This window comes from Candidatus Pseudomonas adelgestsugas (assembly GCF_004124255.1).
GTDB lineage: Bacteria > Pseudomonadota > Gammaproteobacteria > Pseudomonadales > Pseudomonadaceae > Aquipseudomonas > Aquipseudomonas adelgestsugas.
Genome location: NZ_CP026512.1, coordinates 634,388 through 749,730, shown reverse-complemented (window position 1 = coordinate 749,730; position 115,343 = coordinate 634,388). Strand labels below are relative to the sequence as shown.

Below are 115,343 nucleotides of genomic sequence, written 5' to 3'. Positions count from 1 at the left end.
CTATCAATCATACCGCTACTCAATGATGGTAGAGTATTCGAAACTGGCGCTGGTGGTTCAGCACCAAAACACATGCAACAACTAATAGAAGAGAACTTCTTACGCTGGGATTCCTTGGGCGAGTTCATGGCTCTAGCCGCTTCCCTAGAGCATTTTAGTATTTATAATCATAATCCAGAAGCCCTGGTCTTGTCTAAAACCCTAGATCAAGCTAACAGTCAGTTACTCGATAACAACAAATCGCCGGCGCGCAAGGTCGGCAATATAGATAACCGTGGTAGCCACTTTTATCTAGCGCTTTACTGGGCTCAAGCCTTAGCCACCCAGACTGAAGACATTTCACTGCAAGCACAGTTCGCTAGGCTAGCTAAAACCCTGAGCGACAACGAAGTGACTATTGTTGCAGAGCTGAACGCTGTGCATGGCAAACCATTGAATCTCGGTGGTTACTATGCGCCTAACCCAGAGCTAACCAGCAAAGCCATGCGCCCAAGTAATACCCTCAATACAGCAATTGCCAAGTTAAAGTAAAGCTCTAGATGGCTAGAAACCAGATTCCGGTCTAGCTTTCTTCAATCACCGACAAATTTGAAGCAGTTTATAACTTGACAACCAAGCACATTGCTTAAGCCGCTATTGTTGAATAGTAACTGCCACTTTCTGATGTGTTACATAGCAGAAAGGCAGTTGCGCCTTATGCAATCAGTCATGAACTACCTGTCACTAGCTTTAACTCCTAACTTGAAGCTGCCACGCACGAAAACCTTACAAACTAGCGCTAACGTAGAAGCTGCTGGCGTTATCGATATCCATTTATATAAACTACTACCCAGCAATGGCGTACTCTGTAAACATGTGCGTTTTACCACCAAAACCTTATACACTATCATGAATGATAGTGTGCAGATTCAGACAGTTAAAGATACCTACTAGCCAGTATTGTGACTAGCTGATGGCTGCTATGCAAAAATTACGAAGTGAAATTAATGATCTATGATATCAGTGATTGTTTAAATAATTAAGTACTACAGCCTCAAAACTTCATTTTTGTCTTTTTGTTTTGCTAACGCCAATCTGCTAAAATTGTATTTTGTTCAAAACAAAAGTTGAAACCATATGCCTGATCCAGCCTTTTCTGACGTAAACAAAAAGCGTGTCATTGTCGCTATGTCTGGCGGCGTAGATTCTTCCGTTGCTGCCGTTCTTCTTGTAGAACAAGGTTATAAAGTAGAAGGCCTGTTCATGAAAAACTGGGAAGAAGATGATGGAACAAAATATTGCACCACCATGAATGACCTGGCGGACGCCCAAGCTGTATGTGACAAAATCGGCATAAAACTGCACACAGCTAACTTTGCTGCAGAGTACTGGGATAACGTATTTGAGCATTTCCTGACTGAATATCAGGCTGGCCGTACACCAAACCCAGATATTTGGTGTAACCGCGAGATCAAGTTTAAGGTGTTCCTTAAGTACACAATGATGCTAGGCACCGATTTGATCGCTACTGGCCACTATGTACGACGTCGCGAAGTAGATGGCCGCACCGAATTGCTGAAAGGCCTAGATCCGAATAAAGACCAGAGCTACTTTCTGCACGCTGTTGGCGTAGAACAGATCGCTAAAACACTGTTTCCAGTGGGTAAACTCAATAAATCCACAGTGCGTAAAATCGCAGAGAAGCACGGTCTAGTTACAGCTAAGAAAAAGAATTCCACCGGGATCTGTTTTATTGGTAAACGTCGATTCAGCGACTTTCTCAAGCAATACCTACCAGCCCAGCCTGGTAAAATCAAAACTATCGACGGTAAAATAATTGGCCGCCACCATGGCTTGATGTACCATACTATTGGCCAGCGCCATGGCCTAGGTATTGGTGGTTTAAATGACGCCGGTAAAGAACCGTGGTACGTAATATCTAAAGAACTGCAACACAATACGCTAATCGTGGGTCAAGGCAATCAACACTCACTGTTATTCTCCAGCACCTTGCTTGCCTCAGAAATATATTGGATCAACCCAATGGACCTGAAAACACCACGTCGACTGACCGCTACAGTACGTTATCGACAGAGCCAACAGCCATGCACCATAAGTAAAATTGCGAGCGGCTATCGTACCACATTCGATAATCCACAGCGTGCAGTAGCACCTGGCCAATCTGTAGTATTTTATGATGGTGAAATATGTTTGGGTGGTGGTGTAATTGAAGTGGCTGAACCATGGAGTAACGCAACATAAGCTACACTTAATAGTAATGAACTGGCATTCCGGTAGTTCCTGGTAGCTGTATTAGTAAGTAGGTTTGTTAGAACTTAACCAAGTTACTGGAGCTGACTATTACTTGTATAATAGACAGCCTATTAATCTGCAATTCCAATGATTACCTAGAAGTATATAAATAGTGGTGATGACTTGATGCTGCAGAATGTTATCACACCCTAATGTACCGTCTTAGAACGCAAACCAGGGCCATTTGCAACGCGTGCAACTGTATGATGTGCCATGCTAATTGCTTAACCAAGTGGTCTTGTTCACTGGTTAAGCAATTAGCATGGCATAACCAAAGCTACTAGTAAGCGACTGTCGTCGATTAAATCTTAAATCGAATGCTTCAGCCTGACTCACGACAACGTAATTGTTGCCCATAGTGCGCTGCATCAAAATACCTTAAACACTTTATATCCGCGCATTCATGTGTACAACGATATGCGTAACTTGCAGAATTTTAACAGCGTATTAAAATACGCGTCATGCTCATAGGCTAGTATTCGGCCTATACTCTTGTAGCGGCAGTTAGGGTAGATATTGTTGGCAGTTAGTAATTAGCCAGTGCACACTACTTGAAAGAAGTTTACCAATATATATTGCAGCTAATCAGTTGCAGTATCTAGCTTTTATCGTCCTACGCGTAATTATATCGTTTAGTTATCAACTGACCGTAAGATTTTTCATTTATAATGCATGCCATGTTTCGTTACTAGACTGTTTGAGAATTACCCTATGCAAATCTCTTCACTCACTGCAATTTCCCCTATTGACGGTCGCTATGCTAATAAAACTCAGGCTTTACGCTATATATTCAGCGAATACGGCTTGATTCGTGCTCGTATTCTAGTTGAAGTACGCTGGCTTCAACGCCTAGCTGCTCACCCGGCAATAAGTGAAGTGCTAGTATTTTCAGACAAAGCTAATGCTATCTTGAGCGCCCTTACGGAAAACTTTTCTCTTAAATATGCCGAACGCGTGAAAGAGATCGAGTGTAGCACCAATCATGATGTCAAGGCAGTCGAATACTTGCTCAAAGAGCAAGCAGCCACAGTGCCAGAATTAGCCAAAGTCAGCGAATTTATCCACTTTGCCTGTACTAGCGAGGACATCAATAACCTTGCCTACGCTATGATGCTAAAAGAAGGACGTCATGACATAATACTGCCATTAATGCGTCAGACCGCCGAAGCCATTCGCGAACTAGCAATAAACTTCGCTACAGTGTCAATGCTATCGCGTACCCATGGTCAGCCAGCATCGCCGACTACTTTGGGTAAAGAACTAGCCAACGTGGTGTACCGCCTAGAGCGCCAAATCGCTCAAACTGCTGCCGTGCCGCTTATGGGCAAGATCAACGGCGCAGTTGGCAACTACAACGCCCACTTATCTGCCTATCCGGATATTGATTGGGAAGCTAACTCTCGTATTTTTATTGAAGATGAGCTAGGTCTATGTTTTAACCCATATACTACGCAGATCGAACCGCACGACTACATTGCCGAGCTTTGTAACGCCATTGCACGCTTCAACATTATCCTGATTGACTTCAATCGCGATATCTGGGGCTATATATCCTTAGGCTATTTTAAACTACACATCATTACTAGTGAAAGTGGTTCGTCGACCATGCCACACAAGATCAACCCGATCAACTTTGAAAACTCCGAAGGCAATCTAGGCATGGCTAATGCTGTACTCCACCACCTTGCTAGCAATTTACCTATTTCTCGATGGCAGCGCGACCTGACTGGCTCAACTGTACTACGAAATTTAGGTGTAGGCTTAGCCTATTGTGTGATCGCGTACAAAGCGAGTTTAAAAGGCATCAGCCAACTTGAACTAAACGAGCAGAAGATTGCTGCCGATCTAAATTCCTTTTGGGAAGTCTTAGCTGAGCCGATTCAAACTGTAATGCGCCGCTACAACATTGAAAACCCATACGAAAAGCTGAAAGAATTAACGCGTGGTAAGGTTATTAGCCCTGACGCCTTACAAACTTTTATCGATAATTTAGACATACCAGTCTCAGCTAAGATTAAACTCAAACTCCTTACCCCAGCCAATTACATTGGTAATGCGGTGACTCAAGCTAAGCGTATTTAATATTTAATTAGCATCACCTAACGACACGAGAGTCTTTATACGACTATTGGCAAACGAAACATTGCCATTATGGCAGACTATTTATAATGTCCAAAAACTGATTGATGTTGATAGACTGCGCGTCTTGAACTCCAGGAGAAAAGATTATACTGTAACCGATGGTTAAGCGCAACTAATGATAATTGGAACTGCACGACATTTAGTTAGTTCACTAAACATATCTACGGCTCTACGTCAAATGGTAAGTGTATATTTTTTAACAAAACGGACAGCCAGTTTTATGCTATAAATTGTCGCATTGTAGTAGTACTTTATGTCTTATCAAAAGAGTACACCTGATGTTAGCGAAAGCTGGCTAACATGTCTATAATTAAAACGTGCTCCTGCTTGTATGCTTAAAATGAGCGCAATTAGCAAGCAGGCTAATATATGCACTTTCTAAAACCAGCTGCTACAACATACCAAACATACACATCCTGGCTGAACTTTAAAGAGAGCTCTAAGTGAATCTTAGAGTTAAATAGACATGCTTTAATTACTAGCGCTGCTACTCATGCTTGAGCATGACTCAGTATAATTACATGACAATATTTAATCTGTTTCTGTACACCGAGCATAGCTGATATCATCTGTTAGACAGCTACGCGAACCAAGGAAAACAGTGTACCCGGCTGAGGCACCGGATGTATAGAGAAATCGGTCGTATCTTAGAACTCAAGAACTAGCGTAGACTATAGGTCAGCGATAAATTGATCTAAATTGTTTTAGCTTGATCGAACAAAAAAATAGCTAGACTAAACAGATACTAAAGTTTACCAGTTTACGTCTGCAACGAGTATGATCACCTACGTGATGCTATAACATTAGTGGCTTGCTAACGCCACCACGTAAGTTCAACATTCGTAGCGCATTATGTGCCTTGCGAAAGATCTGCTAGCAATTTAGAGAATATTGTTGACTACAATAATACTGATATATAAATACCATTAATTCAAATATGGTAGGTTTCTAACCTACGTTTAGTAGCTAGTGGTAAGTTATATGAATCAAATAGGTTAAAAGACTTATCTAAATCACTAACAGAGCTCTAGCAAGCAACGATAATCTTCTCCGTAACACGAGAAATCTTTGCTTAAATTTCAAGTGAACAATATTCGTAACCATGTAAAGTACGGAAATTTCCGTGACAGTTAAAATCAAACTAAATTAGTTAAACGTCTGCACTATTAAAAACTACAGTTATACAAACGTATACTCTTCTTATTTATTTAAATAATTTCGATATGGTAATTTTACTTTGCATATATTTAGCTGATAAAATATATAATATCATATAGCAATGCTATTTTGCTAAGGGTTGACAGCATGAACGAAGCGACAGAGCTCATAGCCCATGACTGGGGCTTTGCAATTTTTATCCTCAGTGCCATTAGTTTTTGTATCTTAATCATTAGTATATCCAGTCTCCTCGGGTCAAAAGCCTTTGGTCGCAGCAAAAATGAACCGTTCGAGTCTGGCATGCTACCTACAGGTAGTGCCCGCTTAAGGCTTTCAGCAAAATTTTATCTAGTCGCAATGCTGTTTGTAATCTTTGATATCGAAACCATATTTTTACTTATCTGGTCTGTATCGGTCCGTGAAAGTGGTTGGACAGGCTTCGTTGAAGCTCTTGTTTTTATAGCAATTCTGTTAGCAGGCCTTATCTACCTAATTCGAGTTGGCGCCCTTGACTGGACTACAAAGGTGCGCCGCTAGCGGCAAGCAAAGCCGAAACAATGAGACTTTAGCAATGCAATACAATCTTACTAAAATCGACTCGAATGCTCTTAACAATAAGCATCCAATTGACAAAAATGAGACTATTTCCGATCCACTAAAAGATCAAATCTATAAAAATATTTATATGGGCAAGCTGAAAGATGCGCTGAGTAACGCAGTTAACTGGGGGCGTAAAAACTCCATATGGCCATACAACTTTGGGCTTTCATGCTGCTATGTAGAAATGACCACCGCCTTCACAGCGCCTCACGACATAGCACGATTTGGTGCAGAGGTTATACGGGCATCACCGCGTCAGGCGGATCTCATGGTGATAGCTGGAACTTGCTTTATCAAGATGGCCCCGATCATTCAGCGTCTCTATGAGCAAATGCTCGAACCAAAGTGGGTGATATCTATGGGTTCGTGCGCTAATTCCGGTGGTATGTACGATATTTACTCCGTAGTTCAAGGGGTAGATAAATTTCTGCCCGTAGACGTATACGTACCTGGCTGTCCACCACGACCTGAAGCTTTTTTGCAAGGCTTAATACTATTGCAGGAATCGATTAGCAAGGAATGCCGTCAACTTTCCTGGATTGTTGGAGATCAAGGTGTTTATCGTGCCAAGATGCCGTCACAAAAAGAACAGTACCGTGAACAACGCATTCAGGTTACAAACCTGCGCAATCCAGACGAAGTCTGATCCAGCACTGCTTCTATAATACAGAACAAAACACTGGCTTCATTCTTTGTGTTGACTAACAGCGATAAAAAACTATGACCACTATAGGCAGTGCTCTGTACATTCCACCTTACAAGATCGACGACCAGGATGTAGTCGTCGAACTTAACGACTATTTTAGCCCTGACACCTTCACAGTCCAAACCACACGCACTGGTATGCCAGTCCTATGGGTAGCGCGGACTAAACTTATCGAAGTCCTGACTTTCCTGCGCAATTTACCTAAGCCATACATTATGCTATATGATTTACATGGAGTTGACGAGCGTCTACGTACTAAGCGTCAGGCGTTGCCGAGCAACGCTGATTTTACTGTATTTTATCACCTGATGTCACTAGAACGTAATAGTGATGTGATGATCAAAGTTGCATTATTAGAAAGCGAACTGAGCATTCCGACCGTCACCGGTATCTGGCCTAACGCTAACTGGTACGAACGTGAAGTTTGGGACATGTTTGGTATCGATGTGCATGGACACCCACACCTCACGCGCATCATAATGCCGCCGACCTGGGATGGTCACCCGCTACGCAAGGACTTCCCTGCGCGCGCAACAGAATTTGACCCATTCAGTTTTAACCTTGCGAAGCAACAGGCTGAAGAAGAAGCTGCACGCTTCTGTCCGGAAGACTGGGGCATGAAACGTTCCAGCGCTAACGAAGACTACATGTTTCTGAATTTAGGTCCTAACCACCCTTCAGCTCACGGCGCCTTCCGTATTGTCCTACAATTAGACGGTGAAGAAATTATCGATTGCGTGCCAGACATAGGCTACCACCACCGTGGTGCCGAGAAGATGGCCGAGCGTCAGTCGTGGCATAGCTTCATTCCATATACTGACCGCATCGACTACCTTGGCGGCGTGATGAACAACTTGCCATACGTGCTCTCAGTAGAGAAGCTAGCCGGCATTATAGTACCAGATCGCGTTAATACCATCCGCATTATGATGGCTGAATTCTTTAGGATCACGAGCCACCTACTATTTTTAGGTACCTATATCCAGGACGTTGGTGCCATGACAACGGTATTCTTCACCTTTACCGATCGTCAACGTGCCTACAAAGTAATCGAAGCTATCACCGGTTTCCGGTTACATCCTTCCTGGTACCGCATTGGTGGCGTAGCACACGACCTGCCAAATGGCTGGAATTGCCTGGTTAAAGAGTTTATCGACTGGATGCCTAAGCGTCTGGATGAATACCAAAAAGCTGCGCTAGGTAACAGCATTCTTAAGGGCCGCACCATTGGGGTTGCTAAAAACAACACCAAAGAGGCTTTAGCATGGGGCGTAACTGGTGCTGGCCTACGTTCTACTGGTTGCAACTTTGACCTGCGTAAAGCGCGCCCGTACTCTGGATACGAGAACTTCGAATTTGAAGTCCCACTGACAGCTAACGGTGATTCTTACGATCGCTGTATTGTTCATATAGAAGAAATGCGCCAAAGTCTAAAGATTATTGAACAGTGCATGCGTAACATGCCAGCTGGTCAATACAAAGCGGACCACCCATTAACCACACCACCGCTTAAAGAAAGAACGCTGCAGCATATTGAAACACTAATCACGCACTTCCTACAAGTTTCGTGGGGACCAGTGATGCCGGCCAATGAATCTTTCCAGATGATCGAAGCAACAAAAGGTATTAACAGTTATTACCTAATAAGTGATGGCGGCACTATGAGTTATCGTACACGGATTCGCACACCAAGCTTTGCCCACTTACAACAAATCCCCTCGGTGATCAAAGGTGGGATGATCGCAGACTTGATTGTATATCTTGGTAGTATCAATTTCGTTATGGCCGATGTGGACCGTTAAGCATGAATAGCACGCTTTTTCAAACAAATAATTTTATTTTAAGAAAAACTGAGCGCTCAGCTATTGAGCATATACTCAATCACTATGATGATTATCGCGCAGCGTCAATCGAAGCCTTAAAGATTATCCAAAAAGAACGTGGTTGGGTGCCAGACGGTGCGCTTTATGCCATCTCTAAGATCCTCAGCATCACGACCAGCGACGTTGAAGGTGTGGCTACATTCTACAGTCAGATCTTTCGACAGCCTGTCGGTCGCCACATTATTCGCGTGTGCGACAGCATAACATGCTACATCGGAGGTTACGAATCAGTGATTAGCGAGATAAAGAACAAGCACGATATAGACCTCGGACAAACCACCCAGGATAACCGCTTTACACTACTGCCTGTGTGTTGCCTTGGCAACTGCGACAAGGCGCCAGCGTTAATGATTGACGATGATACGTTCGGTGATATGCGGCCGGCTGGGGTAATCCAATTGCTTGAGAGCTACCTATGACCATGACGTCTTTCGGTCCAGCCAACCTGCTAAAGCGTTCGCCTGAGACCCATCCGCTGACCTGGCGCTTGCGTTATGATGCTGAGCCAGTATGGCTAGATGAGTACCAGGCAAAGAACGGTTATTCAGCTGCGCGCAAAGCCTTAGCCGATATGAGCCCAGATGATATCGTCAAGACTGTGCAAAACGCAGGCCTGAAGGGCCGTGGCGGTGCAGGTTTTCCTACTGGGGTAAAGTGGAGCCTAATGCCTAAGGATACATTTATTAATATCAGCTACCTACTGTGTAACGCGGATGAAATGGAGCCGAATACATGGAAAGATCGTATGTTAATGGAACAACTGCCACACCTTCTAATAGAAGGCATGCTGATCAGTGCGCGCGCAATAAACACCTGCCGTGGCTACATCTTCTTGCGTGGTGAATACATAACCGCCGCTAAACACATTAATCGCGCCCTAGAAGAAGCAAAGACAGCAAGTCTACTGGGTCAAAACATTCTTGGCTCTGGTTTTGATTTTGAACTATTTGTACATACCGGCGCAGGGCGTTATATCTGTGGCGAAGAAACCGCACTAATTAATTGCCTCGAAGGACAACGTGCCAACCCGCGCTCTAAACCGCCATTCCCTGCTGCCGTAGGTCTATGGGGTAAACCAACGTGCGTGAACAATGTCGAAACACTATGCAACGTGCCGTCGATCATTGCTAACGGTGTAAACTGGTACAAATCGTTAGCTCGCAAAGATAGTGAAGACATGGGCACTAAACTCATGGGTTTTTCTGGTAAGGTCAAGAACCCGGGTCTATGGGAAATGCCATTTGGCGTAACCGCACGAGAACTGTTCGAGGATTACGCCGGCGGTATGCGCGATGGCTACACTTTGAAAACCTGGCAGCCAGGCGGTGCTGGTACCGGTTTTCTAATGCCCAAACACCTCGATGCACAAATGTATACTGGCGGTATTGCTAAGGTTGGTACACGTATGGGTACCGGTCTAGCATTGGCGGTAGACAACACCGTCAACATGGTGTCATTGCTGCGCAACATAGAACAATTCTTTGCCCGTGAATCGTGTGGCTTTTGCACGCCGTGTCGTGATGGTTTGCCATGGAGCGTACAGCTCTTGATGGCGATTGAAAAAGGTGAAGGCCAACCTGGCGATATCGAGATCCTGCTTGATCTAGTCGGTCTCCTTGGCCAAGGCAAAACTTTCTGTGCTCATGCACCTGGCGCTGCAGAGCCATTGGGTAGCGCAATCAAATACTTCTGTTCGGAATTCGAAGCCGGTATCGCACCTAAAAAAGCTTCGAAATGCGAAGAGTCTGTTCACTTGCTCATGTGTTAATGTCTACAAGACTGTATATAGAAAAGAACAAGATTCTTATTAATTACCCCCCCGTTGACAACGGGTCACCGAAGAGCTTTAAATTATGGCCACTATCCACGTAGACGGTAAAGCACTTGAAGTCGATGGGGCAAGCAACCTATTACAAGCGTGTCTCTCGCTAAGCCTCGACATCCCTTATTTCTGCTGGCACCCAGCGCTTGGTAGTGTTGGTGCCTGCCGTCAGTGCGCTGTTAAGCGGTTCGCTAACGAAAACGACACTAGTGGTTTTATAGTCATGTCCTGTATGACTCCTGCTACAGATAACACTTGGATCTCTATCGAGGACGAAGAATCTAAAGTATTTCGCGCAAGTGTTATCGAATGGCTAATGACTAACCACCCGCACGACTGCCCAGTCTGCGAGGAAGGCGGTCACTGCCACCTACAAGATATGACAGTGATGACCGGCCACAATAAGCGCCGTTATCGTTTTAATAAGCGCACCCACCAAAACCAAGACCTAGGCCCATTTATCTCCCACGAAATGAACCGCTGCATAGCCTGCTACCGTTGCGTACGTTTTTATAAAGACTATGCTGGCGGCACTGATCTAGGAGTATTTGGTGCACATAACAATGTGTACTTCGGGCGTATTGAAGATGGTGTACTTGAAAGCGAATTCTCAGGTAACCTTATCGAGATCTGTCCTACTGGCGTATTCACCGACAAAACTCACTCTAATCGCTATAATCGTAAGTGGGATATGCAGTTTTCACCAAGTATCTGTCACGGCTGTTCCAGCGGTTGCAACATCTCTCCTGGAGAACGCTATGGTGAACTGCGTCGCATCGAAAACCGCTTTAACGGTTCGGTTAACCAATACTTCCTGTGCGACCGCGGCCGTTTCGGTTATGGTTACGTTAATCGGGAAGATCGCCCTCGCCAACCACTGCTGGCTATTGGCGTAAAACTTAGCCTGAATGACGCACTAGATAAAGCCGCTGAATTACTGCGCGGGCGTAACATCGTCGGTATCGGTTCGCCACGCGCCAGCCTCGAAAGTAACTATGCGTTACGCGAACTAGTAGGTGCTAAACACTTTTATTCCGGCATTGAAGCCACAGAACTAGAACACATCCGTCTAGTGCTCAGAGTACTGAATAGTAGTCCATTGCCTATACCGAACATGCGTGAAATTGAAGAACATGACGCAATATTTATTCTTGGTGAAGACATAACCCAGACAGCAGCGCGTATTGCGCTGTCACTGCGTCAATCGGTCCAAGGCAAGGCCAAAGAGATGGCTAACGCCATGCATGTACCACATTGGTTAAATGCTGCAGTAAAAAATATAGGCCAGCATGCACTGTACCCACTATTTATTGCTAGCTTAGCTGAAACTAAACTTGACGATATTGCCAAAGAGTGTATACATGCTGCTCCAGATAACCTGGCCCGTATCGGTTTCGCCGTAGCCCACATTATCGACGATAATGCACCTAATGTCGAAGACTTAGATTCTAAAACCGTTGAGCTGGCACAGCGTATAGCTGACGCTCTTCTGGCAGCCAAGCATCCTCTAATTATTTCCGGCACATCGCTAGGCTCCAGGGCGCTGATCGAAGCTACTGCCAACATTGCTAAAGCATTAAAACTGCGTGACAAGAACGGTTCCATTAGTCTGATTGTGCCGGAAGCCAATAGTCTTGGCTTAGCTATACTCGGTGGCGAATCCATTGATGTTGCCCTGCAAACTGTGATTGATGGCAATGCCGATGCTATCATAGTGTTAGAAAATGATCTGTACACCCGCACGGATTCGCTCCAAATTAATGCGGCTCTGGATGCAGCCAAAGTACTAATCGTTGTCGACCACCAGAAAACTGCTACGAGCGAGCGTGCTGATCTAATACTACCAGCTGCGACTTTTGCCGAAGGCAATGGTACTTTAGTTAGTCAAGAAGGCCGCGCTCAGCGCTTTTTCCAAGTATTTGATCCAAAATATATGGATGCCGGTATCCTCATTCACGAAAGCTGGCGCTGGCTGCATGCCATACGTGCCACTTTGCTGAATAAACCAATTGAATGGACTGAACTAGACCACGTAACTGCTGCTACCGCCGCAAGTACTATGCAACTAACGCGTATTGTAGATGCTGCACCATCTGCCTTATTCCGTATCAAAGGCATGAAACTAGCCCGTGAACCTTTGCGTTACTCAGGTCGTACAGCCATGCATGCTGACATAAGTGTGCACGAACCTTGTATACCACAAGACCAAGACACTGCATTTACCTTTTCTATGGAAGGTTACTCAGGCTCAGTTGAACCACGTCAGCAAGTGCCATTTGCCTGGTCGCCAGGCTGGAACTCTCCGCAAGCCTGGAATAAGTTCCAGGACGAGGTAGGTGGTCATATACGGTCAGGCGATCCAGGTACCCGCCTGATCGAAAGCACTGGTGATTCGCTAAACTGGTTCACCGCCATACCACGTCCATTTAACCCGGCTAAAGGCACTTGGCAGGTTGTACCGTTCTTCCATCTTTTTGGCAGTGAAGAAACTTCCTCAAAAGCCGTACCAATACAAGCACGTACTATAACCACCTACGTATCCGTAAACAAGTCCGAAGCTGACTGTCTAGGCATAAGCAATGGTGCCCTTCTTAGGCTGAATGTAGCTGGCCGGACTCTACGTCTACCGCTATGTATTAGCGATGAATTAAGTGCTGGCCTGATCGCGCTACCAAAAGGTTTTACTGGTGTCCCACCTACAATATTTGGCAAAACCATTGATTGTCTACAGGAAATAGTGCAATGACTTGGCTAACTATAGAAGTTGTCGACGTTATTGTCTCTGTTGTCAAAGCTATCGTAATTCTATTTACTGTAATCATAGCTAGCGCCATGCTTAGTTTTGTTGAGCGTCGACTACTGGGCTTATGGCAGGACCGTTACGGTCCTAACCGTGTAGGCCCATTTGGCATGTTTCAAATTGCCGCTGATATGTTGAAAATATTATTCAAGGAAGATTGGATCCCGCCGTTTGCTGACAAAGTCATTTTTACTCTAGCACCGTTGGTAGCCATGAGCACCTTGCTGATTGCTTTTGCAATCATACCAATCACCCCTATCTGGGGTGTAGCAAACTTGAATGTTGGCTTGCTATTATTCTTCGCCATGGCCAGCCTATCAGTCTACGCAGTCCTGTTCGCCGGCTGGTCGAGTAACAACAAGTTTGCCCTGTTGGGAAGCTTACGTGGTGCAGCGCAGACTATATCTTACGAAGTATTTATGGGTATTGCCCTAATGGGCGTTATAGTCCAAGTTGGCTCGTTTAACATGCGCGACATCGTAGAATACCAAGCGCAGCACTCGTGGTTTATCATTCCGCAGTTTTTTGGCTTCTGCACCTTCTTTATCGCTGGCATAGCTGTGACTCACCGTCATCCCTTTGATCTTCCGGAAGCAGAACAGGAACTGGCTGACGGTTACCACATTGAATACTCTGGCATGAAATGGGGAATGTTTTTCATTGGTGAGTATATAGGCATTATTTTGATCTCGGCAATGTTAGTTACACTGTTCTGCGGCGGCTGGCATTGTCCATTTAACATCCTGCCACAACTAACTTTCTTCTGGTTTTGCTTGAAAACTGCGCTCTTTATCATGTTGTTTATCTTAGTGCGCGCTTCTATCCCACGCCCGCGCTATGACCAAGTGATGGGTTTTAGCTGGAGATTTTGCCTGCCACTAACCCTGATTAATTTACTAGTAACAGCTACTATTGTATTATTAAACACGCCCGCGCTATGACCAAGTGATGGATAAGCTCATGTTTAAATATATTAGCGACATCGTTAAGGGTACCGGCACTCAGTTGCGTAGCCTGTTGATGGTGTTTAGTCACAGCTTCCATAAACGCGATACCTTGCAATACCCAGAAGAAGCGGTATACCTACCACCGCGCTATCGCGGCCGCATCGTGCTGACTCGTGATCCGAATGGCGAAGAGCGTTGCGTAGCCTGTAACCTGTGCGCTGTAGCGTGCCCAGTAGATTGCATCTCTCTGCAAAAGGCTGAAACGGAAGACGGTCGCTGGTATCCAGACTTCTTCCGCATTAACTTCTCACGCTGTATTTTCTGCGGCCTTTGCGAAGAAGCCTGCCCAACCACCGCGATTCAGCTAACACCAGATTTTGAAATGGCAGAGTTCGACCGTCAGGACTTGGTGTACGAGAAAAAAGATTTACTGATCTCTGGTCCAGGTAAAAACCCTAATTATAACTTTTATCATGTTACAGGTATGGCTATTTCTGGTAAGTCGAAAGGTAACGCACAAAACGAAGCTGAGCCGATCAACGTGAAGAGCTTGTTACCTTAAGGGGAAAAGATGACATTCGCTTTTTATTTATCGTCGAGTATTGCAGTAGCGTCTGCGTTTCGCGTGATCACCAATACCAACCCAGTACACGCTTTGTTATACCTGATTATTTCATTGATCTCCGTAGCTATGATTTTCTTTAGCCTTGGTGCGCCGTTTGCCGGTATGCTGGAAATGATTGCATACGCTGGCGCCATAATGGTGCTATTCGTGTTTGTGGTGATGATACTTAACCTGGGACCAACTTCAGTTGTTCAAGAACGCGCTTGGCTCAAGCCAAACATCTGGCTCGGCCCAGTAATACTCACAGCATTGCTGCTTTCTGAGCTACTATATATGCTATTCGCTTACCAGAGCGGCCAAACCATTAGCAACACTAAAATAGACGCAAAAGCCATAGGTGGCAGCTTATTCGGCCCATACCTGCTGGTAGTTGAACTGACTTCCATGTTACTACTCGCTGCAGCCGTAACCACCTTCCATTTAGGCCGTAATGAAGCAAATGAGTAATAACAATGCATGCTGTCCCTCTGGAACATGGTTTAGTGGTCTCCAGTATTATATTCTGCCTTGGCTTGGCCGGCCTGATGGTTCGCCGTAATATTTTGTTCGTATTAATGAGCTTAGAAATTATGATGAACTCCACAGCACTAGCCTTTATCGTTGCTGGTGCACGTTGGGGCCAGCCAGATGGACAAATCATGTTTATTCTGGTGATCAGCCTAGCTGCTGCTGAAACCAGTATAGGTCTGGCTATTTTGCTGCAACTGTATCGTCGTTTTCATACACTTGATATCGACGCTGTCAGTAAAATGCACGGATGAATATGATATTTCTGACTTTCATATTCCCCTTAATCGGTTTTCTGCTACTATCGTTTTCTCGTGGACGCTGGTCAGAAAACATATCTGCTTTAATAGGTGTAGGGTCTATTAGCCTGTCGGCGCTTGTTGCCACCTACGTCATTTGGAAGTTTAATGTGATGCCACCGGCAGGCGGCCACTACACCATCGTACTATGGCAGTGGATGTCAGTAGCAGGCTTCAAGCCTGACTTTACACTGTACTTAGACGGCTTATCGATTACCATGATTGGCGTAGTAGTCGGTGTGGGTCTCCTAATCCACCTGTTTGCGTCCTGGTACATGCGCGGTGAAACCGGTTACTCACGGTTTTTCTCGTATACCAACCTATTTGTTGCCGAGATGCTATTCCTAGTACTCGGCGATAACCTTTTATTCCTATACTTCGGTTGGGAAGGTGTTGGCTTGTGCTCATACCTGCTGATCGGTTTCTACTATAAAAACAATAATAACTGTAACGCAGCACTCAAAGCCTTTGTCATCACCCGTATAGGCGACGTATTTATGGCCATTAGTCTTTTCATTCTATTTCAACAAGTAGGCACACTAAATATACAGGAACTGTTGATACTGGCACCGCATAAATTCCAGGTCAGCGACTTCTGGATTACTTTAGCGACTCTAATGCTACTGGGTGGCGCCGTAGGTAAATCAGCACAGGTACCACTACAAACCTGGTTAGTGGATGCTATGGTCAGCCCTGCTCCAGTTTCGGCGCTGATCCATGCCGCAACCATGGTTACTGCCGGTGTATACCTGATCGCACGTACTCATGGCCTATTCATACTTGCGCCGGAAATCCTGCACCTCGCAGGACTGATAGGCGGTTTAACTATAGTGCTAACCAGCTTCGCTGCGCTAGTGCAGACCGACATTAAGCGTATCCTCGCCTACTCTACTATGAGTCAGATAGGCTACATGTTTATTGCCTTAGGTGTCGGCGCCTGGGACGCTGCAATTTTTCATTTAATGACTCATGCTTTTTTCAAGGCTTTATTATTCCTTGCTTCCGGTGCGGTGATTATCGCTTGTCACCATGAGCAAAACATCTTCAGGATGGGCGGATTGTGGAATAAACTACCATTAGCATACGCTAGCTTTATCGTCGGTGGTGCTGCCCTCGCAGCATTGCCATTAGTAACAGCAGGCTTTTACTCAAAAGACAAAATACTTTGGGAGGCCTTTGCTAGTGGTAATCACAGCCTACTGTATGCAGGCTTAATTGGTGCCTTCATAACTTCTTTGTATACATTCCGCCTAATCTTTATCGCTTTCCACGGTGAAGCCAAAACTAAAGTGCATGCTGAACACGATATCTTTTACTGGTTGCCGCTATCGGTGCTAATCATTTTATCGACTTTTATTGGCGCCATGATCACACCGCCACTAATAGGCGCGCTACCAGAAAGTACCGGCCATGCTGGTGGCGTTGCCAAACACAGTCTGGAACTTGCTTCTGGTGCTATCGCCATTACAGGCATCCTGCTAGCAGCAATGCTATTCCTCGGCAAACGTCGCTTCGTGACTGCCATAGCTAACAGTAGCGCTGGTCGTTTCCTATCTGCCTGGTGGTTTGCCGCCTGGGGCTTCGATTGGATCTACGACAAACTGTTCATTAAACCATACCTTGCAATCAGCTATGTTATACGCAATGACCCAATCGACCAAATCGTTGGCCTAATCCAGTATGCTACTAAAGCTAGCCATAAGACCCTGAGCTACAGCGAAACTGGTCAATTACGCTGGTATGCGGCCTCCATAGCCATCGGTGCAACACTAGTAATCGGCGCTATCGTTATGGTTGCAGTCTGATATAAGTATTGCAGATTTGTAAAAGGAAATGAACCAATCATGATTCTGCCTTGGCTAATTCTGATCCCGTTTATTGGCGGCCAACTCTGCTGGATTAGTGCACACTTTAGGGCCACTCTCCCACGCTGGATTGCTTTACTGACAATGTCTGTGGAGCTTTCTCTCAGCCTCTGGCTATGGGTCCATAGCGACTATTCATTTATACCAATACCTGGTGCCGATCCAGCCTTTGTATTTGAATTCAAACAAATATGGATCCAACGCTTCGGCATCAATATGCATCTGGCTATTGATGGCCTGTCGCTATTAATGATCCTACTGACCGGCTTACTAGGAATCCTATCAGTACTTTGCGCTTGGAAAGAAATTCAACGTTACATAGGTTTCTTTTACTTTAATTTAATGTGGATTTTGGGTAGCGTCGTCGGAGTATTCCTTGCCCTAGACCTGTTCATGTTCTTCTTCTTCTGGGAGATGACACTGGTACCGATGTATTTCCTCATCGCACTATGGGGTCATGATTCTTCGGATGGCAAGAAAACCCGTATCTATGCGGCGACAAAGTTTTTCATCTTCACTCAAACTTCTGGCTTAATTATGTTAGTAGCCATACTGGGGCTAGTATTAGTCAACTTTAATAATACTGGCATAATTACCTTCAACTACGTTGACTTATTGAAAACTAAAATATCTCTGACTACTGAATATATCCTAATGCTAGGCTTCTTCATCGCTTTTGCGGTGAAGCTGCCAGCAGTGCCGTTTCACTCTTGGATGCCTGATACGCACGCCCAAGCACCGATCGCAGGTTCCGTTGACCTGGCTGGCATTTTGCTGAAAACTGCTGCGTACGGCTTACTGCGTTTTGCTCTACCGCTATTCCCAAATGCATCAGCAAAGTTTGCACCAATTGCTATGACTATGGGTTTAGTAGGAATTTTTTACGGTGCGTTCCTGGCCTTTGCACAAACCGACATCAAGCGCCTAATAGCTTTCTCGTCCATCTCCCATATGGGTTTTGTGCTAATCGGCATCTACTCTAACAACCAAATAGCACTGCAAGGTGCTATAATTCAAATGTTGGCCCATGGTATTTCGACTGCTGCATTATTTATTCTCACTGGTCAATTATACGAACGGCTACATACCTTTGACATGCGTGAAATGGGTGGCCTGTGGGCGCGTATCACGTATTTACCAGCAATTAATCTATTTTTCTGTGCCGCGTCTCTAGGTTTGCCTGGCACTGGTAATTTTATTGGCGAATTCTTAATTTTAATGGGTGCGTTTGTGCGCACACCATGGATTAGTGCTATCGCTACATCCGGCCTCGTGCTCAATGCAATATACTTGCTGATCATGATACACCGCATCTACTTCGGTTACGCTAAGTCTGATATTCTTCTGCAAGGAATGGATGCTCGCGAACTAATCATGACCCTTAGCCTTGCATTACTAATACTTTATATCGGCATATACCCACAACCGTTCTTAGACATTTCTGCTACAACGATATATGGCATACAGCATAGGCTTAGCATTGCCTTTTCTCAACTTGCTTCAGTCCGGTAAAAGCGCTATGGAATTAACGATCCAACACTTAAGCGCGCTTGCGCCGCTGCTGATTACTAATCTCACGATTGTAGTAGTAATGCTAACGATCGCCTGGAACCGCAATCATTTACAAACATTCATGCTGTCTTGTGCAGGTTTAAACCTAGCCTTGCTATCGATTATCCAAGCCCTTAAGGTCGCACCGTTAGTGGTGACCAAACTGATGATTATTGATAACTTCGCACTATTATACATCGCGTTAATTCTTATCGCTACTATAGCCTGTATCATTCTAGCTCATGCTCATATAGGTGAAGGTAGCACTGGTTACCCAGGCAATAAGGAAGAACTATACCTGTTGCTCTTGCTAGCTGCGGCTGGTGGTATCGTATTAGTTAGTTCTCAACACTTAGCCGAACTGTTGATAGGTCTAGAACTATTGTCAATCCCAACCTATGGCTTAGTGACCTATGCATTTTTCAATAAACGCTCCTTGGAGGCCGGTATCAAGTACATGGTACTGTCAACCGCTAGCTCTGCATTCCTATTGTTTGGTATGGCGCTGCTTTACGCAGAAGCAGGAAGTCTCAGTTTTACTGGTATCGGCCATGCCATAGCGGCCACTAAAATGCCTGCACCAAGCGCTCAACTAGGCTTAACAATAATGTTAATAGGCCTGTCATTTAAGCTTTCCCTGGTACCGTTCCATCTGTGGACTCCTGACGTATACGAAGGCGCCCCAGCGCCAGTAGCAGCATTTTTAGCTACGGTGTCGAAGGTAGCAGTTTTTGCGGTGATGGTGCGTCTGTTCCAGATTTCCCCTGCTGCCAACACCGGCGTACTGAGTAACGTGCTGACCGTAATAGCCATTGCGTCAATTCTATTCGGTAATCTACTAGCCCTCACCCAAAGCAACCTAAAACGTCTGCTTAGCTACTCATCTATTGCGCACTTTGGCTACTTGCTAATAGCTCTAGTGGCAAGCAAGGGACTGGCAGTAGAAGCAATATGCGTATATTTGGTCACCTACGTACTTAATAGTCTCGGTGCATTCGGCGTAATTACACTAATGTCTGCGCCTTTTCAGGACTGTGATACCGATACTCTACATACATACCGCGGTCTATTTTGGCGACGTCCATACCTGACTATAGTGCTAACCTTAATAATGCTGTCGCTTGCTGGTATCCCTTTAACTGCAGGCTTTATTGGCAAGTTCTATATCGTTGCAACTGGCGTTGAGGCCCATGAATGGTGGCTAGTTACATCTTTAGTACTGGGCAACGCCATCAGCTTATTTTATTATTTGCGCGTTATGATTACTCTGTACATGATCGGGCCAAGCCTGCGCTATGTGGATACCGAGCTGCACTGGGAACAAAAAGCTGGCGGTGTAATGCTACTGGCTATCGCCATATTTGTATTTTTACTTGGTGTATACCCACAACCATTGCTCACCATTGTGCGATATACGACGCTTGGCGCTTAATTGCTCACTTAGATTGACGCAGTGTTTCAGCGAACCTTTGTATCTGAGTGAAAAGGTATATTTAAAAGCGTACTTATAATGCCTATAGAGTAATTACGGCTCTAATCACAATATAAGATCATTGATTAGTGTATATTAAATTTACGCATAATAATTACTCAACTAAAATCAGGTCAATAAATCAAGTATAATAACCTAATGCATTTGCTAGCAATATTTGCATGCAGATTGCTCATCTAGCTCACTACTTAATTATCTTTGTAGCTAGTCGCAAGTCAGGATGACAGAAAATTTCTGAACAGATACCACAAACAAATTTTAAAAAATAGCACTTAACTATTCTGTGATCACTAGCAACCAAGCATGCCACAACCTGTAAGACATAGCGCACAGTAATAAACTACTAAAATATACAACAACAACTATGATGAAATAGTAAGAACTGTAGAATAGAGTGCGGTGTAAACTAATTACAAATTATTACCAACCATACTGAGCTATCAGCGCGTGTAGCAAGACCAGCCCAGGAGATAATTATCCAAGCAGACCTCGAAGCAAGCTTATGAACCATGAGTAACAGCATAATACCCAAGGCCTATATTTAGTATCAAGAATCTCTCTTTGCATTTTAAATGTGATAATACTAATGCAGTCAACATAGCTGATAACCAGATGGCAGGCAATCAAGGTTAGATACTCTTAATGCTATGTTGATTTACTAACTTTTATATGAACGCCTATATGATATAATGGCGCCGACAAACTCAATTACTAAACGTCCAGCACAAACCATTTTATTAATGGCATTAATAATTTTACTAGTGTGTACAGTCATCTTCTCTATTTATTTATTTATATATCTATGCATATATCTAGATAGCTAACCATATTATAATAAAAACCTACTGATCTAGATATACGATATAAAAAGTTGCAAAATAATAGTTAAAGTTAGCGCTAAACTATCAATATCGCATAACAAGTCTACTACCTTATATAATCAATGGCTAAAAGATAACTTAAAGATAAACCCAGCATACATTAGGCACGCTACGCTATTTAGTAAGTAACAGTTTGCAAATGTTAAGTTACAAAGTATTTAGTCATGGTGTATAGATCATGATGATCATCATTAATTATAAGCGTCACTCTTGCTAGCTTATCGTTCAACGTTTAACATTGCCAATGTTTTTTCATAAAAAATACTCTATAGATATAAATAGTACCAAATACAGTAATTTACATTATAGTCAATGGTCTTTAAGCTGCTGGAGCTCTAGCTGATACTCTAGCCATTCATCAATTAACAAGTCACTGGCCTATAGCATTGATTGTTTACTACACAAGCTAACAAGCTAGCTAGATCGACTCTGAATCGTTACACAAAGGCAACAATTCTATAAGATATATGGTTGGCTACTTTCATATTCGGTGGTAAGACCACACAAATCAAATTGCACTATGCAAGCAGTGCATCAGAGCTAAGACTAAGCAGTTTAGCGCTAATTGTCCACTTCTAATGGCATACAGCCATATATTATACTCTTTAATATATGCTAGAACTGTTTTCTTTGCCTTATTGATCTGTAGTTTTAACTCTTTTGTTGTGCAGTAAACTAATACATTTATCAGTGTTAAGTACCATTGATGATGGCAAACCTTTTAATCATTCCGATGTAACCATATCATCAAATTTTAGCTAAAACACTCTGGTGCCAGGCAAACTAGTCACCAGTGCAGTTACTAATTATTTAGTTATTCGTACTGCTTAGACATTGCTACTCAAGACTTACGTAATAGTTTTACTTGAACGTAGTGTGACAGCAATGTTTTCATTGCTAATATAATTAGCCTTATTATATAATTAATAAGTTTGAAAAATAAATGCGTGAAATGAGCAAATGCTTAAAACTCTAATGCCTTGCTAGCAGCTACATGCTGGTAGAATCATCTATGGATTCGATGATGACTTTCACTGGCAGACTACTTTCTTTAGCTATAAAGTAGCTATAGGGGAAGTTTTAGTGTATGGGAATTAACATAAGAATAGTTAGTTATTCGCTATTTAGTGAATAGCTAATTTATACTAATTATGTAAAATATATTATATAGAGAGAAAAGTCTTGCGGTAACTCAATAAAGGTCTTATTGATCAACTGCTATATTGATAGCAACAGAAACTGCACTAGACTTATTGTTTCAATGGTGTATTAATAAATACACAAGAGATCAATAGTCTCTCATACACCTTCATCGCTATTGATAGAGTTACATAACACTTGGAGGACCGTACTTTACAGTATATCTAGCTAGCAATAGCTGCCATATTATACACTATCTATATAAACAGTAAATAATAGCAACGTAATAGATACAGTGTCTAAGATGACAAGCCTTAGACTACTGTAGCAATAAGCGCCAAAAGATAAATGATTGCTTCTATCAAGTATAGAAGGTTGATTCTCAAATAATCTAAGATGACTGCACTTTAGCTTAATAGGCTATACCAGAAATACACATAAAAATAAGTCATGCAAATGTAGGTTAGAAAAAAACCGTAGACAGACAAGCAAAATAGTAGTCTGCTTTATCGGTAGCAAAATAAGTATGGGCTATTTTTATCGTCAGCCGCATCACTGAATAACGAAATGCATAATACTGCATTGTAAGCTATCAGGAACTAGATAGAACATACAACCAGTACAAGCCTCCCTATACAATAGGCAACTATCAACCAATTAAACTCAGTGAGTCAAATTTAACAACGCATCTGTAAGGCTGCTCAAATTTATAGTTCTTTTACAGCAATAAATTACTTTAAAAAATTATTCATGAGCAATGATATTATTCGCTAACATGTATTTATATCTCTTGTTATGTCGATTAGTTTTTACTCTCTAATTCATAAGCTTATAGGCCGAAGCAGCTGGCTAGCTAACTAGCGTAGGTAAACTATTGTAGTTACCATGATACATCCATTAGTAATATGGATTAGTGTGGAATAAAAAACTTTCAAACAATTGCATAATACTATGTTGCACGTGTACTGGTATAAAGATACTCTTGAATTATAATATTTCTACAGCTATATATAGCTTATATACTTTACTGTGTGTTTTATTGTTTTCTTGCCGCAACTATTAGGATTGCCATACTAAGCACAAGTATGAGCTATAAAAATAAGCCGCTATTCAGCGCATATACTAGAGCTCTTGAATTCATAGATTCACATCTTAATTTTCGACATTAAAATGTCTAGTCCTTTGCGTATAGGCTAGCATTTCAAGTGCATAGTCACTATCGGTGACCAAAACATACTCAACCTAGAGCACTGACATAATATATCAACAAATTATTCAAGCAATAAAAAATGCCCAATGTCCAGCTTATAAAGGAAATCATTCATATACCATATTTACTAATAATCACCATTATAAATGGATACTTGTGTATATGTTAGACCATAAATATTTTTTAATTTATCGAAAAGCAAACCACTGTTTGCCATTTTAGAAAATCTATCAGAAGCAATAAAATGCTCTAGACTAGTGCCTCCATAGAGTTACTGGTAGTGACTACGCCGCTCCACAGCACTGCGCTACGCAAAATAAACTCTAGCCTACATCTATCTAGCATTTGAATGCTAGTCAAAAATTACATACTTAGCTATAACTAATTTTCTTAGTAATGCATTTAAGTAATAAATTTAGATTACCTCTAACTGACTTATGGCCATGCGGACACAATAAACCTATTGCAGAAACGTAAAGATCAGCTTATGCTCAGTCAAGCGTCAGCGCAGAGTATAACCACTTAATAGCCAATCCACCTAGTATTTTCTTCCGATAACTTTACATAGCAGATCTCTTAAAAAGAACGTATTTAAGCAGCTTAGATCAAATCAATATTCTGATATAACTTTAACGCTCTCCAGCGCTATCAGTTACAAAGCGTGGTGTCGTACCATGGCATAATGGTAAGTCAGAAGTTTATGCAGTTAATGTAAGTAAGCCTTGTACCAAATGACTTAGTTGGTTACTCAAGCATAGACTAGCGCTATATAGCCATATGGAAGTACATATTAACGTCGTTTAATAGCAATATTGGTATTTGCAATAGTATTGCATACTCACAATTGGCGAGCGCACTACGCAAGGTTGTGCATAGGTGGGTAATTACATGACTGAGCAAACTATAAGTTGCTTGTCACGTTCTGGTAATAAGGTCAAGGGCTGCTTACACTCTAATCCATTCTTAATAGAATTAAATACCACCTCAGTATTCATCATGCATATAGAATATAGAAAAAACTTAACCTTGATTACCACGGTGAACATTATCCTTCCCATAGAAACATGCGATGCTTCGCATCCGACAAACATTAATAATAACTTCTACGCTTGTAAGGCTATTGGTTTTCAACAAACAACATACCCAACGAACATACCAAACTATCATATAAGAATATTGATAGCTTTAATAAAGCAAATTGTGAAATTGACTACAGCTAAGGCAAGATTTTTTATTTAAATGATTTAGCTATCTACAAAGCAACCAATAATCCTAGAACAAAACGGCAATATTTATTACTTTAAGTATGCTAATAATAGTGATAATGATAATTATCATGAGCAGTACTAGCATATTACAGTCAATATCTACAAAAAAGATATGAATCATAATGTACATATGCAAAACATTTATGTTTTATTTTTTTAAAAATGCTAACAAAGAGGTACACTAGGCTATGGGGTTTGATATGTAAAATAGACTGATAGCTGTTATAAGCTACTTTAATGATTTAATGTGCCTCGTGAATTGGCTAGGTTAGGAGTACATATTCATTATGTACTCCTAACCTAGCCACCGAACTAAATTAACACAGTCCAGATAGCAAACCATGCATACCATAACACTGCTGCACGAAGCAGCAGTGCCCACAAACGATCAAGGCTGTTAATACTGTCAACTTCCGTTAGTGGAGATTGAATCTCAATTGCTACTAGGCCAACTTTCTCTATCAGTTGTGCAGCACAAATATCCAAATTCAGCAATTCATGCTGCATCACACGACTAACCGCAACAAAATTACCAACCAAGGCAAAACTTACCGACAGCATGCGCACTGGTAGCCAGTCAAATACATGGCGCAATTGTTTAGTGCGCTCGGTAAGCAGAGAATTCTGGCTATGCTCACTGATTAATGCTAGTAAGCGATAAGCTAAAACCGTAACCGGCCCAAACAAAAAAAACCAGAAAATTACTGCAAAAAAACTTTGGTAAGCTTGCCATAACAAATAGCCTTGCACTAGTTTTAGTAATTGCTCACTACTAGTAGATGCCACCTTAAAGTCATATTTAGCCACATTTTCAAAAGCCTGAAAATCGCCACAGTAAAAAGCATTACGGAACTGTCTCAAGTCGGCTAACAGATCACCACGCCCCAGACTATAGATAACTACCAACAAGTGCACTGGAAACACCAATAATCCGTAAGCCATAGGCTCTAACATCGACAGCAACAAAGCCAGCAAGATCACCGGTAACAATACTAACAATATTAGAATCAGCCAAGGTTGCTTGACCATGCGCGTACTCAATTCTAGCTTAGTCAGCTCACGCAACCAAAGACCATCGCGTTGTAACCACAGACGTAAAATTAAACATTTTTTCATCCAAACTGCTAGTATTAGCACTAAAAAAGGCATATTGCATGTCCTCTATAATATATAGCGCCTCGAAAGCGTATCTCATTACAATACAAACCTAGATATGTCTTTTGTACAAACGCAATATCACTTTAACCACAAATGTACTACGTGATTAATGCTCTGGTGGTAATTAACATTTGTTGTATCAGGTTAATCTGCAACACATTTGGACATCAGTAAACGTTAGTGCGTATATTCTTTCTAGTTCAACCCTAAAAAGTCATGGCACGCTCCATGTCGATAAACCCTAAAGCTATAACCCAGACATACTATAAATACCTATATAAATAGTATTACTAAACCTATGTACTTAATCAAAATATGCGCAGCTATTATTGTTGGTAGCAATACCTTCAAGTAAGTAGATTCTGTGAAATTTAGGTAGTTCTGGAAAAACTTATGCGCCTTGCCAGTCTTCAGCTACGCGAGCATGATCTAGCTGCATATTGATTACTTTAAGCAGTGTGCTAATTATCGACATCATGTGAGCGACATTATAGTCTATGGCTTCGAATCTAATAAAGATTATAAAATAGGTATTAACTAGCACTAAAAATTGCTTTTGGCTAACAGCGCAAAGAGGATCACGTCGTCTTGCCAAAACCTAAACCAGTTGCTGATCGACTACTGCTATGTCTTGAACAAGACATAAATCATTATTCAGCAGACTTACGATAAGGTCAGGTAAATCCGCGCCTTCAACTTTGAAAAAACTGAATATGCATCGCCTATAAAAACACAAAAAACTCTTAAACAAATAAGGGCTGGATTAAACACTGCTCTGGTTACAAGCCTTACGTAAAACCTTAAGCAATAGCTAAAGATTTACCCCGGCAAGTGTTCGGACAAAATTTAATGCATTATAATGATATAATATTGTATATCAACTTATCTATAATGCACACTACCACTAGCTCTTGCATTTGAGTGCATGCTATATTAGATAATAGGCAATTTTTAATTATAATTTAAAAGATACTATACTAGTAGTATATGTAGTAATATACGGCCTAATACTGTCGATTGAGTGTTTTATCTAGCCATTAATACGTAACTGCAGCTTGTACACACTTATTTAGCGTTTATAAGGTGTGTGTTCTAATAATGTGCAACAGTGCTGCTTATTCTACGGTCAAGACGCTACATTGTATTAATATATGTATAGCATTGCTAAACTTTCAGCAAGCTCATTTAACAGATGTTGCATCATCTACCAAGTGCGTAAATATAGGATATCGTTATAATATAGTCATCACGTAGGCTTTATTTTGTAGTGCGACAGTAATCTTACTGAACAATCACTATATCGCATGGTTAGGCACGGCTAAAAAACTTATGCTAATACTGTCAACTTGAACATCGGAATCAATAAACGTGCAATTTATGTATTAAATACGTTAAACACGCTGACCTTACTAAAGGTGCACTCAAAAAAATCGTGTTACTAAAATTAGCCGCGTCATCATCAACAGCTTTTACTGCATTAGATTGATTAATATAAATACTAACACAGATTAGTAGTTATCGAGGTCTACTTAATTAATTAGCATCGTTGATGCATATGCCTTTTGAAAAGCTTGAGTATGTTATCGGCTTAATATAAATCTTCACCATAGGGCCTAATCTAGTCCTATACACAAAAAAACTAGCATAGCAGTACTTATTAAAAGATCTGGTTAGTTATTGCGCTGATCTATAGGTAGTTACCAAGCAAGCGCTTATGCCTACATTCAGCTACTGTATATCGATAAAATATCTAGATGCTACATATAATCGTCTAAAAAACGACTATCTTTAAAACAAGCTACGAATTTTCAGCTAGTCACTAGACGTATAAAGCATCTACTCATGGAGTATCATGGAGTAAACTACAGGCGCTAAATACAACTCGCCATGTTAGTCCTAGACCAAGATCGACAAAAGCTGTATTCAACTGCCGCATGAATATATACTATGATTCTTAGGATTAAAACGCAAGTCAAGTATAACTTATAGCTAATATGATAATTAGCGTTGCTACAAGCTATGGCGACTGTTTTAACATGATACGGTTAGCGTTTATCGCATAAGTTCATGCATACCTTGCTGAAACTATTGCGCTCTGTCTCGTTATAAGCCTGTATCAATATCAACGGCTAGCTTATACGCAACCATGGAGTAAGAAACATACTTGATTTTTTCAAATAGCGGTATTAGTTTCGTGGATTGATTGGCTTAACGCCACCCGTATAACCGCAAAATCCATGATCTAAAAAACGCCAAAGCTGTGACATCATTTACAAGTCAATAAATCATCTTGTAAATGATTGTAGCTATACTAGGAAGCTCTGTAGCTATGTTCTAAACGATAAAAAAATCTAGATGAACTGCAAGAATCATTGAAAAAAATAGCCAGTTAGGCTAATATTACCATGCTCATTAAAATGATTTATATAAATCTGTACTACTTAATATTGGCTAAAACTAGCCTAGCAATAAACAATGAAGTGAAAAATCTGCGCTACTAATCGCGTCAATCAAGTTAAATATGTTTCCATAAGCGCTATAAACTAAAATGTAAATTAGGTGAATTAGTTAATATGACTCAGCATCGAAGCCGAGATCATGGAACCTGTTGCCAAACTAAAATAAATCGGTGGATTGGATGGTATCAATCAGGCGATACTCGTTTCAATCAACGCCAAGCTTTGCTGCCACCACAAAGCTTGGCGTTTAGCCTCGAATTTTTCTGGTGGTTAAGGTAACCATTCATAATACCTAATGATCTCTATCTATGAGCTTCGTTTTTATTTGTGACTAGTAATTGAATTTAGTCCTTTTTCGATTATCCGCACTCAGATGCATTATTGTACCTAGTAATTTCAGGGGCTCCATAGGATACTCTTGAAGACTAATTAGTGCAACTATTACTAGATTATTACTTATGTGTTAATATTGTTTTCTTGTATTAGGGAATAAATATATCTGAATCATTAAAGTAACGCAGATATGATTAAGTAAGACATAAATATATAACTCGTTTGATCTTATAACTATTCTTGAGTAACCTAAAAACTGTCCGTAAAACAGTGATATCTAATTGCCCGAGACAGGAGTCGAACCTGCAACCTTCGCGTTACGAATGCGCTGCTCTACCAACTGAGCTACACGGGCGGTACACTAAGGCTAGCACTGCATGAGGCAAACAGCAACAAACTAGCTAACCATTACAAACAATTACACTCAGTCGGTAAAGTAATCGTTGACGACGTATTATCAATCAACCGTCAAAATATGTCTAATCCATAGTAGCGCTACACATCAATGTGATGGTTTTTACTTAACACTATCGCATTCGCATGAGATGGAACCTTGCATGGGCAGAGCAATATTGCCTGCCACATCAATTTTGCAATTTACAGCATGGCTGGCACTATTAATTAGATATAACTTCAGTGCAGCGCTTTAATTAAGCGTATATTAAAAACTGATTTTCAACGAAAAATTTACACTATAAACTTAGCCTGAACCTGAGCATGATGCTTAGTATACACAGGCAGACCATGAGTATTCGCTATCTTGTTGATTACCGCAATCATTAATAGCTTCATCTGAAGTAGATGTTTATAAAAAAAATCACTGTCGTTCCCTATGATAAATATCATCTCAAAATACGTCTTACAGCTCAACATTTTACAGCTTCGTTTAGTTTGTTGGTCAGCAAACGGCCAAAAGCACACAAGACGCATATTTTAGCAATTTTATCGCGCACTACAAGAGCTACCAAAATCTATGTCATTACCAAGCTATAAACCTAAAACTACCTACGTGTAAGCAGATCACATGACTCACCTTTTAATGATCGGCGCTTGATAATTTATTAACCTTTAAGCGCGTATGGTGTTTAGATAACTACTCATTATATCATCTGAAAAGTACTAGCAGCTTAAGGCGTGAATAAAACAGGTTATAATCTATACACTATTGCGACCATCCTAATTGCCTATTTAGTTTATTGTAGCAATGTTAGGCTATGTTATGCTGCAGTTCAAGGACCTGGTTACTGGATTAACAGCAAACTGCCAGGCTTAAACATTATAAAGTATAATACACGTACCCCAATTCCTCTAACGCGCTCAGTAAATGAGCGTATCAGACCTAGCAAATAGCCTGACTATACCACAGAACATCTAACTTCCTTAGTCTTTAATTGCTGGCTAAATTCAAGTTATTGAATGCGCTAACGGCGTGAATACTTCTTAAGGGGTCCACTATTGCACGTAAAATAAGTATACGTAATTTTTGAGCTAAACAATTTTTTGCAGCTTGGCATATCATTAATCTAAGCTATGGATTCTGTGGAGAACGCGGCAGATCATAGCATGATCAAATTGACTATTAAGCGTGTGCGGCACGATATATAAATTAGAATAAAATTGAATTAATATATAAATTGTAGTTGGCTTTACCATCCAGTTATAGAGATTTATATGACCATAGTTAGCGAAAAATCCATATCTCTAGACCATATGACAGAGAAAAGTTTCTGATCATTATGCCGTGAATACGGATAATATTATCGATATGTTTGCTATCGCCATGTATCTGCATGTATTTTATGGTATAGATAACACTTTAGGCTTACTGCTTAGCGAGTAATCACATGAAGTTATTAGATTTAGCGCTGATAATATAGTTGATCATTGGAAACTTATTCAGTTTATTAGTATAGCATCTGCTAAAAATGCTTAAACATAAATTGGAGCCAGAAATAAAAAACTTATCATTTCATCATCTGACAATCTTGTCAGATGATGTTGACAACCTAATACGGTCTACTATCTTTATAAGTATTATGAACTAACCGACTTGCCTATTATGAGAAAATATCCAGAGACTAAACTCTCTGATACTTAAGAGCAGATGCGCTAGCTACAGCGTACTTAATTATTACTCACTGCTTCTTCAACAAAATAGCCACTGCACTCAACTCGGCTACTATCTTTTAGTATTTTCGTGGCGACCAGCAAGCTATCATGGCAATACTTCTAAGTTATGTGACCACCGATAACGAACTTAATCAATATCAACTATTAACTTTACTAAACATGCTAGTATTAGCTCTTCTATGTCTATATTTAATTACATCAATAGCGACAACCGGTTGGCAACATAAGCGGTAACCATGTGAGATACATGTCGTAAGATATATAAGCCCTATTGACAATATCCAGCCTTTGTTTGAACTGATTACTAGTAAAATATGCATAAACTATAGCGTCTTCAAGCTACTTATCTTAGCTTAGTGTCAGTGGTGGTTAGTAGATCTTGCTATGATGCTGTTTGCTTTGGGTGCTTACCTGGTAAATCCTGATGAGTTTGTGTACGCCTAAAGCGTTCACACTCACACCATATTGACCCATACTAAGCAATTGTCAGCTAGAATGCAGAAGATATGGTAGTCAAATAGCTGACTTTTACTTGTAATCAGTCTGTTTCAGATGACCATTTCTATCGTAATACCATGGATTCTTGGCCTCACCGGCGGCATCGGTAGCGGTAAAAGCGCGGCAGCACAGCACTTTCTTAGCCTAGGTATTGATCATGTCGACGCTGACCATGCCGCACGCTGGGTAGTTAAGCCAGGCCAACCAGCATTGACGAGCATTGCCGCTTATTTTGGTGATGACGTATTACTACCGGACGGCCAGCTGAATCGCGCTGCCTTGCGCACACTAATCTTTGGAGCACCAGAAAAGCGCCGCTGGCTAGAAGCACTGCTACACCCATTAATTAGCGAAGAAATTCGCAGTCACCTAGCACGCGCTCAATCACCCTACGTAATACTTGTATCGCCACTACTAATCGAGTTAGGCCAGTATAAAATGACTCAGAGAATTCTAGTGATCGACGCGCCACAATCGCTGCAAATTCAACGTACCATGCAGCGTGACGGCGCTAGCGAACAGCAGGTACATGAAATCTTACAAGCTCAGTCCAGCCGCAAAGATCGCCTGAATCATGCCGATGACGTACTCGTAAATGACCAAGACCTCTCCTGGTTACATGGTGAGGTCGAGCGACTACACTACTTCTACCTTACTTTACGTAGAGACTAATAATGAACCAACTTTTAACTATTAACTGCCCAACCTGCGGCATATTCGTAAAATGGACGACGACTAACCATAACCAGCCATTCTGCTCAGACCGTTGCAAACTAATAGATCTTGGCGCATGGGCATCAGAAAAATATAAAATTCAAGTAAAATCGGATATTAAAGACGAAATATTTCCCGAAGACCTGCCGCTACGCAACTGAGGCCAGCATAAAGACATGCTGGAGCTTAGTCTATCGAATTTCTCTGCAAAGTATTACAATGCTGTCTATATATAGCGCATAAAATAAGGCGCTATATATAGTCTGATTAGAAATGCTGCATTGTTTGTTTCTTAGCAATTCTTGCCGTGCCTACCAATATACACATAGTCAGTACTTCCACCTTGTTTATTTAAACTTTATATAATATTGACCTATCAAGCTAATATGGAATTAAACGTCTCCAGTATATTTTGATATAGCGACATAGCATTTAAACTACTGCAGTCCTAAGCTATAAAAAACAAAGCAACGTTAAGAGAATATCGGAAAAACTCTAAAATATAAGATATAAATAAAAAGATTTTCTCGATTGTAATTTCTAGACTAGTAAGACGCATAACTCAGTGACTAGTACCTAGCAACACAGTTAGTAGCTTTGCCATTCACCTCATCGCAAGCTAAGCTCTGACGCCAGAATAGCACAAATCAAAACAGTGAGGCTAAACCATCGATAGTCGCCAATAATAAATCAGATATTCTATGCTGATAAATGCTGATATAAAATATATCAGCATTTATTACGACGGCAACTACTCTCACTACTACATAACGAAAAGGATAAACAGTAGTGTTGTTGCGCAATTAATGCGCCATTATCCAGTTACAATTACAACCTTTTATATATAGATGCTAAATAACTAAGAAAAAATTCGTATGTCTCAATTAAGAATTATACGGTAACGGTATACCTGCATTACTATTAATGTAAATATCTTAGCGGGTATCTATACTGAACGCCGCTAATAGTATTTCAACAAAGTCATCAAGCGTATAAACTCTGATCGAACTAATTGAATAAAGTCTAGGCGCTATACGCTCACTAACCGCAACAGTCTTAGCTAATACTAGCACAAGGCCTAACAAAAGCATCCTTAAAACTTTACTACAGACTATTTTGATTTAGATAAGGAATCACGTGAATAATCTATAGCAACTTTTTCAAGCAAAATTTCTTATACTCATCATTTAGATGATAAAATCGTTAGTATGGATGACTAAAATCACCTACACCTACTTACCTTGCTGGCATAAGAAGCTAACATGCCACTATCCAATATCACGCAAAATAAAAATATAAGCGTTATATCTATCAAACACCTAATACAAGATTTCAACTGGCTATACCAGTCTAGAGTATGTTATCTAGACTGGTAAAAACTAACTGACGTGCTGTTTCACAACACTAGTTTTCGTATTATTTTTTTATCGTACTTAATAAAAAGTAGCACCTAGACGATATATAAGTGCGATAAATTTCTACTACATCTCACACTAATGCTAAACAAAAGCATATAAACACAAAGAACATGGTATAGAACCTTGATGAACTATATCTAATTACCTTTACTAACCTCAAAAAACTTATCATGCAAGTACAGGCTATAATTAATGTAGTACTCGTAGTAGGTAGTTTGACTTAGTCGGCTCCACTACTTTTTCGGTTACCTGGCACTATACATTGCCTAATATTTGCACAGGTAAATTCTTCAATGTTGGCATCTTGACGAAATATCCCATAAACTATCATATAATTAATAATCGTGAACGTTGGTTACTCCGCCTGAATAATACTTTTAGCTATCGTAGCATTGATAGCATCATGCTATAATACACTCTCGGCATCTATACATAAAATCTATGCTACACGAAGTGACTGTTAGTTTTCTAAACTTATCGCTATATAAACGACAACAGAACTACTTTGAGTTCTAGTTAATCTACATTGGCTCAGCTAGTCATGCACAGAAGAAGATTTAACTGGCTACCACTATTTGATAAAAAGAATTCTGAGCTTCAGCATATATGCATAACTATGACAGCCTATTGCTTGTGGTCTATAGAATCCCAAAATTATGGGAGAACTGTCGCAGTCGTAGCACCGCCTACTTATCTATACCTATAAATAGGCTAAGCACTTCTACCAACATTTACTCAACTAATATTTATTCATATATACAGGGTAAACTTATATGGAATAAAAAATCATTGTCACCATTATTATCACTGATCTGGCGATACTAAGCTAAATCCCACGCTGCATAGCGTGGCTTATTAGCTATCAGCTTGTAGCCTATAATATAGAAAGAGCAAACCAGAAAGCATGTATATTATTCACCTATACAATCAATTTCTGATCATTGGTGCTGATAAAGAGGCCTTAAGCTTATTAACAGACATATGCGTATAACCCTGGAGAAGCTCTGTCATGGCTGTACTGGCTAACTCAGTAGTTAAAAACTACACGTTAATATTTTTTTATCACGAATAGCCGCTAGACTATTCTTTTGCTAATATGAAGATGTAGAGTGTAAATATTTTTTAAGGATGGCATTTATAGGCTAGAAATTAACCACATAGCTGTACATTATATATTAATATATAGCTATGCATCTTAGCGGCTTATCGACAAACATGATTACTGGTTAAGTCGCTGAAACTACGCTCTATAGCAGATAGACGTGTGCTCTATTAAAGCACATTTACTCAGGTTTACCTGTATCGCTATTACGCTTCTCTACTTCTACTACAAGTAAATAGACTAAAACCTTAACTTGCCGGCATAGTGTGATTCAACAGCTAACAAGTACATATTACTAACTGTGCTCTAAATGCCACCTGTATTACGGATATCGCACTGGATAACTTCTTCCGTACGGCGACGCCGATGATAATATTTAAAGCAGCAAGACTTAACGGATACTTAAATTTTACTAAAAACACGATTACAGATAAAACTTGGCCGCTGATATAGCAGCGAGATTTCTTGCCCAAGTAAATAATTTTTTACATTAGGTGTACTGGCTAATAGCTTGCTTGTCACTGACAAATAAGCTACTAATATTATTTAGGTTAAATTTAGATTTGACTTTTATAAGTAATTTTTGCATCTTTCGATATGAGAATTTATGATGTGATCGGGGTAAGGGGATTCGAACTCCTGACATCCTGCTCCCAAAGCAGGCGCGCTACCTAACTGCGCTATACCCCGGCTTTAAAATTGGCTCCGTGACCAGGGCTCGAACCTGGGACCAAATGATTAACAGTCATTTGCTCTACCGACTGAGCTATCACGGAACTATACATGTAATATTGCGCAAGTTTTTTGTTTTTTTGTGTTGATACACTTATTGTTTCCTAAAGACGCTATTATATAATATAAATAATTTTTGTCAACTATTTAAATTTTTTAAGACAAGAGTGTATGTTTTTACTTTCTTCTTAGAAAAAAACTTATGAGCTAAACGTACATTCTGGCGATGCTTAACAAGCCTTTTATTTAGAACATAACACCATATTAAATAGTACTATTATGATGCAGAGACTTTCTTTTATATTCATGCAGAACCTAGGCTTGGTGGAAGACGATTTCATCGTTGCTCATAGTCGCGATGACGCTGGTCCCAGACATAAATCTACCAGATAGAATCAGCTGCGCTAGTGGACTCTCAATCCAGCGTTGAATTGCACGTTTTAACGGCCGTGCACCATACACCTGGTCATAGCCGACAGCGATAAGCTTATCTAATACTGCGCCAGTTAACTCTAGGTTAAGCTCACGCTCAGCCAGTCGACTACGTAGACGACCTAACTGAATCTCAGTAATACCTGCAATCTGATCCCGCGCTAGAGGTTCGAAAATTACCAGTTCGTCGATCCGATTAATAAATTCTGGACGGAAGTGCGAGGTTAGCGCATCTATCACTGCAGTACGCATGGCTGCACGGTTGCTCACTAGTTCCTGAACCTGAATCTGCGCTGAACCGAGATTGGAAGTCATCACAATTACCGTATTGCGGAAGCTCACTGTACGTCCATGGCTATCCGTCAAACGGCCATCTTCAAGCACCTGCAACAAGATGTTAAATACGTCATGGTGGGCCTTTTCTACTTCATCGAGAAGAATTACCGAGTAAGGTTTACGCCGCACAGCTTCGGTCAAATAACCACCCTCCTCATAACCCACATAACCTGGTGGGGCACCGATTAGGCGAGCTACCGAGTGTTTCTCCATAAATTCAGACATATCAATCCGCACCATGGCCTCCTCAGTGTCGAAGAGGAAATCGGCTAAAGCTTTACACAGCTCAGTTTTACCGACACCAGTCGGGCCAAGAAACATAAATGAGCCACTTGGTCGATTAGGGTCAGACAAACCGGCACGAGAACGGCGTACCGCATTGGATACCGCAACCACTGCATCTTTCTGGCCGATAACGCGCTGGTGCAGCAGACTCTCCATATTAAGAAGTTTATCACGCTCACCTTCAAGCATTTTCGATATCGGAATACCGGTCCACTTCGAGACTACTTCAGCAATTTCTTCTTCAGTTACTTTACTGCGCAACAACTGGTTCTCAGGCTTGCCATGTTGATCAACTATATGTAAATTACGCTCAAGATCAGGAATCACACCATATTGCAATTCAGCCATACGGTTCAGATCGCCTTTACGGCGTGCCGCTTCTAGCTCCTGACGAGAACGCTCAATCTGTTGCTGGAGTTGCGCAGAACCATGTACATCAGCTTTTTCTGATATCCAGATTGCTTCTAAATTCGAATATTCACCTTCCAAGCGCACAATTTCTTCCTGAAGTTTTCCTAGACGTTTCTTCGCGGCGGCATCTTCTTCTTTTTTTAGCGCCTGAGATTCAACTTTTAATTGAATCAGACGCCGATCAAGTCGATCAAGCACTTCTGGTTTGGAATCAATTTCCACACGAATACGGCTAGCTGCTTCATCAACCAAATCAATAGCCTTGTCTGGCAACTGACGATCAGTAATATAGCGCCGGCTCAACCTAGCTGCTGCAATGATTGCGCCGTCAGTAATAGAAACTTTATGGTGTACTTCATAACGTTCTTTGAGGCCGCGCAATATCGCGATAGCGTCTTCTTCGCTTGGCTCTTCTACCAGTACTTTTTGGAAACGACGCTCAAGGGCCGCATCTTTTTCAATGTATTGGCGATACTCGTTGAGCGTAGTGGCACCGATGCAATGCAACTCTCCACGCGCTAAGGCTGGCTTCAGCATATTGCCGGCGTCCATAGAGCTGTCACTTTTACCAGTGCCGACCATGGTGTGCAGTTCGTCAATAAATAGAATGATTTGACCTTCTTGCTTCGATAGCTCGTTAAGAAGTGTTTTCAGACGCTCTTCGAACTCACCACGAAACTTAGCACCAGCAATCATAGAGCCAATATCTAGAGATAGCAGACGCTTACCCTGAAGGCCATCCGGCACCTCGCTATTAATAATCCGCTGGGCCAGACCTTCGACAATTGCAGTTTTACCAACCCCAGGCTCACCGATCAACACTGGGTTATTCTTGGTACGACGCTGCAATACCTGAATAGTACGACGAATTTCATCATCACGACCAATCACCGGGTCAAGTCTACCATCTTCAGCACGCCTGGTAAGATCGACGGTATATTTATCTAAAGCTTGGCGTAATTCTTCATGATTGGAGTCATTTACTACCTCACCACCACGCAGGTTGTTGATAGCATTCTCTAAGGCTTGTTTACTTACGCCATGGCCTAGTAACAATTTACCAAGCTTGCTATTGCCATCCATAGCGGCTAGCAGTACCAACTCACTAGAAATAAACTGATCACCTTTTTGCTGGGCAAGTCTATCCGTTTGATTAAACAGGCGCGCCAAGTCCTGTGATAGATTTACATCACCTGTAGGATTTTGGATTGTTGGTAGCTGATTGAGCTCTTTGCTTAACTCCTTGCGAAAACCATTGATGTCAAAGCCTACCTGCATTAGCAATGGTTTAATAGAACCACCTTGTTGATCAAGGAGTGTTTGCATCAAGTGCACAGGCTCAATGGCCGGATGGTCAAGGCCTACTGCTAAAGATTGAGCATCCGATAGAGCAAGCTGTAATTTGTTAGTTAAACGATCAATACGCATTGATAGCATTCCCTTAATGTAAGCAAGTCAGAGTTATAAATACAAAATTTTATATAAAACACTTAATTAGATATCCGTATAAATAAGGATAAATGCTGGCAAGTTCAAGTAGTTCATCGTTACAGTAAAAACTGTATTAATTATCAATAGAACCTAATAGTAAAAAGATAAACAACATAATCTAGACAAATTAACCGGTGTAAAAGCTTACCCGGTAAACAAGAAGTGCTGGTCTTGGGTTGAGACGCAAAAACCACCGCCATAGGTAACTATGATGCTACATTGTAGCCTGGTGCAAGCGAACCAATCTAAGGGTTTATTAGCATGTTACTTACACGAGTGATCACTTCGCCTAAATTCTTCAGCAGTGCTTAACAGATTAGCTGCGACCACGGTTATCATGCAGTAAACTTGGCGTAGTTAAACAGGATAAATATCAAAAAAACACAAGTAAAACCATCGATGATTTTTAAGAATAGCGCAAAGTCGCTCTTGACGTAATTGCTAAAATTTAGGCTTGTCGAAAAATGTTCGATTAACGCAGCCATAAATAACGAGGCAATGTAAGTTTTAACCTAAGATGGCACAGGATAGCTAAGGGCAAGTTAGTAACTCATCCGATACATGCCTTCGCAATCCTTCTTAAATAGAGACAACAACCAGACTAAATCATCTGACAGCGGCGATTCCCAGCTCATCCGCTTACCACTCGTAGGATGATCAAACTCCAGGAAGCGCGCATGTAGTGCCTGACGCTGGAAGGTTTTCAGCGACTCAACCATAGTCTGACTAGCTGCTGACGGAATACGGCAGCGACCACCATAGACCTGGTCTCCGACTAACGGAAAATTAATATGTGCCATATGTACACGAATCTGATGTGTACGACCAGTTTCTAGCTTAACCAGTACATGAGTGTGGGCGCGGAAACGCTCTAGCACACGATAGTGGCTGATAGCTGGCTTACCACTTTCTATTACCACCATACGCTTACGCTTCTTGCCGTGGCGGCCTATCGGAGCATTAATTTTGCCACCAGCCACCACTACGCCGATCACAATGCATTCGTATATCCGACTGACACTACGAGCCTGCAATTGCATGATTAACTGCATCTGGGCCTGGATGGTCTTGGCTACAACAATTAAACCAGTGGTATCTTTATCTAGGCGATGCACTATACCGCATCGCCGTACATTGATGATATCCGGTACATGGTGCAAAAGGGCATTAAGTAAGGTGCCATCAGCATGCTGAATCGTTGGGTGAACTACAAGGCCTGCTGGTTTATTTATAACAAGGATGTCATCATCTTCATAAACTATGTCTAGCTTAATGTTCTGGGCAACCCATGTTTCCTTGGCTTTATGCTTAGCGTTCAGCTCAAGAATCGCACCGCCATGAACTATATCTCGTGCCCGGATAACTACACCACTAACAGTCAGGCAACCATTTTTGATCCAGACAGACAGGCTCGAGCGTGAGTATTCAGAGAATAATTGTGCAGCGACTTGATCAAGGCGTTGGCCGCTTAATTTTCGCGGTACCTCTGCACGAAGTTCAATTGTATCTGACATGCTCAGACCAGGTGTAACGCAGTCTTTGGTTTCAGCTACGCACTTGTGGTTAAATACGGTATCTCGTTCCCGAAGCTTTCAACGGAACGTTTATCATAACAAGACTGCCCTGTTCAGAACAGGTGGTTATCATTCAGGACGTAAGCTGCTATGCAATTAAAACATATTTTGCTTGTCGCTAGTCTTACCATGACTTCTGCTTGCTCGTCAACAAAAACAGTTGTTGATGAAAGCCTGAGGGAAATTGAGTTATATCAAGTAGTCCAAAAAGACTTAAATAATAATAACTACATTAGTGCTATAGCTACGCTTAAGACTATGGAATCGCGCTATCCGTTCGGGCGCTACGCCACCCAAGCACAGCTTGACTTAATCTACGCAAACTACAAAAACGCTGAGCCTGAAGCAGCTAAATCTGCTGCTGATCGTTTTATCCATCTACACCAACAGCACCCAAACGTGGATTATGCGTACTATATGAAGGGCTTGGCCTCGTTCAATCAGGATATAGGCCTGCTAGCGCGCTTTTTACCGCTAGATATGACTAAACGTGACCCAGGTGCTGCCCGTAACTCCTACAACGAGTTCGCACAACTAACTAGTCGCTACCCCAATAGTATTTACGCGTCGGACGCTAAGAAGCACATGATCTACCTACGTAACCTGCTTGCTTCCTACGAAATCCACGTGGCACACTACTATTTGACCCGTCAGGCCTACATAGCTGCCGCTAACCGTGGCCGCTATGTAATAGAAAAATTCCAGGAAACTCCATCTGTAGGTGATGGCCTAGCAGTAATGATTGAGGCATACCAGTACCTGCATTTAAATGCTCTAGCGACAACTAGCCTAAAAACTTTGCAGCTCAACTACCCAGACCACCCAAGCTTACAAAACAATAAGTTCACATCAGAAATTACGAAGGCAACCAACCGTTCTTGGCTAAATCAACATAGCCTAAGCCCAATTGAATCTATTCCACCGCTGCCGCCAAGTCATACTGAAGGATACTTGATGGAGCAGCTTTAAAATACTATGAACGCTATTAATTTAACTATTAAGCAACATGATACATGCGGTTATCTATTCAAAGAACAGGCGCCATACTGGATTTTGGTCACTATTAGAATCATTCGTAGTTTAGATATATAGTTTATGGCGCCTTCAGCTAAACACATCACTCTGACGCAGAAAGATAGCTATATAGAATTGTTTTATTCATTAGCGGCAGGTATCAAAAGTTATTATGTTTAGCACTTACCATACATCTAGCTAAGCTTGCATATTCTTGAGGAGCTGCCCGTAATGGTTAGCCTACTGTTTTGGATTGCTGTTATTACTGCTGCGGTATCATTCTGGCGTAAATTTATACACCAGGCAGCCAAACAACAAAACCCTAATAAATTTAATACAGTATTAATGGTGCGCTGTGCTAACTGTGGTCTGCACCTTCCGCAGGACTGTGCACTCAATTCAAGACAAGAGTGGTATTGTAACCAGGCGCACCTAGAGCAAGGACCAAAGTCTATCCAGCATTAGCTAGACTAGCTGGCTCCTGCGCGCGTATAGTTCATGTTCAATGAACACCTGAACAGCAATTCCGCAAACAATTAGCGATATGCTGATGCTCGTACTAACTTATCGTGATAATGCTTATAATTAAGTTAAAAATTTTTAGAATTGAGTCGCTCACCAATGGTCATAAACACCATTATTATGGTAGACCGTAAAGCAAACCTAACCATTGACCTAGACCTGGTTTGAGAGAAAACATTAGACATATTTTTATATACAAAATTATCTAGTTTTTTTGACTGATTTTAATAGCAGTGATATAAACACGGCTTTGACTAGTATTTGGCTAATTTCGGCTCACACCTTTGCTGCATTTAACTAAATATATGTTTCGTACATTAATCAATATATATAACATATAGTACGACTAATACTAACCACCAAGCAAAGATACTACAATATTATGTGCAATAAATACATCTACTTTACATAATAGACTGCTCTTACAAGCAGCTGACGTTATAGTACATGACTCTGGATCAGCCAATGATAGTGACAAATATCTATTGAGTTAACTTAACTAATATGAGCTAATGTGGTGACTGTCTAGCATTAACACTACGGATACAGTGGTATAAAGAATATCCGTGTAACGGAAGACCTTAAAAATTAGACTATGCAAAAATAAGTTTCATAAACATATAATAAGTATGGTACAGACTATAACTTGACGTGGTTATCATTCCATCGATGATCTACTTAAACTCAAGGTTTGCCATGCTGATAAAAGTAACTATAATGATTATAACCTGTGACGTTAAAAGTTTAAACTGAACTGCAGAGAAAATTCTGCAGCATATCTTTCGGTGACTTAGCTTATTGATTGGCTAAAATTGAGTATGACCGGTAAAATTAAGAAAAGCGCATTACGCTATATATTTCTCCAATGTACTTGTCTTAAGAGACACTCCAAGTGCATCGCGCGTATTGATATACGCGATAAGTACTAATTAAACTAATACATCACATACGTCATTCGTGATGATATAGTAAACGACAGACACAACCATCAAGATCAAATACTTTGAAAGTCAATGTAGTGCTGATTTTATAGTAATCATTACTTATACCCACGCCACTATATCAATAAAACCTAGCTTAGGTAAGTGTAAAAATTTAGGTACTGAACATGCTCATTTAGCAACAAGATGATTTTTACTCGATAGGCTTGTACGTGGTGTACGTGTAACTGGGATACGTGATTTCACGCTGTAACTTTGATAATAGTGACAGCTATATAATACTTCAATAAGAATAAAATTCTTAATAACTTCCACATTGATACGTTCTTTATTGAAATTACTACCATAAAAACAGACAAAATCTTAGGCTTTACTCTCACTTCGTACTCATATTAATCACCTTGATCAAGGTGTTCGCCTTAGTTGCTAAAACTTCAACCGCTATCACGCAATAAACGACCCATTCTTCCAAAGACCAAATGATATTAAGTAAATCATTTAAGGTGATCCATGTGACTATTAATATATAATGTATATTGCATCAATATTACCCACCAGATAACTCCACCGGCATCGTACATATTTTGATCTGACACATAGGTAGAAGGCGTCCGCTTATGTGTCAGATCACAGATCCGCACAACCTCAGGCTACTTTTTTATGCATCAACATAATGAGTTTCAATATTATATTATTAATACTAATATTGTACTTGGAAATTGTCCCTTGTATTGATACTGGACTAATTAATAATTTTTACTAATATAAACATGAGGCTAATCAGTAAAACTATAATAATCTGCAGTAAGAAACTCTTGAATTACTGAACATATTAAAATATCCAAACTAATTACGCAGCGTTAATACGATATCTTAAACCTAATATTTTAAGCTCCAGGCGAGCATGCATAGAAGTATGATACAAATCAGCAATTGATTGGCTGGACTAATATGATAATGCGCTTATTGAGTTAAATCTAGTTTGAGTTACTACGTTAAAACTAATATCAAACATTGGTGTATTACCCACTGACAATATGGTATATCAGTACCACAAGCATAAGGCGCTCCATTCATTATAACTACCTGAAAGATGCAGATGAGCTAGCTGCAGCGCAGCACACTGGTTTACTAAAGACCTAAGTTTTTTTATGCACGCCGTAACTAGCGTACGCAATAATGCAATAATCATTCTGTTCGCTAACAAATAAATATAGCTAGAAATAACAAGTCATCAATATACATTGAGTAGGCATGAACAGTCAGCGTTTGACTATTGCAGATAATTAGATAGTTAAGAGCCAGGTTTGTTTTTATATATTAAATGCACCGACAGTGCTGCACATATGCACAATATAAATCAGGCACAAAGTTTTTATTAATTTGGTCGTGCTAGTTGCACCATAGTAGGACCACCAACGCTCTCTATGATATTCAAAGCCGCTAACAAACTAATAGTTCCTTGGGTATCGAGAACGTGATGGTCTCTTTACGACCAGCTAATTCATCGATATAGGTAGCGCCCCATAATTGCAGTTGTTGGATTGCAACTTGCAACAGCACTTCAGGAGCTGAAGCCCCTGCAGTAATGCCAATACGTTCAGCACCCTCAAGCCAGCAGTATTGCATATCTTCAGTACTATCAATCAGGTAAGCTGGCGTTGTCTTGCGTTCAGCTAGTTCACGCAAGCGATTTGAGTTGGAGCTGTTCTGACTCCCAAATACTAAGACTACGTCGCATTCATCAGCCAGTTTCCTCACCGCGTCTTGACGATTTTGAGTAGCATAACAGATATTATCCTTGCTGGGGCCACGAATTGCCTGGAATCTATTGCGCAGAGCGCCAACTACGCGACTAGTGTCGTCTATCGATAACGTAGTTTGCGTCACAAAGGCTAAACGATCAGGATTTTTTACCTGTAATTTAGCGACGTCTTCTTCTTCTTCTACTAAATAAATGGCGCCGCCATTGCTAGCGTCATATTGACCTATAGTTCCTTTTACCTCAGGATGACCAGCATGACCGATCAAAATACATTCACGGCTGTCGCGGCTGTAACGTTTCACTGCGGTGTGTACTTTAGTTACTAGCGGACAAGTAGCATCAAATACTGTTAAACCACGGCTGACAGCTTGAGTACGCACCGCCCTGGAAACACCATGAGCGCTGAAGATAACAATAAAATTGTTCGGTACCTGGTCTAGTTCCTCAACAAAAATTGCCCCACGTGTATGCAGATCTTCGACCACAAATTTATTGTGAACAACTTCATGGTGCACATAAATCGGTGGTCCAAAGACTGTCAAGGCACGATTGACGATTTCAATCGCTCTATCTACACCGGCACAAAAACCACGTGGGTTGGCTAGTTTGATTTGCATGCTACACTTCGTATTTTGCTCGGCAAAAATTGGATTTTTTGTGGTAAGCTGGCTTCTGCGATATTATTATAGTATAACAGAAGCCAACTTACCACTATAGCAACAAAAAAACCCATAGATTCACTTATTTAGTAAATTAGAGCGCCTTAGCATCAACAATTTTAACCTCAAACAACAAAGCCGCACTAACCAAAAGATAATTAAGGTTTATGGTCACTGACACATTATTGAAAGTGCTATAAACCATATTACTATTCTCTGAACGCACCATTTGGATAATAAACGTTAGGTTTATGATTTAAATGGTGCATCTGCTTAGCTAATACTTAACGAGTCATTGACAACCTCTCTAGTTTTCTTGCGTTTACGAATATCTAACAACAATATGATTGCACCTACAGTAATAGTGATGTCAGCAAAATTGAACGCCGGGAAATAATAACGATTATGCCAATGCAATAGAATAAAGTCGATTACATAACCTATAGTAATGCGGTCATATAGATTGCCCTGCGCACCACCTAGCACTAATGCTAGTGCAATCGCGAGCCAAGTATCATGACGACCTAATCTTTTAAGCCAGACTACAAGTACAGCACTCACTATCATAGTGATGACTACAAAAAACCAACGCTGCCAGCCATCGCTATCGGCGAGAAGGCTGAATGCAGCTCCGGTATTATATGTTAAGGTCCAACTTAAGTAATCAGGAACAACCACGATCCGTTGGTACATATGTAAAGTATTGTTGACACTAGTTTTGCTGAAGTGATCAATGACTAATACTAGTACACTTAGTACGAGCCAGCCTAAGCATCCAAAACGGCTAGAAGCATTAGACATAATATCGAACTTCACCAGCGCCATAGATATTATCTATACAACGACTACAAATTTCTGGATGCTCAGAGTTTGCACCAACATCTTCGCGGCAGTGCCAACAACGGGCACACTTTGAAAAAAGTGACTTAACTACTTTCAGCTTAAGTCCTTTTATGTCAGTAGTAACTGCATCAACTGGCGCCTGAACAAAGCGCGCTAAGCTGGCGGTCGAGGTTATCAGCACAAAGCGCAGTTCGTCACTTAGTTTCATTAGGTCAGTGGTTAGATTTTTCTCAGCAAACAGAGTAACTTCGGCTTGTAGGGTACTACCTACGGTCTTAGCTGCACGCTGAACTTCTAGCTCCTTGTTTACTGCTACCTTCACAGCCATCACGCCGTCCCAGTATTTACGACTTAGTTCAAAGTCAGCAGGCAACTCAGTCAGGCCTTCATACCAAGTATTGAGCATTACGGACTCATTACGCTCGCCAGGTAGATACTCCCACAACTCATCAGAGGTAAATGCCAGAATGGGCGCAATCCAGCGAACTAGCGCCTCACTCATATGATACAGTGCAGTCTGCGCTGAACGTCGAGCCTTACTATTAGCGCCGGTAGTATATTGACGGTCCTTGATAATATCAAGGTAAAAACTACCAAGTTCCTGTACACAAAAGTTGTAAATTTTCAAGTATACGTTCCAAAAACGGTATTTAGCATAGTGTTCCTGCAATTCGCGCTGCAGTAATAGAGTACGATCCACGATCCAACGGTCAATGGCTAGCATATTTTCAGCCGGCAGGATGTCAGTAGACGGTTTAAAACCAGTCAGATTGGATAACAAGAAGCGTGCGGTATTACGGATACGGCGGTAAGCATCGGCGCTACGTGCAAGAATCTGATCTGACAAAGTAATTTCACTAGAATAATCGGTCGAGGCGACCCACAAACGCATAATATCAGCACCAAAAGTATTATTGATCTGTTTTGGTTCAATCACGTTTTGTAACGACTTAGACATTTTACGACCCATCTCATCGACGACAAAACCATGGGTTAGCAGTTCACGGTATGGGGCATGATTATCTATAGCGCAGCCAGTCAACAAAGACGAATGAAACCATCCACGGTGTTGATCCGAGCCTTCCAAGTATAAGTCAGCATGCGGGCCAGTTTCACAAACTATCGGGTGCGAACCACGCAATACATGCCAATGAGTGGTGCCTGAATCAAACCATACATCGAGGGTGTCACTAATTTTGTCATATAGCGGTGCTTCATCGCCCAGCAGTTCAGAAGAGTCTAACTTAGACCAGGCTTCAATACCTTCCCGTTCAACGCATAAAGCCACTGCTTCCATTAGCTCAACCGTACGCGGATGCAGCTTACCACTTTCCTTATTAAGGAAGAATGGAATCGGTACGCCCCAAATGCGCTGACGGGAGATGCACCAATCAGGACGGTTAACAACCATCGAGTGCAGGCGAGCTTGACTACTGGCTGGGGTAAATTTAGTATTTTTAATGGCTTTTAGCGAACGTATACGCAGGGTGTCACCGGTGGTCATCTCTTGATCTATACCGATAAACCACTGCGAGGTTACACGATAGATTAATGGAGTCTTGTGGCGCCAGCAGTGCATATAACTATGCTGGATAGTGTCAGTGTGCAGCAATGCACTAGCTTGCGATAATTTGTCAATGATCTGCGCGTTAGCTTTGAAGATAAACTGGCCGCCAAAAAACTCCAACGATGACGTATATACGCCATCGCTCTGCACAGGATTCAGGATATCATCGTTAGCTATGCCGTAGGTTTTACAAGTCACAAAATCGTCTACACCATAAGCTGGCGCAGAGTGAACTACACCGGTGCCAAAACCCAATTCCAAAAATTCAGCCAAGTATATTGGCGACAGACGGTCATATAATGGGTGACGAAAGTTGATTAATTCTAATGCAGCACCAATAGTGGTTGCGATCACTAAACCTTGCAATTCATAACGAACTAGGCAAGACTCTACCATGTATTCAGCTAGCACCAGCAATCGATCACCAACATCTACCATGGCGTAGGTAAATTCCGGGTGTACGCTAAGCGCTTGATTAGCGGGAATAGTCCATGGGGTCGTGGTCCAGATTACAATAGCGGCCGGCTTAGCCAGGCAAGCCAGACCAAAGGCCTCAGCCAGTTTAGCACCATCGACGACCGAGAAGGCCACGTCGATGGTAGGTGATTTCTTGTCTTTGTACTCAACTTCCGCTTCAGCTAAAGCCGAAGCGCAATCGAAGCACCAGTTTACTGGCTTTAAGCCCTTATATACAAAACCACCTTTGACGATTTCGGCTAAAGCACGAATTTCACTAGCCTCATTCTTAAAATTCATAGTTTTGTACGGGTTGTCCCACTCGCCTAATACACCAAGGCGGATAAATTCAGACTTTTGCTCTTCTATCTGCTCAGTAATATAAGCACGACACAGTTCGCTGGTTTTATCCGCACCTAAGTTCTTGCCATATGTAACTTCAATTTTATGCTCAATCGGTAAGCCATGGCAATCCCACCCGGGGATATAAGGTGCATCAAAACCTGAAAGGGTTTTTGAACGCAGGATAATGTCTTTAAGAATTTTATTTAACGCATGACCAATATGAATTGTGCCATTAGCATAAGGAGGGCCGTCGTGCAGGATAAATTTTGGACGATCCTTACCAATTTCACGCAACTTTCGGTATAAGCCAATACTGTCCCAGTACCGCAAAATCTGAGGTTCACGCTGTGGCAGGCTAGCCTTCATTGGAAAAGTAGTATCCGGAAGGTTTAACGTAGTTTTATAGTTAGTCATTTAAAGCTCTAAAGTTGATAATGGGCACTAGATGCAGCTTAGTATACGAGCGGTAGCGACATCCGCATTTATCATTATTTTTAATGCCTCAAGAGAGGCAAAACACTGCTCTTCACGCAGTTTATGGTGAAAAACTACTGTTAAATGTCGATCATACAGATCACCGACAAAATCCAAAAGATGGACCTCTAGATGGGCTGCGCCATCACTGATAACTGTTGGCCTGACACCTATATTGGCAACTCCCGGCCACGATTGGCCATCAATATCGACGCTGACTAGGTAAACCCCAGCCAGAGGCACACGACGACGCTTGAGTTGTACGTTAGCGGTTGGCGCGCCAAGTTGGCGCGCCAACTTCTGGCCGCGTAGCACCCTTCCAGCAATGCTGAACTGACGACCAAGCAAACGCTTAGCCATAGCAAAATCGGCAGCACCTAGGGCGTTACGCACCTGAGTGCTGCTAATGCGTACACCATCCAGTTTCACTGTTTGCGCAGCTTCAACGGTAAAACCTTGACTCATACCAGCATTCTGTAGGAAATTAAAGTCCCCATCGCGGTCATACCCGAAACGAAAGTCATCGCCGACCTCTAGATGCTTTACGCCTAAACCATGCACTAAAATACGATCGATAAATTCGACTGCACTGAAGCTTTGCAAAAGCTGGTTGAAGGCCAGGCAAAGCACGTGACTTACTCCTTCTTCGGTCAGCAGCTGCTGCTTGTCCCGCAAGCAGGCTAAACGCGCTGGTGCCATTGAAGGAATAAAAAATTCCTGTGGCTGTGGCTCAAAAATCACAACACAGCTAGGCACGCCTAACTCTACAGCACGTTTACGGAGTCGGCCCAGAAGGGCCTGGTGACCACGGTGAACACCATCAAAGTTACCAATAGTAGCTACACAGCCACGATGCTCAGGACGCAGGTTATGGAGACCTCGAACCAGTTGCATAAAACGCTTCTTGCTCATAAAATGACTGAGTATAATTAGACTTAACCACTGACAAAAGGCAATAGTCTTAGCCTGGACCAATTAGCATAATTAACAAGACAATTATCTTGCTTCTTCATGACAAGACTGTTGGCCAAATGAATTACGATAGAAATCGCGTAAATAAAAGCCTTGCAACAATAGTACCCCAAAATACACCACTGCACCGGTTACGACTAAAGCGCCAAGGCGCATACAGCGCTCTAGCATATGACCTTTATCCCAAGCTGACATAAAGTGCATCAAACCGAACAAAACGACCGACATCACTCCTGCCGCCATAAGCAGTTTGAAAGCAAACATGCCCCAGCCAGGTCGTGGCTGATACATCTGCTTCTTACGCAGTTGATAAAATAACAACCCAGCATTAATACAAGCACTAGCGCTAATCGCCAGCGCTAGACCAGCGTGAGCGAACGGCCCTAAAAATACCAGATTAAGAAGTTGCGTGACGATTAGGGTAAAAATTGCAATTTTAACTGGCGTGCGGATATTTTGCTGAGCATAGAATCCAGTCGCCAATACCTTAATCACGATAATACCAGGCAAGCCAACAGAGTAAGCAACTAGCGCACGTTGAGTCATTGACGCATCAAAAGCGCTAAACTGGCCATATTGAAATAACGACACTGTAATCGGCTTGGCTAAGATAGCTAAAGCCAGAGAACATGGCAACACTAGCATAAAGCACAAACGTAAGCTCCAATCGAGAATGCGTGAATACTCTTGGTAGTCCTTGCTACCACAGGTGCGCGATAAGGTTGGCAGCAAAATTGTACTTAACGCTACACCTAGCACACCGGACGGTAATTCCATCAGACGATCAGCGTAATACATCCATGATACTGAGCCAGAGACTAATAGCGAAGCAAACGCAGTATTGATGATCAGTGAAATCTGGCTAACTGACACACCAAGGATCGCTGGCAACATACTACGCATTACGCGCCAAACACCGGTATCCTGGAAGTTTAGGCGCGGTAATGCTAGCATGCTGATTTTTTTTAAATGCGGCAACTGATAAAGTAACTGCACTAGACCGCCTGCCAATACAGCCCAGCCCATAGCCATAATTGGTGGATCAAAGTATGGCGTAAAAAACAGTGCGAAAATAATCATGCTGACGTTTAGTAGCGTCGGTACAAAAGCCGGTACCGAGAAACGGTTCCAGGTATTGAGAATTGCTCCTGCTAGGGAAGACAGCGAAATCAATAATATATAAGGAAAAATCAATCGCAGAAGGTCTTTGGTTAGTGCAGACTTTTCCGCAGTACTAGTAAAACCTGGAGCTGTAGCCCAGATTACCCATGGCGTAGTAAATATGCCGGCAATAGTCACTATCATCAACACTATGGTTAGCGCGCCGGAAACATAAGCAATAAAAGAACGTGTGGCCTCTTCACTATGCTGAGTTTTATATTCAACCAAGATTGGCACAAAAGCCTGTGAAAATGCGCCCTCAGCAAATATCCGCCGCAGTAGGTTAGATAACTTAAAGGCAATAAAAAACGCATCTGTAGCCATGCTGACGCCAAAAATGCGTGCTAGTAGGGTATCACGCAAGAATCCTAAAATCCGAGAAATCATCGTGATAGAACTAACAGCAAATAACGATTTAAACAGATTCATTGAATGGGTTTGCGCTTTACAAATAAAGAGAACACAATATAGAGTGTACATTTATAGATTATAGATACTGTACTTCTAAGAAAGCACAGAGCTAAAACTTACTGGTTTTCAAGTCAAGCGCTGGAAATAAATCATCATCCTATTTAAAAAACTATTCCAGAGTTAACCTCAGTTACCTTTGACAAGCAAGCAAGTTTTTGGTATATGTTTAAGTATATTTTGTTTTTTAAAAAGTATCTAAAGGATTTATACGGTGGCTAACACACCTTCCGCAAAAAAACGTACAAAACAAATTGAAAAACGTCGTAACCACAATGCCAGCCTGCGTTCTATGGTTCGTACCTATATAAAGAGTGTAGCTAAAGCTATCGATACCAAAAACGCTAAAACAGCTCAAGCAGCTTACATTATAGCTGTGCCAATTATCGATCGTATGGCGGATAAAGGCATTATACACAAGAACAAAGCTGCTCGCCATAAAAGCCGCTTGAATAGTCATATTAAGGCTTTGAGTGTTTTTGCTGTTACGCAACAACAATGAATGCTCACTCTAATGAGTTAGCATGACTTACAGTCAGCTGCTTTGAACTTACTTATCAACTAAAAACTTAATAACACTGACAAGCGTTCTAATGAGTCGGTGAAATGCGCCATATATAGCACAGCCTCAATAACCGCTGAGTGGCCCAGCCTAACATTAGTTCTATATATACTTAGAGGTTGGTAAGCCAAACAAACTGCTCGAAGAAATCATCTTCACCATCAGCCTGAATGAGATCAATAATCTGACCATCTTGGTTTGGGTACCAAGATGGTTCATGCATCATAGATTTCTGTAATGTCAGCCTTCTAGGCTGAGCAGCAAACGCTGTTGGTGGCATTAACTTCTTACAGTTAAGAAGAATCAAACTCAACAGTTTGAATTTAAAGAGACCACTATTGAAGATTTGCGAGCTGGCGGAAATTATCACCGAATGTTTTATTGGCTACCTTGATACACGCTGTGTATACCAATAATGTAGTATGTTACGTGAGATATGTTTATAGTAGCTCTGCTACTAATTAACTAAACAGGTGCTAAGGCTATCAAGAAACGTATTTTTTATACATATATCAGGTGTAAAGAGCAATTACCAACTGCGTTTAATAACCAAAACCTGTAGACGTGAAACCAGCAATAACGCTTAAGGCATAGAACTGCTAAAAAAACCCAGAAGATTATAGACTATAATCTAATCTGTCAGCATTATGTCAAATACATGCTGAAACCACACACTAGCAAGAACCTTCATGTACCGATAAGAGAAAGTAAACTACATGTTTATGTCATCAGTATTATGCGTGCTACCCCCAAGCAGGTTCTGTTATATAAACGTGCTATATCATGAGTCAACACTAAAGCGCGACTCATTGAGCCTAAATTGCACTGATAATAGCTAATTTAACCAACCACTTTACAATATCGCCAGACTGGTATGGATAGATCACATCAGATAATTTTATTATTCACCTGATCAGCAGTAAAGAAGTGCAGATAGTCCATGAAGCTAAGCGGTTTGCATATTGAACAACAAAGCTCTCTGCTATTCAATAAATAGCTGCAATGTGACTTCTATCCTTAAGAAGGATAACCCCTGACAGTTGGCGTCTAACAAGCTTGATGACGACCAGTCAGATAATGCATTTATGTGTCAACGCCTTAAACGCCTACGCACCACTAAAAAAGCTATACAATACAGTATAGATTACGTGAATCTTAAGATAAATGTTGTGTAAGCTTGCACAGGTCGGCAAATAATTTTACCGCGTTCCTCTTAGGCGGATGACATAAATACACCACCACCATGAAAGCACTTCAAACCATTAACTAATATACGAATATTTAAATGTTAGATTTTCTACCTACCACCGTACGCGGGATAATTGCTTTACTATTGTTAGCGCTTAACACAATTTTACTATGCTCATTTTTATTTATCATAGCGCTATTTAAGGCGCTACCATTTGCGAAGCACTTTAGCGAATGGCTGATTAACTGCACCCATGAAGCCTGGATTACTAATAACAAGGGATGGATGAACCTGGTACAGCGTACACGTTGGCACCTGAGCGGCCTTGAAGGCCTAAACTATCAGCACTCCTATCTAGTAACTAGTAACCACCAGAGCTCGGTCGATATCATGGTGTTACAATACGTGCTCAATCGGCGAATTCGCCCGTTAAAGTTTTTTTTAAAGCAAGAACTTATATGGGTGCCAATAATTGGATTGGCATGGTGGGCGCTGGATTTTCCTTTTATGAAACGATACAGTAAAGCCTATCTAGAAAAGCATCCAGAGAAACAAGGTAAAGACCTAAAAACTACCCATAAAAATTGCGTAAAGTTTCGTGATAAACCGGTAGGCATCTTCAATTTTTCTGAAGGCACACGGTTTACATTTAGCAAACATACACAACAAAAATCGCCATTTCGCTATTTACTGAAGCCTAAAGCTGGAGGTATTGCGTTTGTGCTAGATGCTATGGGTGGGCAGCTAAAATCACTGGTCAATGTAACTATTCACTACCCTGCAGGGTGCCCAGGGTATTGGGATTTGCTCTGTGGGAAAGTTAAAGATGTTGTGGTGCACTTTGAAGAAGTGCAGATTCTTACAGAATTTATTGGAAAAAATTATACACGAGATAGAGAGTATCGGTTAGCACTTCATAGCTGGATCAACGAGTTGTGGAAACAAAAGGATGCACTGCTAGAGAGGCAACACAAAGATTTTTTCGGTAGTCGCTGATAATACTGCCATGGTAGCTCAAGTATAGAAATTAGTTTACTTTGCGATTTCACTAAAGTTGAATAGTATTTATTACTAAAATGCAATAAACTTGCCGTCAAGTAATAGGTAATTAGCTTATTAGACCTATAACCATTTAGATTGAGCCATGCCTACGCAACAGCTCAAAGACCTGTTTAACACTATCCTCCAATGATAAGGTCTGAGTATCGATCACTAGATCGGCGTTCAACGGTACATTGTACAAGAATGATCCGTAAGGAATGTTGTGCTCATGAGCAATGTAGAGGCCTTTTAATTTATGCTCAGTGCACGCTGACAGTGATGCCTGTACATAAACAGTGATGAGGCGATCCGCACCGATCAGCAACCTGGCTTGCTCACGGCACTCAGCATCCGGAGCAATAAACGCTGCTAGAGTCAATAAGCCTGCTTCGTTTAACTGAAACGCTACATAAGCAGCACGACACCAGTTTTCAGTACACCTAACAAAATCCTGAAATAGACTGTTGTTAGGATCAAAACGCAAGTTTTGACTGTCCAGTACAAACACTGCACGCCCCATATCGAACAGTTTGCGCTCTACTGCATAAGCTAAGGCACTCTTGCCTACACCAGGTAAACCGCTAAACAGCACAGTTACTGGTTGCTGGCCAAAGCGTACGGCTCTCTCTTTAGTAGAGACATTGACGATGTTACCATGTTGCATAAAACAGCTATGACTGATCGGCTGCGCAATAATCATACCAGCCGCAACAGTGCCATTAGTTAACCTATCGATGAAGATAAATGCACCAGTAGTGCGATTAATGTCGTAGCTGTCCAACGCGATTTCAGTATCAAGGCTCACCTTGATTCGGCCAATTTCGTTTAGCTGTAGCGAATTTGCCGGGACTTCAGCTAAAGTGTTCACATCTACACGGTGTAAGATGCTAGTAACGGAACCCGGTACATAACTGGTAGCACGCTTGATGTCATACTTCTTGCCAGGTAGCATCGGTTCTTCTGCCATCCACACTAACATGGCATCAAAAGTGTCGGTTACTTGCGGTGCATTCTCAACATGTATCAATAGATCACCACGGGAGATGTCTATCTCGTCCTTCATAATTATAGTTATGGCCTGGCCTGGACCGGCACGCTCCAACTCACCATCAAAAGTGATAATAGACTTAACGCGACTACTCTTACCAGATGGTAACACCACAACCTCATCGTCTTTATGCACAATGCCGCTAGCTACAGTACCGGTAAAACCACGAAAGTTTAAGTTCGGACGGTTAACGTACTGTACTGGGAAGCGCAGGTCAGTATAATTGCAGTCATAAGCGATTTCGACGTTTTCAAGAATCTCCATTAGCGACTGGCCGGTATACCAAGGCGAAAGTTCACTCTTGTTTACCACATTATCGCCATTTAGTGCTGACATTGGTACAAACGCCATAGTTCTCGGTTTAGAGGCAATACCTTCAATAAATTTTAGGTAATCCATCTTAATTGCTTCGAATACGCGTTGGTCAAAGCAATTAATATCCATCTTATTGATAGCAACAACGATGTGCTTAATGCCTAGTAACGAAGCAATATAACTGTGGCGACGGGTCTGAGTCTGTACGCCATAGCGGGCGTCGATTAGGATGATCGCTAATTCGCACGTAGACGCACCAGTAGCCATATTGCGGGTATACTGCTCATGGCCAGGGGTATCGGCGATGATAAATTTACGCTTAGCAGTAGAGAAGTAACGATAGGCAACATCAATAGTGATACCCTGCTCACGCTCAGCTTGCAGGCCATCAACAAGCAAGGCCAAATCAATATCACCATCGGTAGTACCAGATTTTTTTGAATCACGATTTAGGCTTTCTAGATGATCTTCATAGATCATTTTAGAATCGTGAAGCAGACGTCCAATCATAGTACTCTTACCGTCATCAACGTTGCCGCAAGTTATAAAGCGTAATATTTCCTTAAGCTCATGCTGGTCAAGATATGCGAGAATGTCTTTGCGTATCAAATCAGATTGATGCGACATTGGTAATAAGTCCTTTAGAAATAACCCTGACGTTTTTTATTTTCCATTGAACCTGCACCATCGTGATCGATGGCCCGACCCTGGCGCTCGGAAGTACGCGTCAGGAGCATTTCATGAATTATGTCAGTCAGTGTTTCAGCTTCAGACTCCACCGCGCCAGTCAATGGGTAGCATCCAAGAGTACGGAAACGTACTTTCTTTTTTACGATTCTGGCTTTGTCGTTGTTAGACAAGTACTTGAGAATACGGTCATCGTCGATCATAATCAACATGCCGTTTTTTTCTATTACATCGCGTTCAGCAGCAAAGTATAACGGAACGATCGGGATATTATCTAGATAGATATACTGCCAAATATCTAGTTCGGTCCAATTAGATAGTGGAAATACACGAATCGACTCACCATTGTTAATATTACCGTTATAGATATTCCAAAGCTCAGGCCGCTGATTTTTTGGATCCCAGCGATGCTTTTTGTCTCGGAACGAGTACACGCGCTCTTTGGCACGAGATTTTTCTTCATCTCGACGGGCACCACCAAACGCTGCGTCGAAACCATGTTTGTTCATAGCCTGCTTGAGACTCTGAGTCTTCATAATGTCGGTATGCTTACCGCTGCCATGGGTAAACGGGCTAATTCCCTGCGCTACACCCTCACAGTTGACGTAAGTGATCAAGTTAAGGTCTAACTCTTTGACCATTTTATCGCGGAACTTATACATATCTTGAAACTTCCAACAGGTGTCAACGTGCATCACTGGGAACGGCAACTTACCTGGGTAGAACGATTTACGCGCTAGATGCAACATTACCGCAGAATCTTTACCAATCGAATAGAGCATAACCGGGTTGTCAAACTCGGCAACGACTTCACGAATAATATGGATGCTTTCTGCCTCCAGCTGTTTCAGATGTGTCATTTTGTCAACCATGGCTGCTCACGAAAAAACTATCTTATTGCGGCCAAATGGCCATGTTAGCGCTAGGTATATTAGCACAACGCCTTCTTCATATCTCAGAGAACTATATAAATCGAAACAGTATATGAATATATTGCTAGATTTGATCTAGATGTTAGTTAGATCTAGTTTGGAAAAATCACTTAAAAATACTTTCAGACAAAACGCTACGCTAAATAATTGCTTAGAACCTAAACAGCGTAACATTTAGCCATGACGAACTAAATCGCGTAGTAATAAAGACCAAACTAGAGAGTTGACTAGCTTAATGCTTTTAGTGGTTGCTCGGATTCAGCTTATCATCAATAATTACGCATAATTAGCAGACAATGTACACGTTATCACTGGCATCTGCATGCAAATCTCGTGGCAGATAGTAAATTAACAGGTTTATGTCGTATTATTCAGTAGCACTGTCAGACAGTGCTATTATATGCTGAAGATACATAAATTTATGTCCTTCTAGAAATTATATTGATGCACTCATACCAAATTAACCTGAGCTTTAACGACTGTATCCGTCACAGCAGGCTAAGCCTGCTGTGACGTTACTTAATCATGCGCAACCTGATAAAGCGCTCGACATGACAGTTACCAAAATAATAGTCAGCATTTTTTTGCGTTGCTGAAAGGCAAGCAATGTACTTTAGGCCAAACTGCTAAGTGTAGCTTAGCTATAAACTCTTAAATATTACCTCCAGTTTTGGAACAATATAAGAAGCATGTAATACGCTACACTATAAATCAAAGGCTCTTGATCTTGTCGTCTGTCAATATCTCAAGAACCACTTTGTAGATAGCTATGATTAGCTGACATGTCGATAGCAATGCTGATCATTTATCGTCAATTTCACTAATTGAACATACCTTGTATAGATATAAAGCTGCAGTAGGCAGCACTAACCAGCTATATAGTGTTAGTCAAGTATGGCTTATACTGACTCTACAGTCAATCTATACACTGCTATGGTAATCAACAAAGAGCACAGTTTTTATTTAAATACCATCAATTGCAATGCAATTTCGATAACAATGGACCTTACACAGCATCGTATGAGATACACCTGGTCTTACTGCTAATCATAGTTATATAATGGCATGGCTGCTAGATGGCTACAAAATTTTTGTAAGTAAAATTTTGTAGCTAACTAGAAATCGACCTTGCGGCACTAAAGATCAATTTAAAACGCTTGCCATCCATCACATTTGGTCGCCCCAAAATTGACACACGTAAGTGGCTGTTATGCTTGCTTATCAGCAACTATATTGATGGTATACCAAGGTAACTATAGGCAACCATTAGCTATATTTACAGTAACTAGTTACGGCTCAATAACTAAAAAATTTTTTTGGACATGATAGCCATCAAAACCTAAATAACTCAAGTGATGTATTGTTGCTACTTAGCAACCTAACTAGCATTAACATAGCAATTTTCTCAAAGTCTGGAAGTTCCCCAGGCATCTACTTTATGACCACTTCTCCGGTAAAAACTAGCGATAGAAGTTATAAAATCGATCATTAAGCGCGGCTAAGTTATTAGCGATCAATTAGGTGTTAACGTGTAGTAGTTGACTAAGAAGCTGATTGAATGTGCAAGCTTAACTAGGCGCTTAGATATCATGTTTACCTGGATCCTCAGCAAAGACTAAGCATGAAAAGACACTCTGTAATCTGGCTATATGATTTTAAGTATCGATAGCTAGCTAGCTGATGATAGCTGAAATTCAATAAACCATGTGACGCAGATCAAGCCAATTGGCAAAGTTAACAATCCAGGTTGTGTTTAACGGCAAAGAAATTTAGTTTCTGGCAGAAATAGATCAGTGTGTGCCACCTGTGCTGATGCAAAAGCAGAATAACTTTGTTAAAGTCTGCGCATTAGCTTCCTTTAAGCTAATATCTTTAAAAGATTTTGTATCAGTATCAATAATATACTACTCTAGTACTGCTACCTGAATACTCTGTCATGTTGTCTTGAACAATTTACCACTATAATTGGCTGTGCCTATAAGCTTGTTACTCGATTTCGCCTGCACCGAACTTACTAAAGGTGATATAACTGCTTATACCTAAATATAGATGCTTAACATAGATCAGCTGAGCGACAACTTGTTGAGTGCGCTTAAATTGCAAGATGGCGTATTGTGCATCTAAAACCTCAAGGCGACATTCATACCTACGTAGGCGATTGCTATAGTGATGGTCAGACAAAAGTACTACGAGTGTTCCTACAGCAAATACTAATAATACGTGATGAGCTAACGCAACTTTATCGTCAGTCTGTCATAAGATGTAACCATGCAATCCTTAAAATCCATGGCTGTCAATAAAATTGACGGCATTTTAAAAGTATATAATACTAGCGGCAAGATAATTTCGGTCGCTATCGAGAGCGCCCACCCAGACCATACACGTATGAAGCCACTCAAATCACTAGCCGTATTAACCACCATAGCCATGGCTAAATAAATATAACTGCGTAGAAGATGAAAAAAAGTAGATGAATCAAGGCGGAACTAGGTGCTAGTACTGCCTTATACGTAATAAAAGAGCTGATGTGATCGCTATACAGCTTCAGCGTCACTCAAGCATAATGCCAGATATAGCGATACACAGACTATTTACTTCATTGACATTTGTTATTGAACTTACATCATAAGTCAGCACTAAAAAATCATCCACAACCAAGATAAGCATATCGCAAACAAGCCGGCCAACCTCCACGTAATCTTCATTTAGCTTTATTGTGATATAGTTGTGGCTCTTTCACATAACGTATTAAGCGCTACTGCCCACTGAATGTTATCATTGAGGCACGGCACTAATATTAACTCTTCACCACCTGCCTCGCGAAACTGCTCTAAGCCACGATTGCCAATCTCTTCTAGAGTCTCAATGCAATCAGCAACAAATGCTGGGCACATCACCAGCAATTTTTTTACGCCTTGGCAGGCTAAAGCCTCAAGGCTATCTTTAGTGTTTGGCTCGATCCATTTGGCACGTCCTATGCGTGATTGGAATGCCACCGACCACGTTCCCTCCGATAACCCTATACGCGAGGCAAGATTACGCGCCACACTGAAGCATTGAGCGCGATAACAAGTAGTGAGCACTTTAAGCGAAGCGCTTTTACAGCAGTCAACATTCTTAAAGCAATGCCCGCTATTTGCGTAGAATTTTCTTAGGTGATGCTTTGGTAACCCATGAAAACTCAACAACAAGTGATCAAAATCTTGCTTCATATACGGCTTGACACTGGCAACCAAAACATCAAGGTATTCTGGTTGATCGTAAAATGAATGTACAATAGAAAATTGTACATTCAGCTTCTTATCTCTGACCACACGCCTGGCTTTTTCAATCACCGTAGTCACAGTGCTATTAGCAAATTGCGGATATAATGGCACTAGAGTAACTTTTTGCATACCTTGAGCCACAAGACGCATCAAGGCCGCTTCAATGGAAGGCTTGCCATAACGCATCGCTAACTCTACTGGGCCATGAGTCCACTGCTTAGTCATTTGTTGTTGCAAGCGGTGGCCCAGGACTACCAGCGGCGACCCTTCATCCCACCAAATCGACGCGTAAGCATGCGCCGACTGGTGCTGGCGCTTAATGATGATTAAAGAAACCAGCAAGCGCCGTAACGGCCACGGTAAATCTATTACATAAGGATCCATTAAGAATTGATTAAGGTAACTGCGCACATCAGTAACTGAAGCAGATGCTGGTGAACCAAGGTTAACTAATAACAACGATTGATTAATCATGCAAGATTATATCTCTAGATATGCGATCAAAAAGGCTTTTCAGGGTTACATAGAACTTATTTAAGTAAAATAGTCACATCAACGGCAAGCTAACCATTCCATGCTTAGATAATAACCAGAACAACCCTGCCAGGAGCAACCTAACCAAAATAAACCTTAATACTGCAATACTATTATTAGACGACAGTTACTAACTTACGACTCTATGCTTTTAGGGATATCTTTAGGCAAACTAGTGCTATAAAAGTTAACTACCGATTAAACCAGTACCATTAGTCAGCATAATATATGTTAGATTTTCTAATGTAACGTTTGCCACCTATCGCTAATCTAGCTATAAAATATATGAATTTATATCCTTATTGACCGTGCAGTGGATTGAAATTCTACATTAAGCCTTTTAATTAATGCGTCGCACAGATATAAAGAAATGAATACATAAATTCATAATGTAGCAATTACTAATATTGGTATATCATACCTCGTAACTTATCGTAGATCCGAGATCTACGATAAGTTACGAGGTATGATAACATATTGTACGGCTCCTGGATAAAAGCAAAATAGCAAAAACTACAAATGCAACATTTCCAATACAACTACCTGATACTCTTTATAGAAAAATAAATTCGCTATGTTTGCATGCCGCGCATAAGTGTGGAAAACAACGCATTACGTAACTATTTGCTAATAAAATTCAGTTACTAAATGTATGCAAGACTACTTTGCACAAGATGACTTGATCGATTGGCTTATACATTATGGGCAACATACATCATTCTAAATACTAGGACGCTGCATGCTTATCGCCTACAGCAAGATACACTAGGGCTAGCCTTACAAGAACCTATATGGCGCTTTACTAAACTGCTTTATAGCGTGATGCTAGAACTATCCTTCAGCCTATTTTATCGATAACTCTGTACACAACTTTCTGAATAACGTGTATTTAGCGTATTAACTGACGTTGATTTAGGTCTGTACGTATATGGTGATTGATATTTATTTGGACCGCGCCAAAGATGCTCAGTTGAACAGAAAGCGCATACTATCAGCCGGAAGTTAATAATGGATTATTAATAGGCAAAGCTGACAATGAATCGTATTAAAGAATCTGCAACTGCACGCCATACTATGATGTTTGAGCAAAGCCGTTCACTTGTCGGAACACGTGAAACCTGTATTCAGCGTCAGCTGTTTAAACTTGACTGCTAAATTAACGGTATGTATCTGCTAGCCAGAACCAGTCATATTCACCTGTGACAACTTTACACTGTTTAAAGCTAAAGACTAGTTGTCGACCCACTACATCAGTAATATAAACGAGAATTTTTTAAATGCATTTAATATGGTTACGTACTGACTTGCGGCTACACGACAATACTGCGCTAGCGGCCGCCTGCCAGAGCGGTAAAGTTGCAGCCCTGTATCTGATCACACCACAGCAATGGTTAATCCACAATGATGCGCCATGCAAAGTTGACTTCTGGCTACGCAACCTTAAGCACCTGCGCCAAACACTTGGCGAACTTAACATTCCTTTGCTGATCCGTACCGCGACGACCTGGCATCAAGCGCCAACCGTGCTCAGCAAACTATGCCATGAATTATCAATAGAGTCGGTACACATCAATGAAGAATATGGTATTCATGAGAACCAGCGTGATGCTGCCGTAGCCAAAACACTAAAAGCAAATGGCGTAACGTTACATAGCTATCTAGACCAAATATTTTTCCAACCAGGCACCGTGCTAACTAAAACCGGTACCTACTTTCAGGTATTTAGCCAGTTCCGTAAAGCTTGCTATAACCTCTTAAGTAACACTCTACCGCACCTAGTGGCAACTCCAAAAGCTCAGACTGTAATCAAGCTAAAAAGCGATCCAATACCTGAACAAGTCGTAGGATTCATACCACCTAGCAAAACCTTACAGGCCATTTGGCCTGCAGGTGAAAAAGAAGCGCACGAACGTCTCAACGCTTTTGTTGACCAACAAATTAAGCGTTACAAAGATGAGCGCAATTTTCCAGCTAAAACAGGTACTAGCCAGCTTTCTGCTTACCTGGCGGCAGGCATGATTTCACCACGCCAATGCCTGCACGCCGCACTACAAACCAACGATGGTGAACTCGAAAATAATAATATTGGCGCCATCACCTGGATTAATGAGCTGCTATGGCGTGAATTCTACAAACACATTTTAGTCGGCTACCCAAGAGTGTCGCGCCACCTTGCTTTTCGCCGTGAAACTGAAGCCGTAGTATGGCGTCAGGCGCCAAATGATCTAGCTGCCTGGCAAGAAGCTCGCACAGGCTTACCAATCATCGATGCAGCCATGCGTCAGTTACTTGAGATCGGCTGGATGCATAACAGGCTACGAATGATAGTAGCAATGTTCCTAACTAAAAACCTCTTGATTGACTGGCGTGAAGGTGAGCGCTTTTTTATGCGCCACTTGATTGACGGCGATCTAGCTGCCAATAACGGCGGCTGGCAATGGAGTGCCTCTACCGGTACTGATGCTGTACCATATTTCCGAATTTTTAACCCGTTAAAACAGTCAAAAAAGTTTGATAGCGAAGGGATGTTTATTAAGCACTGGCTACCAGAGCTAACTACACTTAACAAAAAGGAAGTGCACAACCCAGAAGAAGCTACCAAGCTATTCGGCGTAGTGAATTATCCACGCTCAATTATTGATTTAAAACAATCTCGCAAACGCGCAATTGCTGCTTTTCATAACCTGCCTTCATACCAAGGAGGCCGCTAAACTTTAGTGACTTCCTGCGCTAGTTCACTCAAGCCTTATTACGCTAAATAAACATAACTTACACCTACTAGAAAGCTTGCGTAGTTAAGGTAACACCTTTATTAATTTACTGCATGAAGTTCATGGTTTACCCATAATACACCACTATTGCACCACACTATATATCAAAATATTAACCAGCCACATACTGACTTCGGTGGTTTTAACTAAATGATTAAGGGTCGATCTTTGCGAAAAAATTAGTTTTGTCGTTTAAGCCAATGAGAAACCGCAAGGAATGAGAAGGAATAAGGGCTTTGTTTTGATTATTGACTAACCTACGCTAGCATAGTCAGAAATGATTTAATAGCTAGCCATACAAACAATCAGCTAGAACATAGGCGAATATATTACTTACAAATAAAATATCACTAAATACAGTAACTTTCAACAAAACACTTACTTAAATATATCAATGCTAGTTAATTTAAACTATCCATTGTTAAGCATGTAATACACACAAACACAATTGCGAACATCTATTACATAGATGCTGCGTTAATACTTTTTATAAACTAGCTACTAATGCTAGCGATAGGCATTACCAGTACCGTTACCTACCTATTAATTTTATGCGTGAAAACATATAGTGTGACCTTGGCTAAACTATGTTAGCAATTTAAATTGCTATGCGTCTTAAGTCTTTTACCTAAAATATTTACATCACGACGATCATGTCATACTTTATAAGTACACCATTGACCAAATTTAATAACTGCCTCATAGCTTCTGGCTAATTCGCCATCAAAACCGCGATGCATAATCTTCCTAAACCTAGATAAGATCTTCTGGAATCATCTTACTAACCATGTTTAATGCCACTATATATAAGTGTTGCTCAAACAGCTAAGATAGGTTCAGTCAATTGAAATTGATGACATCAATAAATGCAAACTGCTAGTTTTGCCAAATAACCCAAACTAGTTAAAATTAACTAGTTTGACATTGTTCAGACCTTGGCCAATGCTATCATATAACAGCAATATTTTGCATTGCATCAACAACTTTACTATCTTTTTTACGCTAGCCTCAACCAGACACTAATGATCAGCCTGCTGAAGATCTTGACACATTACATCTAACGCCAATCTACAGTCAAACCTGATAGTAGCTACACAAAATAACAGGAAAAAGCCATATGACGCCGCAATACATTTTATTGTAGCTGCCTACTCATTAAACTTAGCTGATTTCATGACGACGGCGCAATTTACACATTACATGTAAGCTCAATCATTTAGATCACATAAACAAGCGCTCTGTATAGCCATCTAAATCACTAACCAGTATTGGCCTGCTATAACTTTAATCTAAGCGAATAAAGCCGAATTGCTCTATGGAGGGTCTATTAATACTAGACAGACTAAAATCTGTCTGACGCTATTTTGTTGTCGCCAATCAAACTATCAGCGTGAATTCAAGAACTATAGCGTGCATTTTAACAAAATCGTATAACACCAAAAAAAGTTGGTGAGTCAAATGAAGCATAAAGTTTATGACTGAATTTGATTACACACTAAACTCATAGTCGAGACCTGACTGTGAATCTTAATAAAATTCCTATACTATTTTGATACCTATGGCTAGCTAACTGTAATCTTATATACAGCAACTAACACTGCATAGTACAAGAACACTACTACCCAGATATAAACCTTGATATATGGTTTAACAAATACTACAACAAATTTATATATCAACACTTACGATAACGATGGCTGCTACGGCTAGTAGATCATCATAAAATTAATTATTCTTTTAAAAGTGAATTAAGGACTTACGCTTGAACTAAGCCAGGCTTGTTAACACCGTAGTTACATATACGGCAATATAAAACAATAGGTTTACAAGAAATAAAATTTTAAAAACGAAGTTTTGTGACCCTGTATAAGATAGTGTACAAGAGCAACGGACACATTACTAGAAGTTTTGCTTCTATCAGGGATATTCAATATTTTTTATAAGTTAAAACTATTCAAAACACCAGGAGACTTCCACAAGATCGGTAATATGTTTCTTAGATGATCAACATTGCCACTGGTCCAAAACTGTACAGACTTAGGATTGCCAGACGCCAACAGCAAGTCATGTTCATTTAGTAAATGCTTAAGTTGAAGCGCAACTGCGGGGCCGGTATCTATTATTATGATATCTCGTGGCAGTATTTGGGCCAGAAGTGGCTTAAGGAAAAAGTAATGAGTACAACCCAGAATAATAGTGTCACAGCCCTCGCTAAGCAGCGGCCTAAGATAACCATGTAACATCTGGAGCAGGGTGGCACTGTTTAGATCACCGGTTTCAATTAACTCTACCAGACCTGGACACGGTTGGGTAATGACCCGCATATCTGTAGCAAAGCGATTAAGCAATGTGGTGAACTTAGCACTTTGCAGTGTGCTGGTAGTGGCAAGTATACCAACTACGCAACTACGGGTAGCGGCAGCAGCAGGTTTAATAGCTGGCTCCATACCTACCAAGGGCCACTTTGGATAGTCCTGACGCAAATCACTAACAGCAGCGATAGTCGCCGTATTGCAAGCAATTACAAAAACCTTAGCATTTTGTTTACGAAAAAACTCAGCAGCTAAACGGCTGCGCTTCAGTATAAACGCCGATGATTTCTCGCCATAAGGGATATATCTGCAGTCAGCTAAATACAGCAGTGACTCATGAGGTAGTAATTGCTGGATTTCATAGAGCACTGACAAACCGCCAATACCAGAATCAAATACCCCAATTGGCAAGTTCTTAAACATATGAAAACCCGCATACCCTGAAACAGGGGTTACTATTGACATATAATTTGCTGGAATGAGTATTCAAGGCGTAGCTCAATGACAAGTTAGCTTAATAGTACTTCACTACAGCCTACCATAAGCTTTATGGGTTGTATCGCTTACTAGATAACAACTATAAGGCTAGAGCAGTGCTAACTTAGCTACAGATAAATTCGGTATTGCTGCCATACCCCATACTAAATCATAATAATAGCATATGATCATCGGCGTAGCGATAGTTACGCACCGACAATTGCTATTATGAGCGAATTGCTGCATCGCTTATAAATATAGCTTGATAGTTAAGTTGAGCAGATGACCTATATGTCCACAAGAGCAAGTAAAACGTATCACTACTGCTGTTATTAATCAAACATAACCGATACATTTACCCATATGATGTACGGATTCATAGGTATCAGAGCAGTACACTACCAAATCAGCTTTCGTGTGCTACGATGCTGTCGATATAATCGATTATTTTGCACTGCAAGTTAGCAGGAGTAACTAACAGTCTTACTGTATTAAAGTCCATCAGCGCTACTGACTTACGTCAGTAGCTACAAAATACAACATACTCTTGGCGTACTGGCTAGCAGATGCCAACGATTGGTGCGTATATATTTTTTATACGCACCTAAATATTTTTTACGATCAACCACACAAACAAATCAATTAGCACGATAGCTCATGATCAGTCAATACGGCCTACGGCCTAATGTAATACGCTCGTGACCGCCAAGATCCATACGACTATGTACATCTTCAAAACCTTCACTAAGTAATAAATCACGAACAATTACAGCCTGGTTGTAACCATGTTCAAGCAGCAGCCAACCATCAACATTTAAGTATACTACAGACTTGGTGATGATCACTCGTAGGTCTTCTAAACCATCATGGCCAGCTACCAAAGCACTAGCTGGCTCAAAACGCACATCACCAGATAATAAGTGTGGATCATTACCGGCAATGTAAGGCGGATTACTGACAATCAGATCAAAAGTGTGGCCTTGTAGGGCGCTAAACCAATAGCTGTTAAGCACCGTAGCGTTCTTTAAATGCAGACGTTGACGATTGCGTTCAGCAAGGGCTACTGCTTCCAGCACTCGATCAACGGCGGTAACATGCCAAGCCTGTCGTTCGCTAGCTAGAGCTAAAGCGATAGCGCCACTGCCAGTACCCAAGTCAAGCAATTTAACTGGATCTAATAGCGGCAATTCCAGGGCAGCGTCTACTAAGAGCTCAGTTTCTGGACGAGGGATAAGCGTGTGCGGTGTAACTTCCAAGTCAAGCTTCCAAAAAAATTGTTGACCGAGAATGTAAGCTACCGGCTCGCCGGTGCGACGACGTTGCAAGTTATTCGTAAATGTCTCCACGTCTTCGCCACAGACAATTTTTTCTGGCCAAGTATGCAGGTAACTACGCGATTTACCTAAGATAGCAGAAAGCAACAACTCCACATCTAGACGCGCAGTGGGTGAATGAAGCGTGTTAGCTGCACGCAAGAGACTAGCAATAATAGTCATTTATTCACCTTGAGCTACCAATTGATTGGCCTGGTATTCAGCAAGCAATGGCTCGATCACTGCGTCAACACCACCGGCAAGAATCTCGTCAAGAGCATAAATGGTTAGATTAATACGATGATCGGTAACCCGGCCACGGGCAAAATGATAAGTACGGATACGCTCAGAGCGATCACCAGAGCCTACTAGTAGTTTACGCTCACTAGCTATCGCATTAGTGGCTGCGCTGACCTGCTGGTCGTTTAGCTTGGCTAATAGCCAGGACATGGCCCTAACTCGGTTTTTATGCTGGGAACGCTCTTCTTGGCACCCGACCACAATACCGGACGGTAAATGCGTAATACGAATCGCCGAGTCAGTCATGTTCACGTGCTGACCACCTGCGCCAGAAGAGCGGTAAGTATCGATACGCAAGTCAGCCTGATTAATCTTGATAGCTTCCTGTTCGTCCAGTTCAGGCAATACGGCTACAGTACACGTAGAGGTATGAATACGACCCTGTGACTCTGTCGCCGGAACCCGCTGCACACGGTGCACACCGGACTCAAATTTCAGCTTGCTGTAGACGTTGTCACCTTCAACTCGAGCGATCACTTCTTTATAGCCGCCTTGCTCACCTTCATTCTCGGATAATATCTTAATACTCCATCCACATCGCTCAGCATAACGTGAATACATGCGAAACAAATCGCCAGAAAAAAGCGCAGCTTCATCACCACCAGTACCGGCACGTATTTCAAGAAAAACGTTACGCCAATCATCTGGATCTTTAGGCAACAGCATAAGCTTTAGATAACCTTCCAGCGTAGTCAGTTTTTCTTTAGTTTCACGAACTTCTTCCATAGCCATTTCACGTATGTCAGGATCGCAGTCCTTAAGAAGTTCCTGAGCTCCATCCAGCCTGGTCAGTACTTTCATTAAGCTTTTGTAGGTCTCTACAATTGGCTTAACTTCGGTATATTTCTTGGAGTAGGCACGGAACTTAGTTTGATCGGAAATTACTGCACTGTCGCTTAGTAAAGCAGTCAGTTCTTCAAAACGATCTTGGAGTACTTCAAGTTTATTGAGCAGCGATGCTTTCATTGAGATTTTTTATCCGAAGAGCTATCTGACACACTATCACCGAGGGCAAAGAGTTCCTGGGCCATAGCCAATGCATCAAGGCGACCTTTAGCGGTAAGCTTTTTTAACTGAACACTGGGCGCATGAAGCAATTTATTAGTCAAGCTACGCGCTAGTTGCATTAATACCTCTTCAGCGCTACCACCATTAGCTAGCAAGCGCCGGGCCTTTGTTAATTCTTTATCACGCAGGCGCTCGCCATGCTGGCGGTACTCCTTGAGCACATCGATGGCAGCTAGTTCACGCAGACGTACCATAAAGTCTGCGGCGCCAGTGCTTACCATTTCCTCTGCGGCCTGGGCGGCGCCATAACGATCTTTAAGGTTTTCAGCAACCACTGCATATAAATCATCGATGCTGTAAAGGTAAACGTCATCCAGTTCACCGACTTCTGGTTTAATATCTCGCGGAACAGCAATATCTACCATAAAGATTGGCTTATGCTTACGAAGTTGCAACGCACTCTCAACTGCACCCTTACCCAAAATTGGCAATTGGCTGGCAGTAGAAGCGATAACAATATCGCTATGCACCAGTTCGGCCGGAATATCTGACAGCAATACTACATGCGCACCGAACTGCTCAGCCAAAATGTTCGCATGTTCCATGGTGCGGTTGGCAACCACGATACGTTTCATACCTAGATTGTGCAGATAACGCGCTACCAAGGTAATAGTTTCACCTGCACCAATCAAAAGCGCCTGACTGCATTGCAAGTTGCTAAAAATCTGTTTAGCTAGGCTAACAGCGGCGAACGCCACGGAAACTGGATTTTTACCAATAGCAGTATCGGTACGTACTTGCTTTGCTGAATTGAACGTGGCTTGAAATAGCCGACCAAGCAAAGGTCCTATGGTACCAGCTTTACAAGCTACAGCATAGGCAGATTTCATCTGCCCTAAAATCTGTGGCTCACCTAACACTAGCGAATCCAGACCAGAAGCCACGCGCATCATATGACGAACTGCCGCATCATTTTCGTGCACGTAAGCGCTAGCATGCAAAGCCTCAAGGCTCAAATGGTGGTAATCAGCCAACCAACGCAGTATAACATCAGCTGAGAGCTGTTTCTGTTCTATATAAAGCTCGCTGCGATTGCAAGTTGAAAGAATTGCAGCTTCACGGCTATCAGTAAGCCGGCAGAGCTGCTGTAAGGCTCCAACCAACTGCTCTGGCATAAACGCCACACGCTCGCGTACGTCTAGAGAAGCAGTCTTGTGATTAATACCAAGTGCGAGGAAAGCCATGCAATATCGCTGATGATGTATATAAGCCAATAATTGTCCTACTTCAAATGATTCAGAACAACTACCGTAGTTATTGCTTTAATACCTTGTGTTTATCCAGGATACCATCTAAAGATTGGCTATGCTTATGGAAATGCTTATGTAATAATTGTGTATTAGTGGGTTAGCTATCCTTTTCATATACAAATAAATCTTTTGCATTAATTTTTACTTATATCTTTTTAGTCGCTACCAGGTCTTAGTTACCATGCCATTTGAAAATATGCTACCAGCCGCAGACAACAATACCGCCCATAAATTTTATGGTTTACTTCTCGTTCACTAAAAAACACAATCTGCAGTCTTTTTACAATAGAATTCGCCAACCAGCAATAATCGTTATGATATTTCTCCGGTTAACTACGTAACCCACAGTCACTAGTACTCATCACCATAGCATTTTAGAACGCACTTTCCACATAATCGAATACCTAAATACTGACCTAGACACACTAGATATATCGCTTAGCTGGGCAAAAAGCGCTAGATAAGCTGGAGGCACAACACTTAGACATCGTGCAGCTAGCAAGTAACCAGTTACTGTTATAAAGCCCACCAACTTATGGTCTACATAGAAAAAGAAGGTGGGCTATAAGGCAAAAGCAATATAAATTTCGGTGTCTTTACTCTATCAGCTGTTGACACTGATCAGGACGCACACAATTGTCTTATGAAAATCTTGCAGCGCTTACTATAAACATATCCCAATAATAGCAAACTGCTTTTTTTAGTAAAGCTAATTACTATTGCAACAGATAACAAAGCGTAAGGAGCAGCACTGGAGTTGCTAGAGCAAAATCTACCGAAAGACGGCAAAATCGTCTCAAATTTTATTTAGGCGTCGGCGTGTTACAAAATATCAATCAAAGAAAAGGCAGCATTTGCATTAACAGAAGAAAGCATCAAAAAAAATACCAAACGACAAATATCTACGCCTAACCTGTACGGTCTTGCTATAATGCAAGACCGTATACAAAATGCGAAAATGCAGTTCGCTAGCTAATATAGCCATGCTACTTGACAACGAAAAACTGAGCTGCTAATTGACATTAGCGTACACAGAAATTAAAGATTGAAACGAGGTTGATGGCTAAATAAAAGCCCTAAATCGTACAGGCAAGTTATGTTGATTCAGCAAACTTAAATTTAGGCAGAATCGCTGAAAAATATAAAAATCCGCAGGCGACGCTCCCTAAAATACACTTAGGTTTGCTCTAACCTGGGTTTGCTTAATAATGACTACCTGATGGCCTAATTGTGGTTAAACTGATAACTGATAAGCAAAATTGCATCGATAAAGCGGAAAAACGTTTAGCTGCAGCGCAAAATGCAGAACCGTATATGATCCAACTATACTGAAATCAGGCTGAAGCCATCTCGACCAATCACCATAGCGAACACGCTTGGAGATTGCTATAACAAGCGTTATTGCAATACTCTAGCAATCTAAATATATTATATATCATCCACACCATACAGATAGGTAACCATAACTATTCAGCCTAAAATAGAAAGGATTGACAGTTAGCCATTAAGTATTACCCGATAACGCCATTGCACTACATACTCGTGGCTTACAACCTTGTTTAAGCGCACGACGCGTTACACCGAAGCTTACGGTGCTAATCTAGAAAGCATAGTACACGCCATTAGAAAACCCAACTGAGATTGATAATCTCAGTTGGGTAAATTGCTACTTGGGGTAACCTGGACAAGACCAAATACTTATTGCGTGAGGCACTAAGAGCGTTTATACAACCAAGAAGTGGACGCTTACCGGTGAGAGATACTCTAGGTTAGTTTAATGGCGCGCAGCATGGAACAGATTAAACCTAGGAAAAATTTTTTAAGAAACAACCAGAAAGCTACATCATGTATAATACCATGAAACGCCTGACAGAATTAACCTCGCACCCTTTAAACTTATGTTATTGCGACAAATTATTGCTTTTAGTTTGATTACCTTGCTGGTTGGTTGCGCTAGCCATAACGCACTTAAGTATGGCACAGGCGCAGATAACCAAACACAATGGAAGCAGCACAAAGATCAGCTAAGTAATATCAACTACTGGCAAATCGACGGGAAAATTGGAGTGCACACACCGAAAGCATCTGGCAGCGGCACCTTATCCTGGCTGCAACGCCAGGATTACTACGATATCCGTCTGTCCGGACCACTAAGTTTAGGCACTAGTCACCTAACTGGTCGTAATGGGCATGAAAGCTTAGCAATAACCAATAATGGTTACCTAGCAACAGTCTCTCTAGAGACACTACTAGAACAGCAAACAGGCTGGAAGCTGCCAGTTTCAAATCTAGTCTGGTGGATACGAGGCCTGCCCGCGCCAGACAGCAATAGCCGTATACACCTCAACGGCGACAGCCGACCTGCCATGATTGAGCAGGATGGCTGGCAGATTGAATACCGGAGCTACGTAAAACAGAATGGATATTTACTGCCAGAACGTATTCAACTACATAGTACAGATCTTAACGTCAAACTAGTGATTAAGGAATGGCAACCGCATAAGGTTAAATAATAAACATGCCAGCTGCAAGGATAACGCTACCGTCCCCAGCCAAAATTAATTTGATGCTACACATTCTTGGCCGTCGTGAAGACGGCTACCACGAATTACAGACTCTGTTTCAATTTCTCGATTACGGCGATGAACTTACCTTCGCTGTGCGCAAAGATGGCATTATTCGACTACACACTAAATTCAAAAGTGTGACACACAATAGCAACCTGATCGTTAGGGCCGCAAAAAAAATTCAGGAGCAATCCGGTTGTTTACTCGGAATAGACATCTGGGTCGATAAGATTTTGCCCATAGGTGGTGGTATGGGTGGTGGCAGCTCAAATGCCGCTACAACACTGTTAGGTCTCAATTACTTGTGGAAATTAGATTGGAACTATGATTGTTTGGCTACTTTAGGTCTGACGCTAGGTGCAGACGTGCCAGTTTTTGTGCGCGGGCATGCTGCTTTTGGTGATGGCGTGGGCGAGAAACTCACCCCGGAATACCCAGAAGAGTTATGGTATGTCGTGCTGATTCCGCAAGTATCTGTAAGTACAGTGGAAGTTTTTTCAGATCCACTGTTGACACGCAACTCTCCTCCCATTAAATTGCACCACCTTATAAAGGTAAATAATAGAAATGATTGCCTACCAGTTGTAGCAAGGCGATATCCAGAAGTACACGACGCTCTGAATTTATTAGGTAAATTTACTGAAGCAAAATTAACCGGAACTGGAAGTTGTGTAGTTGGTGGCTTCCACAGTAAAGCTGAAGCTGATAAAGTCCTGAATTGTATTATAAAAACTTTTGCAGGGTTTGTAGCAAAGGGAAGCAATGTTTCTTTGTTGCATCGTACGCTGCAACATTTACTCTAAAAAACTGAGTAATGAGTACTCATTGTAAACAGATACAGGGGCGTAGCCAAGCGGTAAGGCAGCAGGTTTTGATCCTGCCATACGTTGGTTCGAATCCAGCCGCCCCTGCCATTTTTAACACTCATCCAGGTTGCCCTCAGCTTTAATAGGTACTGCGCGTGTCTAAGATGATGGTTTTTACGGGAAATGCTAACCCCGATCTGGTTCGACGTGTCGTACGTCATCTGCATATTCCTCTAGGGGATATTTCTGTCGGTAAATTCTCCGACGGCGAAATTACGGCCGAAATTAATGAAAACGTTCGCGGTAAAGATGTTTTTATTATTCAACCAACTTGCGCTCCGACAAATGATAACTTAATGGAACTCGTTGTTATGGCAGATTCCTTCCGCCGCTCATCAGCAACCCGAATTACAGCTGTAATTCCTTACTTTGGTTATGCACGTCAGGATCGTCGACCACGCTCTGCACGTGTAGCTATCAGCGCGAAAGTCGTGGCTGACATGCTAACTGTGGTAGGCATAGATCGCGTCCTGACGGTTGACCTACACGCTGATCAAATCCAGGGCTTTTTTGATATTCCCGTAGATAACATTTATGGCTCCCCAGTATTGATGGATGATATTGAAGGTCAGCGCTTCGAAAACCTGATGATTATATCACCGGATATTGGTGGAGTGGTGCGTGCACGTGCTGTTGCTAAATCCTTGAGCGTAGACCTCGGAATCATTGATAAACGCCGTGAAAAAGCTAATCAATCTGAAGTCATGCATATTATTGGAGATGTTGAAGGGCGTATCTGTATTCTAATTGATGATATGGTCGATACATCTGGCACTTTATGTCATGCGGCGACAGCCTTGAAAAAACACGGTGCAGAAAAGGTCTTCGCTTACTGCACACACCCTGTGCTATCGGGCCAAGCAATTTCGAACATCGAAAACTCGATGCTGGATGAACTGATTGTAACTAACACCATACCGTTGTCTACAGCAGCTCAAGCCTGTTCACGTATCCGTCAACTGGATATCGCACCAATAGTTGCCGAAGCGGTTCGTCGCATCAGCAATGAAGAATCGATCAGCGCAATGTTTCGTTAAAGATCAAATCTTTAAAAAGATCACATGAACAAAAGCACTTACACTCCAATATTTTGTTAAAATAAAGCTTTTGCCGATCTCGCCTTCAGCGCTTATCGTAAACGTTGGTATGAATATGGTTATATTGGAGATACAACATGAACGATTTTAATCTAAATGCTGAAGCGCGTTTTAATCTAGGAAAAGGTGCAAGCCGCCGCATGCGTCGTCTTGCAAACCTAGTGCCAGCTGTAGTTTACGGTGGTAATAAAGCCTCTAAATCTATTAGTATTCCAACTAAAGAAATCACTAAACTACTCATAAATCATGCTGCTTACAGCCACGTTATCGAACTGAATATTGGTGGTATTAAGCAAACTGTGATCATCAAAGCCTTGCAGCGTCACCCAGCCAAAGATCAAGTGCTACATGTTGACTTTGTACGTGTTATTGCTGATCAAAAACTTACCGCTATCGTTCTAGTTCGCTTTATTGGCGAAGCTACTATAATTAAAAAAGGTGGTGAAATATCGCACGTTACTTCTGAAATAGAAGTTTCTTGTCTACCAAAAGACTTACCTGAGTTTATTGAGGTCGACCTAACTAACGCTAAAATTGGCGATATTATCCATCTGTCCGATCTTACAGTCCCTAGAGGCATTGAGTTTGTTGCACTAGCTCATGGTGACGATAAAGCCATCGTAAATATTCACGCTCCACGCGTCGTGACACTAGAGGCTACAGAAGGAGCTACAGAATAATTCACGTTAAATTACCTGAGTTTAATGAAATATTACAGATATAAACTTGGCAAAAAGCTGACTGCAACATGACATTCACTCTTTAAATAATTTTTTATCATCCACTTATGCTACATACAGGTTATTGCAGACGTTCTCTGCAACTACTAAAAAGAGCTAATATTATTGACTACAATTAAATTGATCGTTGGCCTTGGAAATCCAGGTAGCGAATATAAGAAAACTAGGCATAACGCTGGGGCTCTTTTTGTTGAGCGTACCTCACGTACACAAAGTGTCAACCTAGTAGCAGATTGCAAATATTTTGGCCTGACTGGGCGATTTATACACCAAGGACAAGATGTTCACCTGCTGATTCCCACTACGTACATGAACCGAAGCGGCCAAGCTGTTGTAGCGCTTGCAGGCTTCTTCCGGATCAAACCAGAAGAAATCATAGTTGCCCATGACGAAATGAACTTGCCACCAGGCACCGCCAAACTTAAATTTAGCGGTGGCCATGGTGGACATAATGGTTTGCGCGACATTATCACGCAGCTTGGCTGTCAGAATAATTTTTACCGTCTACAGTTAGGTATTGGTCACCCAGGTGCTGCTAGTATAGTTTCAAATTTCGTCCTGAGCCGTGCTGGATATGACGAACAGAAAAAACTTGATGTTAGCATCGACTTTGCTCTTAGTGTACTACCAAAAATTTTAGCCGGTAAATGGAACTGCGCGATGCAAGATCTAAACAACCAAAAAGCCTAAATCTTACTGAAGGAAAGCGCCATGGGATTTAATTGCGGTATAGTCGGACTACCAAACGCTGGCAAATCTACACTATTTAATGCCTTGACTAAGTCCGGCATTGCGGCAGAAAACTTCCCATTTTGCACTATTGAACCAAACATTGGCATAGTACCAATGCCTGATCTACGCTTAAAAGCATTAGCAGCAATTGTTAACCCTAAACGTATAATAACAACTTCTATGGAATTTGTCGACATTGCAGGCCTCGTAGCTGGCGCGTCGAAAGGTGCAGGTTTAGGTAATAAATTTTTGGCTCATATCCGTGAAACTGATGCTATTGCGCATGTAGTACGCTGCTTTGAGGACGAGAACGTTATGCATGTCTCTAATAGCATTGATCCAAAACACGATATTGAGATTATTAATCTAGAATTAATCTTTGCCGATCTCGATAGTTGTAAAAAACAGCTGCATAAAGTTGCGCGTAACGCTAAAAGCGGTGATAAAAAGATAGTAATCCAAAAAAGTCTATTGGAGCAGTTAATCACACACCTCGCTAAAAACAAGCCAGCACGTAGTTTGATAAAAAACATGGATGCATACGAGAAAATTATTTTTAAAAACTTCCATCTGCTAACCACGAAGCCAGTTATGTACATTGCTAACGTAACAGAAGACGGTTTTGAAAAAAACCCGCTACTAGATATAGTGAAGGCTATCTCCGCTACAGAAGATGTAATTACGATTCCTGTATGCAACAAGATCGAAGCAGAAATTGCCTCATTTGAGGAAGGAGAAGATAAAAAAATATACCTTGAGGCTTTAGGCCTTCAAGAATTTGGCTTGAACCGCTTAATCAGCGCCGGTTATAAACTTCTTAATCTACAAACCTACTTTACTGTAGGTATCAAAGAAGTACGCGCCTGGACTGTCAAAGTCGGCACAACTGCACCACAAGCCGCTAGCGTAATCCACACAGATTTCGAAAAAGGTTTTATCCGCGCTGAAGTTATCGCCTACAACGACTTCATTCAGTGTAATGGCGAAACTGGCGCTAAGGAAGCCGGTAAATGGCGTTTAGAAGGTAAAGAATATATTGTTAGAGACGGTGACATAATGCGCTTCCGTTTTAACGTATGAGCACCTGCTATTTATAGTTGCTCAGATCAGAGCTATGACGCATAAGTACAATAAAGTATTTATTTATTTAATGTTCCATCAATTATCCTTATAAATTTTACTTTAAGCCACCTACGCAAAACTGATTATTTATGCACTACTAACTAGTCATTACTTTCTTAATAATACAAAGATATTAAGCTTAGGTAGTGGCAGCCATTAAGTAGCACTATCGGCTACAGAATAACGCATTTCAATATATTAAGTTGGCGCAGTCTAGCAAAAATAATTTTTAAATTATACCACTGTATTAAAAATAGAGTGCTTTGCTTGTTATATGTCTTATAAGATTTAAACAACTTTACAGTCCATTAACATATATTTATATCTAATTTTTCACGATTACTTTTTACTCTAAACTCTAAAAGTATTTTATAAATAGTATCTCCAGCATTAGTGAAAATGATGCTAACTAAACACAATTAAATATAATTAGCGCAAACAAAGAAAATTTTTTTAAAACTACTCAGCAGACACTGATTGCGACCATGGTGAGTCACTTTACATATTTGCTATTTATTTAAATAAATTAAACTTCTTTACCATATAAAACAGGGAAATTTTAATGTTACTAAAAGTATAATTTTTTATAGAACCCATTGAAGTTTATATATCGATATTGCCAATATATAGTTTCAAAAAACGCATACATTAATCTTTTAACTAATATACTAAAGTTGACTAACCAGGATTCGAACATTAATTTTTTAATACCCAGCTAAGCTATATTAAATAGACCAAGAGAAACATTTAAGACAAGAAAATTAGTAGTGCAAACAAGTTTGTTAAAGCTTTTTTAAAATCTACATCAAAATCACATGACATGCAGCAAATAGTATGTACAATTACAAAAAATATCAAAAAATATTTTTATGAAATTGCATATATACTACGACACTATCTCAAATTAATTTTTATACTTGACGCAGCATCATAATATCGCATATAAGTAAAATATTATGCTTGAATATATACACATTCAATGATATCAGATACCACACTTAATACGCGCTGATACTCCACTATAGATACTAAATATTAGTAGTTTAGGTATGGGGAGGGTACAGCATTATTTGCCAATGTATACTGATAACAACACTACTATATAGTAGTGCAATAGACATATAAAAATTTACATACTTATAGGTTTTTACTGAAACGATTAGCCGCATTTAAAACTAGCGACAATTGATATTAGACTGCCTGATAACTATTTTGCTATCGATAAACAACCTAACAATATAGCAGGCTGGCCTATAATTTTAAGCATTAAATTAACCAGCTCAAACAATGCAAGTAATTAACGTCAGACATCCAAAAAACAAAGCGTACTCAACTGTCACGCTGGAATTTGTAATTATAAACGATCAGCTAGATAAATTGCTGCGACGAAACATAAATACCTAAGACATGGTTGTTATTCTACATAAACTATTTGAGTTTCTAGACAACTTCAATCTCTGGACCACGAATATACGTTTCTCTGCATTATAGACCCCTCCTTATCAAGCCAACTTTTTATAGCTAAACCAACCATGTTTTAGAGTAAACGCTCAGCTATAAGCCATGATCTATAAAAAGTTTACATAGGCACAACACCAACGTCCTAAGTATCTAATATATATAGCAATTTTTTGCTGTATGATCTTATGGAAATCGTAAACTGTTTGCTACAAACGAATTACTAAGTTTGACGTAGCATGTAAAATTATAAGCAGTCAATACAACTAGATAGCAATATTTTCAGTAGCAAGATGCAGTTAGCATAAAAAACTTTTTAGCTGTGGCTTACAAAGCATGACTATTTTTCATCAATATACACGCACCTAAATAATTTAGTCTAACAATTATAATAGCTAAGCTATCATTCTCTACTCTTACAAATAAACTATCAATGATTAATTTCAATAATACTAAATACTTGATGGTAGGCGTAGAGGTAATAACCTTGCTAACCATTACCTGTAAGTATTAGCTTACAGGTCATACCCAGAGAGTGATTACTACGCATAGCGCATATCAAGTATTTTTTTCAGATATGATCTACGATATTGAAAATACTGACAGACGTAACTAAAAATCATTATTTAGGAGTATATAATTACTAGATAAGGAATTATTTTTATCCAACGAACGCAAGAATAATTGTAGCGCACACATAGCTTACCTGACTCTGTGTATCATCCGGCAAACATACTAACTCTTTAAGTGATTTACTGCAGAACGACCAGGTAAAATTGCATGCCTATGCTCAGGCCACTAAATTAAGCATCATGCAAAATACGAAACTACGATCAAATATAGTAGCATTACTAAAATCTTGACTAACATTGTGATTAGCTAGAAGTAGCTACCAATCCACAATAAGCATCATAAGCTTACCTTATGATATTGAGCCAAATACTTTGTGCAACACTTATAATTAATTAGCAATCGACACCAAGCATACTTGCACAAGTATTGCTTAAGAAGTCACCCCCCAAGAATATTCACTAGTGTCTAATATAAGCAAAACATAAATATTATTATGTATAACCTTAGCGTATCTCCTTGGCAACTAACATTAATGTATGCTTTAATTAATAAAGAACTAGTAAAAACTCAGATGTTTTATTCGCAATAATTTACACTAAGCTACTCCAAAGATGCAGACTATATCATGTATATGAATACACCTGGTAGACTAAGCGCAACAGGTAACAGTTTAGCGGCTAGGTAATTTTTTAGAACTTAGATGTATGATATTATGCACCACCTAGTCTCTAATTATTTCAAGTGCTTATATATTAAGCTAGTCATTTATAACTTAGATAAATCACTCTGACGCAACCAGAAAAACAATACTCTAAATTTAGAACCATAAAGTTAACCATTGAGTATAGAAATCTCTAACCATAGATACTGCTGACATATTAATCATCTACATTAGCATGTTATGTTTAAGTCTGTCATGTAGATGTGAATATCTCACATGCGTAACGCGTAACTTACTACAATTATAAATTTATCTAAATAGCAAGCATTGAATAGCATGAATATATACATAATTGACTGACATTGTTTGATACAAAATAACAATATCGCTCACAACAATAAACAATACTCTGGCAAGAATTCTCAGATAGCCATACACCATAACTTGCAGCGCCTCAGCCACTACATAATCATGCTACTTAACCAATCATACAAAATTAATAGAAATGGCTTGCTCCAGTAAAAAAATTAGTTTCAGTGATAGATGCTGAACTAATACGCCGCAATCGTAAACAGGTTTTCTCTAACATTGATATCTTTACCGCTAACAAGTAGGCGCCCAGTCAAACCAATTATCGTTATTTAGCCTATTTTTATAGGACAGTTAAAAACTTAGATAAAAATTAAAAATAAACGCTTGACGCATTCCAGTTCTACAAGAATAATGCGCGCCACTTGGCTACGTAGCTCAGCTGGTTAGAGCATAGCATTCATAATGCTACGGTCCGGGGTTCAAATCCCTGCGTAGCCACCAAATCTGCTTACAGATGCCCTACCATGTAAGCATGGAGTCAATGTTAAGAAAACTTATATAGTGTAAATCTTCTTGTTTATAGCCATATCTATTTGTCTTTCCTAATATCTTCTTACCGCTGACCATCACATCACATATATATCTAAATAAAAAAATTAAATTAGTAAACAAAAAATCTACTAAACTCTACACAATCAAACACTGATTAGTATTTGATAATATTAAGCTGACCTTGGAACTTAACAATTTAAGAGTACTAAAATAAAATTTTAGCGTCCAATGCTTTCGCGTAAAGCCTGAAGATTAAAGACCTTGGCAATTGCATTATAAAAAACTTATAGGCAAGTAGAATTAGCTAAAATTATATAAGACTAGGTAGTCTCTAGAGGTAAATAGTACGCTAAACAGATACAATATTTATAACCACTTGTTTTACTTTAAGCTATCCGTTCATCCTTTTACGATAGGAATATACAACTTGTTTGACGCTGACCAAGCCTAATATTTATCTACTCAAGTTAGTTACGCTCAGTATTCTAGAAAGAATTTACCGTCGATAAAAACTTTTAGCAATTCATATTAAATATAACAAAGCACAAGAAGAGACTTGAATACTTGGTACTATTTTTAGCCGCTAGGTAATTACAATAATCAAAAAACTGCGAAGCCTGACAGGCTGCTTATTTGTGACTATTTTTAGTCAAAGCGGCAATGCCAAAGCACAGAGTAATACTGTGTTTATTTATTGTTTTATATCTCCGTAGCTATAAAGCAAGGCAAATTAGCACTGCTTTTAACATATCTCTAGCACTATCTTAAATAATACATGAGATTGATAAAGACCACATTAACATGTGGTGTAGCCACACAACACTTAGTATTTATTGCACTTACAACCAGACGAGGTAACCTAGCATAATGCATAACAATAATACGATAGCAAGCAAATTATTTTAATAGCATCAGCAATGAAAAATATTATATTTTCTCTAATAAATTACTGCTTAACTGCCTGTACTGGTACATGAGCATAATAACACTAAAAGAAATTGAGTACCTAAAAGTTAGATGAGCGACAGTGACTAAATTAGTGTATTGCAGACTATCTACGCTATAGCTAATATAATAAATAACTAAAACATAGCAATCTATACTATATAGCTAATTATCAACTATCAAGATATAGACTTTAACTATATAAAAATAATGTACCTGTTTATAACTTATGCTTTGATAAAGCAGAATAGCTAAGCTTTATATTAAGCTTGACATTTAAGAGATAAATTATTTGAAATAACCATTGGTATCTCTAAACTACTTTAAAATATGTGCACGACTAAGAGCTATCTAGTTACCTGCAAAAGTTCTACATAATTTATGGATTTTCAGTTGCAGACAATGATAAGCAAAGCAAAGAAAATAATACGTACCTAAAAAACCAACAACACAATAATTAACAAAGTCAATGGCTTATAAATAGCCAGCAGAATTTTACTACGATAAAAAAGTAATTGTTAAACTAATTTAGTTTAACAGAAAAGTAATACATGCGTACTCGAGACGCTCTCTTTGATACTATTAGCGTAAAAGTACGCTAATAGTATAAATAGTTTCTACTTAGCTGTGCTAATAAGATACTTTTCAAAGTAATAAATTTATTACTGTGAAACAGTAATTCTAGGGCACATTAAAGCCGATAAAAAACTACAAGTAAATAACTACACCATATTGTCATCAAGTATACTAGCGATGGAATATTCCGCAGAATATAAAAAAATATTTTAAAACGTAGAACAGCCTAATAGCATCTAACTCTCCGTGGACACATGACAATCAGTGGAGAAAATATAAACACTAATAATCTATATCTAACTTATAAGCTCAGCATATTATAAATGTAATCAGTTATAGTTCTATAATAGCCAATTGAGCTATCCATGTCAGAAGAGATCCACTATAACTAAATCTACTAAACTAAGCCCTACACATTTTTGTGGCGCTTCCAAGACTGCAGTCTGTAACTTATAAAGAGGCGCTCCAATATATGGAGTACTATTTTTGCGGAATGCGATTAAATAATATATCAATTTAACTTGCTAAATTACCCAATAATTTGGAAATTAACTTTCTTTATTTTTCTATAATTCTTAATTATATAGCTGTAGATTAATAACATTATCATAATTATAAATATCCCAATAGACGCTATTGTAACTAATAGTACAAGTAAAACACAGAACTACATTAAGATATAACTAACTGCAGTATGTAACTTAAGCATGACATTCTTGCTTAGAATGCACACCTAAATCCATAGATTTAATCTAACTTAACTAGGTTTGTTATATATAAAACGCAAAAGTAAGATTGTAGTTTTTTGAAACTACAAAAACTAAGCTACATCTCTACCTGAGATGATCATATTAACATCTGCACCCAATAAAGCTCAAGGCTTGACTCAAAGGTAGCATTAGTATATATAGCAAATATTAAGAATGACAATTAATAATTATTCCATGGAGTAAATCTAATTTAGAAATTGCGTATTTTGTTGTTTTAATATAGAGCAAAATAGATAAAAACTGACCAGTGATTTATAAAGTCATGCGCACTAGTATTTCTTAGTATCATACTGACATTGAAACAAACAGCATAATTTATCTAAAAATAAATCGACCTCTGAATTGCTAAAAAAATGATTGAACGCAATAAGACCCTAAAGACAGCGGCATTAATATCAAAGTAACTTTATAGCCAGTAGTTAGCTCTTAACTTAAATAATATTTAATATTATTGGCATAGCTGCTGGGCTACAGAAGAAAATTATTTGACAACTAGGCTGCTACACAGCATCCTTAGGGCTGCCTGTATTTGCTTTAAAAAACTCATACTCAATTAGAAGATACAAGCATCTCACGTATTTAAAACATCGATACTGAGCAAGCTTAAAAAGCTATTAATATAGCTTAAAAACAAAGTAAAATGACTCAGCCTACAAATCAATTAATACTAATACTGCAAACACTTGCACTGAGCAAGAATTTTAAACATACTGTGCGCGATGCTGTCATCCTTAAGCAATATCACTAAACAAACAAGGCATATAACTATAAACTCTACGTACTAGAGTTTACACCACTAGCCTCAGTACACTCATAGCTAGTTCAAGCACCAGTAAAATTTACTAGACTAAATAGCTGCAAATAATGCCATTATACAAAAATAGCCAAACTGATCGACTGAAAGCTTTAGTACTCAGCAAGATTGCCTAAAAAAGCTAAAATATCTGCTAGTCGTCAATTATAATATTGATGTCATAATATACCCCATAACAGAGCCGTCACAACTAAATTATGGTGCAGTCTTTTACTAATCACTGCACTGACAGCAAAGTTACCAATAGTCAGCACTGATCAAGGTAGGTAAATTATGCTACAAGAAGACTATTTACACTATACCTAGTATGCTCAAATCTTACTATAGCGGACGACATAAAGCTAAGTAATGCAGCCGTATATAGCCTCCAATATACGGTTAGTACTAGAAATAATATTAATATAATATGCTTAGCAAGTTACTAAAATGTAAATACCATAGTAAATCATGCATATGGATAAATCCTTAAGATTGTTATAGTTACCACCTGACAATACTGGTAATATTAGCGTTTAAGGCAACAGAGCAGGTACCTCTAAGGCTACTGCTGCATTAGATGTCGAAAACTAGGACAACTAAAATAACATGCCAGATATCCTCCAAGACATTGATAAAAAGACTATAATATAGGTTATATCTAACGTAGCTTATTTAATACGAGCATTGCAAACTAACATACTGATACTAGTTTTTCATACCTTAATGCGATTCATTAAAACTAACTAGGTTTAAGGTATGAAAGGTAGTTGCAGTGATTTTGACGGTACTGAAAATCGAATTGCTGCAATACAAGACGACTACTTAAAGGTAATATACCTATGCTTTATATTGCCTTTGAGGGCAGTTCAATAGAACTCTGCAATCAACACAGCAGTAGACATTATTATTAATAATTTCTTAGCCTTAATGATTACCATAAAAAATTCTTACTATGAGCTTAGCTAAAATCCTTAAGCTAACAATGACCTTATACTTTTTTATTAGCACATACTAAAAATTAGTACTCCATTGGATTCAGTTAGTTAATACCCACTATAGTGAGTTATATACACTATATGAAAACAGCTCAGACGAGCCTCGATGAACTTATTATCAATAAAATTATAAATTTGACATTTTTAATTAAACTATATTTTTAGTAAAACCTAGGGTAGCTGTATGCAATTACAAAAAAAATTTGTATAAAAAACAATCAAAAAGGTTTGATAGAAAGCACCCACCCCAACAATTAAGATGCGAATTACTTAATTTTATTGATAGACAAATTCAGGATAGCCGCTCAATAAAATATAAAATATTATTTAGAGTTACATGCATTAAAAACAATATAAAGAATAATAACAGGCAACTAAAGATTGCCTGTCGTAATCAAAATCCATGCTTCGCTTAAACTTTGATTTTTCGTTAGTAAAAACTGTACTTGATGTATAGTGTTCACTAGATAAAATAAGACTGCTATAAATACGCTTATGCTGCCAAAACTAAATACAACACAAAAATTGCACTTTTTACCATATGTCATATGGTTAGAATTTTAAGTAACTAGCTTAACCTGATAATCGTTAAGCACTATAAATGCATCAACTGCATTGCGCTGCTAGATTAGCAAAGCCGCATTAGCAGCACAATTGTGACTGCATATATTTTAAGTATATAGTATTTTTATACGTTACCAATGATAACGTAGAATACTACAATAGTTTATACCAACTAGATATTGTTGCATGGTAAACTGGTAACATCTAATCTTAAGTGAGCTAATCTTCCAGCAATGTATTCATACGCGCCATTATAGCTTACATAGATTAAATTCATGCACTCGCAATAAATTCGCTTTACAATAATTAGCCAGCTACTATATCCTACTAGACCACATCAGTAGGATCGCCAATGATTATCACAGATAGTCAAAAATAACTGCTATTAGTTTATTCAGCACACACTAGGCTGGAATATACACGCTTTATCTAGCGTGCTTGATCATGATAAAAAACGATGTACTAAAGAACATGTCTTTACTGTCTTCTCTTCCTTTTACTAGACTCACACAAGTATGACAGGTATACACAGCAGACTAAGCCAGAGTTTTTTTGATTTTAATGACTAAACTTTTAGTATAACTAGCTATGAAAAGCCATCCCAGTCAATCACTAAATTTGCATATCGTTATACATTAAAACTAAAACAGTCAATTTAGAAGATAACAGCATTGGCAGACTGTTGATCTTACATGACAATGGTTAGTATATTACAATATTCTTAACTATAACATTTGTTACTAATTTACACAATCGTAAATAGCACAAACAAAATTACTATGGCTAGGAAACATACTGGTTAGGAGAAATTGACTAGGCGCACTGGCCTCCTTTTCTAACAGAAAAAGCCGTTGTACAACCACACTTCTATTGTGTAGCACACTGTAGTACAATATACACAAATGTAGGCACTAGAACTGACCGCAAATTGCATGTTTATATATCATAGCACGCTATGACAAAAATCTTTAAAGTATCCAAAATAAAATTATTATACTATATTTATATATAGAACATCTTGGCTGCACACCTATGGAAGCACTGATAGTGCAGACAGAAAAACTGTATAACGTATAATTGCTATTTTTTAAAATTTGCTTTATTTATATGGCTTTACTTGAATGAAGTAGTTGCTTTTTACCTAGTATTGCTATGACTTAAAATGTCAGCTAACACAAAATTAGTAAAGAGTTAAATAAAAAGTATAAACTACAAATTATGGATATTGTATAGCTAAACGCCATCAGTTGTTATCATACTTCTAGGCGACGCTAAATTTATTGAGTTTTATCATTTTTTGTTAAATTTATAAACTGCCTAACTGCTATATTACTGCTAATTATCTAAATAATAATACCAGACCTGCTAAGACAATAGTTTATCTACAACATGATGGATTATTGCATTTAATAGCTAGCTTAAAATGTTTAGTTCTTAGCTATGAATATTTATTTTAAAGAGTTTTTTAGTAAATGCTTATGCCTAAGTATTAATATTTTAGCGCTAGTTAGCAGCGCTCTGAATACTATTCGTTTATATACTAAAATCCTGTAATGTTTACGAAACTAAATATGCGCAACCAGATAGTCTAGTACATCTCTATTCTAGATGGGTTACGCTGTGTTAAATAGTTAGTGATACTGCGCTTGTATTGCAAGCTAATCACATAAAAATACAATATTTATAACATCATGACTATATATATTCTTATTGGATTCGCTTTATGGAGGACTGCAATGAACTTTTTCCTAAAAAAACTAAATAACCAGATTTGGTTTAGGCAACACCTAATAATCTAGAAAAAGTAATCAATATCTACTGATGAATTAGATAATAATTTACTTGCCTATGCGACTGATTAGTTAACTGTAACTGGCATCTATTATTAATAATAGAAACACTGCCATTAAGACATAACCGCTATTCTTATACTGCAGCCATAGTCACATCAAAGATGTAGGTAATATCCTGATCTTCAATATTTGGTAGTCGAAAGCGATGCGTTTAGTCGCTGCCTATTCAGAGTTTTTAAGACTTGCTACTGGCTACCATTAGCCTTGATTACGCTATCGTTAGTAATTCTGGTAATATCAATCGCTATCATTTGATACTATAAGCGCCAAATATTGCTTCGCAAGCATTGCTGCAAATTGCAATAATAATAAGATTATTATGTTAAGCCACGTTCAATCTTCAGAAATCAGAGTAACTACACTACTAGACAAATAGCCAGCTCACGCTCTTAGGCCATATCATGCGCAAGATTAGCATTCATAATGCTGCCGTAATTATTCAATGTGCTACCGGACAGAATATCTTGATTGGCTAATCACCAGCATATTATATCAACTAAAACTACCAGTATCCAGCTATTAATCTATAGCGCTAACTTTAATATTCAACTGCAAAGGTGATAAGTTATCTGGCATAGTCTTGTTTAGCTATGAATTGAAGAAGACGCTGTAGAACAGTATAGTATAGCAAGAACCAACTCAATACTGTTGCCTAAGAACGGTCACTACCTCAACAGAACTGCAACTATTAAGATACTAGCTGCGAGATAAATTTAACTGATGTACGATATATATCACACACGATTACCGTCTTATGAATTAGCTCCACTGACTATCTCAATATTAGCATATTTGATGGTTTTAGGCTATATATTCGCTAGGTTGTTAGCAATGACGACAGCAAGGATAATGACTATGCAAAAGTTGCTTGACATATTAACTGTATCTATATAAAATGTTAGTTTTACCTAACTATCAAGCGGATGCGTCAGCATATTATGCGATTTCAACATAGGTAAGTATCTATGATCAACAAGAAATTTACTTCTAAAAATAAACTTTGCCTGTTCTAGCGCTAATAGTATTAGCCAACTGTAATACGCCAGCACTTATTTTCTAGCCAACTAACAAAGACGTCGAAAACAACAAACACTGTTATCAATTAGCCAACACAGTTATCGCCATTAACAAAACGTATCCACGTTGATAACTAGAAGCACAACTATTGAAATGCTGATAACTAAAAGCGTTTAGCGTCAACACTATATATTGAGCTAATACACGTACACGTGTGCAACTTCACGGTAAGATCAACTAATTGTTCCTGGAGTAGATCATGATCAAAAAACGCTAGCCTCCGTCAACCTTAATTATCGATTTGAATAACAAACTTATATCGATGCATAGTTGACTACTAGTCACAATTAATAATAATTAAGCATACTATAAATTGGTGATGAGTTGCGGCACTCAAATGTAGTATTCGTGCTAAAATATAACGTAAGCGATTATCTCTAAGGCTTGTAAACCTAAAAGAACCCTGGCTACTCATGTGCAATATGAGTAATCTTATGCCTTAACCTGTGCAGCTATGGGAGCATACTTTTGCTCGCTGCTTAACTTAAGCACTGACTTAGTCAAAGTCAGTGAAATGTTTTTTATTGCATATATTCCAACTTCGCTCGCTCTAGTAAGAAAACAAATAATCTCTGTGAGAAAGACGAAGAAATTGAGATATTCGCAGATTTATTGCAGATTATAATCGCAAGCACCGCATTATGCAACAAAATAACGCATCACAGAATTAACATTAGTGCTGAATTAATTTTAGCGACCAATCTTCAACTCCATACATCTAGCATGCCGCTCTAGAGCTAGCTCAATCAACCGACTCACAAGTTCACTATAGCTCATCCCTGCCGCATGCCAAAGCTTTGGGTACATACTAATATTAGTGAAGCCTGGCAGTGAGTTGATTTCGTTAATCAATACTTCATTATCGCTTGTAAGGAAGCAATCAACACGCGCCAACCCTGCACAACCTAACACCTCAAACGCTTTGATAGATAAATAGCGAATATGTTCGCTGACTGCAACGCTGATATTGGCCGGCACTATCATTTGGGCTGCATGGTTATTGGTGTATTTGTTGTCGTAAGAATAAAACCCATTGCTTACTACAATCTCGCCACAACCGCTAGCGATTGGCTTTTCATTACCAAGTATAGCGCACTCGATTTCACGATTCTGCACAGCAGACTCTATTAACACTTTTTCATCAAAACCCATGGCTAGCTTAACTGCAGCGTAGTACTCTAATTGATTAATGACTTTACTCACGCCTACTGAAGAACCTTGATTAGCAGGTTTGACGAACAGTGGTAAACCAAGCTTATTTACTACTTTCTTAAAAGATATGCTCGCTATATTGCGACTGGTCACAGTAATAAATGGGGTTACGGCAATACCGGCATCACGTAGCAGGCGTTTGCTAATGTCTTTATCCATACATACAGCTGAGCCTAGTACATCAGAACCAATAAAAGGCAGACCAGCCATACGCAGCAGACCTTGTAGGCAGCCATCTTCACCAAAAGTGCCATGAACGATTGGGAAAACTATATCAATGTGTTTCAGCAGGCTTTGCCAGCAAGCTTCCTTCGCTTGCCGGTTAGTCTTACTAAACACCACTGCCAGCTTATTGCTTGAACGATTGATTAGGAAATCAAACGTATCATTAAAGTACCAGTGGCCAGCCTTATCTATACCGATTAGGATTGGTTTAAAGCGTGAGAGGTCCAGTGCATTAACAATGTTGTACGCTGACTGTAGCGAGACTTCATGTTCTGCCGAACGGCCACCAAAAATAATACCTACTCGCATTTTACTCATGATTTAACCAACCTACTACTATAAAGTAAGGCTTTTTACTATGAGTAGTCAGCTACTAGCAAAACAATACAAATTATTTTTTGTACAATTGGAGTTGAGGGTAATCATGCACTCGCTGGAAGCAATAAAGCTATATCTATAGCCTGACTAAACAACAAAGTATTTGTATTAATGACCATTAGATTTAACAACTCAGGAAGTGACTGTGGAATAACAGAGAAGACTAATAAACACGGTCGTACAATCTTTATAAGCTGCACAATAACTAGAAACGCTAGACGGAGCATAATAAACGCTATAGCTTGTCAGGAAGTATTGTTTCCCTTATAGATAAAGCAAACACTGAACTAGTTTCAACCCCAAAGAGATAGTCAAGACGCTGAAATGCAATATGCCTAGATATCCGTTTATACTCTTGACTTGCTTAAAACAAAATAAGTTTTATTCGATTATTATAATAGCCACTACTAGGTTTTTTAGATTTAACCATGCGCCAAGCAAGCATAACATCCAGCGCAATGGCAATAGGTATAGTGATTGCGCATAAAAGTGCATCTGTCATACTTAACTTACTAGCTAGCTAATGGATATTTGTGATTACCACGAACACAGTAAGTAATAACACGACCAAACTTAACAGAATAAGAATGAAGCTAAAACTAGCTAAGCCGATATGCAGGTTCATGAAGACTGATATATCTAGTAATGACTCGCATAAAAAGTCCAATAGTATCCATGCAATACAATTGCATGGATAACTGTATCCTGTAGTGGCACTTCCTTGCTAACATATTGCCTATCACAGATATAATTGTGAAACGAATAGTGTAGAGCGTTTTAGTTTAAGATTAAGACTAAAAATAATATTAGAAAGCACTATAAACATAGTATAGTGCTACTATTAAGGCAATGCATGGATATGACTGAAAAAGAATAGATTTATTACCATAAACAATCATATTTAATAATTAACTACACTAAAAGCCAGCCTTTATCCAAGAGGCAACACGCACAATTATTCGAGACTAGGACAGACAAATTGCGGCAAACTTAATTAATATATTTCCACCCAAAGCACTATTTATAATGGATCGCTTGAAGTCAAATCTATTTTTTTGCCATTAAATCGTTGCGCCATGCTACTTACGCATGGCGGCATACTGTATATTTTGCCTAGTAAGCTTGCCATATAATCTTTAATCCAAATAAAGCCTGCAATAGTAGCGCTAGCAGTAAAAAGACTTTTTAAATTACGTGCTTTATATGAAACTAGTGCTAATAAAACAGATTCCCTGCTACTGTCCATTACCATTTATCCATACAGGTCTATTGGCTAACTAGTGACTTATTTCACATTCTCGCTAAATAAATATTTTTTTGCAAAATCTAGACTGCTACAATTTGCCTAAAAGACATGATTCATGACGCTTTATTCGACTTAATGTATACTGAGTAAGATAATTTGCGCAATCCATATCATTGCTCAAAGCGATGTTAAAGCCTTAAGTAAATCATTACTGCACCTAATACGCACGAAAACATTAGCCATAGACTATGGCAGCATGCACTCAACAAGTTCAAGCAGCTATTCGAGTAAAACTATTCACATAAACTCCTTATAGTGCGTAAACAGACTCATTTATCACTATTAAGGTCTAGCTTCGCAACACTTTGTTTGCACTTCTTTTTATATAGGAGCCCCATGACGACGATAGAAGTCATGGGGCTCAAGGATAACAAAGTATTCGTGTAGAAAGGTTTTTCTAATGTGGGGGCAAACTCGTAGTTTTTTTGTGATTTAGGTAAACTCTATAACGACTTTAACCAACTCGCTCAGGTCATTGTACTACCTCTGGTAAGCTTAGCGTAATTCACACTATTACTGCACTAGTTAATGCGCCGTACTATGGCCAAATACTCATCCAAAGACTGAAATGCAGTTCGCCAACTAAAGCAGTACTATTGTTGCATAGTGCTACTTCGTCGTCAACATTTAGCAGACATCACATAAACCATCTTAATTAGTTCTGGCGCTAAGTTGACTTGTATTTCCCTACAAATTATACCAACTTGGTATCTATTATTACTACTGCGCTTGCGTGCAGCAGATATAACTAAACTAATAACAGCAGTTGGTACGGCCTTCCTCAGAAGAATGTTTAATACCTAAACCATGCCTAAAGTTTTTAGGCGCACTACGCTTAGTTAGCTTAAGTGCGATCATTTCTTATTATACGTAAACGCAAGCGCTAAAAAACAAAAGACTCAGCTAACCTAAAATATATCGCTAAGTTTACTACCTTCAATCACTTCTCTCTACCACCCACCACATGCTTACAACGTATAAACCAGTGAAACATCAACTAGATTGCAACTACAGTTACTCGAAACTACCGATTATGATATGCAAGCGTTTAGCAACTAATTTTGTATATCGTACATTTAGCTGTAGCCGCAACAAGCTTTACCTGCAACACTATGGTGCTTGTAAAATACCTATCTGGTCCACGTTAACGATTTGTTAGATTACATTTAGCCGTACAGAGACAGTCATGCGCTCTTCTTTGATAACCAGCTAAATGGTATATTGAAATTTTTTGTATAAAGAAATCTCGAATAGCAAAGTAACCAAAATCATGAATTAAATAAGACCAGCAATCTTATATTTAAGTACACATACTATAGTAGTCAATGCTCAGGACATACTTCAACCTTGAGCACGTCTACTGCGAACTACTGTCACCGACAGGCAGTTGAGGTTAGCGCACAAAACTACATTGCTACGATTTTGGTAGTTGACACACGAAAAATCATCGCAGTCAATCTATAAGTATTGCTAGGTTTACTAGTTATTAAGATTAACTAATCAGTATTGATCTTGATGTTTGATTGCGTCTACTTTTCGTTCTCCATTATTAAACTTATTTTACTAGCAGATGTAAATATATACATGTATAGGTGAGATTCAGGTCATTTTTTGCAAGGAAGTCTGATTCTACATGGCTTTTGCCTACACATTTATTTATGTATTCAATCAACTATAGTATAAGCCATGACAACTGCGTCCTCACGTCCACCTATAGCTGGGTAGTAATCATGGCGATAGCCGATCCTATTGAAGCCGTAACGCTCGTAAAGACGGAGAGCATTAGTGTTGCTGTCGCGCACCTCTAGGAAGCACTCCCGCACATTTGAAGCATGAGCACTAGACATCAAATATTCCAACAATGCTAAACCAAGGCCGCAGCCTTGGTTTTCCGGTTTGATGGCAATATTTAGCAGATGCGCCTCATCGAAGATAATTTGCATCACACCGTGACCTACTTGCTGCGTACCTTTAAACATCAGCCAACTCTGATGCTTGTCCAGCTTACTAAGAAAGATCTTGCTATTCCAGGGGAAGCTAAACGCCGCGTATTCAATCTTTAGTACAGCGTCAAGGTTTACCTCAGTCAGCGGGCAGAAGGACAAAGCTTCACTCATCGATACTTTCCAATACACCACAGCCTTATGCTATGCTTTTACATTAATAACTCCAGATTCTGGATAGCTTATGCAAAACCCAGACACTTGACATGCAGTTTGCAGCACTATGCTGCAGCATTTTACTTTACTTGCGAAACGAATAGAGGCATAGTGATCAGCAATAAATACACGCATAGTTCGCCTGTTAGGTAGGCAGCACGCTAAGATAAAACTCTATGCTAAATTTTATTTAGTTTCTAGGTGAAAGTCTAAAGCATTAGGCGTCATTAGCAATTAATGTGCCGGATAACATGGTAATGACATGGAGACACGCAGTAGAAGTGATTACTAGAACAGTAATCACAGCGGCTAGAAGCTAGGCTGCTACGGATTTTACCACAGCTGATATAATATCACTGTTGGTTTGATGAACAATAAAGCTTCGTAGTACTTAAAAGCCAGTATTAACTCGTGGCGCGACAGATGGCTGTAAACGGTAATTTTACTGCTAAACAGTTAATTGACTACCTGCATGTAAGGCCAATAATTAAGGCTGCATATCTTAGATAAAGGCAACCTTGATACAGTATCATTAAACTTTGAATAGTTAACGCTAGCTAGCATTTCTTTTATAGCATCAAAGTGCATTATATACGCTTTCACTAAAACACTGGGCTTTACTCAAATATGTACTGTGTAACAACTACTACTAAGGCAACATATAACCTTGGTAAGCAACATATGTAACTGGCCGCCCAATAGCTAAGTAGCACGTTGTAGTATATCATTATTCTAGTATACACTTAGATATATCTGAACATCACAGCCTGCCCGTGCTACCTAGAACGCCTAGCTTTTATCACTCTTATCTTACAACAAAACTAAGCCTTACCAATTTATTACAACCTGACCTAAAACTTCAATATAATATTATGAAAAAAGTTTTTAGTCAAAAACTAACTAACTCAAAGCTCATCGCTATAAACATTTTTATAGCTTGCTGTGTTATAAGTACAAAAAGTACCGTAAAATCAGCATCAGAGACAAATCACACAGCTATAAAATTAGTAATAGCATATGAAAACAATAAATATAAACAGCACAAGGTTAAAGAAGCAGTATACCATGCAATTTTTTAGTATTTAAACAAACTAACGTAAACGCAAGTAAATATTATTTATAATTGAGTATTATGCACAGATAAGTTTAATTAAAACTAAAAATACTAAAACTACTTCTAAGCAGTACCGCATCTAGCGCAAAATATTATCAAAAAAATGGGTGGTGAGTTTTCTTTCAGATATGTCAACACCATTAATAATAAATATTGCTTCATAATAAAAAACGCATAATAGCTTTTGCATAGACATGAACAGGATTTAAAATTGAAGACAACTATGCTAATCCACCTCTTGACTCTGTTGTGCGTTAATCAAGAAAAGAGCCTATGTTACGTCAGTAAACATAGGCTACTAGAATTTTATCTAAACGAGACATTGCTCTGACATACATAAGTATTAAACTCTTATCGGCAATATATTATTTCACTACTAAGTTTAGGATGAGATCCAGTTGGTTCCAATGTTCTATAGTCGTTAAAATTAGATTTAAGTGGTACTAGGAATCAAGATGATCCGCTTAATTGTTTGCTTAACCGAGCACATATACAATAGATACATATTTACCAAAAATTAACATTACAGCCTACCGAAACTCAACTATATTTTAAATAATTTGTTTATGCATCAGCCTAATAACGCTGCAGTCAAAATAAAATAGACATTTATTTATGATATTAAAGGCTCGTAGAATGCTTCTAATAACCATCGCTTTCATGGTGTTAATCTAAAACAAAGGTCTTCCGATTTAATTGATCGCATACCATTAAAAAGATATTATTTAATATACATAGTAATACTCATGAAATTCAGTATTACTGATGATAATATCCGTCAGTACCCATTATATAAAATATAGCGAGAGAGATTGATAAATTTACGAGTAACATCCAGTGCGTAGCAATCAAAAACTTGATAAATTTTAATGAATATCGCAAATTCAAAGAATGAGATAGTTGATGCAGTAATATGCTGCGGAGTATAACGAACACTAAATTAAGACAATGTTTTACTACGACGTAGATGCAGCAAGTACTGAATCGGTCCAGAAGTAGCATAGATCAAGAATGCCAGCAGTAAAATACGCGGTGGATCACTAAAGACAACCGCGAACACTAGCACTACCACGAGAATCGCCACGAAAGGCACGCGCCCTTTAAGGTCGAACTGCTTAAAACTACTATACTTAATGTTGCTGACCATCAGCATACCAGCAGCTGCAACCACTAAGGCCACTAGGAAAGACATCCTGGAACCCTGTATACCATAGTCGCTAAATGCCCAGACAACACCGTCTAGCACGCCAGCCGCCGCAGGGGTAGCTAAACCAATAAAATAACGCTTATCAGCAGTGCTGACCTGGGTATTGAAGCGCGCTAGACGTAATGCAGCACCGGCGACATAAATGAATGCGACCATCCAGCCAACCCTACCCATATCACCCAATGCCCAGGCAAATGTCAGCAGTGCAGGCGCAACTCCAAATGCAACCATATCTGAAAGCGAATCGTACTCAGCACCAAAGGTGCTCTGTGTATTAGTCATACGAGCGACACGACCATCCAGAACATCAAGCACCATAGCTATAAAAATTGCAATAGCAGCAAAGAAAAAATACTTGCTAGCACTTGCGACATCACCAGCTGCTAATGAACCCTGAGCATTCATGGAGTTGATAATAGAATAAAACCCAGCAAACAGATTTGCTGTAGTAAATAGATTGGGTAAAAGATAAATGCCACGATACCTTACCTTGTGGCCTTCTGCGTCATGCCCTTCCTCTACATGTTCATCAATCGGGAGTAAACTTGCGGCGTCAGAAACCTGGTTTCGCTCTTCGAAACGTTCTCTCATGAATTTTACCTTAAAAATACGTAAACACTTTAACAAATACTATTTATAAGTATTCCGTCAATAAATGATATAGATTTATGCTAGAAGCAGCCCACCAGAAACAAGAAAGCGTTGCTTCAGCCAGTTTTTTCTCTTGAAGCGTACGACTTATGTTTTAGTTTTATCGACAATTTTATTGGTATCAATCCACGGCATTATTGAGCGCAGTTGCTCGCCAATGAGTTCGATACCGTTAGCGTCATTGTTATGACGCATAGCTATCATTGAAGAGTAGCCAGCAGCCAACCCCACTTCACTAAGAAATATTTTAGTGTATTCGCCGTCCTGAATACGTTTGATGGCATTACGCATAGCCTGGCGCAACTCGACATTAATTACTTCGGGACCAGTCACATACTCACCGTATTCAGCGTTATTGGAAATTGAGTAATTTAAGTTGGCGATACCGCCCTCATATGTAAGATCAATAACCAGCTTAATTTCGTGCAAACATTCTAGGTAAGCCATTTCTAGAGCATAAGCCAACTTCGACTAGCGTTTTAAAACCGGTCTTTATCAGCTTAACTGTTCCACCACACAGAACGGCTTGCTTACCAAACAAGTCAATTTCAGTCTAATCCTTAAAGGTAGTTTCAATAATACCGGTACGACCGCAAACGATACCAGTTGCATAAGACATTGCAACATTTTGAGCGTTATAAGAAGCATCCTGTGTAGATGGCGATCAAGTCAGGAATACCACCACCTTTGATAAATTCAGAACACATAGTGTGACCAGGTGCCTTCGGTGCAATCATAATCACGCCAAGGTCAGCGCGTAGTACTACCTGATTATAATGGATTGTAAAGCAGTGGGAAAAGACCAGGGTAACGCTTGCTTCTGATATTCGGCTCGATTTCGTTCTTATACAGTATAGACTAGAATTCGTCAGGAGTTAAAATCATTATGAGATCAACAGCAGTAACGACAGAAGTAATGTCAGTCACTTTCAAGTCATGTGATTTAACTTTAGCAGCGGTAGATGAGCCTTTGCACAGACCAACATTCACGTCAATACCGGAATCTTTTAGGTTGCACGCTTGGGCGTGACCTTGAGAAACCATGGCCGTTAATAGTTACTTTCTTGCTTTGGATAATAGACAGACAACAATCTTTGTTGTAATAAACTTTCATGAGGTTCTTATATAATATATCCAGGTTTTAAGGTCATGCGCTAATTTTGGTTAGATGCCGAGTAATTTGCGCTACGGGTAAATCCCGGTGACGCCACTACGTATCGTTTCTAAAATTAAAAACGTCCTAATTGACTGAATGAAGCTATCTAGCTTGTAACTTTTACCAGTTAGTTGAACTATATAAACGCTAGCGCCTACATCTGTAGTTTGCCCAAGATAAATATTAGTAGTACGTTTAATCTCAGCACGCTGAGCACTAATTAATTTAACTTGTACCAAATATCAGTCCACGATCTATGTGGACACTTTCAGATAAATTGACTAACTTAACTACTTTGATTGGCTTGTTGACGTTCTTAATGATCTGCTCAATAAATTTATCATGCCAAATAGTAGTTAAAATCAGACGAGATAGAAGTCGGATCTTCGGTAGGTTAGCTATGGTCAATCTCTCAATATTATAGTTTCGCTGTGAAAACAGGCTAGCAACACGAGACAAAGCACCAAGTTCATTCTCTAGACGCAAGGAGATAATATGCCGCATTGTTAAGTATGCTCATTTTTATTCAGCCACATATCACGCATAGAACCATCTTTAATCTGCATCGGGTAGACGTGCTCGCTAGCATCCACTTGAATATCGAGGAACACCAAGCGATTTTTCATCGCGAACGCTTCTTCTATCTTAGGTTTTAGATCTTTTAAATCAGTGATGCGAATACCGACGTGACCATAAACCTCAGCTAATTTAACAAAGTCCGGTAGCGACTCCATGTAAGAATGGGAGTAACGACTGTTGTAACTCATGTCCTGCCACTGACGAACCATACCAAGCACGCCATTGTTCAGACAAACAATCTTCACTGGAAGATCATACTGTAGGCACGTTGAAAGTTCTTGGATGTTCATCTGAATACTACCTTCACCGGTGACGCACGCGACGTCATTACTAGGGAAGTTTAATTTAACGCCCATTGCTGCAGGGAAACCGAAGCCCATCGTGCCGAGACCACCAGAGTTAATCCAACGATTAGGTTTATCAAACTTGTAGTACTGCGCAGCAAACATTTGGTGTTGACCTACGTCAGAGGTCACAAAAGCATCGCCATTTGTCACTTCACATAGAGTTTCGATAACGGTTTGTGGTTTGATGATTCTGCCGTCGCCTTTATCATAAGGAAATAAGCCGCGGTCACTGCGCCACTCGTCGATTTGCTTCCACCAACCGACAATAGATTCCTTGTTAAGCGTTTTACCAATACCCTTCAGCACAGTAACTATTTCGGTCAACACACGCTCTACAGAACCAACGATAGGTACATCTGCTTTGATAGTTTTCGAGATAGACTTTGGATCAATATCAATATGAGTAATCTTGGCGTGTGGGCAGAACTTACTTGCGTTATTAATCACGCGATCATCAAACCGTACACCTACAGCCAGAATCATATCGGAATGATGCATAACGAGGTTAGCAGTGTAACTACCGTGCATGCCGAGCATACCAATAAACTGGCGGTCCGTACCAGGGAATGCACCGAGGCCCATCAAGGTATTAGTAACTGGTAGGTTAAGCAGCTTAGCCAATTCGGTTAAAGGTGCAGAACCGCTGCCAAGAATTACGCCACCGCCCGAGTACAATACAGGACGCTTAGCTATTAGGAGCATCTCTACTGCCTTGCGAATTTGCCCAGAATGCCCACGCACAGCTGGGCTATAGGAACGCAGCTTAATTTGCTTTGGAAAAATATATTCAAATTTATCAGCAGGGTTGGTCATATCTTTCGGAACATCGACTACCACAGGACCAGGACGACCTGACTGTGCGAGGTAGAACGCCTTTTTCATAACATCTGGAATTTCCGATACATGCTTGATCATAAAACCGTGTTTTACGATTGGACGGGAGATACCAATCATGTCAGTTTCTTGGAATGCATTAGTACCAACCATGGTGCTTGCGACCTGGCCAGAAATAATCACCATTGGGATAGAGTCCATATACGCAGTCGCGATGCCGGTAATAGTGTTGGTTGCACCTGGACCAGACGTTACCAATACTACACCAGCCTTACCAGTAGCACGGGCATAACCATCAGCCATATGAGTTGCGGCCTGTTCGTGACGAACTAGGATATGGGTAACGGCCGGCTCCTTGAACAATGCGTCATAAACATGCAGAAGAGCACCACCTGGGTACCCGTAAATATAGTCTACACCTTCGTCACGTAAAAAACGGACAAGCATCTCACCGCCAGATAAAAGCTCCACGTTGTTTACCTCTAAAACGGCAGAACACCTTCCACTCAAACCGACAGATATTAATAAGTTTACTTATCACAGAACATAGAAAATGTTAGTCACTAACTACATCAGCACTGACTGAATTTAGTATTGCGGTACCCTCAAGTGTTACGAGTTTTTCTCGTCTAGCACGAGGTCACGCATTACAGATATTACAAGTCTGCATGGATATGTACCTCTTAATCTATTGAGGTAGCCCACCTCTAATAGCCAATACAAAGAAACCTCGATTTTTTTGTTGCAACTCTTTCAAGTAAAAAATATATGGATTGTTCTTTTTTAGAACTAAGCGCATGAAAATTAGATTAAATAGGCTTAAAGAATGATAAAGATTCGTATAAATCTTATCAAAAAGCAGCAATACGCACATAAAGTTTGCCTCAAAAAACTTGACAAATGGAGGTAATTAACAAACATCAATAATTGACTACTAAAACTTTTTAGTGAGTCGCGTAAACTAAAGCTTCTTTAGCTTACAATCAGCATAAGCAATGTCCATTATCTATATAATAATTAATGTATTAGGCGGTGACAGATTTTTACATGAAGATTTTCCTCATGTGGCGCGTACTGAAAAAAATTCATTACATACACTAGCTAAAATCTAATGCATCTACAGAAAATAAATAAACACTATTGAGCACTTTGATACTGAAAAATAGTTAGTACAAACCAACTCTGTACGCATAATTTATGCTCTATCCAGAGCTTGACTTTCCTCTATGTTCATATGGCAAATACTTTACTAATGAAAGTCTAATAGGTTAGTTTGCATATTATGACGATAATTAATCTAAAAACTAAAGGCTCAGACAATAAAACTATATATTCCTACTCTGGTAAGCTCTAAGTACTGCCGATACTTATAGATCTTGATAGGCTACATATTTGGCGCACTTAAGCTGTAGCAATACGTTACGTTCACATCGCCACAGCTTGCTTATTGGTGCTAAGATTTAATCTGCAATATAAATATTGCGATAGAAATCAATCAGCTTCGAAGTGCTTAGCATGAGCATCATGCAACATCAGCGCTGATTAGCGCTGCATTCAAATTTTATGGTATATCCTGATGGGGGTGGTGGGATGTCGTTTATGTAATAGGTTTAATCACGGTCTTATAGAAACAACAGGTAACCGAAAATGCGGTCGTTATTATAAAAAGATTGACGCTGAAATCTACAGCAAGAATTAAATGATGCTATACGCTAAATAACTTATAGACAAAACCATAACAATAATAACTTGGATCCACAACTAATTTACCAAAACTCTACTTGTTTACTGCATCCAGCCCTTAACCCAATCCATCACCGAATCCGTATTAGTATGTACTTTATTGCTATCGCATACAGTACCGGTTGGTGGCTCACTACCGCGAATATATGGTATCTGTACTACACCCGGACAGCCTGCATTAGAACCTTGCCCTGTGTGCGGATCAATCCAGGCTTGCACAATATTGTCTGGCTGTGACATGCTTAACGGAAGCGGACCGGCCTTGCGCATGAAGCTGGCCCATACTTGCAGGGCACCGGTCGCGCCAGTAAACGGTGTCTTGCGATTATCATCATACCCCAGCCAGACTACAGCTAACACATCTTGACCAAAACCCGCAAACCAGCTGTCACGCGAATCATTACTGGTGCCGGTCTTGCCGGCTAACGTCAAACTTTCAGGCAGTATGCTGTAAACTGAACGACCGGTGCCTTCATGCATAACGCGTTGCATGGCACTCTGGATAAGATAAATAGAACCAGCGTCAAAGCGCTGCTGAGCTTGGAAAGGATAACGCTTGAGCGGCTCGCTATCGGCAGTCAGAACACTACGAATCCCACGCATAGGTGTATTGAAACCACCATTGGCAATAGTTTGATACATTGTTGCTACTTCTATTGGGGTCATGGCGCCAGCACCGAGTAGCATCGATGGAAACACGGGGAATTCACGAGAAATACCCAAACGCCTCAAGGTTTTTAATACGTTAAGCACGCCAACTTCAAGCCCAAGGCGTGAGGTAGAAATGTTGTAGGAATTTACTAGGCCTTGATATAAGAACACTGTACCATGGGAACGATGATCAAAGTTCTGTGGCGTCCACACTTGGCCATTAGCACCAGTCACTGATAGTGGGTCATCTGACAGCCAACTAGTCAAGGTATATTTGCTTGGTTTTTCTAAGGCTGTTAAGTAAATAGCCGGCTTGACGAGCGAACCAATTGGTCGCACGGCATCTAATGCACGATTGAAGCCAGCAAAACTGGCTTGTCTGCTACCGATCATTGCCTGGACCTCGCCTGTTTCTGGGCTGGTCACGACCATGGCAGCTTCGACTTCATCTGCGTTTTTACGACCGGTCAAAAGTTTAAAGGTGTCATTTACCGATGCTGCGGCTTTCATCTGTAGAATCGGATCAAAACTAGTAAATATCCGTAGACCTGCTTTGGTCAAGTCTTCATCGCGGTAATCTTCACGCACCTGACGTTTCACTAAATCAATAAAGCCTGACAAAGAACTATTGACTAGCTTACCACTGGTAGTGACACCCAATGGCATTTTCTTCGCTGCAGCGACTTGTTCTGTGGTGGCCACACATTTTTGTTCGAGCATATCCAATACCAAATTGCGGCGTTCAAGTGCGCGCAGCTGGCTACGACGAGGATTGTAATAGGATGGCCCCTTAACCATGCCTACCAGTAACGCAACTTGGTGTAATTTTAATTCAGACAATGGCAGGCCAAAAAAAAACTGGCTGGCTAAGCCAAAACCGTGCACGGCACGCTGGCCATCCTGGCCGATGAATACTTCGTTGAGGTACGCTTCGAGGATATCCTGCTTACTGTAATGCAGCTCTAAAAGCATAGCCATCATGACTTCAGTGAGTTTACGATTCAAGCTGCGTTTATTGGTTAAGTAAAAGTTTTTTACTAATTGCTGCGTCAGTGTACTACCACCTTGAGTCATCTTACCGCCAGATGCATTGATCCAAATTGCACGAGCAATTGACTTCAGTGAAACACCGATATGGCTATAGAAATCGCGATCTTCTACAGTGATTAGGGTATTGAGCAAATATGGCGGTGCCTGATCAAGTTTAATTAGGATACGATCCTCGAGATTCTTTGGGTAAATACCACCTATTAACAGTGGCTCCAGGCGTACCACTGGCAACTTCAAGCCATCGAAAAACGACAGCTCAGTGACGTAATCGCCAGAGAAGCGCACTCGTACTGGCTGGGCTTTTTCAAAGCCCTCGTAGAACTGAAAGCCACGAGTACTCAAATCTACGGTATTGCCAATAACGTCAACAGTACCAGGGCCATTGCCAATTGGTTCACGGCGGTAGCCCAAAGCATCAAGTTCGGTGAGGAAGTCTTCCTTACTAAGCTTCTGACCGGTAAATAATTCTAATGGGCGTGCATACACCTTGGCTGGAATAGTCCAGCGCTTACCAGAAAATTTTTCTTGAACTACGGCATCTAGGTATACCGCAAAACCTGCAAACACTACAAGACCCACAAGATTTAATTTAAGCATCCAACTCAACCAGAGATACAGGACACATAAAAGTTTTTTACAAGAACTGAGAAATCTAGTTTGAGTCATGGTGACGCCATTATACGCACTTTATTGATAGTCAACATGAGTTGGGCAGTGGTATGCACCACAGACTATAATTGCCATAATGTGGACTATAATTTCTCCTAAATTTTGAAGGATCACCCATGAGCCAGCCCCTAATCGCTGCCATGCAAAACCCAGCTATATATCCACATCCAGTTGAAATATTGCAAGTTATTGAAACCCATATTTCCTGGGTTATCCTGACTGGGCTATTCGCTTATAAACTTAAAAAACCGATAAATCTAGGCTTTTTAGATTTTACCCAACTGGAAGATCGTGGCCACTTCTGTCGCGAAGAGCTGCGCCTTAACCAGCGTTTTACTCAAAATTTATATCTTGAGGTATTGCCAATCACCGGCGCTGCCGAAGCTCCGCAACTGAATGGTACCGGACCAGTGATTGAATATACACTAAAAATGCGCCAATTCCCGCAAAACAAACTGCTTAGTACTTTACAGGCCAAAGGCGAACTAACTAGCGCTCATATTGATAAAATGGCTAAACAGATAGCACACTTTCACCTAACTGCACCTACAGTACCGCAAGAAGACCCTGCCGGCACGCCGGATAAGGTAATAACTTTAGTACGTCAGAACTTCCAGCAAATCCTCCCATTTCTTAATAAAAAAGACGACCTGGCTAAGTTTTTAGCCCTGCAAGCATGGACTGAAAATAGTTTCGAATGTCTCAAGCTATTGCTTGCTAAGCGTAAAATGGATGGCTTTACCCGTGAATGCCACGGCGATATACATCTAGGCAACACTACTTTGATTGCTGAACAAGTGGTAATTTTCGACTGCATCGAGTTTAATGAGCTGCTCCGCTTGACAGATATAAACGCTGACATCAGTTTTTTAGCGATGGACCTAGAAAACCACGGCCTCAAATCCCTAGCTAATCGTTTTATCAGCCAATATCTAGAGCTGACTAGTGACTACCAAGGCCTTGAAGTGCTGAACTTCTATAAAACCTACCGCGCACTAGTGCGTGGTAAGGTAGCATTGCTCAGCATGCCGGACACGGCCAGCCCAATACAACGCGTCGCTACCATGCGACAATACCGTCATTATGCTAACCTAGCGGAGAGCTACATTTCTATTCCATCACGCTTTCTGGCGATTACCCACGGCGTATCGGCCGCCGGTAAAAGCCACTTAGCCATGCGCTTAGTGGAATCCTTGGGTGCTATATGCCTACGTTCAGATGTAGAGCGCAAGCGCATATTTAGCGAGCAAAAGACCGAGAACAAGCAAGGGTCTTATATTTACACAGCAGATGCTAGCGCCGCTACATATACCCGTTTAAATGAAATTGCTAATATCGTCTTGCATGCTGGTTATCCAGTAGTACTGGATGCTACTTTCCTAAAAAGCAAGCAACGTATTGCAGCCGCCAAGGTCGCCGAAGCGATCGGCGCACCATTCTTAATCCTGGATTGCTACGCATCACTAGCTGTTATTACTAGTCGGCTAACACAACGTCAGACAGACAAAAATGACCCATCCGAAGCGACATTGACCGTCATCCAAGAACAGCAGGCAAATCGCGACCCATTAACACCCGCAGAGCTATTACTAAGCAAACGCGTAGAGACTAATGATAACGGTACGCTGGATGCACTAGTAACGTATATTCATCAACAACTGTTGGGCCTGTAATAAATACTTCTTAGTCGTACCAATAATATTAAGTGTACTATTAAGTAATAATAACACTTACTAGTGTCGGTATTTCACTATAATTTACCATCATAAATTATGATAATAATTGTTATTACTTCAGTAACAAAATATCTTCATAGACTACAGTGATTACATTACTAAGTTTAGATCATGAAGCACGAACAGCACTTGCCGCACTAAAAGTTAGCGAAGGCTCGCTTGGCCTGCAAGGTTATGCGATGGCATTATGGTAAGCTGACTTATAATGTCAACTTATCTGAAATATCTGCTGTCTTGCTTGCTGCAATAATAATTACGCTAATACTTTCAGTCAAATCCATACATGAGCACTCTACGCCTTAAGCAAAACAGATTAAGTTATGATCGTGTCTAAATGCCCGAAATCCAGCGCATACAGCGCCGCACGGCTAATTATATCATCACGACACGCACTAAGTGTTATATGGTAAGCAGCGTATACGTATTGCTTCAAAAAAACTCTTAACCCAAAATGCAAAGCTGTAAGCTTTACTGCAACACCGCTAATCGCTAAACTATGTTACAAGCTTGCTCTAATCTTTCCGGGCTTTCTAAATCTAGCCACACCATATCTATAATATAACTAAAGCATGTGCCACACAGTAACCAAGAAATATAGTTCACATAATTAAGCGCTTTTACACACCAAACACTTCACACGACCACAAGTCTATAGTGGCATTTTACAGCGCAGTTTTTTGCGACTGCTATAGATCTGGCAACGCCTCTTCTAAGCGACATCAACCGCAGCGCCAGTTCCTACAGTAAGGACCACAACTACAAATAGCTTGCCATATTAAGAGCTTGGCCACTTCAAATTACAGAGTATAATGATGCGTCACTTAGAGCCATACATCACATAGGTAAAAGCCGCCGATGGTGACAAGATTAGCACCTAAACGCTACAGCACTGGAAGCACTCATTAACCAAAAATCGGCTAGTAGGTTACAAAGTAATCTCTGTATCAATAAGCATACCGATACCAAAATGTTATTGTCCTACCAAGGCAGGACACAAGCTTGTACAAAAAAAGAATTTTTCGTAGAGTTAGCTCTACTACGTTCCAAACCTTAAGTTTTTATCAGTATACTCATTAATCGCAAGGCTACTTTGAGTGTATTCAGCAAAAAAAACCACTGGTTAGCACTAAAACTAAGTTACCAAAAACATAATAGCACTAGCCCAATAAACAGTATTTTCAGTTAAACTAAACTTAGTCATCAAATCATAACAGCATGGCTGAATCAAACCACGTAGACGGCCTTATTAGACATTTAGGCAGGAAAGGCCTGAGTCAGTTTAGCCTGGACTGGCTAACTCACAAATTAGTTTATCTTTAGCAAACTAGAGTGGACACTAAAATTAGTGTTTCATGGAACAATGCCGCCTTCACTACTTTATCGGTGAGAACACAATCAGTGCACATCAGTACATCAGAGCTAAAGCCTCTAACGATTACACCAAAAAAACAGTTAGTATAACTGACATAGGTCAAGCCTAAGTTATGCCTTACTAAGCAGGCTACAATATCCAATCGACGTTCGTGCAATTAGCGAGAACCTAGTGGTGTATCACTAGCATGACCAAGTAACAACATAAACGGCATTTTTTCAATATAAGCCTTTACTAATTAAACGCCTGCTCATATCTAATAAATAGTTCACTAACCCCTTACCCTCAAGCAACACATTACCAGCTGTTGTACGCTAAATGTACCATTTAATAAAAATGTTAGTGTTACTCGATATAATAGTATCGATCACTGAAATAAGAATATGATAGCCTTACATTATATAATTAGGCATTAAATTAATACTCAGACAGTATCTAATGAACGGCTTAGATAATGACAAAAAATTCAGCTCTAGCATAAACGCTACGTGCTGAGTGTTGAGACAATTACAGCATACGTTATGACGGCACCGCCAAAAGTAATGATATAGACATGCAAGTAGAATGTTTATTCAGACTATACCGGTAATACTAAAACTAAGCTCACACAAGGCTAACAGCAAGAAGTCACGATAATACTAGAATTCAATATAGCGATCGTTCAGAATATTCTGGTTTTACTGGATCAAATAGGCCAACGGCATGTATGTGTCTATGATTAGGACGCTAGTGTATATATTTTACGCCAGCTATTCTAGCTTACCTTGCTAATATTAGTAATACTACCAATCAAATCATGCAGCCAGCCAACCATAGCAAAATACTTCGAAGAACTATCTTAAAATAAGAGCGCTACCGTATACTTCTAGTATACTAACAACATCTATACTATAAATGTTAAAGATCGTGATATATCTTATCGATTACTAAATGGCTGCCGAGAGCCTTCACTGCACTCAACAACCTCGGAAATTTATTTTTTGTAAGGATAGATCTTTCATGGTTAGCATGCGATGTAAACAATTCGCTTACACTGTATGCATTCTAATGCCTCACCACAGGATAGACAGTCAAAATTATTTGACGCACATTTATACTAATCAGTACAAAATTACACTGCGCTCTCTACTAGACGCAAGAAATGTTGATTACACGTAGTAACTAGGCTGGCTAGTAGGTCAGTATTTACTAAGATCAGTAAGTAGGTAGCACGCCAATACAAAGCGACGAGTTAGCCCATTCGTGGTAAACGCTGATTCAGCGATTTATTAAAAAATAAGATTCAATGTTATTGCTTATCTGACCATCTATAGCTCATTAACTAGCCAACCACACAACACGGCTATGATATGGACTAATTCTATAGTGCAACTGCATACACCAATTGTCAGCGCTAAAATATTAACCATGTTGGATTAAAGGTAAGGACAGCATTCAGATTCTGCTGAACAAGCATAGCTTAATATGTTCTATGGCCTGTCCGACTATATATGATGAAATAAGCAAGCGCTTACATACAGACCAAATAAATATTTAAGACAAGCCATCCAAAGCCATAGCAGACTACAGCATTTATATCTATCCAAAGTTCAACTTCGACAACCAGCAGTGGCACACCAAGAATCTATCTGGTAAGTTCGCCAACCTACAAATAAGTAAGGACGACAGGTGTTGGTGACGTTATAATTCTATGCAATGGATGAAAATAGTGAGAGGCGGTCTATTCATGTCCACCCAAACAAAGCAACAGCAGCAGAGCCTCAGTGGCTTCATACCTTACGTAGAAACGGAGGGGGAGAAGTATATGAGCAACCCCATGCGCCAACACTTCACTAGGATCCTGCAAAAATGGAAGCAGAACTTAATGCAAGAAGTTGACCGTACAGTTGACCATATGAAGGACGAGGCAGCTAATTTTCCAGACCCGGCTGATCGCGCTAGCCAGGAAGAAGAATTCGCCCTTGAGCTGCGCGCCCGTGATCGTGAACGAAAGCTCATCAAAAAAATTGATAAAACACTGCAACTCATCGAAAATGAAGAATACGGTTGGTGCGAATCCTGTGATGTAGAGATTGGTATTCGCCGCTTAGAAGCACGTCCCACTGCAGACCTATGCGTAGACTGTAAAACCTTGGCTGAAATTAAGGAAAAACAGGTTGGCAAGTAATGCAACCGAACTGAACGGATGTGAAGTGCAAACGCTAAATCTTGTTTTTTAATATTTAGCAAATATTTAACAGTGCCTAACCAACTATAGACTATATATTTTATTTCTATATCAATGCCGGTTATACCAGTGAGATTATACACCTGGAGGTCTTAGTTAGCACCTTAAGGGTTAGACACTTGGGCAGTAATCTTGCATGCTTTAAAAAGCTACGACTTTAAGTGTGACTGTGGAATTAGTCCTATAAAGCGAGCGACATAATATATACGCTAAAGCATTGAGCAACATATTCATTAGGAGCCCAAGTATAGCCTTGGCCTACTCAAGTAAATAGCTAAATTTTCAAATACGATATTTGTCTATGATAATGGCGTAACGCCAAGTCGTTCAGAAGACAGCAGTCATACCTTGACGTGTCATTGAGCTGAATGTTACCTTGTAGATTACTGTATAAGGCAAATCCTGATCATGCTGCGGACAAAATATAAACACTGGCATTATCAGTTACTACAACAACATAATACGCATCAAATATCGACAATCATCAATTGATATCCTGGTAGGTGTATCGATGCTGTACGCTGCACTCATATACTCCAGTACATGCCACACTAGTTATATTTATAAGAACTATTTAACCTACGTTAACTATACTATTTGCATACAATACTGACAATGCGATCGGATGGTCAAAAAACCTTAGAACGATCTTATTGTTTAAGATCTATGATACAAGACCTGTGGCTACATTTTACTATGAATAGCGCTGTACGCTCTCGATTAACAACCTAGGGCAGCGAACTTGTTTAGTTGCAGGCTATAATAGCCTGCTGATTTAGGATATTAAACACAAGTATAACATCAGGATTTCGCATACACTAGTACTGACTAAAGCGCAATTGAATGGAAAATTCTTATAGCTCGCCTGCATCTACTACTTTAGCTAAAGTATTTTTTAATAAAAACTAATATATTAATTAGCCTTGCTACTGATCAGAACCGCTTACCTGAAAACTGTTTTGGCATCATTGTGATCAGTAAATGCGGAATAATGCCTCAGGCAATTATTTTATATTTGCTAACCTATACCTCACCCAGCAACATGTAAGCTAGTACCATGGCGTTTACAGCACGGTAGATTTAGCCATGTTTTAGTCTTATCAGCATGACTAAGAGTTTCTATCTAACTGCTACGGCATACTGCTCAGCTTAATGTTTTGCTAGCTTTATAGATCCAGGCAGCAGTAAACTCCATTAGTAAATATAACCTAATTACAAAAGCTAAGTAACAGCATCGCATTGCCATGACCACCCCAGCACACAGGACAAGATTTATAGAGTAAGATTAGCAAGGTAAGTGCATGACCCACTTTCAATTAATACATTGAAAGTGGGTCATGCACCAATAAAAAACTAGCAACTAACACCATGAATAATTTGTTTACACACACTAAAGTAGCAATAATTTTAGTTAACTACATCTTAATATTGATCCTTAAATCATTTATCGAATCTAAACCTGTCCACCATAACAAAGAAGCTTTTGCTAGCACTAACTTATAACGTGCAAAATTAGTCAAAGCGGTAGAATGCCGCACCTTATTCTTCAATGCACTCGATAAACTGTTTTTAACTGCTAGTCTACAATTATTGCTTATGTCACAGAAAATTGATATGCGCCAAATTACCGCAACCAACTGCAAATTAAAAGTTTAACTACAATCAACTAATTCCGTAAAAACTTATATTGCCGCCTAAATATGATTACCTTCAAGCTATAAAATGCATTTGGCTGTATAAAGTCAATGAAATCATTGGCGCGTTCCTACTGCGTTAGAACTAGTCTATCAACCGTATTGACACTAAAGTTTGCACCAGATAATGAATAGAATAGCCAGCGCCACTTATAACTATGTATAATGGAAAATACGGCCACAAAAGTACGGTTATTCTATTGGAAACCCTGGAGTGTGCCGCTAAGCTATTTAAAATTAACATCAAGCTCAGCGACATGAAAAACGATAACTGACTTATTCAGAATCAGCAGTAATATAGGCAGCAGTAGTAATACAAACTATAAAATAATAATTTATTATTAGAAAACTTCTGTCAACACTTTGTGTTTGCACATTAAAACTACATGACAAAGACCTGACTAAGCTAGCAAGTTTAGTGTAAACTGCAAGCGTCTGTGGAAGCTGTACCAATAGCCTGGGCGCATCCTCCCTAGCTGGAAACTTAGGTTATTAACACAAGTTATAACTACGCGCTAACTGGTAATATACTAAAATGCAAAGAAACTATTACTAAAACTTTTTACGCAACATAAACAGGAGTTTATGGTAATAAAACCATGCCATCAAACCCGTAAAAGACACACATAACCTTACTCAATTTTTTGCTAAATGGCAAAAGTTACCACCTTTATTTTGCTGCTGTTACATGTTTAATATAAAGCTAATAACAAGATTTATATAAGTTTTAATATTAAAACGAATTAACTTATGTATAACAAAAAAATAAAATATTTTAAATACAACTAACTAATTTTTTTAAAAAACGCCATATCTAAAACTAAGCCTTACAACTAGATTAACAACAACAAGATCATCCCAATGAAAAATCTACACTATTGTATTATCGGTTATTAATGTAACAGCTCACGCAATCTATTTGCTCTAGACTTACGATTAGAATGGGTATAAATATGGATAATCATAACAAATAGCAATTAATAAAAATTAAAAAATAAGAATACAGCATTGAAATAATTATGAGATAGTTTTAGATCTTTTGCTAGGGTCTGTAATTTTACATCGTCCATCCACTAAATGCTATAATTTACGTTCATCATAACGGTCATGCTTCATTATGACCGAACATCCCTTTAAACAGTGCACCCAATGCTGAAGAAGTTGTTCCAGTCATTTCGTTATCCCTTGCGTTACACACAACACATTCAAGGCACGCCTAAAGTGCTTAACAGCGATCAGCATTCACTAGAGCGAGCTAAATTCAGCCGCTATGCTGTGAACATAATTGAGCGTTTACAGAATGCTGGTTACCAGGCATACCTAGTCGGCGGCTGCGTACGTGATATGCTTCTCAATATCACGCCTAAAGACTTCGATGTCGCCACCAGTGCCACGCCTGAACAAATACGCAACGAATTTCGCAATGCACGAATTATCGGCCGCCGCTTTAAGTTAGTACATATCCACTTCGGTCGCGAAATCATTGAAGTAGCAACATTTCGCGCTCACCATCCACAAAATTATGAAGCAGCTAATACTAACCAGTCTTCTCGTAACGAGAGTGGTCGTATCCTGCGCGATAATGTTTATGGTACCTTGGAAGAAGATGCGCAACGCCGTGATTTTACTATTAACGCCCTATATTACGACCCGGTCAGCAACCATATCCTTGATTACGACAATGGTATACATGACATCCGCAATAACTTGATCTGCCTAATCGGCGACCCAATGCAACGCTACCAAGAAGACCCGGTACGCATGCTACGCGCTGTGCGTTTTGCCGCCAAGCTAAACTTCGGCATCGAAAAACATACCGCCGCACCAATTCATAATTTAGCGCCAATGCTACGGGAAATTCCTTCAGCGCGTTTATTTGAAGAAGTACTTAAAATGTTTCTCTCTGGCTATGCAGCTAACACATTCAAAATACTTGTTGACTTGCAACTATTTGACCCATTATTCCGGGCTAGCGCCGAAGCGCTAAAATACAACCCAATATATACTCATACTCTAATCAGCGAAGCTTTAATTAGAACTGATTTGCGGATTAAACAAAATAAATCAGTGACACCGGCCTTCCTATTTGCTGCACTGTTGTGGCCAGCATTGCTAATGCGCGCCTTACGCCTACAAGAACGTGGCATGCTACCAAAACTAGCCATGCAGGAAGCTGCCCACAAGCTCATCATTGAGCAATGTCAACACATCACTATTCCTAAACGCTTTACTATGCTGATCCGTGAGATATGGAATATACAGGAGCGCATGCTATACCGCAGCGGGAAACGCGCTGACCTGCTGCTCAACAACCCACGCTTCCGTGCTAGCTACGATTTCCTTTTGCTGCGCGAAAGCGCCGGCGAACAGACTGGTGGCCTTGGTGAGTGGTGGACCAATTACCAGAACGCGAATGATAGCCAACGCAGAAACATGATTCACAACCTCGATAGCAAACGTGATAGAGTTGGTGATGATCTGAAAAAACGTTGCAGCAACAATACCAAGCGCAGACACAGTTCAATTAATGCTGCAGGCGCTGCTAGCGAATAAATATGGAACGCATCTACATTGGCATGGGTAGCAATATCGCTGCTCCAAACCAACAATTGTGCAATGCTATCGAGGCACTAGCATTAGTGCCAAACACTACTGTTGCCTGCGTGTCAACGTTCTATCAAAGTGACTCCCTGCTTCCAGGTCAACCACGCTACACAAATGCAGTCGCAGCCATAGACAGTAACCTAGCGCCGCTAGATTTGCTTGATGCGCTACAAGCTATCGAGAATAACCAAGGCCGCGAACGTCTTGAGCGCTGGGGTCCACGTACTCTTGATCTCGATATCCTGCTATTTGGTGAACACCTAATCGACAAACCGCGCCTTAAAGTACCGCACTACCAAATGCAGCTACGCGCTTTTGTAATATACCCACTGGCAGAACTTGCGCCAGCTGATCTACAGCTGCCCAATGGCCCAATACTGCGCGTACTATTGACAACGTGCCCATTTATGAACCTTGAACGTATTCGCTTTACTTAATGCGATACCCTTAGAAACACATCAGTAATAGTGGTGATATTCCAGCTTATCACAATACTATTGTGCATTTAATTGACTTTCCATGTACCCATCACGACTATAAATATCTCAATGCTGTAGACCTTGCGCTATACTGATATAAGCCAGATTTTATAGATATAATTTTATAGATAATGTGCCAGCATAAACGAAAAAAACTCATACACATTGCTTAACTATTTGTACGCGCCTGTAATGAGAACCTATTTCATGCCAAATATTAACCTCACAACTTGAATAACCTAAAGCTAAAAGGTGACAGCATTACCATGCTGACCTGTTATGACGCCACTTTCGCTCATGCTAGCTATCAAGCTGGCGTCGAAGTACTGTTGGTAGGCGACTACCTTAGTATAGTTATACATGGACATGATAGTTACACTACTAGTCACTACTGATACACTGGCCTTACCAAACTGCTAGCGTCAAACTAAATATCACAGTGCCATCTCATGGCCGACTTGCTTTTCATGAGTTTCACCATTATGAAGCAAACCTTTCAGGACGCCGGTAAATTAATACAAGCTAGTGCACATATGATAAAAGTTGAAAGACGCTAGATGGCTAACCAAATCGATTCTGCTATTGGCTGAGCCGCAGCCGTACATGTGTCACATAAGTCTGACACTGCGGTCGGTAAACATCCTCGGTGGCTTACAAGGTTCAAGGGTCGCAATGCAACATGAGTACGCTAAATGCGTACAGATGTAATCGAGCTATAATAAACTGGCGCCGCGATGATCCATGCTGAAGTGTATGCCAAGTAAACCAGCGGAAGAAATCGCTCAAGGCAGTCAAAATACCGGTGATCAGTATTGGCGCAGGCTTTGCCACTGATGGCAGCTACTAGTATTTTTCGACATGCTTGGTCTATCGCTAACTAACCGTACGCTAAAATTCGTAAAAAAACTTTATGATAAGCAAAGACAGCATCCAAGCTGCGTTGAGCGCTTACGTAGCAGAAGTCAAAGCTGTTATTTTCCCTTGCGATAAACATAGATTGTCTACATAAAAACCGTTAAAACCGTAAAAGAATTGCGCGCTGGCATTGCGCGTATGCGCGATGCCAGTAAACGCATCAGTTTTGTACCCACAAAATGAACAACCTACACAGCGGCTAAACTAGCCTAAGTCATAAGGGCTGCTAGCAATCGAATTTCGTGGTAGCGAATTATTTTGTCAACTAG

General features: G+C 40.1%; 57 protein-coding genes, 5 tRNA genes and 3 pseudogenes (1 of these 65 cut by a window edge). 38 read left to right on the top strand and 27 right to left on the bottom strand.

Going from position 1 to position 115,343, the window contains the following annotated elements; all coding sequences use genetic code 11:
* The 17 genes from C3B55_RS02025 to nuoN form a co-directional block, all read left to right on the top strand.
* Window positions 1-531, top strand: the final stretch of a protein-coding gene (locus C3B55_RS02025) for an NADP-dependent isocitrate dehydrogenase (RefSeq protein ID WP_129211025.1). The gene continues 1,698 nt to the left of window position 1, outside the view; the window shows 531 of its 2,229 coding nt (coding positions 1,699-2,229); its start codon lies beyond the left edge, outside the window; its stop codon occupies window positions 529-531.
* Between the two features lie 177 nt (window positions 532-708).
* A complete protein-coding gene (locus C3B55_RS02020; protein ID WP_157978052.1) occupies window positions 709-933 on the top strand; it encodes a hypothetical protein in 225 nt (74 codons plus the stop codon).
* 183 nt (window positions 934-1,116) lie between these two features.
* The gene (gene mnmA, locus C3B55_RS02015; protein ID WP_129211021.1) at window positions 1,117-2,241 is read left to right on the top strand and encodes a tRNA 2-thiouridine(34) synthase MnmA; all 1,125 of its coding nucleotides are present in this window, start codon (window positions 1,117-1,119) and stop codon (window positions 2,239-2,241) included.
* A gap of 762 nt (window positions 2,242-3,003) precedes the next feature.
* Complete coding sequence (gene purB, locus C3B55_RS02010; RefSeq protein ID WP_129211019.1) at window positions 3,004-4,374, top strand: adenylosuccinate lyase; 1,371 nt, start codon at window positions 3,004-3,006, stop codon at window positions 4,372-4,374.
* Window positions 4,375-5,739: 1,365 nt separating this feature from the next.
* Window positions 5,740-6,129: an NADH-quinone oxidoreductase subunit A gene (gene ndhC, locus C3B55_RS02005; RefSeq protein WP_129211017.1), complete on the top strand. Its 390-nt coding sequence runs from the start codon at window positions 5,740-5,742 to the stop codon at window positions 6,127-6,129.
* A gap of 34 nt (window positions 6,130-6,163) precedes the next feature.
* Window positions 6,164-6,838, top strand: a complete 675-nt coding sequence (locus tag C3B55_RS02000; RefSeq protein WP_129211015.1) for a NuoB/complex I 20 kDa subunit family protein — start codon at window positions 6,164-6,166, stop codon at window positions 6,836-6,838.
* A 74-nt stretch (window positions 6,839-6,912) separates the two neighbouring features.
* The gene (gene nuoC, locus C3B55_RS01995) at window positions 6,913-8,700 is read left to right on the top strand and encodes an NADH-quinone oxidoreductase subunit C/D (protein WP_129211014.1); all 1,788 of its coding nucleotides are present in this window, start codon (window positions 6,913-6,915) and stop codon (window positions 8,698-8,700) included.
* Window positions 8,701-8,702: 2 nt separating this feature from the next.
* Entirely contained in the window at window positions 8,703-9,200 is a 498-nt protein-coding gene (gene nuoE, locus C3B55_RS01990) for an NADH-quinone oxidoreductase subunit NuoE (protein WP_129211012.1), read from the top strand.
* Window positions 9,197-10,549 carry an NADH-quinone oxidoreductase subunit NuoF gene (nuoF, locus tag C3B55_RS01985; protein ID WP_129211010.1) on the top strand — a complete coding sequence of 451 codons (1,353 nt, stop codon included), beginning with the start codon at window positions 9,197-9,199 and terminating at the stop codon, window positions 10,547-10,549. Before nuoE ends, nuoF begins: the two co-directional genes overlap by 4 nt.
* Window positions 10,550-10,634: 85 nt before the next feature.
* Window positions 10,635-13,349, top strand: a complete 2,715-nt coding sequence (gene nuoG, locus C3B55_RS01980; protein WP_129211008.1) for an NADH-quinone oxidoreductase subunit NuoG — start codon at window positions 10,635-10,637, stop codon at window positions 13,347-13,349.
* On the top strand, window positions 13,346-14,344 hold the full coding sequence (gene nuoH, locus C3B55_RS01975) for an NADH-quinone oxidoreductase subunit NuoH (protein WP_129211006.1): 999 nt from the start codon (window positions 13,346-13,348) through the stop codon (window positions 14,342-14,344). The genes nuoG and nuoH overlap by 4 nt, the downstream gene beginning before the upstream one ends.
* Window positions 14,345-14,363: 19 nt before the next feature.
* The gene (nuoI, locus tag C3B55_RS01970; protein WP_129211004.1) at window positions 14,364-14,912 is read left to right on the top strand and encodes an NADH-quinone oxidoreductase subunit NuoI; all 549 of its coding nucleotides are present in this window, start codon (window positions 14,364-14,366) and stop codon (window positions 14,910-14,912) included.
* Between the two features lie 9 nt (window positions 14,913-14,921).
* Complete coding sequence (gene nuoJ, locus C3B55_RS01965; protein ID WP_129211002.1) at window positions 14,922-15,422, top strand: NADH-quinone oxidoreductase subunit J; 501 nt, start codon at window positions 14,922-14,924, stop codon at window positions 15,420-15,422.
* 5 nt (window positions 15,423-15,427) lie between these two features.
* Window positions 15,428-15,736 (top strand): NADH-quinone oxidoreductase subunit NuoK, encoded by a 309-nt coding sequence (gene nuoK / locus C3B55_RS01960; RefSeq protein ID WP_129211000.1) that lies wholly within the window; start codon window positions 15,428-15,430, stop codon window positions 15,734-15,736.
* Complete coding sequence (gene nuoL, locus C3B55_RS01955; protein ID WP_129210998.1) at window positions 15,733-17,586, top strand: NADH-quinone oxidoreductase subunit L; 1,854 nt, start codon at window positions 15,733-15,735, stop codon at window positions 17,584-17,586. The genes nuoK and nuoL overlap by 4 nt, the downstream gene beginning before the upstream one ends.
* Before the next feature lie 39 nt (window positions 17,587-17,625).
* Window positions 17,626-19,158, top strand: a complete 1,533-nt coding sequence (nuoM, locus tag C3B55_RS01950) for an NADH-quinone oxidoreductase subunit M (RefSeq protein WP_129210996.1) — start codon at window positions 17,626-17,628, stop codon at window positions 19,156-19,158.
* A gap of 7 nt (window positions 19,159-19,165) precedes the next feature.
* Complete coding sequence (gene nuoN, locus C3B55_RS01945) at window positions 19,166-20,629, top strand: NADH-quinone oxidoreductase subunit NuoN (RefSeq protein ID WP_129211883.1); 1,464 nt, start codon at window positions 19,166-19,168, stop codon at window positions 20,627-20,629.
* A gap of 4,871 nt (window positions 20,630-25,500) precedes the next feature.
* On the opposite strand, the gene ampE is transcribed toward nuoN, so the two are convergent.
* Both ampE and C3B55_RS01935 read right to left on the bottom strand, forming a co-directional pair.
* Window positions 25,501-26,337, bottom strand: coding sequence for a regulatory signaling modulator protein AmpE (gene ampE, locus C3B55_RS01940; RefSeq protein ID WP_129210994.1), 837 nt, complete (start codon window positions 26,335-26,337; stop codon window positions 25,501-25,503).
* A 3,083-nt stretch (window positions 26,338-29,420) separates the two neighbouring features.
* Window positions 29,421-29,493, bottom strand: a tRNA-Thr gene (locus C3B55_RS01935).
* A 2,327-nt stretch (window positions 29,494-31,820) separates the two neighbouring features.
* On the opposite strand from C3B55_RS01935, the gene coaE reads away from it, so the two are divergent.
* Both coaE and yacG read left to right on the top strand, forming a co-directional pair.
* Window positions 31,821-32,438: a dephospho-CoA kinase gene (gene coaE / locus C3B55_RS01930; protein WP_129210992.1), complete on the top strand. Its 618-nt coding sequence runs from the start codon at window positions 31,821-31,823 to the stop codon at window positions 32,436-32,438.
* A gap of 2 nt (window positions 32,439-32,440) precedes the next feature.
* A complete protein-coding gene (gene yacG, locus C3B55_RS01925) occupies window positions 32,441-32,641 on the top strand; it encodes a DNA gyrase inhibitor YacG (protein ID WP_129210990.1) in 201 nt (66 codons plus the stop codon).
* Window positions 32,642-35,616: 2,975 nt separating this feature from the next.
* Here yacG and C3B55_RS01920 read toward each other — a convergent pair.
* The 4 genes from C3B55_RS01920 to rluD form a co-directional block, all read right to left on the bottom strand.
* Window positions 35,617-35,690: transfer RNA gene (locus tag C3B55_RS01920), tRNA-Pro, on the bottom strand.
* Between the two features lie 10 nt (window positions 35,691-35,700).
* Window positions 35,701-35,776, bottom strand: a tRNA-Asn gene (locus tag C3B55_RS01915).
* 271 nt (window positions 35,777-36,047) lie between these two features.
* The gene (gene clpB / locus C3B55_RS01910; RefSeq protein ID WP_129210988.1) at window positions 36,048-38,624 is read right to left on the bottom strand and encodes an ATP-dependent chaperone ClpB; all 2,577 of its coding nucleotides are present in this window, start codon (window positions 38,622-38,624) and stop codon (window positions 36,048-36,050) included.
* A gap of 605 nt (window positions 38,625-39,229) precedes the next feature.
* The gene (gene rluD / locus C3B55_RS01905; RefSeq protein WP_129210986.1) at window positions 39,230-40,201 is read right to left on the bottom strand and encodes a 23S rRNA pseudouridine(1911/1915/1917) synthase RluD; all 972 of its coding nucleotides are present in this window, start codon (window positions 40,199-40,201) and stop codon (window positions 39,230-39,232) included.
* Between the two features lie 150 nt (window positions 40,202-40,351).
* On the opposite strand from rluD, the pseudogene C3B55_RS01900 reads away from it, so the two are divergent.
* Window positions 40,352-41,203 (top strand): annotated as a pseudogene (locus C3B55_RS01900) (outer membrane protein assembly factor BamD); the annotation flags it as partial.
* A gap of 303 nt (window positions 41,204-41,506) precedes the next feature.
* Entirely contained in the window at window positions 41,507-41,740 is a 234-nt protein-coding gene (locus C3B55_RS01895) for a PP0621 family protein (protein ID WP_129210982.1), read from the top strand.
* A 2,441-nt stretch (window positions 41,741-44,181) separates the two neighbouring features.
* Here C3B55_RS01895 and ispH read toward each other — a convergent pair.
* The 5 genes from ispH to murJ form a co-directional block, all read right to left on the bottom strand.
* Window positions 44,182-45,120, bottom strand: a complete 939-nt coding sequence (gene ispH, locus C3B55_RS01890) for a 4-hydroxy-3-methylbut-2-enyl diphosphate reductase (RefSeq protein WP_129210980.1) — start codon at window positions 45,118-45,120, stop codon at window positions 44,182-44,184.
* A gap of 315 nt (window positions 45,121-45,435) precedes the next feature.
* On the bottom strand, window positions 45,436-45,963 hold the full coding sequence (gene lspA / locus C3B55_RS01885) for a signal peptidase II (RefSeq protein WP_129210978.1): 528 nt from the start codon (window positions 45,961-45,963) through the stop codon (window positions 45,436-45,438).
* Window positions 45,956-48,787 carry an isoleucine--tRNA ligase gene (ileS, locus tag C3B55_RS01880; RefSeq protein WP_129210976.1) on the bottom strand — a complete coding sequence of 944 codons (2,832 nt, stop codon included), beginning with the start codon at window positions 48,785-48,787 and terminating at the stop codon, window positions 45,956-45,958. The genes lspA and ileS overlap by 8 nt, the downstream gene beginning before the upstream one ends.
* Window positions 48,788-48,814: 27 nt before the next feature.
* Window positions 48,815-49,741, bottom strand: coding sequence for a bifunctional riboflavin kinase/FAD synthetase (ribF, locus tag C3B55_RS01875; protein ID WP_457912688.1), 927 nt, complete (start codon window positions 49,739-49,741; stop codon window positions 48,815-48,817).
* A 102-nt stretch (window positions 49,742-49,843) separates the two neighbouring features.
* Window positions 49,844-51,409, bottom strand: coding sequence for a murein biosynthesis integral membrane protein MurJ (gene murJ / locus C3B55_RS01870; RefSeq protein WP_129210972.1), 1,566 nt, complete (start codon window positions 51,407-51,409; stop codon window positions 49,844-49,846).
* Between the two features lie 253 nt (window positions 51,410-51,662).
* Between murJ and rpsT the strand changes: the two genes are divergently transcribed.
* Window positions 51,663-51,950 carry a 30S ribosomal protein S20 gene (gene rpsT, locus C3B55_RS01865; protein WP_129210970.1) on the top strand — a complete coding sequence of 96 codons (288 nt, stop codon included), beginning with the start codon at window positions 51,663-51,665 and terminating at the stop codon, window positions 51,948-51,950.
* A 172-nt stretch (window positions 51,951-52,122) separates the two neighbouring features.
* On the opposite strand, the gene C3B55_RS04570 is transcribed toward rpsT, so the two are convergent.
* Window positions 52,123-52,290, bottom strand: coding sequence for a hypothetical protein (locus C3B55_RS04570; RefSeq protein ID WP_157978051.1), 168 nt, complete (start codon window positions 52,288-52,290; stop codon window positions 52,123-52,125).
* 1,005 nt (window positions 52,291-53,295) lie between these two features.
* Between C3B55_RS04570 and C3B55_RS01860 the strand changes: the two genes are divergently transcribed.
* Complete coding sequence (locus tag C3B55_RS01860) at window positions 53,296-54,195, top strand: acyltransferase (RefSeq protein WP_129210968.1); 900 nt, start codon at window positions 53,296-53,298, stop codon at window positions 54,193-54,195.
* A gap of 136 nt (window positions 54,196-54,331) precedes the next feature.
* Here C3B55_RS01860 and cysN read toward each other — a convergent pair whose 3' ends face one another.
* Together cysN and cysD are read right to left on the bottom strand one after the other, a co-directional pair.
* On the bottom strand, window positions 54,332-56,230 hold the full coding sequence (cysN, locus tag C3B55_RS01855) for a sulfate adenylyltransferase subunit CysN (protein ID WP_129210965.1): 1,899 nt from the start codon (window positions 56,228-56,230) through the stop codon (window positions 54,332-54,334).
* Between the two features lie 14 nt (window positions 56,231-56,244).
* Window positions 56,245-57,162 carry a sulfate adenylyltransferase subunit CysD gene (gene cysD, locus C3B55_RS01850; protein ID WP_129210963.1) on the bottom strand — a complete coding sequence of 306 codons (918 nt, stop codon included), beginning with the start codon at window positions 57,160-57,162 and terminating at the stop codon, window positions 56,245-56,247.
* 2,328 nt (window positions 57,163-59,490) lie between these two features.
* On the opposite strand from cysD, the gene C3B55_RS04565 reads away from it, so the two are divergent.
* Window positions 59,491-59,661: a hypothetical protein gene (locus C3B55_RS04565; protein WP_157978050.1), complete on the top strand. Its 171-nt coding sequence runs from the start codon at window positions 59,491-59,493 to the stop codon at window positions 59,659-59,661.
* Between the two features lie 272 nt (window positions 59,662-59,933).
* Here C3B55_RS04565 and hemH read toward each other — a convergent pair whose 3' ends face one another.
* A complete protein-coding gene (gene hemH, locus C3B55_RS01845; protein ID WP_129210961.1) occupies window positions 59,934-60,962 on the bottom strand; it encodes a ferrochelatase in 1,029 nt (342 codons plus the stop codon).
* A 1,337-nt stretch (window positions 60,963-62,299) separates the two neighbouring features.
* Here hemH and phrB point away from each other — a divergent pair.
* Window positions 62,300-63,733, top strand: coding sequence for a deoxyribodipyrimidine photo-lyase (gene phrB / locus C3B55_RS01840; RefSeq protein ID WP_129210959.1), 1,434 nt, complete (start codon window positions 62,300-62,302; stop codon window positions 63,731-63,733).
* Window positions 63,734-65,730: 1,997 nt separating this feature from the next.
* Here phrB and murI read toward each other — a convergent pair.
* The 4 genes from murI to hemA form a co-directional block, all read right to left on the bottom strand.
* Entirely contained in the window at window positions 65,731-66,528 is a 798-nt protein-coding gene (murI, locus tag C3B55_RS01835) for a glutamate racemase (RefSeq protein ID WP_129210957.1), read from the bottom strand.
* Between the two features lie 719 nt (window positions 66,529-67,247).
* Complete coding sequence (gene prmC / locus C3B55_RS01830; RefSeq protein ID WP_129210955.1) at window positions 67,248-68,078, bottom strand: peptide chain release factor N(5)-glutamine methyltransferase; 831 nt, start codon at window positions 68,076-68,078, stop codon at window positions 67,248-67,250.
* The gene (prfA, locus tag C3B55_RS01825; protein ID WP_129210953.1) at window positions 68,079-69,161 is read right to left on the bottom strand and encodes a peptide chain release factor 1; all 1,083 of its coding nucleotides are present in this window, start codon (window positions 69,159-69,161) and stop codon (window positions 68,079-68,081) included.
* Entirely contained in the window at window positions 69,158-70,447 is a 1,290-nt protein-coding gene (hemA, locus tag C3B55_RS01820; protein WP_129210951.1) for a glutamyl-tRNA reductase, read from the bottom strand. Before hemA ends, prfA begins: the two co-directional genes overlap by 4 nt.
* A gap of 1,964 nt (window positions 70,448-72,411) precedes the next feature.
* Between hemA and lolB the strand changes: the two genes are divergently transcribed.
* The 8 genes from lolB (at window position 72,412) to C3B55_RS01780 (ending at window position 81,142) form a co-directional block, all read left to right on the top strand.
* On the top strand, window positions 72,412-73,026 hold the full coding sequence (lolB, locus tag C3B55_RS01815; RefSeq protein WP_129210949.1) for a lipoprotein insertase outer membrane protein LolB: 615 nt from the start codon (window positions 72,412-72,414) through the stop codon (window positions 73,024-73,026).
* Window positions 73,027-73,031: 5 nt separating this feature from the next.
* Complete coding sequence (gene ispE / locus C3B55_RS01810) at window positions 73,032-73,883, top strand: 4-(cytidine 5'-diphospho)-2-C-methyl-D-erythritol kinase (RefSeq protein ID WP_129210947.1); 852 nt, start codon at window positions 73,032-73,034, stop codon at window positions 73,881-73,883.
* Between the two features lie 36 nt (window positions 73,884-73,919).
* A tRNA-Gln gene (locus tag C3B55_RS01805) sits at window positions 73,920-73,994 on the top strand.
* Window positions 73,995-74,041: 47 nt separating this feature from the next.
* Entirely contained in the window at window positions 74,042-74,983 is a 942-nt protein-coding gene (locus C3B55_RS01800; protein ID WP_129210945.1) for a ribose-phosphate pyrophosphokinase, read from the top strand.
* A 137-nt stretch (window positions 74,984-75,120) separates the two neighbouring features.
* Window positions 75,121-75,723 carry a 50S ribosomal protein L25/general stress protein Ctc gene (locus C3B55_RS01795; RefSeq protein WP_129210943.1) on the top strand — a complete coding sequence of 201 codons (603 nt, stop codon included), beginning with the start codon at window positions 75,121-75,123 and terminating at the stop codon, window positions 75,721-75,723.
* A gap of 165 nt (window positions 75,724-75,888) precedes the next feature.
* A complete protein-coding gene (gene pth, locus C3B55_RS01790; protein ID WP_129210941.1) occupies window positions 75,889-76,473 on the top strand; it encodes an aminoacyl-tRNA hydrolase in 585 nt (194 codons plus the stop codon).
* 21 nt (window positions 76,474-76,494) lie between these two features.
* A complete protein-coding gene (ychF, locus tag C3B55_RS01785) occupies window positions 76,495-77,595 on the top strand; it encodes a redox-regulated ATPase YchF (RefSeq protein ID WP_129210939.1) in 1,101 nt (366 codons plus the stop codon).
* Window positions 77,596-81,065: 3,470 nt separating this feature from the next.
* Window positions 81,066-81,142 (top strand) — tRNA-Met (locus C3B55_RS01780).
* A gap of 8,314 nt (window positions 81,143-89,456) precedes the next feature.
* Here C3B55_RS01780 and ddlA read toward each other — a convergent pair.
* The 8 genes and pseudogenes from ddlA to mrcB form a co-directional block, all read right to left on the bottom strand.
* Window positions 89,457-90,521, bottom strand: a complete 1,065-nt coding sequence (gene ddlA / locus C3B55_RS01775) for a D-alanine--D-alanine ligase (RefSeq protein ID WP_129210937.1) — start codon at window positions 90,519-90,521, stop codon at window positions 89,457-89,459.
* Between the two features lie 3,030 nt (window positions 90,522-93,551).
* Window positions 93,552-94,004: a ribosomal protein S18-alanine N-acetyltransferase gene (gene rimI / locus C3B55_RS01770; RefSeq protein WP_129210935.1), complete on the bottom strand. Its 453-nt coding sequence runs from the start codon at window positions 94,002-94,004 to the stop codon at window positions 93,552-93,554.
* 2,096 nt (window positions 94,005-96,100) lie between these two features.
* A complete protein-coding gene (pssA, locus tag C3B55_RS01765) occupies window positions 96,101-96,958 on the bottom strand; it encodes a CDP-diacylglycerol--serine O-phosphatidyltransferase (protein ID WP_129210933.1) in 858 nt (285 codons plus the stop codon).
* 147 nt (window positions 96,959-97,105) lie between these two features.
* Window positions 97,106-98,132, bottom strand: a pseudogene (gene ilvC, locus C3B55_RS01760) (ketol-acid reductoisomerase).
* Window positions 98,133-98,203: 71 nt separating this feature from the next.
* Window positions 98,204-98,413: a hypothetical protein gene (locus tag C3B55_RS04660; protein WP_457912687.1), complete on the bottom strand. Its 210-nt coding sequence runs from the start codon at window positions 98,411-98,413 to the stop codon at window positions 98,204-98,206.
* Window positions 98,400-98,678 carry an acetolactate synthase small subunit gene (gene ilvN / locus C3B55_RS04655; RefSeq protein WP_457912686.1) on the bottom strand — a complete coding sequence of 93 codons (279 nt, stop codon included), beginning with the start codon at window positions 98,676-98,678 and terminating at the stop codon, window positions 98,400-98,402. The genes C3B55_RS04660 and ilvN overlap by 14 nt, the downstream gene beginning before the upstream one ends.
* 2 nt (window positions 98,679-98,680) lie before the next feature.
* On the bottom strand, window positions 98,681-100,405 hold the full coding sequence (locus tag C3B55_RS01750; protein ID WP_129210931.1) for an acetolactate synthase 3 large subunit: 1,725 nt from the start codon (window positions 100,403-100,405) through the stop codon (window positions 98,681-98,683).
* Between the two features lie 1,314 nt (window positions 100,406-101,719).
* On the bottom strand, window positions 101,720-104,044 hold the full coding sequence (gene mrcB, locus C3B55_RS01745; protein ID WP_129210929.1) for a penicillin-binding protein 1B: 2,325 nt from the start codon (window positions 104,042-104,044) through the stop codon (window positions 101,720-101,722).
* A gap of 119 nt (window positions 104,045-104,163) precedes the next feature.
* Here mrcB and C3B55_RS01740 point away from each other — a divergent pair, with 119 nt between their 5' ends.
* The 5 genes and pseudogenes from C3B55_RS01740 (at window position 104,164) to C3B55_RS01720 (ending at window position 115,168) form a co-directional block, all read left to right on the top strand.
* Window positions 104,164-105,720 carry a bifunctional aminoglycoside phosphotransferase/ATP-binding protein gene (locus C3B55_RS01740; RefSeq protein ID WP_129210927.1) on the top strand — a complete coding sequence of 519 codons (1,557 nt, stop codon included), beginning with the start codon at window positions 104,164-104,166 and terminating at the stop codon, window positions 105,718-105,720.
* Between the two features lie 3,161 nt (window positions 105,721-108,881).
* Window positions 108,882-109,322, top strand: a complete 441-nt coding sequence (gene dksA / locus C3B55_RS01735) for an RNA polymerase-binding protein DksA (protein WP_129210925.1) — start codon at window positions 108,882-108,884, stop codon at window positions 109,320-109,322.
* Window positions 109,323-112,225: 2,903 nt separating this feature from the next.
* Window positions 112,226-113,629: a polynucleotide adenylyltransferase PcnB gene (locus tag C3B55_RS01730; RefSeq protein ID WP_129210923.1), complete on the top strand. Its 1,404-nt coding sequence runs from the start codon at window positions 112,226-112,228 to the stop codon at window positions 113,627-113,629.
* Between the two features lie 2 nt (window positions 113,630-113,631).
* Window positions 113,632-114,117, top strand: a complete 486-nt coding sequence (gene folK, locus C3B55_RS01725) for a 2-amino-4-hydroxy-6-hydroxymethyldihydropteridine diphosphokinase (RefSeq protein ID WP_129210921.1) — start codon at window positions 113,632-113,634, stop codon at window positions 114,115-114,117.
* Window positions 114,118-114,366: 249 nt separating this feature from the next.
* A pseudogene (locus C3B55_RS01720) lies at window positions 114,367-115,168 on the top strand (3-methyl-2-oxobutanoate hydroxymethyltransferase).
* The last annotated feature ends 175 nt before the right edge of the window (window positions 115,169-115,343 follow it).

What these genes read in the sequence shown, in the direction of transcription:
- C3B55_RS02020 (WP_157978052.1), top strand. Translation starts at nt 709, where the DNA reads ATGAACTACCTGTCACTAGCTTTAACTCCTAACTTGAAGCTGCCACGC.
- mnmA (WP_129211021.1), top strand. Translation starts at nt 1,117, where the DNA reads ATGCCTGATCCAGCCTTTTCTGACGTAAACAAAAAGCGTGTCATTGTC.
- purB (WP_129211019.1), top strand. Translation starts at nt 3,004, where the DNA reads ATGCAAATCTCTTCACTCACTGCAATTTCCCCTATTGACGGTCGCTAT.
- ndhC (WP_129211017.1), top strand. Translation starts at nt 5,740, where the DNA reads ATGAACGAAGCGACAGAGCTCATAGCCCATGACTGGGGCTTTGCAATT.
- C3B55_RS02000 (WP_129211015.1), top strand. Translation starts at nt 6,164, where the DNA reads ATGCAATACAATCTTACTAAAATCGACTCGAATGCTCTTAACAATAAG.
- nuoC (WP_129211014.1), top strand. Translation starts at nt 6,913, where the DNA reads ATGACCACTATAGGCAGTGCTCTGTACATTCCACCTTACAAGATCGAC.
- nuoE (WP_129211012.1), top strand. Translation starts at nt 8,703, where the DNA reads ATGAATAGCACGCTTTTTCAAACAAATAATTTTATTTTAAGAAAAACT.
- nuoF (WP_129211010.1), top strand. Translation starts at nt 9,197, where the DNA reads ATGACCATGACGTCTTTCGGTCCAGCCAACCTGCTAAAGCGTTCGCCT.
- nuoG (WP_129211008.1), top strand. Translation starts at nt 10,635, where the DNA reads ATGGCCACTATCCACGTAGACGGTAAAGCACTTGAAGTCGATGGGGCA.
- nuoH (WP_129211006.1), top strand. Translation starts at nt 13,346, where the DNA reads ATGACTTGGCTAACTATAGAAGTTGTCGACGTTATTGTCTCTGTTGTC.
- nuoI (WP_129211004.1), top strand. Translation starts at nt 14,364, where the DNA reads ATGTTTAAATATATTAGCGACATCGTTAAGGGTACCGGCACTCAGTTG.
- nuoJ (WP_129211002.1), top strand. Translation starts at nt 14,922, where the DNA reads ATGACATTCGCTTTTTATTTATCGTCGAGTATTGCAGTAGCGTCTGCG.
- nuoK (WP_129211000.1), top strand. Translation starts at nt 15,428, where the DNA reads ATGCATGCTGTCCCTCTGGAACATGGTTTAGTGGTCTCCAGTATTATA.
- nuoL (WP_129210998.1), top strand. Translation starts at nt 15,733, where the DNA reads ATGAATATGATATTTCTGACTTTCATATTCCCCTTAATCGGTTTTCTG.
- nuoM (WP_129210996.1), top strand. Translation starts at nt 17,626, where the DNA reads ATGATTCTGCCTTGGCTAATTCTGATCCCGTTTATTGGCGGCCAACTC.
- nuoN (WP_129211883.1), top strand. Translation starts at nt 19,166, where the DNA reads ATGGAATTAACGATCCAACACTTAAGCGCGCTTGCGCCGCTGCTGATT.
- ampE (WP_129210994.1), bottom strand. Translation starts at nt 26,337, where the DNA reads ATGCCTTTTTTAGTGCTAATACTAGCAGTTTGGATGAAAAAATGTTTA.
- coaE (WP_129210992.1), top strand. Translation starts at nt 31,821, where the DNA reads ATGACCATTTCTATCGTAATACCATGGATTCTTGGCCTCACCGGCGGC.
- yacG (WP_129210990.1), top strand. Translation starts at nt 32,441, where the DNA reads ATGAACCAACTTTTAACTATTAACTGCCCAACCTGCGGCATATTCGTA.
- clpB (WP_129210988.1), bottom strand. Translation starts at nt 38,624, where the DNA reads ATGCGTATTGATCGTTTAACTAACAAATTACAGCTTGCTCTATCGGAT.
- rluD (WP_129210986.1), bottom strand. Translation starts at nt 40,201, where the DNA reads ATGTCAGATACAATTGAACTTCGTGCAGAGGTACCGCGAAAATTAAGC.
- C3B55_RS01895 (WP_129210982.1), top strand. Translation starts at nt 41,507, where the DNA reads ATGGTTAGCCTACTGTTTTGGATTGCTGTTATTACTGCTGCGGTATCA.
- ispH (WP_129210980.1), bottom strand. Translation starts at nt 45,120, where the DNA reads ATGCAAATCAAACTAGCCAACCCACGTGGTTTTTGTGCCGGTGTAGAT.
- lspA (WP_129210978.1), bottom strand. Translation starts at nt 45,963, where the DNA reads ATGTCTAATGCTTCTAGCCGTTTTGGATGCTTAGGCTGGCTCGTACTA.
- ileS (WP_129210976.1), bottom strand. Translation starts at nt 48,787, where the DNA reads ATGACTAACTATAAAACTACGTTAAACCTTCCGGATACTACTTTTCCA.
- ribF (WP_457912688.1), bottom strand. Translation starts at nt 49,741, where the DNA reads ATGCAACTGGTTCGAGGTCTCCATAACCTGCGTCCTGAGCATCGTGGC.
- murJ (WP_129210972.1), bottom strand. Translation starts at nt 51,409, where the DNA reads ATGAATCTGTTTAAATCGTTATTTGCTGTTAGTTCTATCACGATGATT.
- C3B55_RS04570 (WP_157978051.1), bottom strand. Translation starts at nt 52,290, where the DNA reads ATGCCACCAACAGCGTTTGCTGCTCAGCCTAGAAGGCTGACATTACAG.
- C3B55_RS01860 (WP_129210968.1), top strand. Translation starts at nt 53,296, where the DNA reads ATGTTAGATTTTCTACCTACCACCGTACGCGGGATAATTGCTTTACTA.
- cysN (WP_129210965.1), bottom strand. Translation starts at nt 56,230, where the DNA reads ATGTCGCATCAATCTGATTTGATACGCAAAGACATTCTCGCATATCTT.
- cysD (WP_129210963.1), bottom strand. Translation starts at nt 57,162, where the DNA reads ATGGTTGACAAAATGACACATCTGAAACAGCTGGAGGCAGAAAGCATC.
- C3B55_RS04565 (WP_157978050.1), top strand. Translation starts at nt 59,491, where the DNA reads ATGCAATCCTTAAAATCCATGGCTGTCAATAAAATTGACGGCATTTTA.
- hemH (WP_129210961.1), bottom strand. Translation starts at nt 60,962, where the DNA reads ATGATTAATCAATCGTTGTTATTAGTTAACCTTGGTTCACCAGCATCT.
- phrB (WP_129210959.1), top strand. Translation starts at nt 62,300, where the DNA reads ATGCATTTAATATGGTTACGTACTGACTTGCGGCTACACGACAATACT.
- murI (WP_129210957.1), bottom strand. Translation starts at nt 66,528, where the DNA reads ATGTTTAAGAACTTGCCAATTGGGGTATTTGATTCTGGTATTGGCGGT.
- prmC (WP_129210955.1), bottom strand. Translation starts at nt 68,078, where the DNA reads ATGACTATTATTGCTAGTCTCTTGCGTGCAGCTAACACGCTTCATTCA.
- prfA (WP_129210953.1), bottom strand. Translation starts at nt 69,161, where the DNA reads ATGAAAGCATCGCTGCTCAATAAACTTGAAGTACTCCAAGATCGTTTT.
- hemA (WP_129210951.1), bottom strand. Translation starts at nt 70,447, where the DNA reads ATGGCTTTCCTCGCACTTGGTATTAATCACAAGACTGCTTCTCTAGAC.
- lolB (WP_129210949.1), top strand. Translation starts at nt 72,412, where the DNA reads ATGTTATTGCGACAAATTATTGCTTTTAGTTTGATTACCTTGCTGGTT.
- ispE (WP_129210947.1), top strand. Translation starts at nt 73,032, where the DNA reads ATGCCAGCTGCAAGGATAACGCTACCGTCCCCAGCCAAAATTAATTTG.
- C3B55_RS01795 (WP_129210943.1), top strand. Translation starts at nt 75,121, where the DNA reads ATGAACGATTTTAATCTAAATGCTGAAGCGCGTTTTAATCTAGGAAAA.
- ychF (WP_129210939.1), top strand. Translation starts at nt 76,495, where the DNA reads ATGGGATTTAATTGCGGTATAGTCGGACTACCAAACGCTGGCAAATCT.
- ddlA (WP_129210937.1), bottom strand. Translation starts at nt 90,521, where the DNA reads ATGAGTAAAATGCGAGTAGGTATTATTTTTGGTGGCCGTTCGGCAGAA.
- rimI (WP_129210935.1), bottom strand. Translation starts at nt 94,004, where the DNA reads ATGAGTGAAGCTTTGTCCTTCTGCCCGCTGACTGAGGTAAACCTTGAC.
- pssA (WP_129210933.1), bottom strand. Translation starts at nt 96,958, where the DNA reads ATGAGAGAACGTTTCGAAGAGCGAAACCAGGTTTCTGACGCCGCAAGT.
- ilvN (WP_457912686.1), bottom strand. Translation starts at nt 98,678, where the DNA reads ATGCGGCATATTATCTCCTTGCGTCTAGAGAATGAACTTGGTGCTTTG.
- mrcB (WP_129210929.1), bottom strand. Translation starts at nt 104,044, where the DNA reads ATGACTCAAACTAGATTTCTCAGTTCTTGTAAAAAACTTTTATGTGTC.
- C3B55_RS01740 (WP_129210927.1), top strand. Translation starts at nt 104,164, where the DNA reads ATGAGCCAGCCCCTAATCGCTGCCATGCAAAACCCAGCTATATATCCA.
- dksA (WP_129210925.1), top strand. Translation starts at nt 108,882, where the DNA reads ATGTCCACCCAAACAAAGCAACAGCAGCAGAGCCTCAGTGGCTTCATA.
- C3B55_RS01730 (WP_129210923.1), top strand. Translation starts at nt 112,226, where the DNA reads ATGCTGAAGAAGTTGTTCCAGTCATTTCGTTATCCCTTGCGTTACACA.
- folK (WP_129210921.1), top strand. Translation starts at nt 113,632, where the DNA reads ATGGAACGCATCTACATTGGCATGGGTAGCAATATCGCTGCTCCAAAC.